The sequence below is a fragment of the Legionella wadsworthii DSM 21896 = ATCC 33877 genome (genome assembly GCF_000701265.1).
GTDB lineage: Bacteria > Pseudomonadota > Gammaproteobacteria > Legionellales > Legionellaceae > Legionella > Legionella wadsworthii.
In genome coordinates this window covers 251,429-366,771 of the sequence record NZ_KL370760.1, presented here as the reverse complement: position 1 = coordinate 366,771, position 115,343 = coordinate 251,429, and the positions used below count along the sequence as shown (strand labels likewise).

Here is a 115,343-nt window from a genome sequence, read left to right as displayed (position 1 = left end):
TCACGACTTTATATCCAGGTTATCAAATAACCCAAATTGATGCGCTGGATGTTTTTGCAGGGGGCGGTGGTATTCATTGTATAACCCAACAGGAACCCAAGACAACATCTTTAATTCTTTAAGATATTTCTTACACGTCATTACTCAATAAGCCCAATGACAAGGGCATTTAAAAAGCTATACTCTTACTTAAAAGGAGGACAAGGAATTGTCTGACAGGAAGTCAAATTAAGGGACAAGTACATGGGATGTACTTCGCTGCAAGGATGCAGCACACCAAACTTAAGTATCTTATTTCTCCATAAAATTCTCTCTTTATCACTTAAACTGGAAAGAGAGAATCCTATTTAGATTTTACGTTTTGTATTCCGCGCTATCGTTAGGACAGCACGCAGTTTTTTATTTATACTTTCAGGGAAGAGGTAAGTTCTTCGGCTTCTTTCTCGGAAAATACCTTAACGAAATCTCCTTTATAGGTGCCAAAAACTCCATTAAAACGACCTTCAAATTTATTCGGTTGAAATAAAGTACCCGCCATGAGATGGCTTTTCGCGATCAGCTCTTGTGCATTAGGCGATGGATTATTCGTATTTGTTTTTTCTTTTAATTTTTTACTTATCTCAGCAATTATTTCATCAGCTGCCGCATCTAAAACCAAGTTTTGATCGTCTAAACCCTCTCGATGCTGATTATTAATATAAATATCCGCACCCATAGAGCTACTTGCGGTAAATTTAAGGAAACCTGGTCCTACATATTTTCTTTCTTGTTGTAAGCATTCGTTACGCTCCCGGCCGCGCTGAGAAATATCCCGTTTGGTACGACGTTCTATAATATCGGAGTAACTATCAGTACCTATATTCACTGTGACAGCAGTCATATCCGATGACCAATGTTTTTTATAAAAATACTGGGCAAATATTCCTTCCATGATAATCACATCAGAAGGATGAATCTCTTCTTCACCGTTTCGTCGGTTGGTTTTGAAATTAAAAATTGGTTTTTTTATGGACATACCTTGATAAAGAGAACCAATATGCTCCTGTAACAGGTCAAGATGCAGCATGTCGGGAGTATCGAAATTGGTATTCGTGCGAAAAAAGTTGATACTCACGTGTTCAGGACGCTCATGATAATAATCATCCATATTCAATATTTGCGCACTCACACCAGATTGTACCAACTTATCCAATAGATGTTTGGATAATCCAGTTTTTCCAGATGCAGATGCTCCTCCAATAATTATAAAAATCATATTCGCCCCAAGGATATGTCAAAATTAAATTCACAAAGTTGGCGAATTATACATAAGGTTTTTGATTACTCAACTCATTTCTGAATGATTGAGAGGTTATTCTTATTTATTAAAAATATGAATGTTACTGTTTGCTCATTTAAAGTTGAACTATTCACAACACAGCTCATCAATCAGCTTGCTTTATTCAGCATTTTTGACAATAAAATCGGAAGATCTCTTGATTGATGTAGTCAACCAAGAGTTCAGAGGGACTATTCGTTCTTAAAGGCATAATGGACCAAATCAGGAATCAAATAGAAAAGATTCGGTGATCCTAGGCCTGTGACATAATCATATCCGGATCGGGCTGTACAATAGTAGCCACAAGCTCCATTGGTACCGAAGGTAATGTCATGATAGTTGTAAATATACTTTCCGGAACTTGGACTGGCTGCACCATACAATTTACGCAAAATACTAAGACCATGGTTTTTGCCGTAATAAGAATTCGCGATTGCAATAATTCCTGCCCATTGAGGCGCTCCTGCACTTGTACCACCTACTACGAACCAACCCGAGCCTTGGGGACCTGGTATGGAGTTATAAACTGAAAAGCCTGTATCCGGATTGGCATTATAAGCGACATCAGGGACGCCCCTTCTATTATTTGCGAGAGGGATGGGTAAGTTTTTTTGACGCGTGGGTTCGACTTCATAAATACTCAGCCCGCCACCGCTTCCTGACCAGGTTTCCTCACCCTGGTAATTACCATAAGAGTCCGTAAATAAAGTAGTCCCACCTACAGCGAGGACATAAGGTGATGCTGCAGGATAGCTCGTCCCGGTACCACTATCACCCGAAGACGCGACGAAGCTGACTTTGCTACTAATAAATACATGATCAAAGTAAGTTTCCTGAGGAAATTCGTTAGCGCCCCAACTCATGGATACCACTGTCGCCCCATTATTTATGGCGACTTGTATTGCCTGAAACAAGCTATTCAGGCTATCATCGGCAGCTTCCACTAAAAGAATTTTTGCAGAAGGCGCTACAGCATGTGCCCATTCAACGTCTAATGCAATTTCTCCTGCCCATCCTGCATCGGTTCTTGGTCTGACACCATTGGCATATATTTTTCTAAAACATCCATTAGTAGAATTACAAGGTAATATTCCGTAATGTGAGGTGAATACCGCTAAGTCATTTTGGATTCTTGGATGATCATAAGCATCCACTATTGCGATAACCTGACCTTTACCTAAATTTCTTACTTGAGTAAAACCATAGGCAACACGAACTTGACGTGGCGCTAATCCCGAAGGATAGGCGCTCAGTGTATTTGGCTTATAATGTATGGGGGGATGGGCCTTTCCTGGAACCTGAGGCAGTGCACTGGCCTGTGAACTCAAAATGAACAATGCAAGGGGAACAATCAACTTCTTCAACGTTATTCCCTTAAATTTTATTTTCATAGTATCTCCTTATAATAAATCTTGGTGCTAGATTTTTGTTTTTAGAAATACAACTATTAATCTAATTGAAAACTATATGATCAACAAACGAAATAGTTTACTTTACTACAGAACATGTATGGATGGACACATAGAGGTTTGTAGAGGACATTTATCCTGTCATATGTAGTATCTTTTGTCTATAATTGTTTGAATCAGTTAATGTCCTGAAAAAAAAGGATTCCTTAGAAGGAATCCTCAGAGTAGAAAGTTACAGGGATAAAAAAATGGGGGGTTTATACGTCGATGTTTTCAGCCTCTAGAGCATTCGATTCAATGAATTCTCTTCTGGGTTCAACATTATCTCCCATTAAAGTAGTAAAAATGGCATCTGCAGCGACGGCATCCTCAATACTCACTTGTAACATACGACGAACAGCAGGATCCATGGTCGTTTCCCAGAGTTGACTAGGATTCATCTCTCCAAGACCTTTATAGCGTTGTATGGCCTGGCCTCTTTTTGCTTCCTCCATCAGCCAATTCAATGCTTGCTCAAAGTTTTCTACAACTACTTCTTTATCACCACGTTTGATATATGCCCCTTCTTCCACGAGACTTGCCAGCTTCGCGCCAAGGTTAACCAGTTCTTTATAATCTTTTGAATAAAAGAACTCGACATTCATCGGGATATAATTTTCCATCCCATGCTGTGTCACAATGATTCGAGGTACATATTGATTTGTATCAGGTATGGTGTGGACCTCAACCTGGTATTGTTCCGTCTTGCTGCCCAGTTGTTGCATACTCAAATGCAATTGTTTGCACCAGTTTGCTATTTTTTCTTTTTGAGTGAAGTCTTCGTTGTGCAAGACCGGTAAATAGGCAATCCGTTTGAGGATATCTGTGGGATATCTTCGTTTATAACGTTTCATAATTTTTTCAGCCCGTCGATACTGCTGTACCAACTCTTCCAACGCCAAAGCAGTAATTGGAGGAGTCTCCCTACTTGGATAAAAGGCAGCACCATCCAGTGCACTTTGTGTTAAATACTCGAACAATGCTTCATCATCTTTTACATATTGCTCTTGTTTTCCACGCTTAACTTTATATAAAGGAGGTTGCGCGATATAAATATAACCACGCTCCAGTAATTCTGGTGTTTGTCTGTAGAAAAAGGTGAGTAATAAAGTTCGAATATGTGACCCATCAACGTCCGCATCGGTCATGATAATGATTCGATGATATCTTACTTTATCGGGATCATATTCGTCAGGTCCAATACCACATCCTAAAGCAGTAATTAGGGTCGCTACTTCTTGAGAGGCAAGCATCTTATCAAACCGCGCTTTTTCTACATTTAATATTTTTCCTTTAAGCGGTAGGATCGCTTGGAATTTTCTATCCCGACCTTGTTTTGCTGAACCACCTGCTGAGTCTCCCTCTACTAAATAGAGTTCGGATAACGCAGGGTCTTTTTCTTGACAGTCTGCAAGTTTTCCAGGTAACCCAGCAATATCTAATGCGCCCTTCCGGCGAGTCATTTCCCGAGCGCGCCGGGCTGCTTCTCTTGCACGCGCAGCATCGATTATTTTAGCAACAATCGCTTTGGCACTGGCAGGATTCTCCAATAGAAAATCATTAAATTTTTCCGAAACACTGGACTCAACTACTGACTTGACTTCAGATGAAACCAGCTTGTCTTTAGTTTGTGATGAAAATTTAGGATCAGGTACTTTAACGGACAAGACTGCGGTTAAACCTTCTCGTGCATCATCACCTGTAGGAGATACTTTAGCTTTTTTCGCATAACCTTCAGCTTCGATGTAATTATTTAAAGTTCTGGTCAATGCAGCTCTAAATCCAGCCATATGAGTTCCGCCATCACGCTGGGGAATATTATTGGTGAAGCAATAGAGTGTTTCTTGGTAGGAGTCATTCCATTGCATGGAAAGCTCTACCACGATATTCTCCTTTTCTGCGGTCATGGAAAAAACTGCAGGCATAATGACATTTTTATTTTTGTTAAGATGTTCTACGAAAGCCGTTATACCCCCTTCGTAATGAAAGGTATCTTGCCTTTGGCTTCGCTCATCAAATAAATGGATGCAAACACCAGAGTTCAAATAGGATAGTTCTCTTAATCTTTTCGCTAAAATATCGTAGTGAAATTCAATATTAGAGAATGTTTCTGCACTTGGTTTAAACCAAATTTGTGTTCCTGTAGTCGTGGCCTCACCTGTTTCTGCCATAGGTGCATCTGGCACGCCATTGCGGTAATGTTGTTCATGAATTTTACCATGGCGACGGACAGTGAGATGCAATTCCTCAGAGAGGGCATTGACTACCGACACACCCACGCCATGCAAGCCTCCTGATACCTTATACGAATTATCATCAAATTTACCGCCCGCATGAAGTATAGTCATAATGACTTCGGCAGCGGATCGACCTTCTTCTTTGTGAATATCTACCGGTATCCCTCTCCCATCGTCTTTAACTGTAATCGACTCATCGGAATGGATAGTAACAAAAATTTCTTTACAGTGACCAGCCAGAGCTTCGTCGATTGAGTTATCAACCACTTCAAAAACCATGTGGTGCAGGCCTGTTCCATCGTCTGTATCACCAATATACATCCCTGGTCTTTTTCTTACTGCATCTAAACCCTTTAGGACTTTGATATTATTTGAATCGTAACTGGCATCAACGCTCATTAGGTGGTCCTCTTAACCCTATCGTAGTGTTCTGAATACCTTATCATAGCATATTTTGCTTTAGGTTTATATGTCATGGCGGAACTTTACATTGTTTTATGAATGTCCTGCAAAGAGAGCTAAGTCAAGAATAAAATACTTGTTTCTTGTTTTTTGGGGATGATTTTTTCAGCATTTTTATGTTCCACGTGAAACATTTAATCGGACTTTATAAATCCTTCATCCATTTGAAAAAGATTGAAGCTTTCATTTGAAATACTTGAAATGAGATGATTGGGAAAACAAGTAGAAGTAATCACATATTGGCCATTACGTTCTGAAAGAACTTTCATGATTTTTGTTTGATGTTCTTCATCCAACTCAGCAATAAGATCATCAAACAAATACAAACAATCTTTGTCTAATAAATTGGCTTGCGCCAGTCGTAAGGCAATTAAAATAATCTTCTGTTGGCCTCGAGATAGAACGTGTTTCGCCTTATTTTGATTTATTTCAATCAAAATATCCGCTTGATGCGCTCCATATTGGGTATAGGATTTTTGCTGATCACTGGCCAAATTATCTTCTAAAACCTGTAATAAATCTTTACCCGTATTTTTTTTATCCCATCCTTTATAATAGGAGATGGAGCAATCGAGATGACTCAATTGTTTTAATACATTATGAAAAGCTTGTTCCCATTGAATAAAATACGCATCTCTTAACTGATGGAGTTGGTTTGCTAATTGAGAGAGTTGATTATTCCACGGAATAAAATGATGGGCTGGAGCATGCTGCTTCAAAAGTGCATTACGTTGTTTTAGGACTCTTCGATATTCTTTCCATAAAGATAGATAATTGTGTTTCACGTGAAACAGTCCCCAATCTAATAGACTCCGACGTTCGGAAGGCCCCGCATCAATAATTTGAAAAATATCAGAATAAAAAACCTGGCAAGGTAAAGCATAAGCCAATTGACTCGTGGTAGAACAGAACTGGTTATTTAGTTTTACTTGGGTAGGTTCGGACTCTGATTTTTGTATACTAATTGATCCCTGATCCTGGGAGCGTGAATATACGGTTAAAGTGTGGTAATCATATGAGATAACTGGTGAAATTTCACGAGATCGAAAGGAATGGCCACAGCTTAAAAGATAAAGTGCTTCAAGAATTGATGTTTTACCGCTTCCGTTTGGACCATATATAAAATTAAACCGTGGACATAAAAACAGGTTTGCCGTGGTAATATTTCTTAAATAATGAATTTTTAATTCAGTAAGAATCATATTTTCATAGGCATTATAATGTACTGATAATTATCCACATCCACTGACTCAATCAGAATACTGCTGTCAGTATTCGATAAGGACAAGCGAATTTGTCCTTCATTAAAGTGTGACAGTACATCAAGTAAGTAATTGGCATTTAATCCTATTTTTAATTCTTCACCCTGAGTTTCTGCAGTCAAGGATTCAACGGCTTCTTCCTGTTCATTATTATTCGCAATTAAAGTTAACATTCCGGGCTGTAAATGAAGCATTACAGCTCTTGACTTTTCATGAGCCAGAATAACAATTCTTGATAAAGCACGTTTAAAAACAGAACAATCTATAATGATTTGCTTGTCCTGGTTTTTAGGGATCGCTTTAGTATAGGGTGGAAAACGCGCTTCGATTAACTTTGATAAAAAGGTAAACTGACGAGATATCAATTTGAAATGTGATTTACCTGCAGCCAATAAGACGTCTTCATCATCAATACCATTAAGGAGCCGTAGCAACTCTTGGATTCCTTTTTTGGGAAGTAACAACTTTTTGTCACTGTCATTGGCACATGGATAGCGACAAATGGCCATACGATGTCCATCAGTAGCAACAGCAGAAATAAGATGAGGTTCAAAATCAAGATACAAACCATTCAGGAACACGCGAACGTCTTGCTGCGCCATTGCAAAATGGGTCGACTGCAATAATTTCAGTAGAATCAATCGGGGAATGGTTAACTCTACTTCATTGCACTCATCCTCACTGAGAGGATAACCTTCAGCCGGTAAAGTAGTTAATTTAAAAGAGCTGCGCCCTTGCTTTATCGTTAATAGCCCCTTATCCACTATGATATTAGGGCTAGGTTCATCATCCAGTGAACGAATGATATCGATAAACTTTTTTGCAGGAACAGTGATACTTCCAACATCTTCCCCTGATTCACAAGAAACCTGAGCTGAAATTTCAATTTCTAAATCCGTCGCAGTGATTTTCAAAGTACCATCAGATAGTTTCAGATAAAAATTCGACAAAATAGCTAAAGATTGTTTCTTATCGACAGCACCAGCTACTGCGAGTAGCGGTGAGAGTAAATTCTCTTTTTTTATAGCGAATTTAAACAAGATAGAACTCCATATTCACTTAAATAACGAAAAAAATACAATCTTTTACAAATTTGCATGTTATCACAACCAGCATCATTTTTGAGATCATTCTAGTGTTCTGATCCATGCCAAAAAGACTATAAACCATTTGTCTGCATGTTTTAAACTGTATCATTGACAGCTTTCACAATTCAGTAAGAAGCTGAATATGCGGATGAAGCGATCGAAGGTTTCGCAAGATTTTAAAATTCACCTTTGATATTTCATGCATTAGGAAGATAAAATACGCATGAGATTTTTATAGTCTTCCGCAAAATCACTATCATCTTGAATCAACTCTTTAACTTTTCTACATGCATGAATCACTGTGGTATGATCGCGGCCTCCAAAATGATCGCCTATTTCCGGCAAACTATGATTGGTTAATTCTTTACTTAAGGCCATCGCCATCTGGCGTGGCCGGGCAATAGAACGGCTTCGACGCTTTGATAATATATCAGCCACTTTGACCTTATAATACTCAGCGACTGTTTTTTGAATATTCTCAATGGTTACCAACTTATCTTGTAATGCCAAAAGATCACGTAATGCTTCGTGAACAAATTCAATCGTGATCGGTTTACCGGTAAAGTGGGCATTTGCAATTACTCTGCGCAGCGCTCCTTCGAGCTCTCTTACGTTTGAACGGATTCGTTTTGCTATAAAGAAAGCAACCTCGTAGGGCAATTCAATATTAGATTGTTCTGCCTTACTAATTAAAATGGCCACACGGGTTTCAAGCTCAGGGGGTTCTACTGCAACAGTTAATCCCCAACCAAATCTGGATTTTAATCGCTCTTCCATGCCTTCAATTTCCTTTGGATAGCGATCACTTGTTAAAATAATTTGTTGCTGTCCTTCCAATAAAGCATTAAAAGTATGGAAAAACTCCTCCTGGGAGCGATCTTTTCCTGCAAAAAACTGGATATCATCAATAAGCAAGGCATTTAAAGATCTATAAAAACGCTTAAACTCATTAATTGAATTCGTTTGAATTGCCTTAACCATATCCGCAACGAAACGTTCGGAGTGTAAATAAAGTATTTTCGCATCAGGATTATTCTTTAAGATGGAATTACCTATCGCATGCATTAAATGCGTTTTTCCCAAACCCACGCCACCATAAATAAACAAAGGGTTATAAGCATCCCCCGGCCGTTCAGCAACTTGCATGGAAGCAGCACGGGCAAGTTGGTTGGAATTTCCTTCGACAAAACTTTCAAAAACGAACTTTTTGTTTAAATGACTGCTTTTATAATCAACTGCTTTCTTAGGGCCCAGTTTGATTGCATTGGAACTGACTGGGGCAGAGGTAGTTACTTCAGGCAAAAATGATCCAGAAGAACTCGAATCCGAATCTGCAGTGGAAGTTTTACTTCCAATTTCTATAGAAATAGATTTGATTTCATCGCCGCAAAATTGCTTGATAAGCTCTTCAATACGCGAAAAAAAATGTTTTTTTACCCAATCCACAACAAAACGATTGGGTGCAAATAATATTAAACGTTGCTCATCTGAATGAGCCTGTAAAGGACGCAACCAGGTATTAAATTGTTGAGCAGAATATTCATCTTGTAATAGACCTAAACATTTTTGCCAAACAGATGCTGACACAACATAACTCCTCATCAAAGAAGGGTGGTAAAAAGAATGTAAAAACTAATTAGCCACAGCATTTAAATATGCCACTGAAAGTACCTGGACAGCAAGTTAATTAAGCATGAAATTACTGTGCATGAAGTGAAATAGTAGTATTCGATTCACTAAGGTGCTGCTGCGAAGTAATTATACTCAGCCTTTCGGATAAAGAAAAGTTATCCACAAAAAAAGTGTGGATATTTTTTTAAAACCTGCCTGAATAACCTAAAAAACCATTTATTATAGTTCTATAGTGAATAATAAGCATCATAAACTGTGTGGTTCAGCAAAGGATTCATTTTTTCATGATTAAAAAAAGATATCCCCGGCTTGATTAGGGTAAAAAGACAAGTCGGCATATTTTGGTTCTTTTGATCCGAGATTTGTTCATTTTCGCCGGGTGTTAATAAAGATTTAGAAGCATAGGTTGTATTGATGAGACGCTCCAAAGTAGCTTTACTTAGTTGTTGGTGCATCTCTTTCATCATTTTATTATTCTGCTTTTTTGTAAAATCTTCTTCTGAACTCAGAAATACCTCATAAGCTAAAAGCGTTGCTGTGATTAAGGCAAATGCCAAAATACCACATCCTAATAGGGGAAAAGCAGCAAAACTTGTAAATACACCAATGCCTGTAAGCAAACCCGAAATCCCGGCGCTACATCCGGCTAAAGATCCGAAAGCACCTACAAAAGCACAAAATGAAGGAGTTATTTTTGTATATAATGGGACAGGTTGGTCCTCTGATAGATGCGCAATTCGTTGCAGGATACATTCGCTTTTTGGAAGGCTCTGATTTGATTCATATTCTTCTTTCATTATGGATAAAATTTTGTATAAAGAAGAAGTTTTATCCATACGACCTATCTGAATCAGATCACGATCTAACTTGATTTTAAAGAATTCATTGAAACTTAGATCAGGATTTTCATAATAATATATCTGTTCAATACTTTTTATATAATCAAGAATATCTATAGATAATTTGGTTTTATTTTTAATAAATTGTTGTTGAAACTCTTGTTCTAAGGTCTTTTGTTCTTGATAAGACAGATAAAAGATAAGAAAGCCAACTGAAATAAATAAGGTTATTGAAACAATTCCCAGAGCTAAAGAAAGAAAACTGGCAACTGATCCCCCAACTACAGCAAAAAGAATACCGAAAAATGGCCATGCAACCCCTGCACCGGTTCCGATACCATTTAAAGCTGATTTTAAAATCATAATTATTCCTAACCTAAAAAATCAACCAAAGAGAATGGGTTTAATCCCAATAACAAAATAATAAGAATAAAATAAGCACACATTGGATCAAGTTAACTATGAATAAACGGGATCAAATGTAGCGTATAAGATGATAATAAAGTAGTGAATAAGTCAAAAATTATAAATACATACAATTTGATCACAGGAAAAAAAAGAGCTTACAAACATAGTTTGATACACTGTAAGTTTTTGTTTTTAATTAATAATTAAGACTTATCAACACAAAATCAAAACACAATAACAAACAAAAATATAAAAATATAAAATAATGTAGTTATTAACACGTTCGTGAATCAAATTCTGAAAAAAAGAGAAAAGAGACAAAAAATAATCAAAGACTCAAATTGACAGTAGAAAAAAAGTTCTCTATTATTGCCAACCTCATAATTTTTATTAACAGGTTCATCATGAAACGTACCTTTCAACCCAGTAACTTAAAACGCAAACGTGATCATGGTTTTCGTGAGCGTATGGCAACTCGTGCAGGTAGATTAGTCATTAAGCGTCGTCGCGCTAAAGGCCGTAAGCGTTTATCTGCTTAAGTGTATGCATTTAAAAAAACACAAAGATTATTAACAAAAAAAGATTATAATCATGTGTTTGAACAACCTATAAAGTTAGTAACATCCGAATTTGTCATTCTCTTTAGAGAGAATAATTTAGGTTATGCACGACTTGGGCTGGCGTTATCAAAAAAAATGATAGCAAAGGCTCATGATCGAAATCGTATTAAACGGCTGTTAAGAGAAAGCTTTAGGCAAGAAGAATTACCTGCAGTCGATATCGTTTTTTTAGCAAGACAAGGCTTAATCAAACAAACAAATGCAGTGATCAATGCAAGAATGGGCAAAACATGGAAAAAATTAATCTCATGTTACGAAAAATAGTTTGTTTACCCATCAAGCTGTATCAGTATTTACTTAGCCCCTTGTTAAAACCAAGTTGCCGATATTACCCAAGTTGTTCACAATATGCTGAAAGCGCTATCCAACAATGTGGCATAACCAAAGGTTTATGGATGGCTTTAAAAAGAGTACTGCGTTGCCACCCTTGGTCACGCGGTGGCTATGATCCAGTACTCCCCAACAACGAGAATCATTGATGGATATTCGACGTATTATTTTGTATATGGCGCTCGCGCTAGTTAGTTTATCACTTTGGAATTCCTGGCAAATAGATTATCCTGCCAAACCAGCACCAACAGAGCAGGTAAGCAGCCAAGAACCGAATGGGCAGCCTTTATTGCCTCAAGTAACACCAGGACCATCCAATACGTCCACATCTACCCCTATCAATCTAAGTTCGGAACAAACAAACAAAAACAATGCATCACTGATCCATGTAACAACCGATGTTTTGGATGTTGCTATTGATTTGCAACAAGGCGATGTTGTTTCCAGCAAGCTTCTGGCTTATCCAGAAAGCGTCGATGAGAAAAACAAACCATTTCTTCTGTTGCAAAATCAACCCCATGAGCGTTATGTAGCAAACAGTAATCTCTTTGTTGCTTCGGGACAAAATGTCCAAGCGCTCAACTTGGATTTTACAAGCCCAAAACAACAATACGAGTTAGAGTCGGATCAAAAACAGCTTACCGTTACCCTGACAGGAACAAATAATGAAGGCCTTGAGGTAAAAAAAGAATTTACTTTCAACAAAGGCAGTTATTTAATCGATGTAAACTATAAAATTGCAAATAAGGGTAATACGGATTGGACTGGTTACTTAAACACTCAATTACTGCGTAGTTCACCTAAAGAAGATAAATCCAGTGTATTTCACGTGGGTTCTTTTACAGGTGCTTCTTATTCAGAGCCAGGTAAACACCGCTACCAAAAAGTAAGCTTTAGCGATATGAATAAAGCAAACCTGGATGTGGACAGTAAAGGTGGATGGATTGCCATGCAGCAGCACTATTTTTTAAGTGCCTGGATACCTAATCCTAGTGACAACAATAAATTTTATACCCGAGCGGTAAATAATGATTATACCATCGGTGCCGTAAGCAAACCCATTACAGTGAAACCAGAAGAACAGGCCACGGTTGGATCTCGATTGTATGTCGGTCCAGAGATAACAAGCGTGTTAAAAAATATTGCACCTTCGCTTGATCTCACCGTTGATTATGGAATTTTATGGTTTTTATCGTCGGTATTATTTTCGGTGATGAAAGCGATTTATAATTTTATCGGTAATTGGGGTTGGTCTATTGTTTTAGTGACCATCTTAATTAAATTAGCCTTTTATCGGCTTTCTGCTGCCAGTTATAAATCGATGGCTGGAATGCGTAAATTACAACCAAAATTACAAGCCTTGCGTGAACGTTATGGCGATGATAAAGCAAAAATCAGTCAAGCAACTATGGAGCTTTACAAACAAGAAAAGGTAAATCCTTTAGGCGGTTGTTTGCCCATATTAATCCAAATTCCCGTGTTCATTGCTTTGTATTGGGTTTTATTAGAAAGTGTGGAATTAAGGCAAGCTCCCTTTATTCTCTGGATTAAAGACTTAGCGTCGCCCGATCCTTATCATGTGCTGCCACTGATAATGGGTGCTACAATGCTGGTACAACAAAAGTTAAATCCAGCACCGCCCGATCCGATGCAAGCAAAAGTGATGATGTTTTTACCTGTGCTGTTTACAGGGCTATTTTGGAATTTTCCTGCAGGTTTGGTGTTGTATTGGATTGTGAATAACACCTTATCTATATTGCAACAATGGTATATTACCCGTAAATATTCCGATGAAAAACCAGCAAAAAAACTGGTTACAGTAAAATAAATGTCCACTGAAACAATAGTCGCTACAGCGACCCCACCCGGACGAGGTGGGGTCGGCATTATCAGATTATCTGGCCCAAAAGCTTTCTCTATTGCCATATCCCTTAATGGCAATAAAATATTACAGCCACGTGTCGCTACTTTCTGTTCCTTTTACTCATCTTCTGTAGGTGGACCTTCTGATCAAAACATAAATTTAATTGACCAAGGGATTATGCTTTATTTCAAAGCCCCTTACTCATTTACCGGCGAAGATGTTGTTGAGATTCATGCGCACGGCTCCCCTATTGTTCTGGATATGCTCATTCAAGCCAGCATACAATTAGGTGCTCGAATGGCTCGTCCTGGTGAATTTTCTGAGCGTGCATTTTTAAATGATAAAATTGATTTAGCCCAGGCAGAAGCCATTGCAGATTTAATTCAATCCAGTTCTCAAACAGCTGCTCGCATGGCTGTAAAATCCCTCCAGGGGGAATTCTCGCAAAAAATTAATGATTTAAATGAGAAGATTATTCATTTGCGCTTGTATGTGGAGGCTGCCATAGACTTTCCCGAGGAAGAAATTGATTTTCTTGGCGATGGTAAAGTAGCCCATTTATTGCAAAATATTCTAAGTGATCTAGATTCAATAAGATCTCAAGCAACTCAAGGAGTCATTTTACGGGAAGGATTATCGGTTGTGATTGCCGGTAGGCCTAATGCAGGAAAATCGACTTTGATTAACCACCTGGCTGGGCGTGATGTAGCGATAGTGACTGAAATCGCGGGCACAACACGCGATATAATGAGAGAACATATTTTACTCGATGATATTCCATTACATATTATTGATACTGCAGGCTTACGCGATTCGGATGATGTGGTTGAGAAGGAAGGAATCAAAAGGGCTTGGGAAGAATTGAAAAAAGCAGATTGTGTTTTGCTCGTAGTCGATCTCAATGATTTAGAACAACATCATGATTTATCGGAGGAAGTAAAAAATGTATTGCCTTCAGAAATCCCTATAATCACCATATTTAACAAAATTGATACATTAAATTGTAAAGCAGAAGTACAAGGCCATACCGTGTATCTGTCTGCGAAATCTGGAGAAGGAATTGAAGGCTTGAAGCTATTAATTAAAAATGTTGCAGGCTATCAACCCAATGAAGGAAACTTTCTTGCAAGAAGGCGGCATTTGCAAGCTTTAGATGATGCTAAAAAATTACTGTTAATGGGACAAAAACAACTGACCGAACATCGAGCTGGGGAATTATTGGCAGAAGATTTACGAAAAGCGCATCAAAGTTTATGCGAGATAACGGGAGAATTTAGTTCTGACGACTTATTAGGCCGTATCTTTTCCAGTTTTTGTATTGGCAAATAATTGTCTCACTCTTTCCTTCCTTAGGAAAACAGCTGTGAATTGTAGTGCACACCCTTTAGTCAACATAGGGCGCGTACAAGGCAGTTACTTGGAAATGTCCCATTTCAACATAAACGAGTATCTACAATTTCATCGGTGTGAAATGTTTAAACCCATGCACGTGTATTTAGAAAATTGCAAATCGCGGAACACTATAACAAGAATTTAAGACCTCAATCAGTTTACTTTGAGCATTCTTATTACTAAAAGATGATAAATTGTATTTTTCTTTATCTAGATAAGGAAACGAGTCAGTGTCTTTACTGATTTGAAACATTCTGTAAAAAAAACATACAGAAAGTTCTTGTCAAAAAGCATTGTAAATGATAATGTACTTTCTAAGACACTTTGTAAAATTTTTGTAAAGTCGGGGGTGTTAATTGGCTTATTCTAAACAAAAAATCAAACCTAATCCCATCACTCAAATAAAGACTAATTTTTTTGAACACTTCCGTACTTCACCTCGAATGACTCCAGAAGATATTGAAAGGGAAGCGGGTAAAATAGGTCAGTCCTTTCTATTGGAGGCTCATAGGGAATTAGAAGCTGAATTCAATCATCTGTTTTCTTTGTTACAAAAACAAAAAGAGGAAGATGAACAAAAGTATATCGCCTTTTGGTCCTATTGCTACCTTATGGTAACCCTTTTGGAAACTTACCATCATGCTTATATCCATAAGAATGGACTTTCAGAGGCATCATTCATCAAAAAATTTGGCAAAGCGAGCAAAGATGATGAATTCAAACAAATCAAAGACAAAATAAAAAAGATTCTGAAGAAAGAAAAAGAGGAAGCCCAAAAGGAAGAAGAATTTATTACTTCCCTAAAAAACTATTTGAGCAGTAGCTTGCGTAATTTGTTGACTTCCCCTGCCCATTTATCACAAATTCGTGACTATGTGGCTTATTCCAACTTATGCCGGGTGTACTGGGTATTTTGCAGGCTCACGTTGGTTTCAGGGTTCTCTCTTGCAAAAGATTTAGGTTTTATTGACAAACTCGATGAAATTTTAGGAACTCACACCGATGTTGATAAAATCATTAATGGAATTAAAGCGCCGAATGGTGTTCTTAATTATTTTAGCGTGGGACTCTTTTTAATTCGTTTTATCATTGATGCCGGCTATTTGATTCAACATACTTTTTTTCCAAAAGAAGATGAGAAATATGATAAAGCAACGGGTTTAGAAATTTCAGCTTATTCGCGTTTTAAATCAGAGTTATATAAGCGCCACTGTAATTTCGCCAATGACCTCGTATGGGCTACAGTGAATTTTCTTACGAACTTCAATCACATTACCCACATTCCGGATCCCACAGCAGGTGCGATTACCGCAGTGTTTCTGGGTTTTGACGTGTGTATGGCCCTTTACAAGTGCCATTTGGCAAAACAAGAATATTTAATTCATAGAAAACGTTATGAAAAGGAAATGGACGATTTAAATGATCCCACCAAGTTTCCAGGTATGACTGCAGAAGAGCGTTTACTTCAAATAAAAATACTCCAAGGCCAACTTAAAGAATTGGAAATTGATTGGCAAACCAAAGAAGGTACATTTTATTTTGTCGCAGCTGCAGCTTCTTTGCTCATGCTTGGGTTTACCGCTTCATTATTATTTACTGGCCCTGGGATTGCTGTCGCATGTTTTTTCGTATGTACTATTGCAGTGGCCATGTATCTTTCTTCCGGGGCCTATTCGAAAATGCAAGAGAAAAGTTTGCGTTTGGAATATGCTAAAGATGAAGAGTATGCTGTAGCGTTGGCGGAATATGAATCCGCACGAAATGATTTTATCTTCACGATGATAAAAAATACCATCATGCCTACTTTATTAATTGCCACTTGGGCGACTTGTTGGCCAGCGGGTATTGTATTAACAGCATTGTATGTCGCTTATGAAATTTATCACGCTTCTGAACAACACGAAAGTAAAAAAGAGGTGACTCGTTTGGCTTTAAAAAGCCCTGTCCAGGAATATAATGATGAAGAAGCGCGTGAAACGGATTTCCTCCTTTCTCAGGATGAATACAGTTGTTGCTTTTAGATTGATGAACCCTGGGTCAAGAAGATGTACCCCAGGGTTTCCTATGCAAATTATTTGCAATGCGTCTATCGTCTAATACATCCCTATCCCATAGATTTCTTAATCGCTAATGCCTTATCATACAATTCATTCTTGTGTCCATTGCCTAATTTGCATGCTACAGCGACTGCCTGTTTTAATGGCAACTCCTCCATTAATATTTTTAGTAATCTCTCCTGATCATCAGTTTTTGGAGCGTTTGCCCGTGGGGGAATGAGTAAAACAAACTCCCCTTTAACATGGGCAGCTTCTGATAAAAGCCAGCCCCTAACTTCCGCTAACGTTCCTGAGACAAACCTTTCAAAAGTTTTGGTTAATTCTTTTGCCAACACTGCCTCACATGCACTACCAAAAATTGTAGCCATATCTTCAAGACAGTCCAAGATACGATGAGTTGATTCATAGAAAATTAGGGTGTGTGGTTCTGTAGCTAAGGTGCTTAATTTAGCTTTTCTTGCTTGCTGTTTCGCAGGAAGAAAGCCTAGAAACAAAAATGAATCACAAGGAATCCCGGCTGCACTTAAAGCAGTAATTAATGCACAAGCACCCGGAATGGGAACTACGGGGATTTGATGCTGGCGCGCTGATCTGACGATTAAAAATCCTGGATCACTTATTAACGGCGTACCTGCATCGCTAATTAAGGCAATTGATTTACCTGATAAAAGCATCTCAATAAGAGATTTGGTTTTATCGTTTTCATTATGGGCGTGAAGCGAGTCAAGGTTGTTTTTAATGCCTAAAGAGGTTAATAGTTGCAATGAGTGACGTGTATCTTCAGCTAAAATACAATCTACGGATTTAAGCACATCTAAAGCCCTAAGCGTAATGTCCTCACGATTTCCAATCGGAGTGGCAACGATATAGAGAGTTCCTATGCCTGTTGCTAGTGAGTTAGTCATGGTTTATCCTCTAGCGTAATTGCTTTTTCTATTTATAAAAATAGGTTAATAAAATCAAATGGACCTCATTCGAACTACTTTGGCAACAATTCGAGTTATTTTTTTATTGGCTTGTTCTTCATTACTTTGCCAATGCTCAACAGCTGTTACAACTCCTGAAGCAGCAGCTCCCGCACCCGTATTAAAGGGGGAACACAAAAAGATTGCAAACCCATATTCAAAACCTACTGCGAGTTATATCAGACAGGCTCAAAAGCAAGAGGGTGTTGAAAAACAACAATCCTTATTTAAAGCCGCCGGTCATTTAATTTCTGAGGGTCAGTTGCGACAAGGTGCGGCTATTTTATCACAGACTTCGGATTTATCACCGCAACTTCAAGACGAAAAAAAACTATTATTGGCGCAAATTGACTTAATGCATGATCGTCCAAAAAGTGCATTAACAAAATTGATGAATATTGCTGATAATCAGTCATTTCCACTTTATCAACAGATTAAATTTCATGAACTTCTTGCTCAAGCTTATCGAGATGAAGGGAACAAATTGTCTTCAATCAATGAGCGGATTAAGCTCGATTCATTGTTACTAGATGAAGAAAGTAAAATCAATAATCATCGCAGCCTGTGGTTTACACTTAGCCGTATCCCTCAGACTGAATTAGAGTCTTTGTCTGTAAAAGAATCCAATGTTCAATTACAAGGTTGGATTCAGCTTGCTTTAATTTCCCACAAGTTTCAAAATCATCCCAATTCATTGGTTTCCGATTTGAAACAATGGCAAACACAATACCCAAACCATCCTGCACAACAAATTTTACCGAATCCACTGGACTCAGTGGTAAATAAGCTCCATCCTCAACCAAAAAAGATAGCGCTTCTGCTGCCTTTGAGTGGTCCTTTGCAGGGTCCAGGGACAGCAGTACAGGATGGTTTTATGGCTGCTTATCAAAACAATCATAGTGAGGCCCCCATACAACTAAAAACCTATGATACCAACCAAGCGGATGCCGTTTCTTTGTACCAAAATGCTCTTGATGAGGGCGCCGATTATATTGTTGGACCTTTAACAAAAGCCCAGGTAGCCGCAGTGGCTGCGCTGCCCCATCCAGTCCCGACCTTATTATTAAATGATGCAGATACCCCCCTTCAGGAAAATTCCTATACGCTTGGGCTTTCGCCAATTAATGAAGCAGTTCAAGTGGCAATTAGAGCAAAAAATAAAGGATACAGTAAGGCTTTAATTATTGCTCCGGGGAATGAATGGGGAAAAGAAGTATCTAAAGCATTCACGCAACAGTGGGAACAAGGTGGTGGACGAGTTGTTGATAGTTTTTTATATGGGATGAATGAAGATTTGAACAAAAAAATGAAAGATTTTTTGCAAATCAGCAACAGCCAACAACGCGAAAAGAAGATAAGGGAATTACTAGGACAAAAGATCCAGCCCCTTATTGGTCGCAGGCAAGATTTCGATATGATTTTTCTGCTCGCTTACCCTTCCAAGGCGCGACAAATTATGCCCTTGCTTAATTACTATTACGCTGGTGATGTCCCAGTTTATGCGACTGCCAGTGTTTATGGAGGAAGTGCTAATCCCTTAAAAGATAAGGATCTTGATGGTATTATTTTTTGCGACATACCCTGGGTTTTCGCACATCAAGCTGGCACACGAAACTGGCCGGAACAATTTAACAGCTACAATCGATTGTATGCTCTAGGTGTGGATAGCTTTACTTTAGCCACCCAATTAAATCAATTGATATTATTCCCCGCGGATCAATCCAAGAATGGAGACGGCATTTTATATTTAAAGCCGACTCAGCAAATTGCTCGTGTTCTCGAGTGGGGTCAATTTAATCAAGGTTTGGTGCACTCTTTAGGTGAGACAGTGTAATTGAAGACTCAAGAAAAAGGTCGTATTGCGGAAGATAAGGCTTTAACGTATTTAAAAAATCAAGGTTTCGAGTTGATCACTCAAAATTATAGCTGTCGTATGGGTGAAATTGATTTAATTATGCGCGACAAAGAGCATTTGGTTTTTATTGAAGTGCGTTCGCGGATTTCAGGAAATTTTGGCGGTGCCATTGCGAGTATTAACTCTAAAAAAAGAATAAAAATACTCAATACCGCTTCCTATTTTATGTTAGAACATAAAAAGCATCATCAATGTGCTATGCGGTTCGATGTGGTATGCATTGATGGAAAAACAGCATCCATTAATTGGATAAAGGATGCTTTTGGAGCGGACTATTAAAGGTTACGAAAAATAAAAGATAGAGGTTTTTAATATGATGGTACAAATGGAAGAACGTGTAAGACATTTATTTGGGTTGAATATAGAAACCAAAATAGCGCTTGCTGATTCTTTATCCAATTTAATTGCCAAAGCTGGACAACGATTAGTGAATTGTTTGCTTGCAGATGGGAAAATATTATTGTGTGGCAATGGGGGCTCCAGTGCGAACTGCATGCACTTTGCAAGCGCAATGCTGAATCAATTTGAAGTTGAAAGACCTTCACTTCCAGTGATTAATTTAAGCACGGATTCAACCAGCTTAAGTTCCTCTGCGAACGACAATCATTACAGCCAAGTTTTTGCACGCCAAATACAGGCATTAGGTCAAGAAAATGATATTTTGCTGTTACTAACGACCTCCGGCAACTCAGACAGTATGCTGCACGCACTCCATGCTGCCAATGATCGTGGCATGGATACTGTTGCTTTAAGCGGACGTGATGGCGGAGTACTGGCCAACCATCTAGGTCCTGAAGACATTGAATTACGTGTTGCTACAGAAAGCTCTGCCAGGATACGTGAAATGCACTTGTTCATCTTGCATTGCTTTTGTGATTTAATTGACCAGTCTTTATTTGGTCAGGTTTTGGGGTAAAAAATGAATTTCAGAATAAGAACAATAATTTTTCTTTTAATAAGCTCCTTATTGACAGGATGTGTTGCTGCTGTGGTTACGGGTGCTGTTGCAGGAATGGTTTATGATCGGCGTGGCGTCATAACCCTGGAAGCGGATGCGAGGTTATTCCACGTGATTCATAAGGCCATTGTAACCAACCGTCAATTTAGCGATTCCCGGGTACTGGTAACCAGTTTTAACCGAGTTGTTTTGCTAGTAGGGCAAACGCCAACAGCATCTTTGCGTCTTTTAGCGGAAAAAATCGCCCGTAATACACCAAATGTTCATCGAGTATACAATGAAATTACAGTGGGTTATCCCATACCCCTGACAGAACGTTCTAAAGACAGCTGGATAACCAGCCAAGTACGCAGCCGGTTACTGGCTAAAAAAGGTCTTGAATCCGGATCTATCCGTGTTGTCACTGAAAATAAAGTGGTATATCTCATGGGTATCGTTAACGATCAACAAGCAGCCCTGGCAGTGGATGCAGCAAGAAGAGTTAATGGTGTGAATAAAGTGGTTAAAATTTTTCAGTACATTCATTAAATACCATGTTGAAACAAGGACGTTTTACTCTATTGCTTGTTTTGGTCCTCATTGGTTTGTCCAGCTGTGGTGTGGGCAGCATATGGACGGGCGCGACAATGGCTTATGACAGGCATAATGTTTTTAAAAAGCTCGATGATTATTCGTTATACCTTAAAGTAAATAATGCAATTACTGTGGACAATACCTTCAAAAACAACCAATGTGCCCTGGATATGACTGTGTTTAAGGGCGATGTATTAGTCGCAGGGCATGTGCCCACGCCTGAACTGCATACTGAATTAAGCCGCCGTTTAGCAAGGGTTAAAGGACACAAACGTCTATTTAATCAAGTGCAGATAAGCTCTGTCGTATCCAATACATTAAAAGACAGTTGGATAACCGCTAAAATTCGTGGTCAAATTTTTGCTGATGATTCTATTGATCCCAATGCATTTAAAATTGTTACAACAGATCAAATCGTCTATTTGATGGGTGAAGTTCGTAAAGAACAAGCTGATAAAGTGGTGCAAATGGCAAGGCATACAAGTGATGTGGTTCGTGTGGTCAAAATATTTAAATATTTTACTTATCAAGAAAATACAACAGGATAATCCTAAAAAAAGCGATGAACAGGAGAAAATGTACAATACATCCAACCGCTTTTTTTAGGATGCATGATTTATTTAATGAAAACTCCCCTTATCAGGTCGTTTACGCATTTTCCTTAATTTTAACTGGCGTAATAATCCTGTAGAGGCATTTAAGCCTTCATCTTCTTCACTTAAACCATTTTGATTACAAGGATGCGATCTACAGTGTTGCCGATATTCTAGATGATGTTTATTATGTTTATGATGTAACCCATCGCTGTAACGAGCGAGCATTTTTTGCTGCAGACTGACTGCAGTATGTTGGATCTTATCGGGCATGTTTCTTTCCTTTTTTGCGAGGTTAATAAACACACTTATTACCGGCTTTGCGATAATAAGTTCCACACTTTAATTATAGACGTTAATACTGAACTTATTCGCGTTAAACCTGCTAACCATAAGGATTATTGGCTTTATTGGCGTGCAATTCCTATTTTACAATGAATAAGTCTTCTGTTAGTTTTTGAAAATACCGATGTAATTGTATCAACCTCTATTTTTTTCGTGTCCTTCATGAAAAATAAAGTCAATCAATGCTGCGGGAGAAAGTTAATGAATTATTTACACACCATGGTTCGAGTGACCAATTTAGAAATATCATTAGATTTTTATTGTAAAAAATTGGGTTTAATTGAAGTGAATCGCATAGAAAATGAGAAAGGACGGTTTACTTTAATATTCCTGGCAGCGCCTAATGATCTGGATCGGGCAAAACAGCTCAAAGCACCAATGCTCGAACTGACTTATAATTGGGATCATGAAGACTATAGTGAAGGTCGTAATTTCGGTCATTTAGCGTATCGGGTCGATAATATTTATGAAATATGTAATCGCTTGAAAGAGTCAGGGGTGGTCATCAATAGGCCTCCACGTGATGGCTATATGGCATTTATTCGATCACCTGATAATATTTCTATTGAGCTGCTACAAAAGGGTGAGCCTTTACCCCAACAAGAACCCTGGGTATCCCAGCCAAATATTGGGCACTGGTAATATACAAATAGAATTGTATAAAATATAGCATTGATTATTCAAGCAGGTTGCATTATAATTCGCGCGGTGAAACATAGGTGAATATGTGAACAAACAGCTAGGTATGCGCGGAATTGTTCGGCTGTGGCTGGTACAATTGGCCGTTACATTTGTATTTGCGGCAATTTGTGCAATAATATATAGTGCTAATGCAGCAGGTTCAGCATTGCTTGGTGGCATGGTTTGTATTGTCCCTAATGCATATTTTGCAAGTAAACTGTTCCAGTATCAAGGTGCCCGTTCAGCCAAAAAGATAGTAAACAGTTTTTATAAAGGCGAAGCGTTAAAGATAATTATATCCATATTCCTTTTCACTGCTGTATTTTTATTATTTAAGATTACACCGCTAGCGTTTTTTGTATCATACATCATGATTCTTATGACGCATTGGTTTGCCCCATTGATTATTGTAAATAAACAGAATAGGCCTGAAAGTGACTGAAATGGTATCTAGTACAAATTACATCAAGCATCATCTAACATACCTTACTTACAATGTAAGTGATATGAAATTGGGTTCAGGCGGCTTCTGGACATTAAATCTAGACACCTTGTTTTTTTCAATTGTCTTGGGAATTATTGTTTGTAGCCTAATGTATTTTGGTGCACGAAGAGTGACTACGGGCATTCCTGGAAAATTACAAAATTTTGCTGAAATCATGCTGCAGTTTGCCGATAATCAGGTAAAAGATTGTTTTCATGGTAAAAATAACTTAATTGGCCCCCTGGCGCTCACGATATTTCTCTGGGTATTCCTTATGAATTTCATGGATATAGTTCCTGTAGATATATTACCTGCGATGGCGCAAGCCGGTGGTATACACTATCTTAAAGTGGTGCCTACTAATGACTTGAATCTAACATTTGGTTTGTCACTCAGTGTTTTCATGCTTATCATTTTCTACAGTTTAAAAATAAAAGGACCTAAAAAGTTCATCAAAGAATTAACATTACAACCTTTTAATCATCCTGGCTTTATACCTTTTAACCTACTGCTTGAAGTAGTTGGCCTTGTGGCGAAACCTATTTCTCTGGCACTGCGGTTATTTGGAAACTTATATGCAGGCGAATTAATATTTATATTAATTGCCCTGTTAACCTTAAATGCTGCAACATCATCAACTTTGGGTACAGCGACTTTAGGCACAGCACAATTTATTTTGGCTCTGGCATGGTCAATATTCCATATATTGGTGATAACATTGCAAGCATTTATTTTCATGGTGCTAACGATTGTTTATCTGAGTTTGGCACACGAAGATCATTAACCGATTTAATTTTCATCCATTGTAAAGGGGATAAATATGCAAGCCGCTAGTTTAATAGCACAAATTCAAAGTATGACCGTTGTTGCGGTTGCCTTGTTAATTGGTTTAGGTGCATTGGGCACAGCGATAGGATTTGGTTTGCTTGGTGGCAAATTCCTTGAAGGCTCAGCGCGTCAACCAGAAATGGTTCCAATGTTACAAGTAAAAATGTTCATCGTTGCAGGTTTGTTAGACGCCGTAACCATGATTGGAGTGGGTATCGCATTGTTCTTTACATTTGCAAACCCTTTCCTTAGCAACCTGGGTTCTTGATAACACATGAAGAGGGCGCTAGGCGCCCTAATTGTTACAGGAGATGAAACGGTGGAAATCAATTTAACTCTAATTGTACAAATGCTCGTTTTCGCAGCTTTTGTATTGTTTACCATGAAGTTGGTGTGGCCTCCATTGGCGAAAGCTATGGAAGAGCGACAAGATAAGATTGCTGATGGCCTGGCTGCCGCGGAACGTGGCCGTAAGGAATTAGAATTGGCTCAGCATCGAGTGAAAGATGAATTGAAGCAGGCTAAAGTTCAATCAGCAGATATTATTGAAAAAGCCAATAAGCGTGCAGCTCAGATAATCGAAGAAGCTAAGGAAGCAGCAAAGCATGAGGCACAGATGCAAGTGAAGCTGGCACAGGAGCAATTATTGCAGCAAATCAACCATGCAAAAGCCGATTTGCGTAAGCAAGTTGCCAACTTAGCAATTAATGGCGCTGAGAAAATTTTAATGCGCGAAGTAGATGCTAAGGCAAATACCGCATTGTTAGATAACTTGATAGAAGAGATTTAAAATGTCTGATAGTACCACCATAGCCAGACCCTATGCTAAAGCAATTTTTGAATATGCTTTAGAGGAAAAAAAATTAGCTGAGTGGTCGGCACATTTGAAAAATCTTGCCCAAGCTGTGTTGATACCTGAAGCTGAGAAATTTATAACAAATCCAGTAACAACCGTTGCGCAGCACATTGAGTTGTTGGAGTCAGCAATTGGTGCAAAATCAAAAGATAACAATCAATTAAACAACTTGATTGCTCTATTGGCCACGAATAAAAGATTGACATTACTACCTGAAATTTATGCACTTTACGAAGCACATCGTGCGGAACAAGAAAAAACATTGAGTGTGGATGTCAGTAGTTATTCTGATTTATCAAGTGCGCAACAACAACGGTTGATCGAATCATTAAGTCAGCGCCTGCAGCGCAAGGTCTCGTTAAAAATCACTATTGATCCTTCCTTACTTGGTGGAGCAGTAATTCGAGCGGGCGATTTAGTTATAGATGGTTCAGTTCGTGGGAAGTTGAATAAGCTTCGTAACGAATTGGCCGCATAATTTAGAGGATAGTTTCCATGTCAGAACAAGTAGCGTTAAATCCTTCTGAAATCAGTGAATTAATCAGAAAGAAAATTGAACACTTTAGTGTAGCATCTGAAGCACGAAATGAAGGTACAATTGTCAGTTTGAAAGACGGTGTTGTGAGCTTGCATGGCCTTGAAGATGCTATGGCTGGTGAGATGATTGAATTCCCTGGCGGCGTCTATGGTCTGGCTCTTAACCTTGAAAGAGATTCTGTAGGTGCGGTTGTTCTCGGTGATTATTCTACTTTAGCTGAAGGTCAAAAAGGTAAATGTACTGGCCGTATCCTTGAAGTTCCAGTTGGAAAAGGTTTGCTTGGACGGGTCGTGGATGCATTAGGAAATCCAATTGATGGTAAAGGACCTATCGATGCAGCAGGCATGGCGCCGATTGAAAAAGTGGCACCGGGTGTTATTGCACGTAAATCAGTAGATCAACCCGTACAAACCGGATTAAAAGCGATTGACGCTATGATACCTGTTGGACGCGGCCAACGTGAGCTTATTATTGGTGACCGCCAAACTGGAAAATCAGCAATCGCCATTGATGCCATAATTAACCAAAAAGGGACTGGCGTTAAGTGCGTATACGTAGCAGTAGGACAAAAAGCCTCTTCTGTGGCAGCAATTGTACGTAAGCTGGAAGAGCATGGCGCAATGGAACACACCATTGTTGTCGTTGCCGGTGCTTCTGATTCTGCTGCCTTGCAGTTCATTGCTCCTTATGCAGGCTGCACTATGGGTGAATACTTCATGGAGCGCGGTGAAGATGCGTTGATTGTTTATGACGATTTAACCAAGCAAGCATGGGCATATCGACAAATTTCGTTGTTGCTCAGAAGACCACCGGGTCGTGAAGCTTATCCTGGAGACATTTTCTATTTACATTCTCGCTTATTAGAAAGAGCAGCTCGTATTAATGCTGATGAAGTAGAAAAACTGACCCGCGGTGAAGTAAAAGGGAAAACAGGATCCTTGACTGCATTGCCGATTATTGAGACGCAAGCAGGCGACGTGTCTGCATTCGTTCCCACGAACGTCATTTCGATTACTGACGGTCAGATATTCCTCGATGTTGATTTATTCAACTCAGGTGTACGCCCTGCAATCAATTCCGGTCTTTCTGTATCCCGGGTTGGTGGTGCTGCTCAAACTAAAATTATGAAAAAATTAGGTGGTGGTACCCGTTTGGCGCTGGCTCAGTTCCGTGAATTGGAAGCATTCTCTCAATTTGCTTCCGATCTTGATGATGCAACGCGTAAACAATTAGAACGTGGCCAACGTATTACTGAGCTGATGAAGCAAAAACAATATTCTCCATTATCTGTCGCAGAAATGGGTATCGCGTTGTTTGTGGTAGAAAAAGGTTATTTAGATGATGTGCCTGTAAACGAAGTGGCTGCATTTGAAGCTTCATTACATGATTATATGCGTAGTACTCATCCTGATCTATTGCAACAGATCAACGAATCGGGTGATTACAACAATGAAATTGAAGCGAAATTGAAAAAAGCTGTAGAAGACTTTAAACGTACAGCAAGTTGGTAAGTCAATTTAAGGCGAAGTGATATTATGGCTGGAGCAAAAGAAATCCGTTCGAAAATTTCGAGTATTAATAAAACTCGAAAAATTACCCGAGCGATGGAAATGGTGGCTGCAAGTAAAATGCGTAAAACCCAGGAAAGAATGCGCGCATCCAAACCTTATGCCAGTAAGATCTACAGTGTAGTAAAACATATTGCTCGTGCGCACTCAGAGTACAGACATCCGTTTATGAGTCACCGCGACATTAACCGTATCGGACTTATTGTAGTGACTACAGATCGTGGATTATGCGGCGGTTTAAACGTGAATTTATTACGTGAAACCGTACGTACTATCCGTGGTTGGAAAGAGCAAGGCAAAGAGGTTGATCTTGCAGTTATTGGCCGTAAAGGACAAGCATTTTTCAAACGAGTTGGCAGTAATGTTCTCGGCTCCAAGGAGCATCTTGGTGACACACCAGGCATTAAAGACATTATTGGTATCGTTAAAGTAATGCTTGATGCATTCTACAATGGCACGATTGATGCCTTGCATGTAGTTTACAACGAATTTGTGAACACCATGACCCAAAAACCTGTGGTGAAACAATTACTACCATTGCCAAAATCAGAAAAAGACAGCGAAACAATGGGGCATCATTGGGATTATATTTATGAACCTGATGCTAAGGAATTGCTGGATAATCTTTTAGAACGTTATATCGAATTACAGAGTTACCAAGCAGTAGTTGAAAATATTGCGTGTGAACAAGCGGCTAAAATGATTGCAATGAAAAATGCAACGGATAATGCCGGTGATTTGATTAAAGAATTTCAATTGGCTTATAACAAAGCCCGACAAGCTGCAATTACGCAAGAACTAGCAGAGATTGTCGGTGGCGCAGCCGCTTTATAAGAGGGTATAAAATGAGCTTAGGAACTGTAGTAGAAATTATTGGCGCGGTTGTGGATGTGGAATTCCCCCGTGATAATGTCCCTAAAATCAATGATGCATTGAAACTTGCAGATGGTGATTTAGTTTTTGAAGTCCAGCAACAGTTAGGTGATGGCGTCGTGCGAACCATTGCGATGGGTACAACCGAAGGGCTCAAGCGTGGTTTAAAAGCTGAAAATACAGGCAATCCCATTCAAGTACCTGTAGGAAAGAAAACTCTTGGCCGTATTATGGATGTTCTAGGGCGTCCAGTAGATGATGCCGGTCCTATTGGCGCAGAAGAGCATTGGGCAATTCACCGCAAGCCCCCTACATATGAAGATCAAGCTGGCAGCCAGGAATTACTGGAAACAGGTATTAAAGTGATTGACTTACTCTGTCCTTTTGCCAAAGGGGGTAAGGTCGGCTTGTTCGGTGGTGCCGGTGTAGGTAAAACCGTAAATATGATGGAATTAATTCGTAACATTGCGATTGAGCACAGCGGGTACTCAGTATTTGCCGGTGTGGGTGAGCGTACTCGTGAAGGAAATGACTTCTATCATGAAATGAAAGAATCCAATGTATTGGATAAAGTATCACTTGTTTATGGTCAGATGAATGAGCCACCAGGCAACCGTTTACGCGTGGCATTAACTGGATTGACCATGGCTGAGAAATTCCGTGATGAAGGCCGTGACGTATTATTATTCATCGACAACATCTATCGTTACACTTTAGCAGGGGTTGAAGTATCTGCTCTGTTAGGCCGTATGCCTTCTGCAGTAGGTTATCAGCCAACACTCGCTGAAGAAATGGGTATGTTGCAAGAACGTATTACCTCTACTAAAACTGGATCCATTACTTCGATTCAAGCAGTATACGTACCTGCAGACGATTTAACTGACCCATCTCCAGCAACTACATTTGCTCACTTGGATGCGACAGTAGTATTGTCCCGTCAAATTGCAGAGTTGGGTATTTACCCTGCAGTAGATCCTTTAGATTCTACTTCACGACAATTGGATCCACTCATTGTGGGACAAGAGCATTACGATACTGCTCGTCGAGTACAACAAACATTACAACGCTATAAAGAATTAAAAGATATTATTGCGATTTTGGGGATGGACGAGTTGTCTGAAGAAGACAAACGTGTGGTTACCCGTGCGCGTAAAATCCAAAGATTCTTGTCACAACCATTCTTTGTTGCTGAAGTCTTTACTGGTTCCCCAGGGAAATATGTCTCTCTAAAAGATACAATCAAAGGCTTCCAAGGTATTCTGGCTGGTGAGTACGATGACTTACCTGAGCAAGCATTCTATATGGTTGGTAGCATTGAGGAAGCAGTTGCTAAAGCAAAGACCTTGTGAGGTAAACCAATATGACTAGAACAACGCACTTAGACATTGTCAGTGCTGAAACTGAAATATTTTCTGGTTCAGTAGAAATGGTTGTTGCAAGTGGGGAGTTAGGCGAGATTGGTGTAACAGCCGGTCATGCCCCTTTGCTCACCGTTTTAAAACCTGGTGAAGTTCGGATTACTTTACCTGGTGGTCAACAGGAAATTTATTACGTACAAGGTGGAATGCTAGAAGTTCAACCAAACAACGTATCTATTCTTGCTGATGTGGCTGAACGTGCGGAACATCTTGACGAAGCAGCTGCACTCGCTGCAAAGGCGCAAGCTGAAGCCGCAATGGCCGGTAAAGGTGGTGAAATGGATTACTCTGTTGCCGCCGCAGAATTAGCGCGCGCTGTAGCGCAAATTCGTGCCATCCAAAAGGTGAGAAAGAACATTAAATAAGCTCTTTCCACTCCAAAATTTATCACCTCTTTACTTAAATACTGAGGTGAATAGGAAATGAATCGCGCCACATTCGGGTTCTCGCACAGCGGGAACCTATCTAAATATCTCCCACAAAAAATTCCCTTTATCTTTTTAAAAATCATAAGTGGGGGTTTTCTGGTAAGTCCACCTCTTCTCCTGAATATAGCCTTTAATTTGATTTTTTATACTAGGCATTTTTTACCCCTACAACTTATTCATTTTAAATTATAGTCAAGAAAGTAAAGGATAATTAAAAGGAATCACCAATAAATAAATTTGTTCCTGTAATTATGGGTTATCAACTTTCTTTAAATAATCTCGTTTGTTTTTAATTTCAGCATATAAAACAACCATATTGCGTCCATTTGCTTTTGCATAATACAACGCTTTGTCTGCTGACTCGATAAGTTCCATCGGTGTATGACCATGTGTAGGGAATTCGGATATTCCCATAGATATGGTAATTGGACCCACATGTTGCGCTCCATATTTGAGTTGTATGCGCGAAACGGCATGGCGGATTCTTTCTGCACGAGATTTAATAGACTCGTCATTAACACCATAAAAAACAACGATAAATTCTTCGCCGCCATATCGCGCTGCGATATCCCCGACACGAATATCTTCTTGGAGTATTTTCCCCAATTCTTTTAACACAGCGTCGCCTGCATCATGTCCATAAGTATCATTAATTTTTTTGAAATGATCTAAATCCATCATCACTACAGCAAGTGGAACATTGGTTCGTTCGGATTGATGAATTTGTTTTAAAAGAAAATCCTCAAGATAACGTCGGTTATATAAACCGGTTAAAGGATCGCGAATGGATTGATGACGTAAGTTTTCCCTTAAACGTACGTTTGCAAAAGCAAGCGCCGTTAATTCAGCAAAAGCAGTAATCAACAATCGCTGATTTTCGGAAAAGCCCTCCGGTATTTCATTGATTAATTCCAGATACAATAAACCATAGATATCATTTTGTGCCATTAACGGTACACAGATATAAGTACTATTATCAATTTGCTCCTGAATGACGTGATTACAGATGAGTTGATTATGTGCCGGCCTTACATAATGTGTCCTGCCCAAACGTATTGCCCAGCATTCATGAGGGGAAAAAGTAGTTTTTTGTTCATTCGGGGAACCCCAGCTTGTAGCAATTTCTAAATAATTTTTTGAAGGATGCATGACATATAAATACCCTCTGGCAAAATGCAGCATTCTTTCGCAATATTTAGCCATGACATTACCTAGCTCATCAAGAGAACCACAGGCCAGTAAAATATCGCTCATTTCAACCAGAAGGGTGATTTGATCATTTTTATCTTTGAGTGCTTGCATGCCAAGACTTAATTGATTGTAGGATTCTTTAAGCTCCGCCTGCTCCTCAATTTGTTTTGTAATATTCCGAATAATATGTACAGCGCCTTTAATTTCATTGATCTCATTGGTAATGAGGCTGGAAGTAATTTCATATACATTTTGTTTTTCATCAACTTCTATTTCTATATTTTTAACAAATTCTCTACCTTTTAATGATTCCTTCCAAATATCTAATAATTTATTTCTTGAATCTTGGTCCGAAAAAATATTATCGACACTCATGCCAATCATCAATGAGATGCCAAACAAGCGTTTAAATTCCTCCAGGTATGCCTCATTGAATATAATATAGCGGTAATTGGTATCTACCGCAGCGATCATGTCTGTTGCACTTTCGAGAATACTTCTCAATTGAATTTCAATAATTTTTCTTTGCTGTTCTGATTGTAAACTTCTAGAAAGCTCCTTATTTGCCAATATAAAGGTTAGGAATAGACCGCAAATACTTATGAGGCTTCCTAATATGATTATAATATTTGCTAATTTCGCATCACTAAGCGCTTTGTCATTTCTTCCTTGGAGTAAAGCCAGTTCTACGGATTTAATTTCTTGCCCTAAATCTCGAATTTGATTGGAAAGATCTACTTCCTGGCGAAAGGAATCGATTCCTTCTGGTGTTTGTAGTTTATTATTCTGTCTTAAAGGAATATTGAAGGTGATTTGGTTCAGTCTTTGATTGATTAAATCGATGAAACGATTTACTCGTTCTGTTTGGGATAAATTGTCCTTAGTCAATTTAAGTAAGCTGTCAAAACGCTCTTTAAAATTTAATTTCGCTTTGTCAATTTTATTGAGGAATTGGTTATCCCCGGATATAAAATAACCTCTCTGATATGAATTAATATTGACTATTGAAAAGAGTATTTGATCGGTGTTTTGTATCACTTGATAGGTATGGGTGACCCAATAATTGGTTTTGACGAGTTTATTGACTTGAAAATAAGAAAATATACTTATAATGAATACAAGTAAAAGCGCAGGAATAAAGATTGAATAAAGCAAAATTTTGCTAAATCCAGAGTCTGAATGAGCGACTAAGGCTGCTTGTTTTTGCTTTTTTATAAAATCCATAGTATCCCACTTAAAGGTATTCCTTTATTCAAGTATATAACATTCCCTAAAAAAATAGGATTTGGCTGTAAATGTTAAATTATAACAAAAACTTAAAATATTATTCGCTATTAATACACAAAGTTATCCACAGGCAAGAAAATATTTTAAAAAATATATATTTTAATTATTTATTTATTTTCAAATAGTTAAATGAATTTTTAATGATTCATTTAAAAAAGATTTAAAGTTATTCACAATGAGTTGATACATCATGTATCTATCACCCCGGGGTCTCTGCTAAAATATCTTTGCAATAGAGCTTTACGATGGTTAAATACTATTTAATAAATTTTCATGAACAGAAATCCAATGAATGAAGTAACAGAACGAAAGGCGTTAACAGAGTTTACTGAAAAGGCTTATCTGGATTATTCCATGTACGTTATCCTGGATAGAGCCTTACCTCATATAGCCGACGGATTAAAACCCGTGCAGCGGCGTATTATTTATGCGATGTCAGAACTTGGTTTAAAGGCAACTGCCAAGTATAAAAAATCAGCTCGCACTGTAGGGGACGTACTTGGTAAATTCCATCCCCATGGTGACAGCGCCTGTTATGAGGCGATGGTTTTAATGGCCCAACCCTTTTCTTACCGCTATCCTTTCGTAGATGGTCAAGGAAACTGGGGCTCTCCAGATGATCCTAAATCCTTTGCTGCCATGCGCTATACGGAGGCTCGATTGTCTGCTTATGCAGAAGTGTTATTATCCGAGTTGCTGCAAGGTACAGTAGACTGGGTAGATAACTTTGATGGAACGTTACAAGAACCTTCATTATTACCGGCTCGCTTACCTAATATATTATTAAATGGTGCAACAGGGATCGCTGTAGGCATGGCTTCAGATATCTTGCCCCATAATTTAACCGAGGTGGCGAATGCTTGCATTCATTTATTGGATAACCCACACGCTGATATTACAGAGATAACACAACATATAAAGGGTCCTGATTTTCCTACCGAAGCAGAAATAATTACTCCGCCAACAGCAATGGCCAACATGTATGAAACAGGCAATGGGTCTATTAAGATGCGGGCTGTTTATCGAATTGAAAAGCAAAATATCGTCATTACCGCATTACCTTATCAAGTCTCTGGTGCCAAAGTCATAGAACAAATCGCATTGCAAATGCAACAGAAAAAACTTCCTATGGTTGAAGATTTGCGCGATGAATCCGATCATGAACACCCCACGCGCCTGGTTATTATTCCCCGCTCCAACCGAGTTGATGTAGAAGGGTTAATGTCTCATCTATTTGCTACCACGGATTTAGAACGTAGTTATCGGGTGAACTTCAATATGATCGGGTTAGATGGCAGACCCAAGGTAAAAAATTTGTTAGCTATTTTAAGGGAATGGTTAACTTATCGGATTAGTATTGTAAAAAGAAGATTGGAGTTTCGTTTAGCAAAAGTTCTGGAACGGATTCATGTATTAGAGGGGCTGCTCATTGCCTATTTAAACATCGATGAAGTCATTGCCATTATTCGTGAACATGAAAATCCCAAACAAGGTTTAATCGCTCGTTTCAACCTCAGTGATCGTCAAGCAGAAGCAATATTAGAAATGAAGCTGCGTCATCTGGCAAAATTGGAAGAAATTAAAATACGGGGCGAAATGGATGAATTATGCGCTGAACGAGATCATTTGCAAAATATTTTAAGTTCGGAGGTGCGCCTAAAAGCTTTAGTTAAAGAAGAAATAATGAAAGATAGAGATGAATTTGGTGATTCTCGCCGTTCTCCTATTATTGTCCGCCAAGAGTCTCAAGCATTAAAAGAAGAAGATATTTTACCCAATGAACCCATTACTGTAGTCCTTTCTAAAAAGGGTTGGGTGAGGGCAGCAAAAGGTTATGATGTCGTTGGCAGTGATCTGAGTTATAAGGCGGGTGATGAATTCAAAGCACAGGCAATGGCCCGTTCAAACCAGCAAATCCTCTTTTTCGATAGCGAAGGTAAAGTATATTCCTTGCCAGGCCATGTATTGCCCTCAGCTCGCGGACAAGGTGAGCCTTTGACGGGTAAGCTCAATCCTGCTGAAGGTGCATTGTTTGAGGCTGTTGTTGGCGGAGAAGCGGAACAACTGGTGTTATTGGGCTCAGATGCTGGATATGGCTTTATCGCAAAAATCGGTGATCTATATGTAAAAAATCGCAATGGAAAGGCTTGTATTAAATTACCGGATTCCAGCCATATTTTACCACCACGTGTGCTCCCCAAACATGAAGAGTTGTTTGTTGCTTGTGTTACCAGCGTAGGTCGATTACTCATTTTTTCTGCCAAAGAGGTCCCTGAATTATCACGGGGTAAAGGAAATAAATTAATTAGTATTCCCTCGGCTAAGGCTGCTTCACGTGAAGAATATGTCGTTGATCTGCAAGTACTTACCGCAGATGACTCCCTGACAGTTCATGCAGGAAAGCGACATTTTACCTTGAAGGGCGGGGACCTGGATCATTATAAAGGAGAACGTGGACGCCGAGGTAACCGATTGCCGCGCGGGCTTCAAAATGTGACTCAATTGCAAGTCAATTCCTCAGAATAGCTTGAATTTTCCAATTTCTAGAAATAACTCTCTCACAACTTCTGGATTGATTTTGGGCTTTAAAATTAAGTTCAAGCGAATTTCTGGATCCCGCGGTCAAGCCGCGGGAAGTAGGAAAAATTAATCCTTCTACCAACCACCTCTGCACGTCCTGCGGCCAATCTGCTCTCTACGTCCTGTGACTAAGCACCTCTGCACGCCCTACAGCCAACCTGCTCTGCACGTCCTGTGACTTACCATCTCTGCACGTCCTGCGGCCAACCTGCTCTGCACATCCTGCGACTAAGCACCTCTGTATGTCCTGCGGCCAACCTGCTCTGCACATCCTGCGACTCCACCACCCTACGTCCCGCGGCTTGACCGCGGGATCCAAAAAAATCAGCTACAAGCTGGTTGATAAACCTCTTCCCCACAGATTTAAACTCCTGATCTATTAAATCCTTCTCACTAGTGATAAAGTGCTTGAAGTAAGAAGCGGAATGTCATTTCCACGAATTGGAACTATGTTTAGATAGGGAATTCTTAGCACTCATGTTAAAATTTTTTACCCTCTTCCTGGCTTGTCTGTTTCTTAGCGCCTGTATGGTCGGTCCTAATTATAAAGAGCCGCTAAAACCAGTTGTTACGCATTGGCCAAAAAAAGATGCCACAGTCAAAGAAACACCATTTAAAACGACTAAATGGTGGGAAGTTTTTCATGATCCAGTGCTGACTTCCTTAGTTTATGAAGGTTATTATAATAATTTATCGCTCCAAATTGCCGGGGTCAGAGTGCTGCAAACTCGAGCGCTCTTGGCTCAATCGGTAGGTATGTTGTATCCGCAACAACAGGCAGTAACTGGCAATTTTACCCATTATGAAATAGGTGGGAGTGAGCTGCAGTCGGTTCTACCCCAATCCTTTGACGTTTTATCCCTGGGTTTCGCTGCCAATTGGGAAATAGATTTTTGGGGTAAATATAGACGGGCAATTCAAGCCAATGATGCAACATTTTTGTCTTCATTAGCTGCTTATGATAATGCTTTAGTAACGCTTACTGCAGACGTTGCCAGCACCTACATACAAATTCGCACCTACGAGACACAAATCAAAGTAACTAAATCCAACATTGCGGTGCAAAGAGAAGGTTTAAAAATAGCAAGAGCTCGTTATACAGCAGGTCAAACGAATCTCATGGATGTAGAGCAAGCCCAGACGGAACTGTCACAAACAGAAGCGTCTCTTCCTCCTTTGGTCAATAGTTTAGAGCAGCAAAAAAATGCAATCGCTCTTTTATTAGGGACCATGCCGAATGGCGTGGATGGTGAACTTAGAAAAAATAAAGGGATTCCTAAGGCGCCTTCCACGATAGCAGTTGGAATTCCTGTGGAAACCATGGCGCGCAGGCCAGATATTCATCAGGCTCGTTTAGAAGCCATTGCGCAATCCGCCAAGATTGGCGCAGCAAAAGCAAACCTGTTCCCTTCTTTGGCTTTAAATGGCACTTTTGTTTTTTCTGCAAACAATATTGGCCAAAACTCGCTATCAGATATTTTTAATTGGTCCAATCACTCAATGACCGCAGGCCCAACATTAACTTGGCCGATTCTTAATTATGGTCAAATCACCAACGCGGTACGTGCACAGGATGCAGTATTCCAGCAGACATTATTGAATTACATCAATACAGTTCTCAAAGCGCAGCAGGAAGTACAAAATGGTATCTCTGCCTATATAGAAGCCAAAAAAACAGAACGTGCATTAACTATAGCCAATAATGCGGCGATTAAAACCTTGAAATTGGCTATTGTTCGTTACATTAATGGAGAGGTTGATTTTACCCCCGTGTTGAATGCTGAACAACAGCAACTAAGCGTTCAAACTGCTTTGGTAAACGCGCAAGCCAATATTCCGCTCGCTTTAATATCTCTATATCGAGCCCTAGGCGGTGGCTGGGAAATTAGAGGAAATAATGATGTTGTCCCCCCACTTATAAAAGCAGAAATGGGGGCGCGCACCAATTGGGGCACTTTGCTCAAACAAAAAAATCACGAGCCACCCCGAACCAGGAAAGAAAGAATAAAGGAGCTTTTCTTACCTAAGTGGTAGAGGAAAATCATCAATTAAAAATGGTGTTGGGTATGAACTTTAATCGAAATTCAAAATCATTAAAAATTTTAGGGATAGCATTAGCTATTGTACTTCTCATCTATTTGATTTCACTTTTCTTTGGCAAAAGTAATACGCCTGCCATTCCTACACCTCAGGTTGTTGTACAAAAACCTATATTGGCAGAAGTGGCTGAATATGTAACACAGACAGGCAATACCGTAGCCTTTAATTCAGTGAATTTGGTTGCACGTGTTGAAGGGTATCTGGATTCAATCGAATTTGTTGACGGTACTTTTGTTAAAAAAGGAAAAGAACTTTTTGTAATTCAACCTGAACCTTATTATGAAAAATTAAGAGCTGCTAAAGCCACAGTCGCTGCGGAAAAAGCATCTCTTGTCTATAACAAATCAGAATATGCACGCCAGCAGCGAATGTATAAGCAACATGCGACTTCTTTAAATGAAGTAGAAAAATGGTATGCCAAAACCCTGGAGATCACCGCAGGAGTGGATAAAGCAGAAGCTGAAGAAGTAAATGCCGCAATTAACTACAGTTACACCCATATTTCAGCGCCTTTTGATGGCCGAATCGGGCGCCATTTGGTTGATCTTGGAAATCTGGTAGGTCATGGCGAAGCAACCAATTTGGCAACTATCGAGCAAATTGATCCCATCTATGTTTACTTTAATCTCAATGAGCTTGATTTACTTAAATTACGTGCAGCTGCTCGGGCTCATGGATTTAAGCCTCAAGATATTAAACAAGTTCCTGTTGAAGTGAGCTTACAAAACGAGCCTACGAAAAAATATAAAGCCACGCTCGATTTCGTAAATACGGGTCTGAATGCCTCTACAGGGACTATGGAGCTTCGCGCTGTGTTACAAAATAAGGATCTTATCTTTGTACCCGGGCTTTTTGTAGAAGTACGCGTTGCAATCTCCAGACCGCAAAAACAATTAACAGTACCTGATACAGCAATCTTATACGACCAAATTGGTTCCTATGTGTTGATTGTAGATAGCAATAATGTAGTGGTTACTAAAAGAGTGACTTTGGGTAGCATTGAGAATGGAATACGGGCTGTATCTACAGGGCTCATGGCTGAAGACCGAGTCATTGTCGATGGTCTCCAAAATGCTACTCCCGGTAATAAGGTTGAGCCCCATGAACAGGACACGCAAACGAAAAAAAATATGGGAAATGTCAAAACTTAAATGTTCAATCCTTGTTGCATCTATGGATTAATATGAGAAGACTACAGAAATGATTTCTAAATTTTTTATTGAACGGCCTATATTGGCAAATGTCATTGCATTACTGATCGTCCTGTTAGGATTGGTAGCGATAATTGTTCTTCCCGTGTCTCAATATCCAGCAATTGTGCCGCCGACAATTCAAGTCACGACCACCTATCCAGGCGCCGATGCCAAAACCATGATTAAAACAGTGGCATTGCCTATTGAGCAGCAAGTAAATGGCGTGGAAAACATGTTGTACATGCAATCCACCAGTACAAACAATGGAACCTACACTTTAATTGTAACTTTCGCGATTGGTACTGATCTCAATTTTGCACAGGTATTGGTACAAAACCGCGTTCAATCTGCTATGGCTCAATTGCCCCAATCCGTGCAAAAGCAAGGCGTGCTGGTGCAACAAAAATCCACTGCTATCCTGCAATTTATCACCCTTACCTCTAAAAACAATGAGTACGATGGATTGTTCCTTGATAATTATGCCGCAATTAACATGCAGGATGAGTTATCTCGTCTGCCTGGCGTCGGCAATGTGCTGATTTTTGGAACCGGTACTTATGCCATGCGTGTTTGGCTGGATCCTAAAAAGATGTTGGCTTATTCGCTCAATCCAAGTGATGTGCTGCAAGCCATTAGCCATCAAAACCAGGAAGTTTCATCAGGACAAATCGGGGCACCCCCTACAGTAAACAAACAGTCGTATCAATTTACTGTCAATGTACCGGGACAACTTGCGGATGTGGATCAATTTGCCAATATTATTGTGAAAACGGTGGCTCAAAATCCCAATCAAAGCGCTAAATCAACGACAACGACACAAAGTGCCCAAATTGTTCGTATTCGCGATATTGGACGCGTTGAACTAGGTTCAAACAGTTATAACCAGCTCGCTAAATTAAATAATAAACCTGCTGCTGCAATCGGAATATATCAACTTCCGGGCGCCAATGCCTTGCAAGTTGCCACTGAGGTTCGTAAAGCAGTAGCCAATATGGCTAAGAAATTTCCGCCAGGTATGGAGTACTCCATTCCTTTTGATACCACTGTTTTTGTTAAAGCTTCAGTAGATGAAGTCTATAAGACATTATTTGAAGCGGGTATTCTCGTTTTAATTGTGATTCTTCTATTTTTACAAAACTATCGAGCGACATTGGTACCCACAACGACGGTACCAGTAACCATTGTGGGTGCGTTTTTTGCGATGTTGGCATTAAAATATTCCATCAATTTACTCACCTTGTTTGCACTGGTTTTAGCCATCGGAATTGTCGTGGATGATGCGATAGTCATTGTTGAGGGGGTAACTCAACATATTGAGCGAGGAACTTCTCCGAAACAATCAGCCATTAATGCAATGACGGAATTATTGGGACCTATCATTGGTATTACGCTGGTATTGATGGCCGTATTTGTCCCTGCCGGTTTTATGCCAGGATTAACAGGGGCTATGTATGCGCAGTTTGCCTTAGTCATTGCAGCAACTGCCTTCATCAGTGCTATCAATGCCATGACCTTAAAGCCCACCCAATGCGCTTTATGGCTAAAACCCATCGATCCAGATAGAAAAAAGAATATTGTTTTCCGTACATTTGATAGGTATTACTATCCCATTGAAAATAGATACCTTGGATTTATCGATCGGCTGGTTCACCACAGTAGGACCGTATGTTTTATAGGTATTTCTCTCGTAATTTTGGCAATTTTAGGACTAAGCAATATCCCTACCGGTTTTATTCCTATTGAAGACCAAGGGTATGCGATGATGAATGTGCAATTACCTGACGGCAGCAGCCTGGAGCGCACTGAAGCAGTATTGCACAAATTAAGTGAGAAGGTTTCCCAACTGGATGGAATTGAAAATGTCATTTCAATTGATGGGATTTCTCTTTTGGACAACAGTGCAAGTCTGGCCAACGGCGGCGTTCTTTACATCATGTTTAAAGATTGGAGCATTCGGGGTAAAAAAGAAGATTTATTGTCTATGTATAAAAGCTTAAATGCCATTGCCGAAAAAGAGTTGGGGGCTAAAATATTGGTGATGATCCCGCCCCCCATCCAAGGTTTAGGGATGTCAGGCGGTTTTCAGATGCAACTTGAACTGCAAGATGGATCCTTTGATTATCAAAAATTACAAACGGCTACCGATCAGTTGCTTCGCTATGCAAGCCAACAACCCGAATTGCAGCGTTTGATGACTTCTTTCCGTGCTGCAGTGCCACAGCTGGCTGCGCCTATAAACCGAGTTAAAGCAGAAGCCTTAGGGGTTTCAGTAGGAGATGCATCGGATACGTTACAAACCTATCTGGGCTCTTCGTATGTCAATCTTTTTTCTAAATTTGGACAAGTATTCCAGGTTTATGTCCAAGCCGATGCCGCATCACGAATGTCAGTTAACGATGTGCGAAATTATTATGTACGAAACAAGTCGGGACAAATGGTTCCATTAGGCACGCTGACTGACATGTCGCCCACAGTAGGGCCCTCGATTATCTCCCTTTATAATTTATATCCTTCCAGTAATATTTATGGTTCCGCAGCGCAAGGCTACAGCTCAGGACAGGCCATGCAGGTGATGGAAAGGCTTGCCAAGCAAGTATTGCCATCAGGTATATCTTATGAATGGACAAGTACTGCCTATCAGGAGAAGGTTGCCGGGAACATGAGTTATTACATTTTTATACTGTCGCTCATTTTGGTTTATCTTATTTTGGCGGGACAGTATGAGAATTGGATTGCACCAGCAGCAATTTTATTAAGTGTACCTTTGGCCTTACTGGGAACTGTACTGGTTTTATCGGCTTTAGGCCTTTCTAATAATATGTATACCCAAATTGGTGTTTTGCTGCTGATTGCTCTGGCTGCAAAAAATGCGATTTTGATAGTTGAGGTGGCAAGGGAGCAATGTGAACTTCATCACGTGCCAATTATGGAGGCAGCAGTTATTGGCGCAAAAACTCGCTTTCGTCCCATCTTAATGACCTCTTTTGCATTCATCCTGGGAGTGATGCCCTTGGTATTTGCTACAGGTGCGGGCGCTAATGCGCGGCGCTCCATTGGAATTGCTGTATGCAGCGGCATGCTGGCATCCACCTGCCTGGCCGTGGTATTCGTCCCTGCATTTTTTGTGGTATTGCAAACATGGCATGAAAATAGAAAAGCAAAAAAGCTTGCCAAGCAGGGAAATATTGGTAGGGAGATTAAGTTATAATCAATGATGTTTTCTATATAAGATGCATGAATTTTTCTTAATTAAAAACAACCCTCTTTCTTTGTTGACCTGCAAAATTACGTTTTGTTGATTTTCCTTACAGGTATTTTACAAAAAGACGTAAGGTTATATTAATTCTTCTTATGCTAATATTAAATATAGAGAGAAGTTTGGGATTTACCATGCTTACACCCCAGCAAATAGAAGCCCGTAGAAAGTATATGGAGTTGTTGATTAGAAAAGCTAAAGAAAAAGCTTTGTCTGCTCCTGACGCTTTATTATTTGATCCTCAAGGGCGTGTGCTAATTGATGTGGAATTAACTCAAGAGGATAAAGAACTTTTTAGAATAGGTTTTCCTAGAGAGAAAACCTTTACTGCTTCTAAATTCACTACAGTCAGTCTCGACGTAACAAGTGTTCCAGTTACAGAACCTCAATTTATAGATTATCAAAAACAATCTAAGCTCAGTGATGAAGATTTTAAAAAATTACTTGGTATTTTAACAGAGCCAGGTTTCTCCGACCTTTCCCTTGAAGAGCAAAATGTAAAATTGGCGGGCATTAAAGAAATTTACATGAACCTTCATCCTGTAAGTGAAAATAAAAACAAAGAACAAATCGAGGAAGAGTTTGATTCTCTTTTATATGATTTAACAGAGGAAGAAGACTTTGAAGAATATCCCAAAATTTTTGATGAATATCTTTTTCAAAAAAAGCAAGGGATATTACAACAAAAGTACAGGGAACAATATCAAATAAATGGATTATCCCCAGATGACCAAGCGCAATTATCTAAGTTTCAAAGCAGTATCATTCCCCTTCAACAAGAATTGCATTTCCATTTAGCGCTTGCTTCCAGAACTTACGCTAAAGTATTTGAATCCAAGTTTGTGGACAAACAAACGGAGGAACGCCTCACTAAATTTGCAGAAATTGAGAAACAATATGATACGGAGTCCCAAGAAAGGCAGCTTCGGAAAGATATTAAAAAACAAGAAAAAGCAAAGGTAGTTGATTTCCTAAAATTGAAAGAAATTCAAAAACTAACCGATGAAATCACCGAAAAAAAGAAAACAAAAGATCAATTAAAAGGTGAATATCTAATCGATGCAAAATCGAAACTAGTCCAAGAGCAATCGAAACGTCAAGAACAAATGGCTCTGGCACATCAAAATGCTATGAGACGGCTCCAGCCCTTAATTCAGCAGCAGTTTATCGATGCCGTAGCAGAGGCTAAAAAAGGTGGAACATTAGATACCGTCATTCTTAATGAGGAATTAGATAAAGCACGTAAACGTATTTCCATACAAGCACATAATATTCTAATGGAGGAGGTAGTTAGGGCAACAGGAGAACGCTTAACCAGAAAAGACCTGAAAAAAGCAGACGTGAAGCATTTAGCAGAGGCAACAACAGCTACTAATAATGATCTACTGCATGTTGACGGAGCCTTACAACAAGCCACCTGGATATCAGGTTCTGATAACACGGCCCATGAAAGAGGGATCAGTACGCTCGCTGACAGGCAAATTGCTACCATATCCCTTGATTCTGACTACGTCCCTTCTCGCTTACAAATTAGAACACCTTCTTTGGATGTGAAAGAAGACATCAGTAAAAAAGATGCCATTAATGACATTAGTGTGAAATTAACAGCACTTGCGACTAAGTATGATCTTAAAAATGTGATTCGTGGCAAAGAAGGATTAGCCAAGGCGTTTACCTATAACCTGCATACCGCGATTAACGATACTTTAGGTGATACTAACGGTAACAAACAGTCAGAAGGTGCACGCATTATCTTGAGTGGCGCACATTTATACAATAAAACGCAGATGCTAAAGATAAAACATGGGGCGAAGCGGGGTGAGGTTATTATACCTGAAGCAAAATATGCTCCTAATCCATTATGTCTTGTACAAAATATATCAGTTAACGGAAATGGTGATGAACTGGGATACGGAGGCAATTCTCTAAGAACTGAGGCCACTTTAATGACTGAAATGGCCATGCTGTATAATCTTTCAGGAGAACCTGCTACTGGGAGAGCCAAAGAGGTATTTCAGCTTTATAGAAAATTCTTAATGGATCCAAAAACTCCTTCTTATCCTAATGATGATCTGTTCTTTTCTAACTCAGAGGAAGGAAAACAGGCCATTAAAATAATAGGCCAAATTAAAGAAGCATGGATGAACGATGCAAAATATCCTAAAGAAAGCCCAGTTGAACAAGCACAAACCGCTTTAAAAAGAATGATGGCTAATGACTTACACCATCAACACAAATATGCCAAACTCATCCAGTCTTTATCCATTTTTATCGAAGAGGCATCCATTGCTGGATGTAAAAGTGGAAACGAACGCGCTCAAGCTATCAATGGCCGAGTTGCCATTTTTGATCATGAAGCAGCTCATCCGCCTAGTGAAATTTTTGATCTCGTAAAACAATTGGCCTCATCTCCATTAGACGTTTCAGAACACGCTGAACAGTTAATTGAAAAACTGGATAGTAAATACGACCAGTATTTACAATCTGGTGCTTCACTTGTTAGTGATGTAGATCAAGGCGCATCTGCCAAAGTTAATGTTAGGAAAGAAGTAGATCCCAATATGACTTGGTATAAAAAACCGTTCGCAGCAATTGGCAACTTTTTTTCTAATTTAAATCGAAATAATGCAGAATCTCCACTTCCCCATTTAAAACAGGGAAAGGCTGGTAACATGCAAGCGCATAAAGGACTTACCAAAGAAATGGCTGATTCTTGGGAACCAAAAAGTTTTGGGAAATTCCTTGGAAAAATGGATATTTTTCTCAGCGTGGTCACCCTCTCTGGTTGGCTTATAAAACGTCATGAAGATTACAAAGATTACAAAGCGAAGGCCACTCAAGAAATTCAAGAAAGATACACGAATGGAAAAACAGGTTTCGATGCATCTGCCGAGAAGCAAGAGGTTGTTCCGCCTTCTGTAATTGCCGATGAGGTACAAGAAGTAGTTGTGGAGGAGCAGCAAAAAGCCATCGTTGATGAGCATGTAGTTTCCGGAAGAGAAAAAGAAGAAATTCCTAATTGGAGAACAAAAAGGGAAAGCGGCACTTTCGTCATTCCACCTCCTGTACAGGGGAATACTAATGAACTAACGCTCATAGCGAAAAAAGAGTTACAGGATGGTCGACCATTAGATGAACTATCTACTACCGATGCACTAACAGAAACTTCTTCGTACAGCCCCAAAAATACTGTTAATACTTAAATTGATTCAGGTCTACATAATTTTTTAATTTTTTCTTTTACATCCTCAGGTAATTGAGTGAGAGACAAAGTACTTAATGCCGCACTTTGATAAAATTGTTTGATATCAGGTTTTTCTATAGCGTCCAAATGCAACCTAATGGTTTGCACATCCCCGCGCGCCAATGGTCCAGTAAGCGACTCTGAAATAAGCGCTGTTTTACTTAAATTATTCAGATTTCCTTGCATTAATTGAATCATCATTTGGCGGCTTTGTTCTGGATTCATACCCGCATTGAGAAGCAATTCTTCACTACACGCAGCCAAGGTAATTAAATAATTGGAGGCCATGCAAGCCGCAGCATGATATAACGCTTTTGCTTCAGGTTTAATGTTGATGACATTGGAATTAAGATGATTAAATGAATTTTTTAACCAATCACATACTTTTGGGTCACCTTCCAACACACAATCAACTTGCCTAAAAGCAGTCGCTTGCAGATAGTTTGTCTTAAATGCCTTTAATGGATGGAAGCTCGCAAGCAAGCAACCTTGATGACGCAATACAGAAAGTATTGAAGAGCTAAGTACCCCACTGCTATGAATGACAAAATGACCAGGTTCCAGATTTTTATTTTGGGCTAATGCTTTAACTATATTTTGAATGGCATCATCATTCGTACATATCCAGGTGATATCGGCATCGGGTAGGTGTTCGATCTTGCTGATAGCCTGACCAAAGCCAATTTCCTGGCAGGCTTTTTCTGCACTTTCCAAACTGCGGTTACAAAGGGAAAGAGATGAGATGAGATCTGCTTGATATAAAGCCAACGCGATATTTTTACCGAGTCTGCCTGCACCGATAATATTACACTTCATACCCATTAACTTGACTCAATAATTGCCAATTGTGACTTGCTCCTATCATATCGGATAAAATCGATATAAAAAACTCAATTTTTGCAAAAATGCATCACCATCTCCAGAATAATTGGTTATAATCATCTCAATTATGCATTTGAGAATGAACTATGCCTGATTTTCTGAAAGGAAATGCACAACAATTCTTCCATGCTTTTGGACAGGACTGGGCGATTGCAGAACAAAAAGATGACACAAAAACGATACTTAGAGATCTTCCAAGTTTTCACTTTTTGGGAACGGTCAAACAAGCAATAAGCTTTTTTAATATCTGGTATAAAAAAGTTCAAGGTAAATATTATCTGCAAGGCAATATGAGCGCAGGTAATCTATCTTATTTATTTGGACGCGATCCACTTAAGAAAGAAGAGGAAGATGTTGAGATTTACCACCAGAATTTGGTTCGTCTTGACTTTGGCTACGTGAATGATGCAGGAGAGAGTTGTGGCATCATGGTCATGTACCGAAAGGATAATCCAAAACAGTGGATCATTGGTTTAATTAAAAATACCCAGGCAGAACCTAAAGATAGGGAAGTGATCTGCATAACCAGTTTTGATTTAAAGCCTTATATTAAAAATTTCGATCCACAGCTAAGTCTTTCAACGGTATCTTCTACCCACTCATTATTGGCTCATATTCATTCAGCTATACCGACCTTTTTATTACAGAATGCAGTGGACAGTCATAATGAAATCAATTTGCGATTTCAACGTATTGTTCTGTTGATGCGTCAGTTTCAAATTGAGGGGGAAACAGCAACTCTTCGCAATCCTATTCCTTTTAATGAACTGAATTTATCTACTTTATTTGCTGATAATCCAATTTTGGATTTAATTCTCCAGTATAAACTATTTGATGAGCTCCCTTTATCCATTAACTTGCTCAAGGATATTTTATCTGAATCCAGTCAGTTACAAAAAGAAATTAAAGGAGTTAAGTTCACAGCGAATGAGGAGATTAATAAAAGGTTATTAAAAATTCTTCTTGTTTTCTATGATAAGGGAATCCTAGAACAAAACCGCCAGTTTCTCGCCAATATCGATTGTGTTAATAGATTTAAAGGATTCATGTGGCATGAAACCCAAATTCAATTACTCCCTTTTTTAATTCAAAAGAATTATCCGGATCCTTTAATCCAAATCATTTTATCGGAGGAAGCCTATTTCCGGGCAATTCATAGTTTGGTGGAGTTAGAACCAGAACTCACTCAAGATGTACCTCAATTTTTTGCAGATCCGACAAAACTTGAGGAATTAAAATTCATCCATTCATTACCTGACGAAAACACGAAACGATTGTGTTTGATATTTTGGGTGAAAGGGGCCTTATCCATTGACGGGTACCAACAAATTGTTGAGGCGGCGAAAGAGTACCCATTAATGGCTTCCAGTTTGGTTGCTCTGGATAAGACAAAGACAGTAAGCATAGAAAAATTGCAAAAAATTGCTTTGGATCCGTCTCGGCATTTACGCAAATCCATTGCATATCATTTTTCAAAAGAGCTTCAGAAGTTTCATGGAGTCAATTCCAAGTTACATTTATTAAATTTACAGGAATTGAAATCCGCAAGCACTGCTTTGCTTGTATTAAAAAAAGCAAAACATGGTAAAGCTGCAGACTATCTTTCAGTGTTAGAGAATGATAGTAACGGCCGCGCATTACGCTTGCTTTTGCCCCAGTTAGAAAAGTTTGAAGGTGACACGCTAAAGGTGTTGATAGATGTTCTTTTTGAAGGTATAAGAAAAGTAATACCTACTCAAGGGTATGAAGTGCTTAATATAGATGACAAGGAACAATTGTCGTTAGCTAAAAGTTTACAGGAACGGTTTATTTGTGTGATGCAAATGCAGGATCTAAAACTCAGTCAGGAAATAATTGAGTTGTCCGCACAAGAAGATACCGAAAAAGCACAACGTTTTCGCCAGGTCATTTTGCGGGTAGAGGCTCAATGTAAAAAAATTCACGAACGATTTTATAGTTCCGATTCCTACCGAGATACGCTTGCAAAATGGAAGATTGAGGAAGAAAGTTATAGAAAAAATATATATAAGATTACTTATGAAGCACTTAAAGGGAATAACATGGATGCACATAATCAATTAAAAAAAGCAGAAGATGCCATTTTAAAAATAGTGGATCCTGAAATTGAGTCTGACTTTTATAGAGTTATATATAATATTTTGCTTGTAGTTGCTAATATAGTCATTAGTGCCATTACCCTTTTTGGAGCGAATGCAGTTAAATATCATTACACAGGGAATTTTTGGTTTTTCAATCAATCAAGCTCAGGAGAAGAGATACGAGCCTTAGATAAAGAAGCCCTTAAACTTATGGATATCAATAAGGGTGAGGAATATGATACTTGGTCCATCCTATCCAGTAATCCAATGTGTTAACCCAACGTAGCCCATAAAAAGCTACACGCCTTAGCTCGGAACTATCTCCCTCCGGGCTGGGCATTCTTTACGCACCAGGCTTAGTTTCATAGTTATCTGTTTGAAAATTATTCTTGAACTTATTTTATATTTCTGCCTAATATGAACTATTCTAAGAGGACGACTGGGATTTAATGGATTAAATATGGGAATTCCTAAAAAAGCACTAAGGCATAGTCAACTAACTTACTCAACAAAAGCCGCTATTTCGGATAGCTCTCATCAAACCTTTCCTGTTACCTTTGAAGAAGATGGTAAAATCCTAAAAGGGTTTTTGAAAAAACTCGAACCTAAAAATCATTATCCTGAACTGCTAGCTAAGATTAGCGTTGCTACTTCATCTTTCAAAAGAGCCTTTCAAGGGAAAAGATCGGCAGAAGAGCGTTTGGTATTTCAAGAATATGATCTCGAAACCATGCCCGAGAGTAGTGATGCATTAAAGACCGAAACCCTTTATATTAAATTAGAAGAAAGTTCTTTAGAAGAAGGATCATTAAAGTACACGGTAAAGACTCCCGAAGGGATCATAAAAAAAGATTCTATTAACCTCAGCGAGATTCCTGATTTTAAACCGGAATCTCCTTTAACTATGGAACAGCTCCAGAACGTAAAGAGAAAGATTCTGGATATCACTTCAAAAAGAGGGCACACGGAAGACAAATTAATCGGAACCCTGTCCATTTGTCTGGAAAACTTTAAACCTTTTCATTTTGCAAGCCAGGGCATTCCTATAAATAGCACTTTAAAAGAGCAGGTTGCTCCGAGCGTGAATACCTTGGTCCAAGAAAATATCATGGAGCTTTTATTGGGCCGATGGTGGCTCGATGATGATGATTCACATCCCCATAATCTCAGCTTAGCCGGGGATATTGATTTTGACATGTTTTTTTATTGGTTCACGATTCACATGAAAGAGCCAAGGAAGGTTATTGGCATACCTAAAAAGAATGTTTCATTAACGGTGCGGGATTATGAAGCGTTTCCTAATGTTCAAGAATCCATGCCTTATCATTGGCCGCCTTACCAACACCCAGGGCAGGAGACAATCCCTGTAATCATGCCTGGTGTCCAAGAACAAGCGCTGAAACAACTATTACCTAAAGCCTATGCCGATCCAGTAGAATTCGCACGACTTGCTCAAAACTCACAGGCTCAAGAACAAAAATTTGCTGCTGCCCTGAAAGCGCTGTTAACTTTTCAGCCGGAGGTGCAACGTCGCCGATTAACCGAGCTTTTCGGTGATATCCCTTTAAATTACTCTTCCTTAAAGGACACTGATCCGATTTTAAAGGCAAAATATGAAGAGCTTTATCCCAACTTATGTAACGAAGAAACTGATAAAAAAACATTTGTTGATTTTATGATGGATTTATATCAGGAACATTATGATAGTTTATATCGGATAGTCGTCTTTTACATGGGATGCTCGGATAATGGTTACGGGATTCCTTTACCCCCTTCCTACTTGGCTCTATACGAAAAACCCTCTTTTTATCAGAATGTCAAAAAGTGGGTAAAAGATGAAAATGAGACAACTTATAGTACGGAAGAATTAACCCGGTATGATACGGATGAAATACAAAAACGATATCATCAAATTTGGCGTGATGCATTTGCACCCATGATAAAGGATTTAATTTATAACTCCTACAGATTAACCAACTCATTACTCAAAGAAGCGACCAATCCACCTCATATGCAAATTTCTGAATTGGTCAGCAAAAAAGTGACCGATGAGACTCTAACCAGTGCATGGGAGCTATTTGGAAATCTCCCCGTTATTTCCCCTGATATTATTGAGTCAAAAATTCGGGTGGATAAGGACAGTAAATTACGTGACGCAGTATTGTCTTTAGCGGCTTTTGTGAATGAGTTTCATGCGATAACCAAGACTTATTATGAAAAAGAACGCAAGGATCTTAAAGAAGAAGACAACTTGGAATTTTCAAATAAACTGACCCTGTTGTATCAAACATATAATTTAAAAGTACGCCAAGCTTTAGCCAACACGACCACTTATGCCGCTGAATTTAATGGCATTGCTTCAACGCTTAAGTTGCTTGCAGACCAGGTAAACTTCCAGGTTCATTTGACAACCACAGATCAGCTAATGGAAAAAGCACTACTTTCAGTAAAAAGAGAAGTATTGCCTTTTACCCATGAGGAGGTAAAGAAACAATATTATGATTCATTATTTGTATGGGCAAAAAGTCTAAAACCCGAAGAGTTAGAACGTTATATCAATGAAATCATAGATAAAAAGTATGCACCTCTTTTGACATCACTGTCCTTTCGTCAACGAAGTGATCCCGTGAAAAACTATTTAAAAACCAGCGCGCATGAAAGCGGCGATAATCGCCTGGCTTATATATTAAGCTCAGGGACCCAAGATGGTGCGTTAAATACTTTGCTGGTACAAGGACTGACGCATTTAATGTTGCAAAAGCATCCTATTCCAAGTATTGATTTGGCCATAAGAGATAAAAGTTTTGAAAAAGGCATCATCGATTTTACTCGAGATGTTGTTTTTTTTGCTAAAAAAGACAAACGGTTTACCCATGCTTATAGTGAGGGGGGTATGACAACATTATATAAAACCATGTATGATTGGGTAGACACACTCACGGAGAAGTCATTCGGCAGCTTAATCTCATCTTCCTTAGCAGCCTACGAAAAGAAAACCTGGGGAAGCCTGTGGGGGGCCTCTAGAAGGGCAGAAGTTGAAGGTTATTTAAAGGGTAACAGTAATGCAAAAGCTTTGGCGATGATTTTTATGAATGGCAGCGAAACCTCTACCCTCAACGAATTTTTATTTGTTAAAATAATTGAAACCATTAAAAAAGAAATCTCCCGATATTCTATAATGCTAGAAGAGCCCAAATACCAATTGATTGATAATTTCAATATAAAAGACCATAAACAATTTTATCTTGATAACTTGAAATATCACCACGAAACCATTTCCGCATCACATCGGCAGTTACAACTTACCTATGAGAATACTTATTAACAAATAAAGTAAAAAATGTGCTCTATACTTCAAGTGTTCACCTACCCAAGTTTGTGACCACTTAAAGTATGGGTTATGATCCTTTTTTTAACGCTGTGAGAGCTTCACATGTCTTTAGATTTAATAAAAACTTTGCCTCAATATTTGTTGCCAAAGCATGGGCTAACCTTTCTTGCAGGATGCTTGGCCGAAGTAAAACATATTAAAGTCAAAAATTATATTATTAAGCGATTTATCAACAAGTATGAAGTCAATATGAGTGAGGCAATGATAGAAGATCCTACTGCCTATCCGAGCTTTAATGATTTTTTTATTCGCCATCTTAAACCGGGAAGCAGGCCTATAGCTCAAGCAGATATCATCTCCCCAGTTGATGGCAGTGTGAGTGAAATAGGATCCATAGAGCAAGGGCAATTAATCCAGGCAAAAGGCCATAATTATTCTCTAAGCGATCTTCTAGCCTGCAATAATGAAGTAGCCGCTCAATTCATCCATGGCCACTTTGCAACTTTGTATTTATCGCCCAAGGACTATCATCGGGTGCATATGCCCATGGATGCCTCCATTTCTTCAATGACTTATATTCCAGGCGCTTTATTTTCAGTCCAACCTTCTACAGTCCGCGTGGTACCCCGTCTGTTTGCGCGCAATGAACGTCTCGTTATCTTTTTTTCTACTAAGGTAGGCCCCATGGCTATGGTTATGGTGGGCGCCACCATAGTTGGCGCCATTGGTACCAGTTGGCACGGGGATATTAAGCGCAGTAAAAACCGAATTGATTTTGAATACAATCAAGAAAAACAGCAAGAAGTCATGGCCCAAGGAGATGAAATGGGCTATTTCAAATTGGGATCTACTGTGGTTTTGTTGTTTGCAAATGATGCCCCCGTTCACTGGAATTCCGATTTAAAAACTGGGAGTAAAATACGGGTTGGGGAAGCAATAGGGAGTTTGGGGCAATGATAAAAAAAGTCGCCTTGACGAAGCGCAACTTCATCAAGGTTAAACTTAGGATATCACCCATTCCTGGTTATGCTGCGCTTCATTATTGCTTTATTGCTTTTAATTGAGTGAGAATAGGGTTCCTAATTTTTTATTTAAAGCATTCTGGTAAACAACGGAAGCAACGCTTAAATCCTGAATGGAAAGACCTACTGACTTAAATACGGTCGTTTCCTTTTTGTACTCTGGTTGTTTGTTGATTAACCAATGGCCAATTTCAATGATGTCTTCTTGTTCGATTTTATTTTCCTGGACCGCGCTGATTATCTCTCCAGATTCAGCCATCACTGCATCCAATTGATCTACAATAACTACAGCATTTTTAAGAACCTCACTGCTAATTTCCTTCATTTTAGGCGTGTGCGATCCAATTGCATTAACATGCACATGGGGTTTTAGGTCGCTCAGGTGTATTAAAGGTTCCACACTGCCGGTCGCCGTGCAAATGATGTCTGCATTTTTAACCGCTAAAGCAACGCGCTCATGAACCTTGATTGTATATTGGTGCGCATATTTTTCCGCGAATTGTTCTGCATTTTTGATGTTTCTTGACCATACTGAGACCTCTTTAATTTCTCTTACATTGGCAACGGCTTCAAGTTGAGTTTCTGCTTGCACACCGGAACCGATGATGGCCACATGAGTGGAGTTGTCCATAGAAAAATATTGGGTTGCTAATCCTGAAACTGCTCCGGTTCTCAATGCAGTGAGATATCCTGCGTCCATGAGGGCTTTGGGTTCACCCGTGCTGGCATCAAGTAACATGATAAAACCAGTAATGGTCGGCTTATTCAATGCACTGTTTTTAGGGAAAATGGAAGCCACTTTTAATCCTAACGCTTTATCCTGGGCCAGATAGGCAGGCATGGTTAAAGTAAGTGCCTCTTCTTCATCAATGCTTATACCCGTTCTTAAAGGGAGCATTGCCTGCTTATTCGCTAATTGAATGAATGCTTTTTCCATTGCTGTAATGGCTTGGCTCATGGTAATACATTGTTTGACTTCATCTAGGGATAATAATCGAAGACTCATGATAATTCTTAACCTCCAAATTCTTTATTTAATGCGGAGTACAAGGTCGGATATTGAAAATCAAATTGGTATTCAATCAACCGCTGAGGTACTACTGTTTGTCCAGATAATAAGAGCTCCTCACCCATTTTACCGAGTAAAAGTTTAATTACCCAGGAGGGCAACCAGAGAAAAGCAGGTTTCTTTAAAACCTGGGCCAGTATTTTGGTAAATGTTTTCTGTGATACATATTGAGGTGCTACGAGATTTACCGGACCTGTAATTTCTGGATGGGAGATAAGAAATTGAATTGCATTGACCAGATCATCGCTATCAATCCAGGCCAAAGGTTGTTGTCCAGAACCCATTACAGCACCCATTCCATATTGAGCAGGCAATTCTAATTTTTTTAACATGCCTTCTCCACGTTTCAGCACGACGCCAAAACGCATTAAAGTAACCGGCATACCCATCTCAAAACCTTTTTTAGCAGTTTGTTCCCATTGAGTCACTAATTGATTAGCAAAGCTTGTATTAGGAGAATCTATAGGCGCGGTCGTTTCGTTAAAGACAATCTCATCCTCTTCTAATTGCTTCTGTAGGCCATAAATTCCTACAGCACTGGCATTATATAGGTGGGGCTTTTTTACAGCCTTTAAACCCCATCGGACTAATTGATTGGTGGTATCAATTCGGCTTCGAAGAAGTTTTTCTTTTATTTTCGAGCTCCATCGATGATCCGTAATATTCTTACCTGCCAAATTAATGATTGCCTCAAACTCATTTGTGTCTAATGAATTAAGTGTATCCCAAGTGCATGCATGGACTGTATTTGCAAAAATTTTGTAGATTCTTTCTTCATGGCGTCCAATCACATAAATTTCATGACCAGCTTTTAATAATTCCGGCACCAATATCTGCCCCAAAAATCCTGTTCCACCAGCAACAATAATTTTCATTAAAATCTCCTAAGAACTGCTCCTATCATAGCTCAATCCCATGCAATTAAATGCAGGATGTTTTATTATTTAAAATAATCTATGTCCTATACAGAGTAGTGACAGTAATTCAGATTGGGGGTCTCGACCTTTTGGAAAATTTTATATCCATTTGATTTAGAAAAATAGAATATTTATGTCTATCTTTTAAATAGATCATTTAATGGAATAGATATCATGTCTTATAAAAATATAGTCGGAATAAGTGCCGTATTATTTTCTACAGCAGCCTTCGCAACCACAACTATATCAAAAGATCAGTGGATAACCGCTTTTAAAGCATTGGCGCCATCAAAAATGTGCCGAAATCTTGTCAACGATCCCGATACGAATAATCTCCTGCAAAAAGCAAATATAAGTTATGACAAATGTGTGACATTAATTCCTGCAAGTTTTGAAAAGTGCCAAAAAAAATATGATTCGAAACTTCCGGAAAAAATAGACAAAAAAAATGCCTCCATCTGGGGCACTAAAATTGGAAATTGTATTGGAGTTGATTTTTTTACGAATAATCTTGCAGGTGTTTCTAAGACCGGTACATCTCTATTGGCTACTAAAACCGACAAAACAGCTACAAAAAAAGGTGATGAAATGACAAAAGAAGATTGGTTGGATGCGTTGACTATAGTGGCGCCAAAATTAATTTGTGAAAAGCTTGTAAGTGACAAGTCCCTTCATAAAAAGCTCACGCAAAATGGAATGACTTCTGAAAAATGCTTAAGCTCCATTCCAGATATTATTGCAACATGTGAAAAAAAATTGAATAGCCAAATTCCGTCTTCTTTGGACAAGAAAAATCAAAATAAGTGGAATCAAATCATTGGTAAATGCATTGGGAAAAGCTTTGCAGACCAATATTTAAAATAGTGTGGGGACGTCAAATTATTTGAGAAAAGTTGATGCATGGTACCGAGAAGAGGACTCGAACCTCCACGGAGTTTCCTCCACTAGCACCTGAAGCTAGCGTGTCTACCAATTCCACCACCTCGGCATTTGTGGCGCTAAGTTACTCATATTTTGCGGATCTGTCAACGTCTTTTTTCCTGTTCGCTGAGAAGATAGGCCATTGAATTACCTTTGTTCCATCGAATATGGAGTTCCTGCTTTTAAAATACGCTCTCTTATCCCAAGCCAACTACCCGTAGCGGGGGGAAGTTCAATGACTATAAGTTCGGCATTAGAAGCATCTGCTTTCCTTAATTGAAAATATAAATCAAAAGCCACTTTCTCGGGATTGTTTTCCAAAGGATAATAATGATCTTCAAGGATATTCCTGGGTTTTTGGCTTGCGATCACATAGATTGGTTTTGGATTATTTCGACAAAAATCTTTTAGAGCTTGTAAATCATTAAAATAATATAAAGGTTTTCGTGGTTGATAATGACTCTCTAATTTACCTGGCACTCTAAGGGTGCTTTCAAGATGAAGAGAGGGAGTCGCAATTACTTTTTCAATCATTTGTTCATCAATTAAACCATGGCGCAAAATTTGATAGGTATCCGCCTGAGTTGCATCAATGATGGTCGATTCAATACCCACGGAGCATCGCCCTCCATCTAATATCATTAATTCTTGGTTAGAGAAAGATTCACTCACGTGTTGCGCGGTGGTAGGACTGACTTTTCCAAAAGGATTGGCGGAGGGGGCAACAAGCGGAATTCCTGACTTTATTAATAATTCCTGAGCTACAGGATGCGCAGGACACCGTATGGCTACAGTATCCTGTCCTCCAGTAATGATTGGATTGATTTGACCGGGTTTACCATGAAATACAAGAGTTAGAGGACCTGGCCAAAAATTTTTAATGAGTTGCCGGGCATAACCTGGTATCTCTTGCACCAAGGTATTGAGGTTATAATTTTTTGCCACATGGATAATTAATGGATGATTTAATGGCCTATTTTTCATAGAAAAAACAGTGCGAATTGCCTGTTCATTATTGATAGGCGCAGCCAATCCATATACTGTTTCTGTCGGTATGGCTACAGGTTTTCCATCCTGTAAATCTCGAATAGCAAGATCAATGTTTGAAGTAATTAATGGCATAGACAGCAATTCATTTAAAAGTCTATTATTTTTACACAATTTGCAAGAGAAAGCAGCTGTTTTTGCATTTTCATGGTTCAGCACATAGAATAATGCATCGAACCTTTATCCAGGGATGCCGCTGTGTTGCTTGATTGGCTACAGAAAACAATCGATGGTTATTTTGCCCTCCTTCCGAGACCCAAACCTTCCATGAATAGTTTTCAATCATCGCGCGTGATCGCCCATCGAGGTGCGCATCATCACGCAAATGGAATTATTGAGAATACACTTGCAGCTTTTAGCAGGGCAAAGGAACTTGGATGTTGGGGAATTGAATTTGATGTACGCGCTACATCAGATAAAGTCCTTGTAGTAAACCATGACGCTACCTTAAGACGTCTATGGGGATACGATCGCTCCATTGCGGCTATGAACTTTAACGAGTTACGCGCTTTAGTACCTGGTATACCCACTTTAGACGAAGTGATTGCTGCCTATGGCGACAGCATGCACTTGTTTATTGAATTAAAAACCCCATTTTACGAAGAAGAAGTCCTAAAAAAAGCATTAAGCGGATTATCTGCAGGTGTAAACTATCATTTATTAACTCTAGATGCGTCGATTTTTTATTCATTATCCCAATTCCCTAAAAACGCGCTGTTGTTGGTGGCTGGGCATAATAATGTGAACGAGTTTTGCCGCATCAGCCTTAAGGAAAATTACGGAGGCATTCTAGGTCATTATTGTTTAATCAATTCAAGGATAATTCATCAATTCCAGGAAGCAAAAAAAATAGTGGGGGTGGGTATGGTGGATTCTCAAAATAGTTTATATAGAGAATTAAATCGCGGCATCAATTGGCTTTTTACCAATCGCGCAGAAAAATTAAATTTATATTTGCGTCCTTCATTGCATGCGATAAAATAATTTTTTAATGCTTTAACATAATCTTTGTCGGTTTGTTTTCTGCGTTAACAGCTGAAATAGATGTGTTGTGTACAATTCAATAAGGATGCAGTGATGAAATGGACTGATAGATTGTGGGCAGCAACCAATTGGACCTTGGACACTACGATTCATGCTCTAGCGGATACTATGAGTACTTGTGGTACATTGGTGAGCGTGGCTGGTGGTGCTGCATACGCCATATCTAATGTCCTTCATACACAAGATGTTAGCGCGGCATACTATGGTGGTGTTCGAACTACAGGGAATTTCTCCCTTGGAGTCAATATTACCAACTTAGGGTATAGTTTTAATGATTTGCTGCCCTGGTATTACAGTAATCAGATCAATAACAAGACCCCATCTTATAATCTTACCGAATATGTGAGCTCCATAATGCTGATTAATGCCAGTGCTATTTGTATTGGCACGGGTGCCGTTTTAAAAACTTTAGGCGACAACATCCATTATTGGCAACAAAACCGAGAAGAGCGGCGTGAGTATAGCCAGACGCACCAAATGGAAATTGCAAACCCTTCTTTAAAGGAATATGTTTATGTGAGTGCGGAGGCGGTAGCCAGCGGCCTTACTTTAGCCATGTTCAGCACTGCGGTAGTTGCAGCAGTTCTTAATTTTTCAAATTTATCTCTACCTGATTTCACCTACCCTCCTAAAGGGGATCAAAAGGTATATGGAGAACATTATCGGGGTGCAGTGATAACACAACCTTTTAATATTTCCTTAGATTTAGGAGTAAGTAATTTCACCATTCCTGTTTATTTTGACAATTTAAATATCTTACTCAATAAAACAGCGAATGGGACAGCTAATGCAACCTATGGAGGAGGTTTTTTCTTTAAATCCAATGGAGCTACACCCAAGCCCTCTTTCGAGGTAACCGAGACGTTTACTTCCATGACGGGTTTTAGTGCCTACATCGCGAAAAACTTTTTCAATAAGAAAAAAAATCGGCTTCATATTGAAAGAATTAAAGAAGCAGAAGAACTTTCCTATACATTAGTTGATCTGGATCTAAAAAATTAAAAACGGTTCATGCGATTTTTTATCGCTCCATAATCGCTGCCACACCCATTCCTCCAGCAGTACAAATGCTTATGAGAATACGCCCATGGCCTTTATTAGCCAATATTTTGGCGGCAGTACCCACTATTCGTCCCCCAGTAGCCGCAAAAGGATGCCCAAGAGCGAGGCTGCCTCCTTTAATATTCATCTTTTGTATGTCGATGCTGCCTAAAGGTTTTTTAAGATTTAAAACCTTGTGACAATATTCAGGAGATTCCCAGGCCTTTAATGTACAGAGTACTTGGCCCGCAAATGCTTCATGGATTTCATAATAATCAAAATCTTGTAATTTTAAGTGATTTCTAGCCAACAAACGAGACACGGCTATGGTTGGAGCCATTAACAAGCCCGCTCCATGTACGAAATCCACTGCCGCAACTTCACAATCAATAAAATAAGCAAGAGGTTCGAGTTGATGGTCTTTAGCCCATTGTGGAGAGCTCAATAAAACAACCGCAGCACCATCCGTCAAAGGCGTTGAGTTACCAGCTGTCAAGCTGCCTTTTTCTGATTTATCGAAAGCAGGCTTTAAAGTAGATAATTTTTCTAAAGAGGTATCTTTGCGGGTTAATGTATCACGCTTTAAAGAATGAAGAGGCACAATTAAGTCATCATAAAATCCTTCATCATAAGCTTGCGCTGCAAGATTGTGGGATCGAAGTGCCAATTCATCTTGCGCCATTCGAGGAATGTCCCACTCCTTAACCATTAGTTCACAATGTTCTCCCATTGATAAATGAGTTCTTGGTTCTCTGACCGCTGGAACCTCAGGTTTTAACATACCCAAACGAAAGTCCTTTAAAAGGGAGAGTTTTTCTTTAAAGCTTTTGGCGTTTTGGAATTTAATTAAAAAATGAGTTAATCTTCTTTGTCCAATTAAAGGAATGTCTGAATTAGTATCTGTCCCGCCGGCGATTCCTGCAGCGATTTGTCCATGATTAATTTTTAAGGCGATAAGATTGACTGCTTCTAATCCCGTGCCGCAGGCGCGTTGAATGGTTAAGCCGGGTGTTGCAGGTGATAACTTACTCCCCAGGACTGTTTCACGAGCTAGATTCCAATCAAAAGGATGATTCATTACTGCACCAGCAATAAAATCACCCAGTAATTCACCTTCTATTTTGGTCTTCTGGATCAGGCCAGCCAATGCTGTTCCCAGCAATTCCTGATTCGATATCCCTAAATAACTGGTCTGTGATTTGACAAACGGGGTACGGGAACTATCAAGAACAGCCACTTGATCCTTGAGGCTCATATAAATTCCTTTTTCAGTTTCGTGAGAGTATAAGATTAGACTATACTGTCATTCCAGGAATTAAAACAAGGGAGGGGCCATGTATACCTTATACTCTTCGGGTACGCCTAATGGAATTAAACCTACAATCATGCTTCATGAGTTATCGCAAAAGTACACCATTGAATTAATTAATATCTCCAACGGGGAACAATTTAAACCTGAGTTTTTAAAAATTTCCCCCAACAATAAAATCCCAGTCCTATATGATTCGCAGAATGATTTTTATTTATTTGAAAGTGTCGCGATTTTGCAATATTTGGCAGAAAAGCACGGCAAATTTTTACCGCAACCTTTGAAAGAAAAATATACTATTATTCAATGGTGCTTTTTTCAAGCAGCACATGTGGGTCCTATGTTTGGACAATTAGGGCATTTTAACCGTGCCGAAGAAAAAATTCCTTATGCATTAAAGCGGTATGCTGATGAAAGCGACCGAATATTGAGCGTTATGGAAAAACAATTAAAACATTCAGACTATATCGGCGGTACTGATTATACTATAGCCGATATGGCCATTTGGCCCTGGATATACTGCTTCGAAATTTTTTACAAACAAACAATTGATAAGCAGCGTTTTACCCATTTACTTGAGTGGTATCAACGAATCGGCGAACGCCCTGCAGTCCAGGCGGGTTTAGAAGCATATCATTTGTCTTTAGAGGGTAAAATAGACTAGGAATTCTATAAATATTAGATGCCATCAGCCCAGTAAGTTGTTTCGATTCATCCCTCCAAATTTGGAGGGAACAGGAATAGTGATTTCTCTTTAAGTGAGTTCAGGGGTTGAGTTATGAACTGGCTCATCGTTGGCAGGTATTTCTTTATTAGAATGAGAAGCTAGAACACCAATTTTTGTTAAAATATCTGCAATTGGAGTGCCTCTATATGTTGTTTCCATATGAGGTAAAGTGCTCATCCTGTCAATTTGTTTTTCTTGTCTATCAAGGAGTTGTTGGTATCTCTGATTCGATTGTTCTAACTCTTTTTGGGTGATAGCAAGCTTATTTTCAGCGGCGCAAATACGATCAGCAATTTGAAGGAAACTGGCTTCTTTGTTGGTCACAAACTCATTTAATTTTGCTTGAAATGCTTTTTTTTGTTCTTCATCACCAATTCGGATTTCTGATAATTCAGACAGAGTACTATTCAGAGTGGATATCATTGCGTTAGCAAGTTCAAGATCCTTTGCCATTTCTGAGCGTAATCTTTGTACTTCCTGGAGTTTTTCAGCCAGTTCCCTCTGTGTGGCATTAAATCCTTCTGTAATGCGATCGAGTTTATCCTGGTTTTGTTTCAGAAAATCACCATGCTGATGAACGCCCTCTTTTAAATCTTCTGAAACTCTTACCAAATCATCCTTGGTTTCTGTTAAGGTTATATTCACCCTTGAAGTAGCCATGACTTGTCTGTCAATTAAATCAATTTTGTTGCTAAGTGCCTCAATATTTTCTGTGAGTCTTTGGTTTTCTCTGGCAAATTTTTGAATTTCCAATGCCAATTGTTGGCGAATTACATCTAGGGCTTTGATGGTTAGTTCAAGAAGATCTGCCAAGCCTAAAATACCTTTTTGTAAACTTTCCACCGCACTGGTGCTGCATTTATGATGATCATCAAGAATAAGGCCTCCGGCTGCATAAGTCACTGCGGTGACGCCGCAAATTGCTAACAGAAAACCAATATTGGCTAATATACCAATAAGTAACGTGGGAACGGTTAAAGCGACCCCACCTAATATTTTTTGCCAAAGAGGTAACTGCCCCCAAAATTCTGCAGCACGAGAAAATATACTGGGATTTTTTTCCATGCTCTTGATGGTGTCTTGCAGACTTTTTTTAATTTGTTCAAAAATTTCTTTAGTAATAATAATTTTTTGAATTTTATCTTGCTCTGCATTTGTCTCCACAAGATTTAGTTTCGATTTGATTTCTTCGTCTAAGTGCGCTTCTTCTTTTTTTACTTCTTGTTCTTCAATTGATATAGAGATCTGAGTTGTTTCTAGATGTCTTTCAAGCGTTTCGTCTTTGGGGGTATCTTGATTGATAAGCAGTTCCAGCTCTTCTGTGTTGGTAGCCATGTGAAATTCCTTTTTTTGTTAAATTATCTTCCTGTGCCTACTATTTTTAACCAGAAAAAACTAAAAAAACAAGGAAAATTTGTTTCATCTCAAATCTCTTTGAGTGAATTCAGTATAGTCAGAGTTTAATAATAAAGGCGAATAAGTCGGGCTTTCGCCCGGCTTATTTAATTTTATACGGATAAAACCCGTCTTTCTTCATCAGGATGAGAAGCGCAACAGGAAAGACCCTCATTGACTTTAGCGTGAATGCTCGCACCAGAACGAGTGACTAAATAAGCAAGGGCAAGGGGGGCAATGACCGCAGTTAAAATAGTCATTGCGACAGCAGCTGATGTTGCAAGGAATGCAATAATACCTGCTTCTGCAGCGACTCTAAGTGCTTTGCTCGATTTGTCTAGTGAATCTTCACTGCGAAAACCATCTAATCTAAAACCCGCAGCAAAAACCAAGCTGCCAAGAGATGTGAGCGCAGCTCCTGCGGCAATCAGAGTGGCCCCCGCGGTGCAAAAAGCAAATGCGATTGGTAATGCTATTGGTGATGCCGCAGTGATTCCAAAATCTTTTTTACTGTTAAATGGGGAAAAAAATCCGGGTGTCTGATTTTTAAAGGAGTAACCTCTCTCCAATACTTTTTTCGCCAGAAAAGATGCCGCTGCCTCTCGAGTATACTCATCCTCACCTAAAAACGTTTCGAATACAGCAGATAATGTGTTGTGATTTTCTGCCCCTAGAATTTTTTCTAATAGAGGAGTTGAAGGTTTTTTTTGTTCTGATGAGTCGATTGAGTTTTCTTCGTCGCTATACTCACCCGAACCACTGAGTTTTCTTCTATAAACTTGATGCTTATGTTCTTTTTCCATTTCCATAGCGCTGCCCCTCAGGGTTGATTAAAATCGAGCCATGCTATTTAAAAAAAGGCTATAAGTCAAGTTGTGTTTCTTCCATTTTTTGATTATTTTAACCACACTTTTTTAAAGAATGGTTTTTCATAATGTTTCATATTGGCCAGCGCTGGATAAGTAGCACCGAAACTCAACTTGGTTTAGGTATTATCATTGAGGTGAGTGGAAGGAAAGTGACTTTAAGCTTCCCTGCGGCGGGAGAGGAGCGCATTTATTCTACAGATAGTGCGCCACTTAGCCGTATTGTTTATAAAGAAGGGGAGGAAATCTCGACTACGAGCCAACAAAAAATACGGGTTACACAGGTAGAAGAACAGCAAGGGTTGTATTTTTACACCGGTTTCGATGAAGATGGATACGAAGTCCGTATTAATGAAATTTCTTTAGATTGCTTTATCAAAATGAATACTCCGGAGCAAAGACTATTTAGTGGCTTGCTCGATAAGTTAAACACATTCAAACTGAGAATCGATACACTCAATCATGCCAGCCGTCTACAGCAATCAAATGTCAGAGGGTTATTAGGCTCAAGAACCAGTCTGCTCAAACATCAAGTTTTCATTGCCAGTGAAGTAGCACAACGCTATGCCCCTAGAGTTTTGTTAGCAGATGAAGTCGGACTGGGAAAAACCATTGAAGCAGGCATGATAATTCATTATCAACTGCATACAGGTCGTGCTCAACGTGTATTAATTGTGGTACCACAAACATTGATTCATCAATGGCTGGTGGAAATGATTCGCCGGTTTAATTTGTATTTTGCCATTATAGATGCAGATCGGTATGAGCTTTCTTATGAACTTGATGAAGAAGAGGGAATTCAGATCGATACGACTCAAGAGAATCTTTTTGAAAACGAACAATTGGTCTTATGTAGCCTTGATTTCCTGATGGAAAATGAAAAAGCACGTGAACAAGTGACCAATTGCGGATGGGATCTGTTGGTAGTTGATGAGGCGCATCATTTGCATTGGTCTGAAGAAGAGAAAAGTCCAGAATATGAATGTATTGAAGATTTAGCAGCACAAAGTAAAGGCGTTTTGTTGTTAACGGCAACGCCTGAACAAGCTGGAATTGCAAGTCATTTCGCTCGATTGCGTCTGCTTGATCCATCCCGATTTTATGATTTGGATGTATTCAAACAAGAGGAAGAGGAATACCAGCAAATCAACCAACTCGTACAAGAACTACTAAACCATGAAGACAATGTTTTAGTGGATGCTCTTAGCACTCCGTTGAAAAAACGATTGCACGCTTATTTAGGTTCAATTACTGGCTTAAGTATTCAGCAAGTCATTAGAGATTTATTAGACCGCCACGGGACCGGTCGGGTTCTCTTCCGTAATACGCGCGCAGCCATTCAGGGTTTTCCTGAGCGTCGTGTGCATCCATGCCCGGTGGTATGCCCCTCTTTATACTCTTCTATGGAAGAACAAAAAGGCCAAAGGAAACTTTACCCTGAGCAACTCATCAATAAAGAGCTTTGGCTTGAGCAAGATCCTCGGGTGGGTTGGTTAGCAAATCAGGTTAACGATTTGTTTCCCCAAAAAGTTCTGATTATTTGTGCCAAAGCAAATACCGCAATTGCATTAGATCAGCATTTAAAATTAAAATTAGGGATTCGAAGCACTTCCTTTCATGAAGGATTATCCATAATTGACAGGGATCGTGCGGCTGCCTATTTTGCAGAGCAAGAAAATGGAGCCCAGGTTCTCATTTGTTCTGAAATAGGCAGTGAAGGCAGAAATTTTCAATTTGCCCATCATTTAGTATTGTTTGATTTACCTCTGAATCCTGATCTGTTGGAACAACGCATCGGCCGTCTTGATCGTATTGGACAACGGCATACAATAGAAATTTATGTTCCTTATCTGCTCAATACCGTACAGGAAAAATTATTCCGTTGGTACCATGAGGGAATCAATTTATTTACAAAAAGTTGTTCTATTGGATTTACTTTATATGAAGAATTTGAAAATGAATTGTTACCCATTCTTGACACGGTAGAGACCAATAATGAAAAGTTTAATGAATTAATCCTGCAAACAAAAACTCGTGCCGACCAAATCAATCAAGCACTCCAGGATGGCAGGGATCAATTATTAGAGCTCAATTCCTGTAATGTGCCGCAAGCGGAAGAGTTGATTGCCTCAATTGAGGCCGAAGAAAATTGTTTGGAATTGCAAAACTATATGGGGCAGGTATTTCAAGAATATGGGATTGATCATGAGTATCATTCTGAATCAACGGAAATATTGCGGCCAACGGATCATATGAAAACAAGTCATTTCCCCGGCTTAAAAGAAGAGGGGGTTACCGTAACTTATTTGCGTTCTAAAGCACTTGTCCGTGAGGATGTTGAATTTTTGAGTTGGGAACACCCAATGGTTAGCGAAAGTATGGAAATGGTTTTGGATTCAGAATTAGGAAATGCCACTTTGGCTACAATTTCAATAAAGAGCATTAAACCCGGCACTTTATTTCTTGAATCTTTTTTTACAGCACATTGTGCTGCACCTAAAAATTTACAATTAGATCGTTTCCTTCCTGTGACACCGATCCGTGTGTTCATGGATGTATCTGGAAAAGATCTCTCTAAAATATTAGATTACACACAGCTTAATCAAATGTGTGAACCCGTTAAACGTCATTTGGGTTATCCCATCATTCAACAAATAAGTTCGGAACTGGAAGAAATTTTAAGAAAAAGCAAAGCAATAGCCGAAGTGCAACTGCATGCGATGATTCAGCATGCTATAGAGCAGATGAGACAAAGCGTGACACATGAAGTCAACAGGCTTGAAGCGTTAAAGAAAAAAAATCCTTCCATACGGGAAGATGAGGTTGCTTTTTATAAAAAACAACTCATTGATAGCGGGGAATACATTCAGAGTACGACTTTAAAATTACAAGCCTTAAGGGTAGTGATTAATAAAATCTAACCAAGCGGATTGAGTGCCATACCTGTCATTCCCCCGTAGTTATTCATCGATTGTTTCATACTTTGATGATGTGATGGATTCCCGCCTGCGCGGGAATGACAAAAGCCCAAACGTGAACTAGGAAATGTCATTCCCGCGCAGGCGGGAATCCATCCTGCCAAATATTCCATGCTTTGTTGGTCGCGATGGATTTCACTGCTCGTGATGACAAGAATTTTATATCATTAATCTAATCGGGTTTTTCTCTATGGGTACGACGACTTTGACATCATTCTTAGTACATGTAGAATGAAAGATATTGCTTGATTCCCTTCACGCAGACTTAATTCATTTATGGACGATTATTCAGTTCTGTATTTTGTACTTCTTTTTATAATCTCAGCTATTTTCCATCATTATTTTAAAAAAAATACCATGTGCCCGACCTCAGTCGGTAGCATCATTATGGCTATTGGCATTGTGACCTATGATGTATTACCTCGTCTATTCTTCATCACTTTATTTTTGAGGCATTTAATTGTTATCGAGTTGCTAATTGTTTGGCTTTATTTCTTTTTCTTTTTTACAAAAAGTACGATAGAGGGATCTTTTAATCTGTTTATCACTAATGGGATAAATCAATTGGGTGTGGGAACATGGATTGCAGGCTCTTCAGTATTGGCTTTGCTGTTTATTCAAGAAATGCCATTATGGTATGGCGTCATTTGGATTTGTGAATTATGTGCTTTGGCTATTTGGCCCATATATATGATTTTGTCTTTGAATAATCTAAAGAAGATTTTTTTAAAAAAAATTCGAATCCATTCCGGCAATCTTTTACTTATCACAGTGAGCACCCAAGCCATAACCCTATTAACTCATATTCTTTTTGCGCCATCTTTTCCAATCTCAGGAAGCAGAGTACTCATTCTCTTGGGGTATGCATGTTACCTGGTATCAATCATGATTATTGGGAAATATATATTTTCTTGTACCAAGAAGCGATTATTTCTGGGTTGGAGTAATGGGAACAGTATTATTCATGGCGCTTTATCTATTTCAGGGCTTGCCAGTACTATCACTCAGGCAATGAGTGAAGAGGTCATTTTGAGCACCTGGTATCTTGCCTCCATTTTGTTATGCCTGGTGGAGGGAATGGGATTAATAAAATTATATTATCGAATTAAAATATCAGGTTTTATTGAAGGCGTTTTTGTTTATAATCTATCTCAATGGACGCGGATTTTTACTTTAGGAATGTATTATTCATTCACTCTTGCTTTATACAAAAGAGATATCAGCTCCAATTTTATAGTAGCTCATGTCATTGCATTAGGTAAGTATATTGTTTTTCTGATTTTTATATTTGAAATATTTATTTTTTTTAGAGATAAGTTGAGTTTTACCAAATAATTACTCACTTAATTTTTGAGTCGTGGAGTACAAAAGGGATAACTATACTCATGAATCAACAGATTAAAAAAATCACAACAGATCTTTTGCACTTCGCAGGAATTACTCCTAACGGTAAAGAACCTTGGGACATTCAGATAAATAATGAAGAATTTTATAAACGCGTGTTCAATGAGGGCTCTTTAGCTTTAGGGGAATCCTACATGGATGGATGGTGGGATTGTGACAGTTTGGATCAATTTTTTACTCGAATCCTCAAAGCTCAACTCGATGAAAAAATTAAATCGGATAAGTGGCTATGGCCAAAATTAATTTGGCTAAAACTACTTAACCCCCAATCAAAAAAGCGTGCTTTGGAAGTAGGTAGAAAACATTATGATTTAGGAAATGACTTATTTAAATCCATGCTGGATAGCCGTATGAATTACACCTGCGGCTATTGGAAAAATGCCAATGATCTGGATACAGCCCAATTAAATAAGCTGGAGTTAAGCTGCCAAAAATTAAAGTTTGAGCCAGGGATGCGGGTTTTGGATATAGGTTGCGGTTTTGGCGCCTTTGCAAAATATGCAGCCGAAAACTATGGGGTGAATGTGGTTGGGATCACCATATCAAAAGAACAATACGAATATGCCAGACAAAACTGCTCCGGGTTACCCATTGAAATTCGGTTTCAAGATTATCGTGATATTAAGGAACAATTTGATCGAGTGGTTTCTTTAGGGATGTTTGAACATGTAGGCTATCAAAACTACCGCACCTACATGCACAAAGTACGTGATTGTCTTAAAAACGAGGGTTTGTTTTTATTGCATACTATCGGTGGGAATCAAACCCAAAAAGTAGTGGATCCCTGGATTAACAAATATATTTTCCCAAATGGAATGATTCCTTCGATGAAGCAGATAAGTCAAGCTTCCGAAGGACTGTTCGTGATGGAGAATTGGGCAAATTTCGGTGCTTATTATGACAATACTTTAATGGCATGGTATGTCCATTTTGAAAAGAATTGGGAGCATTTGAAAGCGCATTACGATCAACGTTTTTATCGGATGTGGCGTTACTATTTATTGGCTTGTGCCGGTACTTTTCGCGCCCGTACAAATCAACTATGGCAGATTGTATTTTCTAGGGATGGTATTCCCGGTGGATATCAAGAACCTTTATTTACCGGCATTAGAAAAAAGGAAGTAGAAAACAAAAATACCATTTCGAATTTTGAATTATCTTGAAAATAATCATGAGGGATTCTTATCAGAGTATCCCTCATACATCTGGTTTAGTGCTTCTTGGCAAAAACCATACGCAAATGGCCATTAATTGTTTCAATTGCATTACGACAAGCTGGCGTTTCAGCCAATTCATTTAACATGAGAAAGTCATGGATGGTTCCATGATGGCGAATCCCTGTGACTTGGACTCCCGCTGCATTCAGCTTATGTTCGTATGCCTCACCTTCATCACGTAATACATCACATTCACCATTGATGACCAATGCAGGAGGTAATCCTTTGAGATCTTCAAGAGTGGCTTGCAAAGGACTGGCAGTTATTTCCTTTCTTTTTTCTTTATCGGGCAGATAATTATCCCAGAACCATTCCATTGCCTTTTTGGTGAGCCAGGGCCCTTCTGCAAATTCTTTATAAGAATCATTATCAAAATTGGCATCAGTGACTGGGTAAATAAGTACTTGATAATCAATTTTTGGGCCACCGCGTTTTTTGGCTAAAAGAGTCATTACAGCGGCCATATTTCCGCCCACACTGTCCCCTGCAACAGCCAATCGGGAAGTATCTAAATTGAACTCACTACCATGTTCTGCAACATATTTTAATGCCGTGTAATCTTCTTCGATTTGGGTAGGGTATTGTGCTTCTGGAGCTAACGAATAATTGACGAAAACAATTGCCGCATGAGCCCCTACAGCAAGCTCACGAACGAGACGACCATGAGTTTGCCAGTCACCAAAAACCCAACCAGCACCATGATAAAACATAACTACAGGGAGTTTTTCTTTTGAGCCTTTGGGACGAACAATACGAATGTCTAATTTGCCATTAGCATGTTGAATAGTACGATCTTCAATATCCACTTCTGGCTTTTCTTTTTCTGCTGGCAATTCTTGCAACTTGTCAAAAATGGCCCTTCCTTCTTTTACCGGAAGATCATAGAGGGGTTTACCTCCAGCTTTCGCAATTTTTTCAACGAAAGCCCAGGTTTTAGGTTCTATACGTTTACTTAGATCCATTTTTAAATGTCCTCATGGTTGAAGTTTAAACACTTAATTTCACATGATATGAAATCAAACCGTCTCTTTTATTAACAGGACACAATAAGTATAGTCAATTTGTATATAATTTGTTTTTTGAAAAAGATAAAACATGATTTAAATAAAGAAGTTATCTGGTTTCATTCGATTAGAAAACCTCAATTTTTCCGTTGTTTGCCAAGAGATAAACTTGAAGAATGAGGGCTAAGCTGCCTAAAATTAATATATAATGAGTTGTTGGAGTGCAAAAATGAAATCCCTGATTGGCTGTATCCTCTCTGTGCTTGCTTTTTCTTCATGGGCAGCAGTAGAGCGCGGCATTAACTATGATCCTGCCCACAGCAAAGCATTTACGGATGCTCAGATAAATAATAATTTACAAGGGATGAAAGACGAGATTCTCAAGGATTTTCGCATAGCGCAGCAAAATGGCTTTACCATAATAAAAACATTTTATGCCGGTATTTCTACAGTGGATGGCCAAAGCACGGCAACCATGGCTGAATTGGCCTGCCCGATGGGATTAAAACTTATGTTAGGTGTGTATGAATTTGATCCTGGAAAAGATAATTGCGCTAACTGGTGTGATATAGCAAGAAACAAACAAGTCGAAGATGCTATTGCTAGTGTCAATAGATTCAACACCGAGAATAAAAAATGCATCATAGGTATTGCTGTAGGAAACGAGGATGTGACCAACTGGAATTTTACGCAACCCAATACTTTAATACAAAAACATATCGCGGAAGACATTGATAAAATCAAGAACGCTGTAGGAAAAAAAGTATTGGTAGGTACAGCCCAGCAAGATGGCGCCTTATTAAAGCTCTTAACCAATGATCCTAACGGAATTATTAATAAACTGGATTTCGTAGGTGCCAATATCTACCCTTATTGGAGCAGTAACCCCTATACCCCATTTTCGGGGGCGACGACGGAATTTATGAATCGCTATGAAGCCATTAAAAATAAATTTCCTGACAAGCAAGTTATTGTCACCGAAGAAGGTTGGCCTAGCCAGGGTTCAGCAGAACAAAACCCCGATGCCACGTTAGCCAATGAAGGCAGTTATTATAATTGGTGGAAAGGCCGCTCTGATGATTTTGATTCCTATTATTTCACCTTATTTGACAAACAACCCACTAATGGGGATGCAGATAAGTTTTTTGGATTATGTAAAGCTGACAGAAGCGATAAAATTCTTAATACATGTAATGAATAAACCTCGCTTCCAGAAGAGGTGAATCACACCAAAAGATTGCACCGCTGCTTGCCCGCGTGTCTATTGAGTCTCATTAGTTTTTTCGATATCCCGCGACCAAGTCGCGGGATATTCAAAAGTTAGCATGAAAGTGGTCGCTAATCACCCTGATGTGTTCCGAGGTTTGTCCTTGGCCAAGAATGTTACTCCACGTTCGACAAAGAAGATTTACAACAATCTTTGTTCATCAGAAATGACTGGGAAAGAACCATTTTCGGCATTTCGATAGTCGGGGAAAGAGCAGTGCATGTGGGCAATTTTCCAAATCCCGTCCTCTTGTTCGATGGTCAGGGTGCCGCGTAAATGGTCAAATATATGTTCTTTTCCCTCGATGGTCACATATGCAGTACAGACAGCTGCCGCCCATAAAGCATTCTCAGGCGTCGGAACGAACTGTTTTATTTCTATTTTTCCATGGTCGGATTGACTCCAGTCCCTGGTGAGTTGCTGTTGCATTTCTTCTAACCCGACTCGATATTCATCAAGTCCTGAACCCCAAACATTCGTATTTCGAGTAAAAAGATTCAGTAAATAAGTCAAATTACGATGGGCATATCCTTCACAAAATTGTTTAAAAAGCTGCTCTGCCGGTTTTCTTTCTGGAATTATCACAAAATGCCTCCAAATTAATATAGGGTGGGCGCATTATAGGGCGGGCAAAATTCAGTGTCTGTCCGTTTAAATCACGTACAGCGAAATAAATCGAATTAGAAACTCGAGCACAGAGACAACATCCGTTCCATTTCCAACTTAGAAGTAAATCCTGTACGGTGTTTTATACGCAGCAAGTAGGTATCCACCGTTCGAGGAGACAGTTCGAGTATTTGCGCAATTTGTTTGTGTGTTGCACCTTGCAGCAATAATCTAAGACAGCTTATTTCTTGAACTGTAAGATAAGTGGGACTCTTTTTCCCAGGCAGGTTAATTCTGCCTTGGGTAAGACAAATATCCTTATAGTTCACATCTCGATATGCCTGGGGTAGGGCAATGGGGTTTTTATTTAGAATTTGGATTAAATCTTTATGTTGAAGATCAAAATCAAAAATAAATTGTTCAATGGCTTTGAATTTATTAAGATAAAAAGAAGCAGGATTGGGATGTTCGTAGGGTAATGCGACAGCAATCATATCGTAATAATTTTTATTGCGGCGTACGAACGTAAGCCCGTTATGCAAATTGAATTGTTCACGCGCAATGTGTACCGGCAGACTCGGTAGTTCGTCGTCCCAAAGAAACCAGTAAGCGTGATTATTTTCATGTTCCGTTTCAAAAGATGAAAACACAACTGGCTCATTATCTATTTGCTGGAAAAACTCAAAGAGTCCGGTATTGTTCGTCAGGCAATTGATAGAACCATCTGCAAAGCAACGCAAATATTGAAAATAATTAAAGCCGAAATTTTCAAATAGATTTTTACTTATTTCCTGGATTTTATTTTTTAATAAAAAAATGGGATGGTTTAAATCAATATTTAATGTCATGAAATGTTTAGTCCGACAAACCGATTGCTTACTATTTTGGCAATAATTTCGTTATTGATCAAACTGAATTGCATTGTTTCATTATGAAGGATTTGATATAAATCAAGAGGGAATGAAAACACTGAAATACTCATAAAATAGGGGCTACGATGCAAAAAAGGCAAATAGGCATTCTAAAGGGACTGATTTCCCCCAGTTTGAAACGCCAGTTATCTGTGGCCTATATCGCCCCAGATGGAAGATTAACTTCCGATGACCCTAATTCTTATTCTGGCAAAGAACGTGTGGCTTATCAAAATGCTTTAATCAAGCAACATCCAGATACAGGTTATGCAGACTCAATAATCAAAGAAAGGCAAGAGAAAAAAAAATCCGCTTTCTTTCAACCTAAAAAGGAAGATGAAAAGGATAAAATAAATGCTACACCCACTCTTTCATGATGATCAATCAAGGGTGTTAACACCTACTTTTGAGATAGTTTAAATAAATGTCACAAATATAAGGCAATCCAAAAATGCAAAAGGATATCCATGTATCCCATCCTCCAAAGAAAATCATTCATGAAGTGCTTTCTAAGAATGGTTTCATTCCAAATAACCCTCGTTTTCCCCTGCTCATCTACAAACAAGCGATTACCCGATCGAATGAACCAAAATCCATTCAAGAGCATTTACAACGCAATCATTGGGGAAAATCATGGGTAGATTCAATTTATGACTGTCATCATTACCACAGTAATACTCATGAAGTTTTAGTCATGATTGAGGGAGAGGGTACGGTCCAATTTGGGGGAGAGCAAGGCACAACTTATGAAGTAAGCGAAGGTGATGTCGTCATCATTCCTGCCGGTGTTGCGCATAAAAGTTTGAGTTTATCGAAGGACTTCAAATGTATTGGCGCTTATGCTGCTAATGTGGAGTACGATATGAATTATGGCAAAGCAGAAGAACATCCGCGAGTTGATGAGCAGATACAACAGGTTGGTTTACCAAAATGTGATCCGGTATTTGGGAACCAGGGTTTGTTATTTGATTATTGGAAATAAGCTTCTTCACCTGGATAAACTCTTCGTCACAGTGGGTTTTTTTTCTATTAAGGCCTATATTGATAGTTATAAATAGAAAATTTTCATGGGGGGGTTATGTCTGTTGCCTCAATTAGAAAAGTTTATAATATCTATGCGTCTTTCTATGATTTCGTATTTGGGTCTATATTTAACCCGGGTCGCTCTTTATGCACTGAAATAATCAATAATAGGGCAAAGCAAAATTCTGAAGTACTTGAAATTGGGATAGGGACCGGGTTGTCTTTGCCACTTTATCGGTCTGACTTAAAGATTACTGGAATTGATATTTCTGAAAAGATGTTGGAAAAAGCGCAAGGACAGGTCGTTAAAAATAAGCTTCAAAATCGGGTCCATTTAAAAGTGATGGATGCTGCCCAATTAGAATTCCCTGATAATTCTTTTGATTTTATTGTGGCCATGTATGTGGCCTCTGTTGTCCCGGATGTCACTGCTTTCCTCCAGGAATTAACGCGAGTTGCGAAACCTTCAGCAGAAATTATTTTTGTGAATCATTTTGCTTCAGAACGTGGAATAATTCGTTTTTTGGAAAAAATATTAGCGCCTGTGAACGAGTTGGTCGGCTTTAAATCAGATTTTTCTGTCCATTCTATTCTTGATTATAAAAAATTAATACTGTTAGATTCTCAAAAGACAAACCTTTTTGGCTATTGGAAATTACTCCATTGTAAAATCCAGAAGCGCAAAAAAGCTTCGTTAAGTATTTGAGTAAAATTCATCCAATTTTTACTATAAACGTCCGTGACTATTTTTATTATTTGGACATTTTGATGGACAGAGATCAATCTTCATAATCATTCAAATCAAATGCGACTTGCAGGTTTTCCAGCTGTTCTTCCACGACAGTCAGTTTTTCAAAACTGGCAATGTGAAACAAAGCCTGGCCTGAATGGATAAGGGGCAACATATTTTCTCCAATAATAATACCAGAAATGGGGGATTTTAATTTGTATTCCTCGGTACTGGTTGGATTGGCGATGATTCCGATTAATTGACCTTTAGCGACGCGATCTCCAGATTTTTTAATGTGTCTTAAAATACCGCTCATTGGGGCTCTGATCCAATAACTGTTTCTGGAAACAGTAGGCGTACATTTTTTTACTTTATATCGTCCAGCAGGAACCATGCCTAAAGCGCCCATCACACTTAAAATGCCATTAATCCCTGTTCTAATCGACAGCTCATCGAATCGCAAAGATTCTCCACCTTCATAAACTAAAATGGGTATACCCTGTTCATTGGCATATTCGCGCATGGACCCATCCCTAAATGTGGAATGTAAAATGAGCGGAACATTGAAAGCATGTGCTAAATCCTCAATACCGGGCATATCCAGGTTTGCCCTAATCTGAGGTAAATTAAATCGGTGGTTTGAGCCGGTGTGCAAATCAATTGCGTGGGTTGATTGGGATAAAATTTGTGTACTGATAATCTGGGCAAGAATGGATGCAAGAGATCCTTTCGAACTGCCCGGAAAGGAACGATTTAAATCCCTCCGATCCATTAAATAACGTTCTTGGTACAGAAACCCATATACATTAACAATTGGTATGGCAATGACATTGCCTCTAATGTTCTTTAAACCCTTTTTTTTCAGAAATCGACGTATGATCTCTACACCATTGATCTCATCGCCATGAATGGCTGCGGTAAGGCATAAGGTAGGTCCTTCTTCCAAGCCATTTATTACATGAATGGGTAAACTAATTGGTGTCCAGTCATAAAGCTTGGGCATAGGTAATAAAATATTTTTTCGTTCTCCTGGTTTTATTTTTACATCACCTATTACCAAGGGTGCTTTGCTACTCATACTTAATTTCCGTTAAATATGTTATATAACAAGTGTAGCTTGAAATGTAAAAGAAAGAATAAAATGATGGAGTTATCAATTTAGAGCAATAATCACCCATACGAGTTATTGCTTTGTCGACACAAAAGTGCACCAATTTAAATAGGTCTCACATGGAAGAATTTATAGTCAATATCACAAACATATATGGTGCCAGGGGTGAGCGCTGGATTAACCAATTACCAGATTATCTTGCAGCTTTAACTGAATATTGGAATTTAAGCGATGTCATCCCTGTTCCCAATATGACGTTTAATTATGTTGCCAAAGCCCTGCTTCATCAACAAAAGCCAGTAGTTTTGAAAATGGGATATGACAAAAAAAGCTTGGAAAATGAAAAACGCGCGCTGTTGGATCTTAATCGTCAAGGTTCCATCGATCTCATTGACTACAACCGCCAATACAATGCTTTGTTATTACAACAAGCAATCCCTGGAATGACACTCAAATCGATTTATCCCATACAGATGGATTATGCGATGGACTGTTACGTCAAAACGATGTTTCGCCTTCATCATCCCCATTTGCCTCAAAGAATAAAGCATCCACATATTAGCGAATGGCTTAGTGAGTTGGATAAGCCCGAAGCCTCGAGAATTCCTATTGCTCTGTTGTCTCGAGCGATACACTTAAAAAATAAACTGCTTTCTTCTCTAAAAACACCCATTCTTTTGCATGGGGATTTACATCATGACAACATTTTAAAACATGGCAATGACTGGCTCGCTATTGATCCTAAAGGAGTCATTGGGGATAGGGAGTTTGAAATAGCAGCTTTTGATTTTATGTATGTTTCTGAGCTTGCAAACATAAAAGATATAAAATCAATCATGGAAAAGCGTATCGAGGTACTTGCGCAAAAATCAAATCTTGATGCACAAAGAATTAAAGATTGGATTTTTGTACGATTAATTTTAATGGCCGCATGGCTGCTTGAAGATAATGATGATCCTACCTGGGCCATCAAACTGGCAGATCTATTATTTTAAATGTCTGCTTTACTTTTAACCCTATTTGGCTGGAGTAGCCGTGACCCAGCATCGCTTCATCATGGCTATTTACTACCTTGCCCATTGAAAATTAGGTTCAAAATACCCAAACTATCTGAATATCGCTACATTCTATGAGCATACGATTGGTTTTGCTCATTAATTTGATTGATTAATGCCTCTGCTTGTTCTTCACTAAAAAGACCTTCTTTTTTTGCTTGATTGATAAATTCCAGAGCTTTATCGGCATCATCGAATATTAGAATAGTCACATTTTTGCCTTCATATTGCCCCAGTAGCTCTTGCTCCTTTTCACTTAAATCACTCCAAATATCACTATCCTGCAAGTCTTTTAAAGATTTAAAAGCTTTGGCTTCGGTGGACATGACTTGACGATACAATTGAAGAAGCTTTTGCTTCTTTTCTTCCTCTTCTAATTCAATGGCAACTACTGGCATAATTTTCTCCGTTCAGCTCATTAAATAATTCAAATTATAACAGAATTCCCCATGCATGAGCGAATTTAAGACAATGGCATATGCTGACTATTAAATTGTCATTTCGCCTCTCAAACAATTCAAATTCTTTTGTACTTGGTCATGAAATATGAGATGCCTCCTGAGAGACAAAGTATGCTCACTTAATAAAAGGGTAATGATCATGGGCTATAATTAATGTATCAATGATCAAGGTGTGCACGAAGGTTCCGCTTCGAGGTTGTTATGCAAGAGCGCATGGTAAAAACCAATCTGTATGTTCAGATGTTTGATGATTTAAAACAACAAGGAAATGGAGATGCTACGGCATTTTTACTGGTTTTAGAATCGATGAAAGTAGAAAAAGAAAAACTACTTGGTAATAGAGAGAAAGGTATTGGTTGGAAAGGTGACTGGAGTAAAGGAGAATTATTTTTTGATGTCGGTAAGCTTAAGTCCAACATTGAAGTGATAAGCCAAATTCGCGCATTGATAATCGAACAAGTATTACCTCCAAAAAAAATAAGCACCCCAGCTCCTGCGGTGGATATCTCCAGGCAATTGGTTACTATAATAGAGCAGAATATGTCTTTTTTGCCCCCTGGCGAAACTCGAGACTTCTTGACCACCATAAAGAACCGCTTAGTCTCTATCCATTATAATGATCGAGTCCCTTATGCAAATCGTGAAGCGCTTATTCAATTATCTAAAAAAGATACGAGTAATCTTGATAAATTATCTAGAATTCGAAATCGAAATTATATTGATAAAGAAAGGCTACTTCAAAGGAAAGAATTAAGTACTGATTTATTTTCAAAAAGGTCGATCAAAGTTGATGATGATATTGCTTCCCATGCCCAATGGGCTTTTGAAAATATTTACTCCGTTTTTTATCCTCGTTCCAAGGGTGAAGAAGGCTTGGCTCGTATTCACCATGGAATTCAACATGTTTCGCGTGCTGCGGCATATATTCCTGTTTTGGCTAATCTTTATCAAAGGCATGATGAAAAAACATTTGCGTTGTTAGGTGCCACCGATGAGGAGCGAAAGGAAAATATGAAATTATTACAGCTTGCTGTTTTGTTTCATGATTCTGCACGAGAAGGAGAAGATAAAGACTTATGGGATGCTGATAGCGCGGTTCTGTTTTATTATTATTTAACTGAAACCTTGGGAGTGCCGCATCTAAAAGCCAAGTTATTTGCTGAAGCCATCGTCAATAAAGATCTTCTTAAAGAAGGTTATCAGGAACTGGAGATAGACAGTGAAGGAAATTTATATTGGCGGCTCGACACTTCACCAGAAAAAAAGCAGAAAAATATTTTCCAAAAGCTTGTTCACGATGCAGATTGTTTAGACATTCTGCGAGCAAGAGATCGCTATGATGGGAGACATTTAGATTTTTATAAAGATATAGTAGTCCAAGAAGGTGACACTTTTAATGAGCAGGCTTTTCAAGAAATGGGTTTGCTTATCGCAGAAGCGAGAGGATTAATCGAGCTAGAGGGAGACACCCGTAGGCAAGTTGACTTTAAGATTAAAAGGAAATATGAAAATGGAAAAGCCTATGCGCTCATCGAAAATGATATGCAAAACATTTTACCCAGTGAATATGGGCATCGGGTGATTCCTACTTTATACGCCCAAGGTGGCTTACTGCCTTCGGACAAGCTCAAAGAAATTTCATTTCTCCCTCATTATGATAAAGCAAAAGGCGTAACTTATGAAAATTTGTATGCTGCCTTGCTGGAAGGAAAAGTATTTATAAGAGGTGTTTATCTACCCTCTGGATTAGCAAAAAAACAAAAAATTTCTTTATCCGAAACCGAATTAGATAAGATTTTTCAAACCATATGCAAGAGATTGGGCGTATATGTAGAAGATGTTTTGTTAAATAACGAAGAGGTTAAAGAGGAAACTCAGGGCGAGCAATTTTATAATACTCAAGAAAAACTTGAAAAAGCATATAAAATCTTTGGTCGTGAAAAAACTTTTGCGTTATTGTTTAAGGAGTTAGGACCCGAATTGTATGAAATTGTTAGTCCAGAACTTTATGAATCCCTTGTGGCTTTAGAATTACGCAAAGCAGGTCGTGAAGTGGGTATTGCTACTCGGACTAAAAAAATGGATAGAGAAGCAAAATCAGGGAATCCAATTCGCTCGACCTCTTTGGTAGGTTATGGTGCCAGTGTCTATTCCAATGTAGGCTTTATCTTTCTAGATCCTCCTATTGGAACGATCAGTGGTATTGATATGAAGGATAATGATTCCGGACGTGGTAAGCGCAGCAAACGAGTTCAAGAAAATTTATCCAAAGCGATGAATCTTTCAAAGGCATCATTGGATGAGAGAAATAAAGCACTAAACAATCTCAAAGCGACACTCATCTTAGGAGGCCCAGATCCGAGGGTATATGATACGAAAGGCTTTACATCAGCCCATGTAGAAATTATTGCCGATATTACCCAGTTTGATGCTATTTATTTTAGTCCAGATCGTTGTGTCATGAATCAGTGGATGTATAACCAAGCGAAACCTTTTCATAAAAATTCCCCCATATTACAAGCCATATTTTTAGCAAACGAGTATGAAATCCAATATGAAATACGATATCAACAAAGAAAGGCTGAATACGAGAAAAAATATGGCTTGGATGCGAGGAAGGAATTTGATAGAAAATACGGTGGAGCAAAAATACCTGTTTTCGAATACTCAGGAAATAAAAATTTTATTAAACAATATGATTTCAATAAATTATCACCAGAGCTAGTCATTTCTTTATGGGATGAAATGGTGGCTGATTACATTAACCAGCAATTGTCATCGAGATCACCGCATGAAATTTTTACTATTGATTTTAATAATTTAACGCCTGAACAAGAACTTCGGTTAGCCAATCAATTAAAACTATTAAGTATGTTTGCTTCCTTCAAAGTGGGTGGAGCCAGTGCAGACATTGTTGCTCCAGCCGATTTTAACTATCCACCTGAACTCAAAGAGCGTATATCCCAAACCATAATAAAAAGATATGTCGCACTTAGGAAACAGCATAACGAGGAAATAGTCGAGCAAATTAAACATAAAAACGTTTCTGTACTTGATGAGAAAGTTTTTTTTGATGTCCTTCGTGATGAAGCACTATTAAAGACGGTAAAAGATGAAGCAACCAATCAAGTGAAAGAACAACTGAATCGCATGGATCCAGAAAAATTCGATTTTACTATTAGCATGGAAGCAATTCTCGGAAAACAAACAGAAGAAAAGAAAAATTTATCGAATAGCAATTTAGATGAAATATTGAGGAATCCTAAGAATAGGGAGCGATATTTTAAAAATGATTTGATTAAATTATTTGCATTATGTGATAAATTGGGTTTAAAGGATGAAAAAAAATTAATTCAAGCTCAAGCAATCCTCCAATCACAAAAACAATTCGCTCAAATTAAAGACAGTATTCTAGATCCAAATAACGATATTGAAATAATTGTTCGTTTCTTTGCTGAGATTTCTCATGTCATAAATTATTGCGTTGTATTTGGCATCAATGAAGAGCCCAGCTTGAGAGCCCTGCAACAGGATATCACTAAAGCGCTTACTTTAACTCTATTTAATAGATTAAAACCTCAAAAAATTGGTGCCGCATGGGGAATTTTAGATTTTGTCCATGCAAATAATCTATTAACACCGCCATTAATTACTAGCCTGCAGAAGTACATCTCTGTATTCGAGCAATCTCTAATGGCTGGAATATCAGTGAAAGAAAGAGAGGAGGTCAGTGCTGGTTGGATGGGTGGAGGATTTAATCTGGAATTTTATTTAAAGATTGCGGAGCTATTAAAGATTCCGGAGAAAAAACAAATTGAAATCATAAAAACCTGTTTAGGTAATACTAAAACAGAGGTAGGTATCCATTCCACTTTTGCTTTTAATAGTTTATGGCGCCAAATTTGTAAAACAAATATGATAGACGAATGTTTTCCAGTTTTATTTGATAAAATTGATTTAAATCCAGAATCATCCAATTCAACAGAAAATTTATTTTCTGTTCTATCCTACCTTCCTGAGCGTATGGCAACAAAAGAGCGAATTCAAATGGTAAGGGAAAAATTTGATTACCTAATTACGACTCATAAAAAAACATTTATGAGTGAAAATGACTTGAATAAAAAATTCAGATCGTATGAAAATTATTTTAGAAATTATTTACTACATGCTGAAGAATTTACTGGTGATGAAAATGGAAAGTTTAAACAAGAGATATTAATTCCTAAAATCAAGGAAGATTTTCAAGAATATATTGATTTGATGGTACAGCTAAAACCCAAAGAATTTCTTTCTAAGTTGTGGTTTCCCTTAATCTATTCCTTTAAAGATCGTATAGATGCTAATGGGGGTTTTTCAAAAGATCAAGTCCAACAAATTAAAAATTATATTGAAAAGAATTTTTCAAATGGTGAGATTACAGCAGCTGACGAAGAGCTCCGAAGGGTATTTAGAAGTTCTAATAATCTCGGAACCCCACAAAAACAAAGCTTTTTAAAAGAATTGCTGCCGGACAAATTATATGAAGAACTTCTTAAAACAGAAATAGAAGCACCTGTCCTTCACAAAACCCTCTAATATGGAATTAATATAGGTCCAAGTGGTGGAGCAGAGATCCAATATAATTCGTTGTGCATGATTTCTATAAAATCAAATCAGTGTAGGCTGGGTTGTTAATAATTGTTTTATTTTTAAGTAAATGGTAAAATAAATGAGCGATTATGGGGTGAAATGGGCATAAATGAGTGCGGTTGAATTAATTAATTATACTGATTTGGTCCATCATATTTGTCATGATTTATTTCAGATAACGGGGATTAATCATTTCAGTTATGTCGAAATCAATCATCAAGGCAAGTTGATTTGGTTGGGAAGCGACAGCAACTATCTGGAGAAATGTATTAACCAGGAATTGGTTAATAAGGCACCCATCAGTATTTTAAAAACTTATCCCAAAACTGGGTTCTATCTCATTGATGTTTATCAAGACAAATACAAACAATATAGTTTGCCAGTATTCCAACTCCTAAATCATTGCGATTATGGACACTCGTTTCGCATATTAGAAATAGCTGATAACTGCACGATTAAATTGTATTCCTTTGATGCACCGCTTGGAAAAGAAGATATAAACCATGTGTATTTAAATAACCTCAATACATTTAAAAAGTTTAATTCACATTTTGAAAATCAAATTTCATTCATTCGTAACAAAATAAACCATAATGTAATACAAGATGATTGTTCTGAATTTAGTAACTTATGGGATTTAACCCTGAAAGAAAATAAATTTATCGAACAAACTCTTCCTGCAATTTTGCATTCCCTAGAGTCTAAAACTGAAATTACCCCCCGTGAAAAAGAAGTATTATTCTGGTATATCAAGGGAAAAACATCTGATGAAACGGCAATCCTGCTGAATGTCTCCCGACGAACTGTAGAACGACATTTTGAAAATTTACGTGATAAGTTTGGTTGTTTTTCTAAAAGTCAAATCATTCTAAAATTGATGGATTGAATTATCCATTTCATTTCCAATAAGAATGTAACTGGAATTACCCTGCATATGGGTAATATTACGCATGTGCTGTTCCTCTAATTTGTATTATATTTGAACTAACCATTAAATTATTAAATAATTAGGCTAAATATGAACGGGCGAATCACTTATTTCCAGGAACAAATAAATCTCATTAAAGCAGTATATTTTCAATTAGAACAATACTATGACTACTTAGGCGGATTTAATCCGAAAGACTCTTATGAGAATCAAGGAGTGAACCAGTTATTAAAACTAAAACACCTGTTAGAAGTACATCAGGAGCGTCTAAACAATTTACAAGAGATGTTCAATGAATTAAAACAAAAAAAAGATGACAAATCGGCTTTTAATACCCTCGGCGCTAAAATAGGGATGGAAGTCGAAAAACTTCTCGGGGATATCATTGATCTGAGCTGTCCTGAGTCATCCCAAACGGCTCTCAAGAAGCAATACAGTACGCTTTTGGCAAAAATCTTTTTCTTACTTAAGTCTGAAGAAAAATCTTTGATGATTCAATTGACTTCAACTCTAAAGGGCTCTTCTGCCCTCAAACAATTCAACGAGGGATTACAACTTTATAAGTCCGAATTGACTGTAGCCATTCGCCAAAAGCAAACAACTATGGAGAGGGTATTACCTCCGGAAATGCAAAATGAATTAGTCATGATTAAGGCGGGGAGTTTTGGTAAATTACCTAAGGAAATTTCAGAATGTATTGCATCTTTTCTTGAACCAAAGGATTTATGCAGGCTTTCAGCAACCGGCCGGTTTTTTAGAAAAATAACAGAGGCTCCCAGAGCAAATAATAAAAATTCTCTTCTAAAAATTACAGTTAATTTTATTGGTGATTCAAATATTGGCATTAAGAGTCTAATCTGTCGACTTGCCGAAAACAAATTCAATGATTCTAATTTTGCCCACATTCAAAAGAGTCAAGTTCAGAGAGATGAAAAATATGGATCTATATTATTGCATTATCAAAGCCCTTTGATTCAAGGACGGGACTATCCCATGACGCATAATGCAACGCCATATTATGTAAAACAATATAATGGAACAAAAATTCATCTTTTGTGTTTCGATATTGGCTCTCGCGAAAGTTTTAATAATTTAAAGAGCTGGTACCAGGAAGTTTTTCACTACAACCAATATAATTCCAAATTCAGTTTCTTATTTGTGGGTTTAAAAGGCGATGCTCAGCCGCAGCGGCAAGTGAGTAAACGAGAAGCAGAAGAACTCGCTGAATGTTACGGTACAACTTATATCGAAACATCCGCTAAAAATAAAATGGGGATTGAACCATTAAAATTGCAAATTGTAGAGACTTACATGAAAAGGAATAAACCTTTGTCGATAAAACAAAAAGAAGAAATTCTCTTTACTGCAAAACCTTAAATGCAACTGAGTATAAGAGCTCTCCTGTCTGGTGAGCTCTTATCAAGTGGTGATTATAATGTCATCAAACCGGGGTTTTGCCCCTTATGCCCCATCTTCAATTTATAAGTTGGGGATGCATTTTGCAATAAATGTGTTCTGCTCTTAAATAACAATAGATTGGACTCTATTAGTTAGCGGGCACTCTGGCTACATTAAGTGCGTTCATAGATTCTAAAATAAATCTCAGAAGCATCTGGCCAATATTTATAATAAATGGCATTTAAAAAACTATCGTTTTTATTCATGGCAAATTCTTTTATAGCTTGGTAATTTCGTTGAAAAACAGGCTGAACTAAAATTGCTGATTCAGGATCAATTCTGCAGTGCTCTGAACCTTCATTATCTTTCCAAAAAGATAAAATAATATAGCGTGGTTTTTCGGCAAGTAAGTGATCCACATTTAGATGATGATTACCGTTGTAAATAATTTTGTAAGAGCTAACCAATCCAAGGTAATCCCTAGTAGTTAGTTTTGAGTAATAGGGAATTATTCCTGCCTGATAATAGAACTAAATCTTCTGGTTTACTACGTTTTTTAAGATAGTTTCCTATTAGAAAATGAGGCGAGGAGCGATAAGTCAAATTATTAATGTTAATTGTTTTATGAGGTAAATTTTGGAATTGAATAATAGCATTCCAAGTGATCAATAATCCTATCATTAAAATTTTAGTTAATACTTGTTTCTTTAAAAATATGGTCTGTAGTCCTGAAGTTGTTAGTACACATAAAATTGGTAATATGGGTATTATGAATCGAAACCCATACATAAAATCACCACCTGAAACCATAATAAAGATTAATTGTCCTATGACAAACATCAATAATGTAAAACGTAATTTTTGTGCAAGATTAGGGTTAAATATCCCAATCAACGCTAGTGGTAATATAAGATAGCCACTATCTTGATTGAATTTTAGAAGATACTTAATTCCTTCGATGATTGAGTGCAGTCCAGGATGAAGTTTATTTAGTGCAGTATTTGCAAGAAGCTCATGATAATAAGACCAACGAAAAATAATCTGTGCTAAAAAGATTAATCCAACTACCATTACAATTTTTAATACGTAAGACAAATTATTCCGAAAATAGAAATAATAAATAACCAATGCTGAAAACAGAACTCCTTCTGGCCTTGTTAATAAAATAACTCCTAAAAGGAAACCTAATTTCAGAGGACTCTGATTGCTATTGAGGAAATAGAGTAGAAGGCTAAGTAGCATAGTATAAAAAACGGTTTCTAAACCATCAACCGCCCATAGTGCAAAAAATGAGGAACTTGCTAACATTAGAACAGGGGCGAATTTTAAGTATCCATTTCCAAAAATCTGTTGGGAAGTTAGATAAGTGAGCACTAAGGTAACAATCCCTGAAATGAATCCTAGCACTTTCATTGCTAGTTCCATTGAAATCCCAAGTTTGCCACACAAAGCAAGTATTAAAACCCAACTAAGGTTTGAGTATCCTTCGACATGTTCAGATGTGTTAAATATTAAACCATATCCATCGAGAAAATTTTGCGCGAAGCGTAATGTAATATAAGCATCATCAATGCTTTCAGGAAAGAAAATAAAGCTCAATGCAATATAAGAAGTAATAGAAAAAAAAGAAGATAGAATTTAATGTTAACATCTGATCCTTCAAGTCTTAGTAACATTATTATTCTCCAGTTACCCCAATAAAGAGGCATTTTAATCAAGTTAGACTAACTCTTTGATTTGACCGTCAAAGAGGATATCAAAATACCTGAGAAAGATTGTATCCTAAAGTTGCCTCGCTATTCTATTAAAAGAGTGAGTGGAGAACCCGGTATATATTGAGTGAGTTATCGCTGTTAGTTCGCTGTATTTATTGCGGTAATAAGAAGTGGCGTAAGAAGGATGGTTTTATAAGACGAATCCGTCATGAGTCGATTGGATTGGGTCGCAGTTAATGTGTATTAAGGCTAATAAGTATTATTGTTCTGCTTATGGTCGCTATGTTAATCAACGATTTTCGCGGAGAGGTAAATATCAAAGAGCTAGCGCAGGGCGCATCTGTAGGGTCAGGCCTTAAATGTTGAATTACCAACCACCGTTGAAATATCTGAATGGTCAAAAGCCAGAGTATTCGCAAAATGAATCTGTTAAAGTTCGAGCAAGGAAGCCAGTTGGGAATTCCAGTATGACAAAGGACACCTCTATGCCCTCATTTAAATATAATCCTATTCCAAATATAAAAGATTTAGTGTGATCGTTTGATTTTGTGTAACAAGAACAGTGCTTTTGTTAACATACCGAAACAATTATTTGTCCCTTATGCCCCACCTTCAACATATAAGATGGGGGATGCATTTAGCCCTTTATTTATGCGGGTGCCCCAGTTGTCCCGATTGCCCTGTGTATTTTTTATATGCCTGCGAATCAATTATTATTTTGTTTAGGAATGATAGTTTGATTTCCTCGTTTGCAAGCAAACGGCCTACTTGCTGATCAATTTAGAGAATATGCTATATTTGAACTATATTCGATAAATTTGTATAAATTACCTTTATTATTCATCAGTTAAGGGATTAATATTTTATGAGTAAGCATCATTATATCCCACAATTTTATTTGAAAAGACGGCTAAATCCTAACGGGTATATTCATTGTTACAATTATATTTCAGATGAGTTGGTTAGTTTTCAAAAAAAAATCTGTAACAGATATTGGCCAAGTGAAAAATTTATATAAAGACTTAGAAGTTAATCATTATGCCACATTGGATGGAAAAGCTGCCAATGTAATAAAAATTATAGATGAGTGTTAAGGAGAATGCTATGAGTAATGATTTTTATATCGCCAGAAAAGAATCTTTTGATCTATCAAACTTACAAAAAAGTGAAAAATTATCAATTGTTTCTTTTAACATCAAAGTATTAGATAAATTTAGCAGTAACCCAGATTATTCTATTAATCTTAATAACGATGTAGGTGTTTTGAGTTCACAAACAGAAGGATGGAGCTTACAAATTGATGTTAATTATGATTGTGGTTATTTGTCTACTTGGTTATATAAATTAAGCAATCTTCCTGATATTCAAAAAAAACATTTTGAAACTCACAATATTTATGCCCGCGAATTGAGTCCTACGGCATATAGTAGATGGGTGGAGGGCAAACCCTAACATGGGTAGATCGAATACTATCGACGTTGTTTGGGTGTATGACAAATTTTAATGAATCCTCAGGAAATATTAATTTAAGTGGCTATTAGCTTGATTATGGCCTTTATTTATTAACGATGATGCGAGACAAAATGTTGAATCAATAAAACTAGCACTAGAAGACAGAGATAAAATACACGCTAGCAAGCGTAGATACTGTCTTTAAAAGCAAGCCAAATTTCATTAAAAGACAGTATGTTGCATCAAAACAATTTAATTTGAATAATCGCTGGATTTAACTATATGAATAAGGAAATAGAAAATGGCATCATTTTTTTAATAGAAAACTTTTTTAGAAAGAACTCATTGTATTTAGTTGGGTCAGGAATATCTATTAAATATGCTAAAACCATCTCTGCTACAAAGTCCGCTATAAAAACAAGTATTTTTAATAGTGGCTCGTTTCCAGTAGAAATAAATAAAAATCCTAGCGATTTGCAAAAAAGTCTAATAGAACAACCATCTTTTGCTGAAATCCAAGAAGCGATACCATGGCTTTATTTTAATTGCACTCCAAATGCCAGATTTGAAAACGAGTACTTAAAACACATACTCCCGACAATTCCTGAAAAATGTCCAGAATATGAAATTTTTAATTTTTGCCAATCTGGTGATATTTTTGATTTTAATCATGATGGATTAAGTTGTCGGTTTATAAAAAATAAAAATATTTTAATCCAACATCCTCATGGAAAGTTTCCTTGCCATGCTGCAGATTTTCTAAATTCTTTAGATGATTTAAGCCTAGATTATGACTTAAAATTATTTGAGCATTGGGAAATACATCCCCCCTTAAAAGAAAAGGAAAGTATATTATCTAGCCACCCATATAATTATTTAAGAAATAATTTCAACCAATATAACAATATTTTTATTATGGGCTATTCATTTTGTGATGATGGAAATGATATGAATGACATGTTCTATTTTCGCTTAATTTCGGAATTAGCCTCACGGTATCAGAAAAGATTGTATATTATTAATCCTAGTTACGAACAGTTAGCAGAGAGACTAACCTCAGAAATTAAAGAAATATATTGTTGCCCTATCAAATGGAATATATTTGCAAATGTTTTTCTAAATGAAATTGGATGTTACCCTTTTATTAATTTTATAAAATCTATAGGGATTGCAAATCGTTCGCTAAGGGATGAAGAAGAAACACCCTTAAGTTTAGAATTAGCCAAATTAAAATTGTTGAATCCATCTCTCTGGAAGTTATATTACAAGCAAGCCTGGAAGCAACATAAAGAAAAAAGGGATTCCTTTTCTATTATTAATCTTATTAAAAATTACTATTCTTTAGATGAGCAAGAATTATTTTAGCCATGCTTCAAACTTCGACACATATTCGACACGTAAAATTTAAGGTTTGATTGAATTTCGCCAAAACCCAGACTGGGATTGGCTCCCCGGACAAGACTCGAACTTGTGACCTAATGATTAACAGTCATCCGCTCTACCGACTGAGCTACCGGGGAATAGGGTCGGAATCTTAAAACGATTCGGGTTGATGGTCAAGTAGATTTAACAATAAATTTTAAATAATTTAATCCACTCTAGTTTAATTTCAATTCTCTTTAACGTCCCGCGACTTGTTTGCGGGTTTCTACTAAAACAAGTTGCCAGTCAAAATTTCTTTATCTCATACTTGAACCTCTCCCGGAACGGGAGAGATAGAAAATTTTAACTGCAAAAGCGTTGTAAACGCTCTAAAGCATCTTGCAATATTTCCATGCTGGTAGCAAAGGATAAACGGATGCAGCCTTCGTTCCCGAATGCCGATCCGGGAACTAAGGCCACACCGACTTCGGTTAGCAGTCTTTCAGAGAATTCAAGGTCATTGGCATACCCGCGTTTTTCAATAATTGCCTGTACGCTTGGAAAAATATAAAAAGTACCATCTGCCGGGATCACTTCTATTCCAGGTATTTCAAGTAATCGAGATGCAACAAAATCATGTCTTTGATGAAACGCTTCTAACATGTGCAATATGCTTTCATTGCCGCCGTTGAGTGCTGCTACTGCTGCCCTTTGGGCAATGGAACAAGGATTTGATGTCGATTGAGATTGTATTGTCTTCATCGCATTGATTAAGGGAGCCGGGCCTGCTGCATAGCCTATACGCCAGCCGGTCATCGCATAAGCTTTAGAAACACCGTTTAAAACTATGGTGCGTTCATATAACTCAGGACAGGCATTCAGAATATTTACAAAAGGTTGGCTCCACAAAATATGTTCATACATATCATCGGTAGCAATAATAATTTGCGGATGCTTTTTCAAAACCTCAGCCAATGCTTTTAATTCTTCCAGGGAATAAGCGACACCAGAGGGGTTGGATGGACTATTTAAAAAAATCATCCGCGTTTTCGCTGTAATGGCCTCTTCCAGTTGTTGGGCATTGATTTTATAACGTTGTGCTGGAGTGGTAGAAATAATCACAGGTGTTGCTTCGGCTAATAAAACCATATCAGGATAAGAAACCCAGTAAGGAGCTGGAATGATGACTTCGTCACCTGGATTGAGTAGCGCCTGACACAAATTGTAACAACTTTGTTTGCCACCTACTGAAACCAAAATTTGATGAGACTGGTAGTCCAGGCCATTGTCTTTTTTAAATTTATTTTTAACTGCTTCTTTAAGCTCAGGGATCCCATCTACAGCGGTGTATTTGGTATATCCCTGGTGAATGGCAGCAATAGCGGCTTCTTTGATATAATCAGGCGTATCAAAATCAGGCTCACCCGTACCAAGATTGATAACATCATGCCCTTGAGCACGCATTTGGGTAGCCTTTGCTGCTACGGCCAAAGTAGGTGAAGGCTTAACTTTTTGCACGCGTTTTGCTAATGCGATATCCATTTGTTGCTCCTATGAGATATACTAATACGATATGAAAGATTTATTTAAACTATATGCCGACTATAAACCTGCTGGCGACCAGCCTGCCGCCATCGCCTCATTAATCGATGGCTTGAAATCAGGTTTATCCAAACAAACCCTGTTAGGGGTCACTGGCTCAGGCAAGACCTTTACTATAGCACATGTTATTCAAGCAATGCGTCGGCCTGCCTTGATTATGGCGCCCAACAAAACACTTGCCGCTCAGCTGTATGGCGAATTCAAATCCTATTTTCCCGATAATGCCGTGGAATATTTTGTTTCCTATTATGATTATTATCAGCCTGAAGCTTATGTGCCTGCCTCAGATACTTTTATTGAAAAAGATTCCTCTATCAATGAGCACATAGAGCAGATGCGTTTGTCCGCTACCAAAGCCTTAATTGAACGTAAAGATGCGATTATTGTCGCAACAGTCTCTGCCATTTATGGTTTGGGTGATCCGGATTCCTATTTACGTATGGTATTACATCTTTCCCGTGGAGAACAATCGGATCAGCGTAAAATTTTAAGACGACTTGCGGAAATGCAGTACACTCGGAGCAGCTTGGCTTTGGAAAGAGGCCAGTTTCGCGTTCATGGGGATATCATTGATATCTTTCCTGCAGATTCAGAGCGGGATGCTGTACGCATTGAATTATTTGATGATGAAGTGGAACATATCGCCCAATTTGATCCCCTTACCGGAGAAATTTTGCGTCGTATGCCCCGGACGACCATCTTTCCTAAAACACATTATGTAACCCCGCGCGATCGTATTTTACAAACTGTAGACTGGGTAAAAGACGAGCTGCAAGAACGCTTGGCTGATTTGAAACAACAAAATAAATTGGTCGAAGCACAACGTTTAGAGCAACGTACTTTTTTTGATTTAGAAATGATGCTGGAACTGGGGTATTGCTCGGGGATTGAAAACTATTCCCGTTATTTATCGGGGCGCCAGCCAGGTGAACCCCCTCCAACTTTATTTGACTATTTACCGGATGAGGCATTGCTGATTGTTGATGAATCCCATGTGACCATACCGCAAATTGGTGGAATGTACCGAGGGGACAGGTCCCGGAAAGAAACCTTGGTTCAATATGGCTTTAGGCTTCCTTCAGCCTTGGATAATCGACCATTACGCTTTGAAGAATTTGAAGCGCGATCGCCGCAAACCATCTATATCTCAGCGACTCCCGGTCCTTATGAACAAGAACATTCTGATAATATTGCAGAACAGGTCGTGCGTCCTACCGGTTTGGTGGATCCGGAAGTGGAGATTCGCCCGGTACGCACGCAAGTGGATGATCTCATGTCCGAGATTCGGCAAGTGATTGCCCAAGAGGGACGTATTTTAGTTACTACACTAACCAAACGCATGGCCGAAGATTTAACCGATTATTTAAATGAACATGGTATTAAGGTTCGTTATTTGCATTCGGATATCGATACGGTCGAACGGGTGGAAATTATTCGTGACCTGCGTTTGGGGGTGTTTGATGTATTGGTAGGGATTAATTTATTACGTGAAGGTTTGGATATGCCAGAAGTTGCCTTGGTCGCGATCCTTGACGCAGATAAAGAGGGTTTTTTACGTTCTGATCGTTCTTTAATTCAGACCATAGGCCGGGCAGCCCGGAACATGAAAGGCCGCGCTATTCTCTATGCCGACAAAATCACGGGATCCATGCAAAGGGCTTTAGATGAAACCAATAGAAGACGAGAGAAGCAAAAATCATATAATGAGGTCCATGGGATTACACCTCAAGGTATTAAGAAATCCATCACCGACATCCTGGAAGGCGCTTATCATGGGAAACGCGGTGCAGCTGTTTCAGAACCGAGCCCCGCATACGAACATTGGTCAACTCAGGAATTGGTGAAGCAGATTAATACTTTGGAAAAGCAAATGTATTTACATGCAAAAAATATGGAATTTGAGATGGCAGCCAAGGTTCGGGATGAATTTCTGTTACTTAAGGAACAATTGACCAAAAGATAGCCCGACAGACTTGGATTATGAACCCTTTAAGTTCAAGTGGGCAGCGAATGAATTGGTTCAGGCTTCCCACTACTGGGTGGGCTTGCACAACGCCAATTACAGGATGCTTCCCATGCTGTTAGCATTGGTTCTAAAATCACTGCTATCGGGTTAATTGATTATACCATGTTTCTCTTGATCCAAGTCAAGAAACCTTGATCTTTTTAAAATGTAGGATGTTCTCCTTCAGAATCTTCTTCTTTTTCCTCTCTTGATTCCTGCACCAAACCTTCTTTTAATAAAGTTTTAAATTTTTGCGAATGCTCTTTGCATGTTCCAAAGAACTGGGAGGCATTATGAAGAAGATTACCAAACAATGAAGTTGCCTTACTTTGCATCTCCTCCATAACAGAACATATTTTACTTTCTTTTGAAGCGGAATGAGCAAAGAAATTTTTTAAGCGTTCAATTTGATGAAGAACTCCGTGTTTTAAATCATGAATAAACTCCTCTATCTTATGATGATGTGCACTTCTTTTTGGTGCGTCAATGGTCCCTAAATAAAGTAATTTTTTTATTCTTGCTTTTGAAAGTACATCACTAGACTCCAGTGTTTCATCACCACGAGGTTCCTGAACCAGGGATTTATTATAATAGGAAGTCAATGCTGCTTCTGTCTTGCCTTTCACTGATGAATAATTCGTTTCTATTTCTTTAGAAATAATTGGAGAAGGTGTTTTAGGATTAGAAGGAGCCAAAGTTGCTGCTCTTTGACAATCCGCTTTTACTTTTTCTATACCTCCTAATGAGCGACATCCTTTAACAAGATTGCCTTCAGCATCTAAAATGGTTGCATTTGAGTCCAAAGAGAAAAGAGTCTCAGTCACTGAGTAATTGAGGGGACTATATGTATTACCACTTTCAACGTGCGCTTTGAGCGCAGCAAAATTCTTATCGGTGCTCGATAATTCTTTGTATATCCCGAGCGCTTCTCGCCCACGAGGTGATAAACCTTCTTTAGTTTTTGATAAACGATGCACAGAAGATTGTTCTAATGCGCTAAAAATTGGGAAAGCTGCATCAAGACGACCATCTTGAATTAATTGATCAGCCATTAAAAGATAGCGCTCCATAACCACTGTCCGTTCTTTTATAGAATCCCTTGACATCAAGTCTTCAAGTACAAAAAACATAATTTGGTCATAGCTTTGAAATAGAGCGGTTTTACGGTCTGCATCTAGAAGCGATTGGCGAAGCGCTTTTTCCATATAAAAATCAAGGGGCATGGTTGCTCTTTGTTGAATCGCTGCGATTTTTTTATCGGCTTCTTGGTTAACTTGCTCAGCCCTCTCCTGAGGTAGTCCTTGTTTCTTTATTTCCTCTAATTGCAGATCTCTATCCTTATTAACCGCTTTAATGGCCAATTCTTTTGCTTCTTTATAGTTATCTTTTTCTGCCAAGTGAAGTATTTTTTCGTAGTAAAGACGCACGTCTTTATCATCAATGTATGCAGTTAAAGGCAGTGTTTCCCAGTCCTGCTCCTGAAGCGCAACAATTTTCTTCGCCGCTTCACTTCGGATTTGCTCCCGTTGTGCTTCCTGCTCTTCGACAGTTCCTGTAACATGTCCTAGCTTCTCTTCCTCTTCCCGCTCGATTTTTGAGAGGGCTTCTTCTGCAGCTTTTCTAAAACCATCTTTTCGCGCTACCTCACGAACCTCTTTAAGATATTGATCATGATTTGTGTTCACTGCCTTCAAGAAATCCTGGGCATATGCAATTGATCCTTCTGAGGCAATCGCGGTGACTGTATCCATCATTTGATGCGTCAGGTATCGATTGATATGTTTCATGGCCCTCATTTGTTTACTATTTAGCGATTTATCGCCTAGTAATAATTCATCAAATGCTTTCTGAAATTTGGCATAACCATGAACTTCAATTAATTGTTGGCAATATTGCTTAAACTCAGGGATTTTAAAAGGACGAAATCCATTAACAAGCGTTAACAGTGCAGCAGGCAGTTCCTCTTGCAAAAATTTACCACTGGCAAGCGGATCCTCTTTGATGGCATTATCTATATCCGCTTCATGTTCCGCAATATAACTCAAATCTTCTAAATCTTCCTCCAGACTATCTAAAGATTCGAATACCTTGCGTTTATCCTCTACTGATAAGGATTCATCCGCTGCTTCTATTTCTATGTTTTTAACTATATTTTGTAGCTCTTGAATACCTTGTGGACTTACCCGGGGAAAAATTCGCTTTTGGTACACCATGGGAATCACCTATTACAAAACAACTTAATAAAAAGTATAGATCAAGATATTCATTTAGGCAGTCTGCCTAAAAAAAATTAGTTAATATGAATTTACCGAATTTACAGAGGGGTGGCGTCCTCGTAAAACCTGCAAGGAAATGGTTTTTGATAAAGACTGTGACAGTTTGATCCGGATTAGTATTTCGTTTAACATTTCATTTTTATAAAATTATTCCCAATTCTTTTTATTCGGATTCAAATACAGGTTTTTGGAATCCATCCCAGAGCTATTTTTAGCTTATTGAATAGAGGCCAAGAGGGGATGTTTCACGATTTGTTCTAAAAAGAGAGATGATTATGGTAGCCACTGCATCAACGATGCTTCCATTAGGAAGCAAAGCGCCTGATTTTACTTTAATGGATACCCGTAACAATGAATGGGTATCCCTTAACCAGATTAAATCGCCTATTGCAACCGTCATCATGTTTTTATGCAACCATTGTCCTTATGTGAAACATATTCAGGAAAAGATAGTTCAGTTGGCGGAAATGTATCAGAAGAAAGGAATCCAGTTTATTGCAATCAGCTCTAATGATGCAGAAAAATACCCAGCAGACAGCCCAGAAAAAATGAAAGCGGAGGCAGAACAGTTCCATTATCCATTTCCTTATTTATATGACGAATCCCAAGAAGTTGCCTTAGCTTACCAGGCAGCGTGCACTCCCGATTTTTATATTTTTGATAAAGATTTGCTTTGTGTTTACCGCGGCTGTTTGGATGATTCCACTCCAGGCAACAACAAACCGGTTACGGGCGCTCACGTGCAACAAGCACTGGATAATATTCTTGCGGGTGAGCCTGTGAGCGCTGATCAAAAACCAAGCATTGGGTGCAATATTAAGTGGAAGGAACATATGTATGGATAAAAATTAAAACTTCTCAGGATCTGCTATTTCCCAATAGATTTTATAAGTTTGAGGGATATCCGCTCCCAAGAGTTGCCCTGGTTTTAGATATTCATAAATTTCATTAAATGATTTTACTTCTTGGACGCTGACACGTCTCATAATGTGATAAGGTCTCAAATCGCTGGGATTATCTAAACCGAGCGATCCGACCATTTCCAAAAAACTTTTCATTGTATTTTTATGAAAATTGGATACATGAATTTTTTTGCTTTCGACGACCAGGCCATACTGGAGCCTTTTATTTTGTGTTGCTACCCCTGTGGGACAGGTATTTGCGTTACATTGTTTGGTTTGCAAACAACCGGTTGCCATCATCATCGCTCTTGCCGAATTACACATATCGGCACCTAGAGCAATATTGGTCAATAAATCAAATCCATTGGCTACTTTGCCACTACAAATCACTCTAATCTTATCGCGTACATTAATCCCTACCAATGCATTATGTACAAAGACTAACCCTGCTTCCAAAGGAGTACCGATAAAATTAACATATTCCACTGGAGCCGCGCCAGTGCCTCCTTCCGCACCATCCACCGTGATGAAATCAGGTAAAATGTTGGTTTTTAGCATGGCTTTACAAATGGCTAAAAATTCATCTCTACGCCCCAGGCATAATTTAAACCCTATGGGCTTGCCTCCAGATAGCTCCCGCAATTTTTTGATAAAATACATTAACTCTATGGGATTTTTAAATGCAGTATGGGCCATGGGTGAAAGGACATCATGCCCCATCGTCACTTTTCTTACCTGAGCTATTTCTTCGGTTAATTTTGCAGCTGGCAATATCCCGCCGTGAGAAGGTTTTGCTCCCTGGGACAGTTTAATTTCTATCATCTTGACTTCTTTTCGGGTGGCTTCTCTTGCAAATTCGTCCCCGTCAAAGTTTCCTTGTGCATCGCGACAACCAAAATAAGCAGTTCCGAATTGAAATACCAGATCTCCGCCTTGTAAATGATAAATGCTCAAACCGCCCTCTCCAGTGGACTGATAAAAACCGCCAATAAGTGCTCCTTTGTTCATCGCCATAATGGCTTTTGCTGACAAAGCGCCAAAACTCATACCCGATATGTTAAAACGAGATGCGCTGTATGGTTGCAGACAATCAGGTCCTCCCACTAAAATTCTTGGTTCAACTTCGGAATGATGCTTGGGCGAAAGTGAGTGAAGGGCCCAGGTATACCCCACGCTTAAAATATCCCGTTCGGTGCCGAAAGGTACCGTATCTCGTGTATTTTTCGCCCGTTCATAAATGAGCGAACGTATTTCGCGATTAAAGGGAAGCTCGCTTTCATCAGTGGCAATGAAATATTGCTGGATCTCCGGACGAAGAAATTCTAAAAAGTAGCGCACATGGCCCAATACCGGAAAGTTACGCAAGATGGTATGTTCTGTCTGAATCAGATCATATATCCATATGACGACTATAGGTATCAGAAAAGCAATAAACCACTTGATATCGTGAAACATTGCAAAAAAGGCAAGGATGATTAATAAAACTATCCCGAAGCCTATATACCATTGGCGTCTCATTGTTAATCCCTTATCGGTTCTGCTACCAGATATAAAACCTGTGCAGCTTTTCATTCTGGAAAAGGAAGTTTATAGAGTGTTTGCATGCTTTATCAGGCATACAAACAGTCCAATTTATTATTAGTCTAATTCATGGAGACGCTCAACCATTTCTCCACCAACCATTTTATTTATTTTATTTTCCAACGAATTAATAAATTGAGTGACTTGATGTTGCTGATGTGCCTGCTTGCTCTTACATAATATCAGTTCATGGCTGATATCGAGCGCAGCGAGCAATAACACTTGGAAATTATCCAGTTGTTTCGATTTTTTTTTATTAATCATTATTTGATTGTTTAATTTTTGCACTGCAAGCAATAGATTGGGTTCTTCGCCTTCAGGGCATTTTATTTCATATGTTTTGTTTAATAGTTTAACAGTACACGATTTCATCTGAGTCATGATATTAAAACCTTTGCTATTCCATAGAGAGCCTTTAAGAATAGTAACAATTTTGCTCGCAAGCAGCAAATAGTAGGGTGAACGCTTGCATTAAATCAGGTATCATGGGGTATTTTATATACTTGAGTAAAATATGTCTGAAGAAAACGAATATTTGCGTTTGCCTGATTATGAGGAATTTTCGGCCACAATTTCTGTTTTGATGTTGCATATCTCCGCCAGTTTATTGCATGGAATGATGTGTGGCTACTTATGTGCCGGTGCGGATAACCAAGGAGAATCTTATTTACGTGCTTTGCTTAATAATAAAAAAGATAATGCGAGCCGGAATGCGGTATTGGCGATGTTTTCTGTTTTTTCCATAAGCCAACAACAAATTAACAGTATGGATTTTGAGTTTGAAATGATGCTTCCCCATGAGGATGAATCCTTGCTGTTGCGGGCCCAGGCTTTTAGTGAATGGTGTGAAGGGTTTACACAAGCCTTAACCTTATCCGGGATAAGCGCCAATCAATTTCAAGAGGAAGAAGCTCAAGATGCATTCCAGCATCTCATTGAGTTTGCTGAACTTGATTGCGATACCTTAGATGTAGACGAAGAAGACGAACGGGCATTAATGGAAGTGAGCGAATATGCCCGTATGGCCGTACTTCGCCTGCATAGTGACTTGGTGTTGAATGAAAAAGAGACGGGTGGACATACCGGAATAACTCATTAAAAAGGATGTTGCTATGATTTCCCAACGAGAATATCAAGAAAGAAGAAACACACTGGCGCAAAAGTTGCCTGAGGGCAGTATTGCGATAATTCCAGCGGCCAATGAAGTATTCCGTAATGGAGATGCGCATTATCGTTTTCGCCAGGACAGCAATTTTTATTATTTAACAGGATATAATGAACCTGATGCTTTCTTAATGGTACTCGCTGGAAGTAAAGCGCAAAGTGTTCTATTTAACCGTCCCCGAAATCCTGCTGAGGAGCAATGGACTGGAGTACGCCTGGGACAAGATGGGGCAATATCAGAACTCCACATGGATGCCGCCTTTCCCATAGAGAGTATGGCTGATGAATTACCCAAACTGTTGGATGGAAAATCTGCCATTTTTTATGCACTCGCGCGAAACTCTCAACTGGAAAAAGTTATCAGGCAATCATTAGTAGTACTTAAAAATCAGGTGCGTCGCGGAGTAAAAGTTCCTGACAATTTATGTGATTTGGAGCCCATATTGGGCGAAATGCGTCTATTTAAAAGCCCTGCTGAACTGGATATAATGCGCCAGGCGGCGAACATTTCTGTTAAAGCACACCAACAGGCAATGCGACAATGCAAACATTTAGAACATGAATACCAACTGGAAGCAGAGCTCGTGTATGAATTCAGCCGGCATGGCTGTCGAAGTGTCGCCTATGATCCTATTGTGGGCTGCGGTGAAAACGCCTGCATCCTCCATTACACAAATAACAATCAACCCCTTAAAGAGGGCAGCTTGGTTCTTATCGATGCTGGGGGCGAATTTGAAAATTATGCTGCAGACATTACCCGGACCTTTCCAGTAAATGGACAATTTAGCCCAGAACAAAAAAGCATCTATGAATTAGTGCTCAAAGCCCAGAAGGCAGGAATTGCAATTATAAAACCAGGAATACCCTGGAATAGGATACAACAAACTATGGTGCGGATATTAACTGAAGGACTCTGCGCTTTGGGTATTCTGAAGGGCGATGCTGAAGAAATGATTGCGAACGAGGCATACAAACCTTTTTACATGCATAACTCGGGACATTGGCTCGGATTGGATGTGCATGATTGTGGACTTTATAAAATTAATGGAGAATGGCGTCCTTTGGAGCCTGGAATGGTTTTAACTGTAGAGCCTGGATTGTATATCAGTGCCCACAGTCCAGAGGTGGATCCACGCTGGTGGGGTATTGGTGTGCGGATTGAGGATGATGTAGTCGTAACCAAATCAGGTTATGAGGTATTGACTGCAGCGTTACCTGTTGATATCGATGAAATTGAGGCGTTAATGCGTGATTAGCAAAGAAACTGATATATTAATCATTGGGGGCGGTTTAACCGGCGCCTGCTTAATCCTTGCTTTACAAGGATTAGGTTATAATACTTTATTGGTCGAAGCCAAACCGTTCGGCGACAAAATAAATGCTGATTTTGATGCCCGATCATTAGCACTGTCTCCTGCAACCCGGCGTATTTTAACGATGCTTGGGATATGGGATCTACTTAAGGATCATGCAACTGCCATCCATACAATCCATGTTTCCGAACAACATCAATTTGGAATATCGCGGTTGGAAGGAGACAAAGACGCTGCATTAGGTTATGTGGCTGAAATGCAACATATCAATCGAGCGTTGCACCATTTATTGCCTGAAGAGCAAATCATTGCCCCAGCCAAGCTTCAGCATTTAGATTACGATAACCATTCAGCAACAATTGTCACCGATTCTGGAGAAATGAACATTCATGCCAAGTTAATTGTTGCGGCTGATGGTTCACAATCTTCAGCTCGGGATTTTTGTTCATTACCGGCAAAGACTAAATCCTATGGCCAACACGCCATTGTTGCCAATGTGGGTTTAAATCGTTCCCATGAATTTCGTGCTTATGAGCGCTTTACCCGCTTTGGGCCTTTAGCCCTTTTACCCATGCAAGGAAATAGAATGTCTTTAATTTGGGCTGTTCCTCCAAAGGAGGCAGAACGTTTATTGACACTCTCGGAAACTGATTTCTTGCAGGAATTACAACAGGTTTTCGGCTATCGTTCGGGTCGTTTTGCAAAAGCGGGAAAACGTTTTTCTTTCCCTTTACATCAAGTTTTGATGCCTAACCAAATAAAATGGCCTGTAGTTTTTGTGGGAAATGCCGCACATACCTTGCATCCAGTTGCAGGACAAGGTTTTAATTTAGGCCTCAGGGATATTGCTACCCTTGCGCAATGCATTGCTGAGCAGGGCCTTAATCCAAAGATGCTGCAACATTATGTGCAACTTAGAAATCATGATCAAAAGGCAATTACTCATTTAACAGACGGTTTAATCAGATTGTTCACAAACCGATTACCGGGATTAGGCTTAGCTCGTGGGCTGGGATTAATTGCCCTAGATAATATTCCTGTTCTGAAACAACTTCTAGCTCGGTATGCACGAGGATTCGGCGGTGTGATTCCTGATTTGGTGTGTGAAATCGCTTTGCCTCGACGATAAATTGTTATGAAGGAAAAAAAATGAATGTGCAATTTAATGTATTGATAATAGGGGGGGGCATCGTTGGTTTAACTGCTGCCTTGTCCATGGCAGAGCGAGGCTACTCCGTAGCAGTTATCGATGCAGAATCATTCAATGTACAGGGCAAACGATCCGATACACGGGTTTATGCAATCAATTATGCGTCACAAGTTTTGTTGCAGCAATTAAATGTTTGGCAGCATCTGGAAAAAAAACGTATCTCTCCTTATAACAGCATGTATGTATGGGATGCAGAAAGCGGTGCGCATATCGATTTCGACTCACGCTACGTCGGTTCTCCGAATCTTGGTACTATTCTTGAAGAGGTTGTGTTGAAGAAAGCTTTATTGAAGCAAGTTGCCACGCAATCTTTAATTTCATTATTTCCAGAGAGTTGCGTCGACCAAATATATATCGAAGAAAATGGCGTTAAAGTTTGCTGCGATCAACAAACCTGGGAAGGACAACTGTTAATGATTGCTGATGGGGCAAATTCTCCTGCTCGACAAATTCTCAAAGTACCTTTAAACAGCTGGTCTTATAACCAGAATGCCATAGTAGCGACCGTATCCGTTGAAAAGCCGCATCAGCAAACAGCCTATCAAGTTTTTCACGCCGATGGTCCTTTAGCTTTTTTACCTCTTGCAAATGAACATCATTGCTCAATCGTATGGTCTACCGATCCCGCCAACGCGAAAAAGTTAATGAGCCTTGCAGATCAAGATTTTAATATTTCATTAACAAAGGCTTTTGCAAGTAAGCTTGGCCAAGTGGAATTGGTCAGTAAACGTCAGCAGTTCCCATTACAGATGAGGCATGTCCAACAATATGTCGGGCAGCGTTGGTTACTTTTAGGCGATGCAGCCCATACAATCCATCCATTAGCAGGATTAGGATTAAATGTGGGACTGGCTGATGTATGTTCCTGGATCCAATGTCTGGATGCTTCGAAAGGTACATTTATTTCTAAAAAAGCATTGGGTGCATATCAACGAGAGCGCAAATATTCCGTGTGGCAAATCATTGTACTTATGGAGGGATTTAAGCGTTTATTTGGTAACTCCTTTATACCCATCGTGACTTTAAGAGGGCTCGGTTTAAACTTTTGTAATGGATTGACGCCTATAAAGCGGTTATTCATTCAACATGCGCAAGGTATCCATCAGTAATTCATTCTGAATTCAATCGAAATTTTCTCTAAATCCATGACTTTTTATCAGTTCATAGCCTGTTTACACGCTTTATTTGTGAATTCTTTTATTCAAGCAGGCTGCTTAATATTTAGTTAATATTTCTTATATATAATCAAAAAAAATTTAAACCTTTATGTTGTTGAGGGGCATCATGTGGTCAAAATTCCATTCGTATAATTTTTTTAAAAAAGGAGCAAATATAGGTAAAACTTTATTTGAAATGGGGGATCCATTGGTAGGGAAAAAAATTATAAAATTACAGCAAAAATCTTTACTTATCCGCGCTGATGGCCGGGGGCTTGGCCAATTGCATCAACAAGGCGGACTGATTCCACGTATCTCCGAAAAGCAACTGGAGGGCGTTCGTCAATCTCAGGTGGAACGTTACCAAAAATTCAACGATACTCCATTTGCATGGGGTGCATGTTCTTCTTTACAGGATTTATTGGTATTTCTGAAACATAATAAATCCCATGCTGAAAATTGTTGGATTCATAAATTTTATGGTAAGGCAACGCCGCTGATTGTATTAAAGTATGAAGTAGGTATGGATAGTGAAGGATTGGATAAAGAAAATGAAACCATGATTGTAGAACATATTCCATTTAAGCAATTTATTGCTTCTACTTGTCCTAAATTTAGAGATAAATTTATGAATGGAGGTTTAGTTCCCAATGCAATGCACGATTTCAATCCCTATTTACCTAAATCCATGCGCATGAGTGATTTATTATCTGAAAAAAGTATTCTTACCTGGTTAATGATAAATAACTCAGAGCAAGCTTTTAAAGAAATTTGCCTGTCATTATATCAAGATATGACATCGGAAGCATTGGCGTTTCGCTTCCCCAAAGATCCCGATTTGCTGAGCGTGATTCAAAATGTATTAGGGGAAAAAGAACATTCACTTCGGTTGTAAGCTAACAGTTTTTTTATAAATTACTTCCGCATGAAACTTGCTGTTGATTCGGACCGGAAAATGATGGTCAGAATCAAGCAGCAGGGGATTTTCAACTGGGACCTGATCAAAACGCAAGGATGAATTTAAGCCTATCATTGCTTCCACGCTGCTAAATCCCCATTCATTTCCTATATAAGCAAAAGCATCAGAAGGGTTGACCGCACAGACAAAATAATTTTTAACTTCTTCATCATTAAATTCCAGTACATCCCTATATTGTTGCTGAACTTTTATTGGCAGGGCAGGCATATCCCCCATTATCGAGGAAAACTGTTCTTGAAATACTTCATCGAATATGGGGAATTCAATTTTAGCTATCCAAGGGTATGAATTTTCTTCTAACAGTTGTTTGAATGCACGGAGGAAATAGGGAAAAAGAAGATTTTGGATGTTATATTGACCATTTACTTTCGCAAAAAAACCCATCCCTACTGCTGTAGCCTTTAAAAATGCAGGCTTACCAGCTTCCTTGGCCGCTTCATTTACAGAAAACAACAACATGGAAATATCTTCTAGTTGATGTCGGAAATATGCAGAGGAAAGAAAGATCACGGCATTTTTCCGGGAAAAGGATGAATAAAATTTATCAGAAGCTGAACGGGCAAGAAATGGAAGTCCAGTATAAATACGTTTTACCAAAGGGCTTATGTCAAATTCACCAAGATGCGCTTGAGCATCTTTGAAATTGGTTGGAGTATCCTGATATAAATGGGTGAATTTCGAGGGGTTAATTTGGAAATTTATGGGGTCTAACATGAATGATGAATAATGCAAGTATGAATTTTCAAAACTGGCACCCGCAAGCGAAAAGATCCCAACTGGGTGAGGTTTTTTCTTTTCTCGTCTCGGATTGGTATGGGGGTAGCCTCCTGAAGCAAAAACTGAGCTATTGGAGAACACTATCTTTTTACCTGCAGACAAACGCTCAACTGGAGATAATAATTCGGGATGATGTAATGGAATGCGTGCAAAAAAATCCCTGGAAATTGGAAATGGTAGTCCATTTTGAAAAATACCCGTGCGATCCCCTGCGACATTAATCGCAGGTATTTTTGTTAATACTCGATGTAAGGAATAGGGCGCATGGGAAGCATCTTGGGTTAAATAATGATGGTTATAGTAGACTCTTACCGATTTTTTTGACTTGTCCAGGACTAATTTAGGAAGACGATCTTCTAATTTGTTGACCTTTAGTTGCGTTTTAAACCATTCTTTTGGCGTTTTTGGTATAGGAGCCGAGGAGGGACGAAAAAAGGTTTTTAAAAACATATAAATCCTCATATGTTTATTTAAAGCAAAATGGCATTATAGCGCTAGAGTAAATTAAAAACAAATTGGTTAGTAATTTGAATTATAAAGTTAGTTTGTCTTTTGAAATTATTATGACATAATGTGCAAATAATTAGTTCAAAAAAATTACTTTCCATGTACAGTCGTTTTTTTAGGTATCCTCTAATTGGTTCAAGACATTTTTTCCCAAATCAACCTCACAAGCGAAATATCCGGCTTGGGCGTATGGCGCCTGAGACCACAGTCGATGTTGTGGAACAGGAATTTAAAAATGAAATGAATGAAAAAGGACTGGTAAAGTTACGCGAGACTTTAGAGGAAGAATATAAAATCCTTCAGGATCTTCAATCAAAGCAAACTGAATGCTTAAACAAAATTACCGAGCTCTGTGTTAAACCCGTCCAAAAGCAAATCATTGAAGGAAAAAATATGCCTGGATCATTCTGGAACAATAAGCAGAAAGTAATGAACCAAATTGGATCAAAGGACGACCTGCAAAGTCGGGAGGAGACGATTGATTGGTTAAAAACACGACAAACGTTATATTCTGCAATACAAAAGTATGATCCAAGCCCTCATATGAAACCGTAAGCTAGAACAGTGAAATTTTTTTATTGAGAAAGCTGCAATGATACTGAGAATGATTTTTCTTAATAAAATTCCCTACAACTAATTTTTTGAAGTACATATGCCTAAATCCATCAAATTTTTAAGTAAAGAAGAACAAATACAAGCTATGGAAGAAATGCTTAGGGAACAACTGCTTTTTTTTCCTGAAGATGCTGTATCCCAAATCAAATTAAAGGATTATTTAAAAAAACAAGGAAACAGACCTGATTTTCATTATTTACCTACTGAATATGACAAACATGTCATAATCGCCTCTATACCAAATTTAGGTCCCAACCAATTAGGCGTATTTGCAGGTAAAACGTTTAAGAAAGGGGAAATAGTTGGTGAAGTAAAAGGCGCCGATTTATTCGGCATCCATTCAAACGCCAAGATAGAAAGGATTGTAGAAGCCTACCAAGGAGATGCTACTTTTATATGGAAACTTAATTTAGAAGATGATGACGACAATGCCGTCGTCATTGATATGTTAGAGAAAGGTTCCAGTACTCGTTGGGTTAACCATGCTAATAAGCCTAATCTAAAGTTAAAGGTTATTTATAATCAAATCATTGATGATTTAGGAAGAATTCAAAATGAGTATCATGCCTATTATGTTGCCGCTAAAAATATTGCATTTGCCGAGGAACTAACCATTTCTTATGGTGATGAGTATTTCACAGAAGAGCGCCCAGAAATTTGGCACAAGTCACAAACACTCATTGAAATTTTATTGGATTTAGCAAAAATCAAAGGCTTGGATATTAAAGCATTTGAACTGGATTCCCCGGCTGCGATAAAAGAGGTTTTCGAACAATTAGTTTTGCAAGAGGAAGCCCTCCAACAAGATAGGAAACAAATTTACTTAGACAAAAATTTAGATCCCAAAATATATGATTTACATAAGTATGAAGACATCGCCCGTTTACAAAAAAATGAAAAAATGCACTTAAAATCAAATTCACCTTTTCATTTGGTTATAGCGCCTACGTTACGACAAGGAGAATATCGATATTCTTTATTTAGTTGCCAAGAAATCCCTGCGAAAAAAACCATTTGCCAACTTGTGGGTAAAACAATGGAAGATGTGCCCGCAAAAGAAAGAGAAATGGAATCATGGGCCATGCAGCAAAATTTGGATATCAATTATTTAGTGCCATCAGGGGAGGGAGGATATCTTTACACTAAAGAAATCTCATCAGAAGCTTATTGTATCGAGGGAGCAAAATTTCGAAGTGAAATGAACGTTCGATTTGATTTTGCCACGAACTCCTATATCTCAACCCGCTACATTCAACCTGGTGAAGAGATTCTTGCTTATTACAAAAATTATGATTACGGTGCTTCTCCAGTTCTATTGTGTGAAGTTATCGCTGATTTTAATGAATCCCAATATTATTACCATGCTAATTGGGATGGGAATAATATTACGATGGACTATGTGATCCCCAAAACTCCGGGTTATAATCTGGATTTCGAAGAGGAGCTTGATTCTATCCAAACTGGTGCCACTGCTGATTCCAGTGAAGGTCCATTTTCTCCATTCGATGGTGATAATTCTGAGAGAATTTTAACCCCAGGTTCTGATTTGGGTTTCTTTGAGGAAATGCTTGTTGAGCGCTCGGATGAATCAGCAGAGCGTCACGAGAGCGGCGATGGTAAGAGAAAATCCAACTGGAGTCCAAACTTTTCATTTGGAGAGCCTCAGATGAATAAAAGAAGAAAAAATTTAGAAGATTTTGGCGATCAGACTGAGGTCAATTCCCCTATTGATCCTCAATATTGAGTCATATGCAGCTCATGTCAAACAGTTAACTTTTCATTTTTGTTCCTTCTGCAGTGTTCTTCGTAACCCCGACGTTCCGCGGCTTGTCCGCGGAATCTATAAATCTACAATACTAGATCCCGCGGACAAACCTCGGAACGTAGTACTACTTTTACTAAAATCAAGGAATTATTGTCGAAAGCCAATTATTCCTGAATAGAAAAAATCCTCGAACTTAAATAAAATTTAAATGCTTAAAACAAAGTCAATCTGCTTGACAACCGGGCGGCAAAGGCTTGAATTATGCTATACTAAAACAGAGTGTATTTTTAGAGCTTATGATGTTTTCACGAGACGTAGAAAATGATACAAAGCAAAAATCAAATCGAATAGGTACAATAATTGGCGCTTCAGAAGTTGAGTTTCGAGTTAAAAATTTCAGACCAGGTAATCCAGCACATAATGCACAGCAGCCTCTGGAATCAATTCAATTTGTATTTGAAACAGAAGAAGAGCTTAATAATTTTCGGGATAAGGTTAGGGAAATTGCCCCTCATTCCATTGCATTTATTGGATATGCAAACACTAAAAGTAATGAAAAAGGCGTAGCAATACCCATTATCCAATTAGATCCAGCCTCTATCAACGACGTCCACTCCGCTTTAACCAAAACAGAAATATTATCAAAAGACCAATTTATTGAAACAACACGTAGTTTAATTGCGGCAGGAATTTTTAGCGGGCGATCTTCAAGACTTGAAGAGTCTCTACAAATGATATGCGATGCACTGGCAATAGGTAAAAAAATCGAAGGTAGAGAGATAAGTGCACAAGTGAGCGGCGGATGGATGTCAGCAGGTCAACAAAATACTCCATCAGGCATTATTTCTGCTGAAGAAGCTTGGGCTTTCTTATTTAAGGAAATGGGCAATCTGGGCAATGATATTTATAAACAAGAACTAAGAAGAAGACTTGAGTCTCATTTTAGCCAACAGGAATATCCTTCTGAAGTGAAGCGTTTATGGTCCGATGTATTTTCTAATCAAGAAGGGTATAAAAGAAATTCCCCATATGCCCATCTTGAAAACTTTCTTTCTGAACGCCTGACGCTGCAAAGTACGACCAAACAACCACAATCAGAAATTCCCAAACATACTAAAGAGAAATCAGAAACAATAGTTCATCAAGCAAGCGCTTCCCTTGGCTCCTCATCTCCTCTAAGTGAATTACTTAAATCAGTTGAAAAGGATGTTGGTAAATTTTCAAAGTATAAAACCACATCCGGACATGGCCAGAACATTCCGTTTACCAAAAAACCAGCGCAGCAATTTTTACATGGATTAGGGGTTAAAAATGAAATTGCTCAATTGTCAACAAAAGCGGATGGACAGCCTATTCCGGAGAATGGTAATCCCGATGTTCGTGTCAGTAGCTTCGATCCAAAATTAAAATCGGATTTAGTGATCTCTGGCGCTCGTATTGACAGATTACGTAAAAGTGCCAAAACTTATGTCAATACCGATATATTTCCTAATGGATATTTTAAGGAAATTCTCAATCCAGAAACATTAGAAGCCCAAACCCAAGAGAAATCAACAAGAACAGGGATACATCTACAAAATATGGCTGTAGGGGTGTGCCATGTTCAAGAAATTGATTTATTAGCTATTCCAGCTACAAATGAACAGGGTGAGTCCATCTTAGTACCAAAAACTGGGAGATTAGAAGCCCATGATCCCGCTTTACTGCTGCTGTCATCCCCTGCACTAAATTTGGCCTATGGTACAGGCAACCATTTAACAAAAGAACAACAAAAGCAATATATACAAAGTATGTATCGTACCTTATTTCATGCCGCAGCCAGCGAGGGACGTCAATACATAGCGCTGCCTGCTGCGGGCTTAGGAGTGTTTGGTGGCGATCCTGAAACTTATTTTGAGGCATTAATGAAAGTGGCCCGGGAATTTCCGCAACTCAATATCATTTATAATCCAGGAGATCCAAAAAATGCCCCATTATTTGATAAGGTCTTAGAGTCACAAAAACCAAAAAATATAGTGCGCACCGATAGAGATGTTTTTATTTTGGCTCATCAGTTAACCCAACAAGGGAAACCTTGCGCTTTCCATAACCCTAGTGATGCGGATGTGGTTTTTGGCATTTATGATGTGGGGGAATATTGGAAAAATGGGAAGGGAAGCGGTTATGTTGGTGAAGAGCACATTGGCGCCATGTCTACAGCCCCATTAAATAGCCGAAACTTAAATCCGAGAGCTTATGATAATGTTGCGGAACACTCTTTTCTGCCGAAGCCTTTATATACAAACCAACATCATGCATTCATCCAACATTTCATTCAACACCACTCCTCTGGAGTTGAGAGACTCCCGTTGATAAGAAAAGATCAAGGCATGGTGCAAATTGAATTTAGCAATACAAATTTTCGTAAAAATTTTAGTGAAGATTATAAAAAGTATCTGGTTGATGCAAAAACGTGGGAAAATAAAGGAAAAGCTTATCTTTCCATACCGCTTAAGCAAATTGAGGCAATGGAGAATGAGTTATTGAAAACCAGGTATGAGCATTTCGCAACATCGAACCAAGAAAATAGAGAGGTAGCCACAATGGCCACCTGTGCTGATTTAAATCAAAGTTTTAAAGAAAGATATAAGCAGTGCCAGGGGGATCATTTAAAAAGCACCATTCTCAAAGACTTCTACGAAGATTTAGAAAATGCAGAAACAGAGCGAGAAGTCGATGATGTAGTCAACCGTTATAAAAAAGATGGCCGATATGATATTCTCGCAAAAGCTCAAAATAACACCATGCAGGTTCTTGGCATGACCACAACCTCTGCCAAAGCTTTTGAATCGTTAATCACGGAGCGAATGGAGAGTATCAACGCACAAAAATTCAGCAAAGCCTCTTAAAAGCAATACTCTTTAAGTTAGTACCCGTTACTTAATACGTGCAAAATGTTCGCGGCTGAAAGCAACTTTTTCAGCGACTGTTTGTGTGGGGTTTTCTTTTTGATGGGCTTCGATCATGCGATATCTTTTTAATCCGCCTTCTCTATTTGCAATTTGAATATTTAAACCTGGACGTGCATTGAGTTCGAGCATTAAAGGGCCTTGATCTTTATCTAGAACAATATCGACTCCGAGATAGCCTAAACCGGTGAGTTCATAACAACAGGAAGCAATCTCCAGGATGTTATTCCAGTAAGGGACTTCAATATCGACAATGGGATTTAGGGTATCAGGATGATAATCGATAATATCATTATGGTAGACACCGCCAAGGGTTTTTCCCGTCGCCAGATCAACGCCTACCCCGATTGCCCCTTGATGTAAATTTGCTTTGCCTCCTGACAATCGCGTGGGCAATCTGACCATCGCCATTGCAGGATAGCCCAACAAACTAATAATACGAATATCAGGTATTCCTTCATAACTTACTTCAGCAAATACCGGATCGACGACCACGCGTTTTTCAATAATGGCATAGTCTGAAGTACCGCCAAGGCTATATGCTCCAGACAACAGGCAGGACAAATGATAACTTAATTCCTGATTGGTGGTGAGTCTCCCATTGATTTGCCGGTATCGGCCATAAACTTTATCTTTAAAAACTAAAATACCGTCACCCCCCGAGCCACGCGCAGGTTTGACAACAAAGTTAGAATAAGGGGCTAAACGCTCCTCAATGGTTTTTATTTGTTGTTCTGTTTCAATGATATCGTATAAAGGGGGGACTGCGATTCCTGCTTTGAGGGCAAGCTTCTTTGTTTTTAACTTATCATCAACCAGAGGGAATAATTTTCTTGGATTATACCGTAAAACAAAATCCGTATTACGCTGATTAATACTTAATATGCCATGGTTTTTTAAACGGCGAAACAGGTTAATCATTCTACGTGTCTCGCTAGTGATTTAAAGCGTTTCAATTCAAATAAACGATACCCTCTATATTGTCCAAACCACAAAATTAATGCGAGCAAAACAAGAATTAATTCAGGAAATGCAAAAATCAAATATTGTAAAGGTTCATAGCTCATCGCCCAATATGAAATGACCGCGGCAACTAAACTGCCTACACCGGATTTAATGGCTTCTGAGGCGCCCCGTTCATCCCATGTAATACACATGCGCTCTATAGTCATGGTTAAAATGACCATGGGGAATAGAGCAACCGATAATCCTGCATCCAAACCAAGATTTTGACTTACGACGCTAATGAAAATCATTAACAAAATGACTACTGTGAGAATTGCTGCCAATCGAGGCACCAAAAGCAGTCTTAGCTGATCCAAATAAAATCGTGCCAATAGGCCAAAAGATACGATAATGACAAAAAGGGAAATCCCCCAAACCACATGCGTTTCCCTAAAGGCTAAAGCAATTAAAACCGGCATAAAGGTTCCGAAAGTTTTAATTCCAATAAAGTTCCGCAAAATTAAAATGATAAAAGCGCCTATTGGTACCGTCAAAAGTATCTTGTAAGTTACCTGTGCATTGACGGGCAGTTGCAATAGTGAAAAGCGTAATAGTTGCGAGTCGGATTGTAATCCTCTTGATTTGGCAATACTCAAAGCATTTATTGGGGTGGGCGATACGGTTAAACTAAATTGTGCTTTCTTGCCTCCTTCCACATTAAACACGGGTTCATTCCCATATTGCCAAATCAGAAAATCTTTAGGAAGACCTGCGCCACCAGTTTTTGGGTTGATATAAATCCAACTCTTACCATTAAATACCGCTAAAAAAGAACTTAATTCGGCTTTGCTTTTTTGCGATAAATAAATACCTTTTACCGGAATGGCAGCAATTTTAGATTGATTTAAAATTAAAATCGCAGCATTGATAAGATGCTCATCACTAAAATCATTACCTGTGAGCAACTTGGCATTTCCGTCTTTTTTATTTAATTCTTTAATGGTGCTTTGAGCAAAAGTTTTAATATCGGCTGAGGATTGACGTACTTGGCTGGTAATGGTTTCGACTGCTGATTTTTGACTTTCTTCTAAAGGCTGAGTTTTGACTGGCGAAGGAGCGCTTAATGGCGACTCATTGCCTTCGGTTTGGCGGAAGATTGCTCTGTAATATAGTGATTGCGCGCCATGAGCCCGGCGAATAGACCAGACCGTTTCCCGATTATCTCCATTTAAGTTGGTTGTCACACCATAATTTCTCGATACAAAATACTCATCTAAAATCGCGAAATGGGGTGGTAAATAGGGTATATTAAAACTGGCTTTTATGGGCGTATTAGGGTCTGCAACGAAACGTAAATTGGATTCAACCATCCAACTGTTAATCGTTTCTGTATCCGTTAAAGGAACATCGAGTACAAAATGCCGGTACAAAAAAATTCCTGTTCCAAGAACAAGTAAAGTCAAAATAAGACCATAAACATGACGTCTATTATTTTTCATTATTTTTTAAGGCTCTGATTTTTTAACGTAAATGTAAGTGCTGGGTTAATTGCACCATTAAAGGCGATAATTGCATCTCGACCCAAAAGTAAAGGATAGAGAAAACGCTTTCGGTTCGTTAAATTGACTTTAATTGTTTTAATTTTATCTCCGAGTTGAACATCAAGCAGGACGACAGGACGTTTAATAGGGGCATGTGCTATGATTTCAGATCCATGTTCCCCATCGCGGACTTTGATTTTTACCCGGCCTTTATATTCTGCTTCAAACAAATATTCACCAGTTTTTGTGGGAACAATAAAACGTAAATAGGGCACACCATTTTTGGTAATTTCAGTGATATTTGTCGCATTTAATGATGCGGATTTAGCGCCGGTATCTAATTTGGCTGATAAAGTTAAGTTTTTTCCAGGAAAGGAAACTTTCTCAACATAACCATAAATTTGTGCTTCATTTGATGCCATAACGGTTCCAGTCATTAGTGCTGCAAAAGTAAAGAGAGCAAGTATAGATCTCATTGAAACCTCTATCCTGAGTTGTTTTTTTTATTAGTGCGATATCGTAGCAGGTTTACCGCCTATGTCTCAACCCGTCAAGGGGGTTTAAGAAGTATTTTGTGCGATATTAAACAGGATATGATGATTAGTCGCATCTAAAATTGTATTTATTTAATTCATCATGAAGTGAATATTGACATCAATATCAATCCTCCTTATAATCCGCGCATCCTAACCGATGGTCATTTCTGTGTGGAAGAATGTCTGCTAACGGCGAAGAAAATTCATCTTTAAGTTCAGAAGAACTGGTTTTTCTCTTGGCAATCGCCGGCCGTATCGACGCGCAAAGTAGACTCCTCGCGCAAAAGCTTGATAAAAATCGTTATATTTATCACGCTTATGCCGTTGCTGATTCCCTAAGTTCCTCTTACAGCATGTTCAAATACTTTATGGAAGTATTTGTTCGTAATACCGATCCAGATTATCTCCACCAAATATTAACTTCTCCTGAGGGAATAGCTGCAATCTCTGCAGAAGCAATTTTTTTAGTATCTTTTTCATTTTTAGCCAGTGTTTTTGATGGAGAAGAAAACAACTCCGTTAAAAAATTCATTGCTACGGCTTGGCCTTATTTCCGAGACGTCATGAAAGGATTAAAAAATGCGTATAAAGGTTGGCGAAGCACTATGCAGGTCTTAAGCCTGATTGGAGGGATCGATCTTAAATATTTGATCATTCCTGTCGGATTAGGTTTAGGAATATTTGCTGCAGCGAATCGATTTTGGATACGCAGCATGGTTGAACACCGTAAAAAGCAAATGAATATCAATACGGAGCTTTTAGCTGAAATAAAACAATTAAGCAATTTAGACTCTTTATCCCGGGATAGAGATCATTATTTATCCCTTATTGAATATCAAAGCGATCAAGACAGGGTTTATGCCTATTTGGCTGTAGGCGCAGGCGGCTTATTGGACGGGCTATACCTCTATGTGGGCGTTGTGAGTCTCTCAATTCTTTCCCCCCCTCTTCTTATTGCGATGTCTGTTATCGGTGCGGTTTACACACTTTCCTGTGTGATTACACGAATTTATGAAGAATATGATTTTCAGCTTCGCCTCAAAGTGACGCAAACGAAATGCCTTTTGGAGCTGACATCAAAAGAATTAGAGTTAACTTATGCTAAGCTGCTTAAACTTCAAGACAATGTAGACAAAAAACTTGAAGATCTCGATGAAATACGACGGTTAAGAAGTGAGGTTTGCCGATTAATTGAGCAACTTGAGAAAGAACGTCAATTATTAAAGTCCCAAACAAATTATACATACCTAACTGCAGGTTTGTTAGGAATGAAGTATGGGTTATATGCTTATGGCGTTTTAACAAGCATTCTATTTACCATCGCTACAGTCTGTCTTATCACCGCAGTCAGCTTCCCTCCCGCTTTACTGGCTGTATTCATAGTGTCTGGACTGGTGCTCATGGCTGGCATGACTGCTTATACTATAAAAACCCATTATCAAAATTTGAAGAAGCAGGAAGCGGAGAGTAAAAAAGAGCATCTTTATGATCGCCTTCTGGAGATGAAGAACAATGTAGAAAAGGAAAAGAATGCCGAGATTTTAAATGCAGAAAACTTTAATAAATCCTTAAAAGATGGACTTAAAGTGAGTTCTTCTCCACCTACTTATTTTCAGGAATGGTTTGAAGTTTTTCGTTCGTTTGCCTCGGGTCTCTCTAAGGGAAATAACTTCTCCAATTTTGCATTAACGCCCCTTCAGGAGTCGGATTCTGATGGTCATTACCATGATATTCCTGCAATGGGAGTATTGGCGATTATGAATGGCGTATTATTTTCCCTAACGCTTGGTCTTCGCGCATTAGCACGAGGTCTGGGCAGGCCTCCCAAAGGGCAGTGCGTTCCTAAAGGGAATGACCCTGTTGGTGCGTCGATGGAAAAAACAAAAACCGAGCATCAAAGGGAATCACGTGAGCCTAAACCGAAAGCTTCTGATTCCCTGACGCGAAGACATTCTTATTCCTCCTGGACATTCTTTTCTTCCCCCAAGCCCAAAAAATCGCATACCACACTGACCCATTCAATGAGCGATTCCGCCCTCAATCAATATCCTAAAACAACTAGCGCGAGTACAATTCAGGGTTTAACGTAGGGTCATTATACATTTTAAATTGATGGTAAATTCTGAAAGTTCGTCTTTTGGCTTGAACCTCCTCCATCAGCTCATGAAAACATTGAGATAACTGTTTTAACTGCTGATTAATGACCGCGGATTTCTGCGCGCAATTTTTACGGTGTTCTGCAGGCACATCCTCTCGTTGGGTTTGTAATTCCATGTGGAAAGATTTCAAAGATAAAATGGAAAGCCTATCGATCATCATGCCGGGCGATTCAGAATGGACAGGGCATAGGGTATGATGGGCGGGTTGCAGCCGATTAAAAAGCCATTCATCCATTGCCTCCATACGGTTATTTCGTTGTTGATTGCAGCGGTCAATTTCACGTTTTGCCTGGTATACAAATTCAAAGCCTTGATCTTCCCGACGTGCTTTATCTTCCGCATGCCAAAGTTGATAGTTAAACGCATGGTTTTCTTCCACCAAGCGATAAAATTCATGATATTTATAGACAATGCCTGATGCTTTCCAATGGATAATTGAGTTTTTGTGGAGTTGGATTATCTCTTCGATGTTGATGTTATCTGGCATTTTAAAAACCTGTTATTTCAAAAATGCAAGAAGTTTAACCGATACCGGGTAAGGCTACAAATTAAGTACCGAAGTATTTATTATAAATACTCTCATAAGTTCCATCATTTTCAATTTGTAATAGGACTTTATTTATTTTGTTAATGAGCTCGGCATTTTTAATAAGGGCTACAATCCCATACCCATTGCCAAGCACTATAGGTTTGCCAACTGTTTGAAAATTTATAACTTTATTAATGGTGAGATATTTAAAAATATTGACATTCAAGATAATTGCATCGACATCGTTATTCAGTAAAGCGGTAATGATTAACGAAATTTTAGGATAAGTTTTAATATTATTTTTATTTGTATAAAGTGAAAGGACGTCTTCCAGGTGACTTGCTTCTACAGTACCAATTTTTTTATCTTTAAGATCAGCAAGGGTTTTAATTTTTTGAGACATTGTTAAAAATTGTCCATCGCTCGTCATAAACGGTAAGCTGTATGCATAATCTGAGGACGTGTTTTGGGGAATAGGGCTAGGCAAAAAAGTCACATCCAGTTTACCTGCATTTAATTCATCCATTTGGTTTTGTATCGTAATGGGTTTGTATTCGCAAGTATCATTGAGCCGCTTACAAATTTCATTCATCAGGTCAACACAAAAACCAAAGTAATGATTACTCCCATCCACAGCAGAGAAAGGGGGTGCCGAATTGGAAACCCCGACGATGATGTTGTCGCTAAAAGCCAGGGTATTGGATGTGATTAGAATAATAAAGAGGATTTTTTGAACCAGCTTCATGCGATGTACCTATCCCTTTTGTATAATTAAAATTTAGATAAGGCAGAATTATTTGTCAAATAGTTGGTCTATTTACTCAAGCAAAGATTAGCCCTCCCCCCTCTGCACTCCGACTTTTGCTCTGCATTCTGACTCCTGCTCTGAACTCCGACTCTTGCTCTGCATTCTGACTCCTGCTCTGCACTCCGACTCTCCTGCTCTGCATTCTGGCCTCCCTCCTCTGCTTTCCTACGTCCCGCGACTTGTTCGCGGGATCCATTATTTTTCGTGAATACCCAAGACACCGCGGACAAGCCGCGGTGCGTAGAGGAAGTGGAAGCGCGGTGCGTAGAGGA

General features: G+C 38.7%; 93 protein-coding genes, 2 tRNA genes, 1 other RNA gene and 1 pseudogene (1 of these 97 cut by a window edge). 59 read left to right on the top strand and 38 right to left on the bottom strand.

From position 1 onward, the window contains the following. On the top strand, nt 1-122 hold the 3' portion of the coding sequence (locus BU07_RS0113260) for an agmatine deiminase family protein (protein WP_031566783.1). The gene continues 910 nt to the left of window position 1, outside the view; 122 of the gene's 1,032 nt are visible here — the last part of the coding sequence; its start codon lies off the left edge, out of view; its stop codon occupies nt 120-122. Between the two features lie 281 nt (nt 123-403). On the opposite strand, the gene BU07_RS0113255 is transcribed toward BU07_RS0113260, so the two are convergent. The 7 genes from BU07_RS0113255 to BU07_RS0113225 form a co-directional block, all read right to left on the bottom strand. Continuing rightward, entirely contained in the window at nt 404-1,255 is an 852-nt protein-coding gene (locus BU07_RS0113255) for a uridine kinase family protein (RefSeq protein WP_031566781.1), read from the bottom strand. A gap of 254 nt (nt 1,256-1,509) precedes the next feature. After that, nucleotides 1,510-2,709, bottom strand: a complete 1,200-nt coding sequence (locus tag BU07_RS0113250; RefSeq protein WP_051635588.1) for a S53 family peptidase — start codon at nt 2,707-2,709, stop codon at nt 1,510-1,512. Nucleotides 2,710-2,984: 275 nt separating this feature from the next. Further along, entirely contained in the window at nt 2,985-5,402 is a 2,418-nt protein-coding gene (gene gyrB, locus BU07_RS0113245; RefSeq protein WP_031566777.1) for a DNA topoisomerase (ATP-hydrolyzing) subunit B, read from the bottom strand. A gap of 197 nt (nt 5,403-5,599) precedes the next feature. Then, nucleotides 5,600-6,667, bottom strand: a complete 1,068-nt coding sequence (gene recF, locus BU07_RS0113240) for a DNA replication/repair protein RecF (RefSeq protein WP_031566774.1) — start codon at nt 6,665-6,667, stop codon at nt 5,600-5,602. Next, nucleotides 6,664-7,767, bottom strand: coding sequence for a DNA polymerase III subunit beta (gene dnaN, locus BU07_RS0113235; protein WP_031566772.1), 1,104 nt, complete (start codon nt 7,765-7,767; stop codon nt 6,664-6,666). The genes recF and dnaN overlap by 4 nt, the downstream gene beginning before the upstream one ends. A 252-nt stretch (nt 7,768-8,019) precedes the next feature. Then, entirely contained in the window at nt 8,020-9,402 is a 1,383-nt protein-coding gene (dnaA, locus tag BU07_RS0113230) for a chromosomal replication initiator protein DnaA (protein ID WP_031566770.1), read from the bottom strand. A gap of 272 nt (nt 9,403-9,674) precedes the next feature. Then, nucleotides 9,675-10,649, bottom strand: coding sequence for a hypothetical protein (locus BU07_RS0113225; RefSeq protein WP_051635587.1), 975 nt, complete (start codon nt 10,647-10,649; stop codon nt 9,675-9,677). A 449-nt stretch (nt 10,650-11,098) separates the two neighbouring features. Between BU07_RS0113225 and rpmH the strand changes: the two genes are divergently transcribed. The 6 genes from rpmH to BU07_RS0113195 all read left to right on the top strand — a co-directional run bounded on the left by rpmH (nt 11,099) and on the right by BU07_RS0113195 (nt 16,921). Further along, a complete protein-coding gene (gene rpmH / locus BU07_RS0113220) occupies nt 11,099-11,233 on the top strand; it encodes a 50S ribosomal protein L34 (RefSeq protein ID WP_006869475.1) in 135 nt (44 codons plus the stop codon). Continuing rightward, nucleotides 11,234-11,578 carry a ribonuclease P protein component gene (gene rnpA / locus BU07_RS0113215; protein WP_031566765.1) on the top strand — a complete coding sequence of 115 codons (345 nt, stop codon included), beginning with the start codon at nt 11,234-11,236 and terminating at the stop codon, nt 11,576-11,578. After that, a complete protein-coding gene (yidD, locus tag BU07_RS0113210) occupies nt 11,545-11,793 on the top strand; it encodes a membrane protein insertion efficiency factor YidD (RefSeq protein WP_031566763.1) in 249 nt (82 codons plus the stop codon). The genes rnpA and yidD overlap by 34 nt, the downstream gene beginning before the upstream one ends. Further along, nucleotides 11,793-13,472, top strand: coding sequence for a membrane protein insertase YidC (gene yidC / locus BU07_RS0113205; RefSeq protein WP_031566761.1), 1,680 nt, complete (start codon nt 11,793-11,795; stop codon nt 13,470-13,472). Before yidD ends, yidC begins: the two co-directional genes overlap by 1 nt. Continuing rightward, nucleotides 13,473-14,837 (top strand): tRNA uridine-5-carboxymethylaminomethyl(34) synthesis GTPase MnmE, encoded by a 1,365-nt coding sequence (gene mnmE, locus BU07_RS0113200; RefSeq protein WP_031566759.1) that lies wholly within the window; start codon nt 13,473-13,475, stop codon nt 14,835-14,837. 419 nt (nt 14,838-15,256) lie between these two features. Further along, on the top strand, nt 15,257-16,921 hold the full coding sequence (locus BU07_RS0113195; RefSeq protein WP_115262314.1) for a hypothetical protein: 1,665 nt from the start codon (nt 15,257-15,259) through the stop codon (nt 16,919-16,921). Between the two features lie 83 nt (nt 16,922-17,004). On the opposite strand, the gene rsmI is transcribed toward BU07_RS0113195, so the two are convergent. Further along, on the bottom strand, nt 17,005-17,862 hold the full coding sequence (gene rsmI / locus BU07_RS0113190) for a 16S rRNA (cytidine(1402)-2'-O)-methyltransferase (RefSeq protein WP_031566755.1): 858 nt from the start codon (nt 17,860-17,862) through the stop codon (nt 17,005-17,007). A 58-nt stretch (nt 17,863-17,920) separates the two neighbouring features. Between rsmI and BU07_RS0113185 the strand changes: the two genes are divergently transcribed. Genes BU07_RS0113185 through BU07_RS0113165 form a run of 5 tightly spaced genes read left to right on the top strand, consistent with a single transcriptional unit; the run spans nt 17,921 to nt 21,916 of the window. Beyond that, nucleotides 17,921-19,756 carry a penicillin-binding protein activator gene (locus BU07_RS0113185; protein WP_031566753.1) on the top strand — a complete coding sequence of 612 codons (1,836 nt, stop codon included), beginning with the start codon at nt 17,921-17,923 and terminating at the stop codon, nt 19,754-19,756. Next, a complete protein-coding gene (locus BU07_RS0113180; protein WP_031566751.1) occupies nt 19,757-20,116 on the top strand; it encodes a YraN family protein in 360 nt (119 codons plus the stop codon). A 37-nt stretch (nt 20,117-20,153) separates the two neighbouring features. Further along, nucleotides 20,154-20,753 (top strand): D-sedoheptulose-7-phosphate isomerase, encoded by a 600-nt coding sequence (locus tag BU07_RS0113175; protein WP_031566750.1) that lies wholly within the window; start codon nt 20,154-20,156, stop codon nt 20,751-20,753. A 3-nt stretch (nt 20,754-20,756) separates the two neighbouring features. Continuing rightward, complete coding sequence (locus BU07_RS0113170; RefSeq protein ID WP_031566748.1) at nt 20,757-21,323, top strand: BON domain-containing protein; 567 nt, start codon at nt 20,757-20,759, stop codon at nt 21,321-21,323. A 5-nt stretch (nt 21,324-21,328) separates the two neighbouring features. Continuing rightward, on the top strand, nt 21,329-21,916 hold the full coding sequence (locus BU07_RS0113165) for a BON domain-containing protein (RefSeq protein WP_031566747.1): 588 nt from the start codon (nt 21,329-21,331) through the stop codon (nt 21,914-21,916). Between the two features lie 72 nt (nt 21,917-21,988). Here the strand turns inward: BU07_RS0113165 and BU07_RS0113160 are convergent, their stop codons facing one another. Continuing rightward, complete coding sequence (locus BU07_RS0113160) at nt 21,989-22,234, bottom strand: hypothetical protein (RefSeq protein WP_031566746.1); 246 nt, start codon at nt 22,232-22,234, stop codon at nt 21,989-21,991. Between the two features lie 273 nt (nt 22,235-22,507). On the opposite strand from BU07_RS0113160, the gene BU07_RS0113155 reads away from it, so the two are divergent. The 10 genes from BU07_RS0113155 (at nt 22,508) to BU07_RS0113110 (ending at nt 29,917) form a co-directional block, all read left to right on the top strand. Further along, a complete protein-coding gene (locus BU07_RS0113155) occupies nt 22,508-22,948 on the top strand; it encodes a VOC family protein (RefSeq protein WP_031566744.1) in 441 nt (146 codons plus the stop codon). Between the two features lie 85 nt (nt 22,949-23,033). Next, on the top strand, nt 23,034-23,429 hold the full coding sequence (locus BU07_RS0113150) for a F0F1 ATP synthase subunit I (RefSeq protein ID WP_031566742.1): 396 nt from the start codon (nt 23,034-23,036) through the stop codon (nt 23,427-23,429). A gap of 1 nt (nt 23,430) precedes the next feature. Continuing rightward, a complete protein-coding gene (gene atpB / locus BU07_RS0113145) occupies nt 23,431-24,255 on the top strand; it encodes a F0F1 ATP synthase subunit A (RefSeq protein ID WP_031566740.1) in 825 nt (274 codons plus the stop codon). 36 nt (nt 24,256-24,291) lie between these two features. Further along, nucleotides 24,292-24,567 carry a F0F1 ATP synthase subunit C gene (gene atpE / locus BU07_RS0113140; protein WP_010655291.1) on the top strand — a complete coding sequence of 92 codons (276 nt, stop codon included), beginning with the start codon at nt 24,292-24,294 and terminating at the stop codon, nt 24,565-24,567. Between the two features lie 51 nt (nt 24,568-24,618). Beyond that, the gene (locus BU07_RS0113135) at nt 24,619-25,089 is read left to right on the top strand and encodes a F0F1 ATP synthase subunit B (protein ID WP_031566738.1); all 471 of its coding nucleotides are present in this window, start codon (nt 24,619-24,621) and stop codon (nt 25,087-25,089) included. Between the two features lies 1 nt (nt 25,090). Beyond that, nucleotides 25,091-25,633, top strand: coding sequence for a F0F1 ATP synthase subunit delta (locus BU07_RS0113130; protein WP_031566736.1), 543 nt, complete (start codon nt 25,091-25,093; stop codon nt 25,631-25,633). A 17-nt stretch (nt 25,634-25,650) separates the two neighbouring features. Beyond that, a complete protein-coding gene (atpA, locus tag BU07_RS0113125) occupies nt 25,651-27,204 on the top strand; it encodes a F0F1 ATP synthase subunit alpha (protein ID WP_031566735.1) in 1,554 nt (517 codons plus the stop codon). 24 nt (nt 27,205-27,228) lie between these two features. Then, nucleotides 27,229-28,095 (top strand): F0F1 ATP synthase subunit gamma, encoded by an 867-nt coding sequence (atpG, locus tag BU07_RS0113120; protein WP_031566733.1) that lies wholly within the window; start codon nt 27,229-27,231, stop codon nt 28,093-28,095. An 11-nt stretch (nt 28,096-28,106) separates the two neighbouring features. Further along, a complete protein-coding gene (gene atpD / locus BU07_RS0113115) occupies nt 28,107-29,483 on the top strand; it encodes a F0F1 ATP synthase subunit beta (protein WP_031566731.1) in 1,377 nt (458 codons plus the stop codon). An 11-nt stretch (nt 29,484-29,494) separates the two neighbouring features. Then, on the top strand, nt 29,495-29,917 hold the full coding sequence (locus BU07_RS0113110; protein ID WP_031566729.1) for a F0F1 ATP synthase subunit epsilon: 423 nt from the start codon (nt 29,495-29,497) through the stop codon (nt 29,915-29,917). A 312-nt stretch (nt 29,918-30,229) separates the two neighbouring features. Here the strand turns inward: BU07_RS0113110 and BU07_RS0113105 are convergent, their stop codons facing one another. Beyond that, a complete protein-coding gene (locus BU07_RS0113105; RefSeq protein WP_031566727.1) occupies nt 30,230-32,395 on the bottom strand; it encodes a diguanylate cyclase in 2,166 nt (721 codons plus the stop codon). Nucleotides 32,396-32,731: 336 nt separating this feature from the next. Between BU07_RS0113105 and parC the strand changes: the two genes are divergently transcribed. From parC to BU07_RS0113075, 5 genes are all read left to right on the top strand, one after another. After that, a complete protein-coding gene (gene parC / locus BU07_RS0113100) occupies nt 32,732-34,984 on the top strand; it encodes a DNA topoisomerase IV subunit A (protein WP_031566725.1) in 2,253 nt (750 codons plus the stop codon). Nucleotides 34,985-35,515: 531 nt separating this feature from the next. Next, the gene (locus BU07_RS0113090; protein WP_031566722.1) at nt 35,516-37,072 is read left to right on the top strand and encodes an efflux transporter outer membrane subunit; all 1,557 of its coding nucleotides are present in this window, start codon (nt 35,516-35,518) and stop codon (nt 37,070-37,072) included. Nucleotides 37,073-37,104: 32 nt separating this feature from the next. Further along, nucleotides 37,105-38,289: an efflux RND transporter periplasmic adaptor subunit gene (locus BU07_RS0113085; RefSeq protein WP_031566719.1), complete on the top strand. Its 1,185-nt coding sequence runs from the start codon at nt 37,105-37,107 to the stop codon at nt 38,287-38,289. A 49-nt stretch (nt 38,290-38,338) separates the two neighbouring features. Continuing rightward, nucleotides 38,339-41,539 (top strand): efflux RND transporter permease subunit, encoded by a 3,201-nt coding sequence (locus BU07_RS0113080; protein WP_031566717.1) that lies wholly within the window; start codon nt 38,339-38,341, stop codon nt 41,537-41,539. Between the two features lie 182 nt (nt 41,540-41,721). Beyond that, a complete protein-coding gene (locus tag BU07_RS0113075; protein WP_051635586.1) occupies nt 41,722-44,790 on the top strand; it encodes a hypothetical protein in 3,069 nt (1,022 codons plus the stop codon). Here BU07_RS0113075 and BU07_RS0113070 read toward each other — a convergent pair. Beyond that, nucleotides 44,787-45,647 (bottom strand): Rossmann-like and DUF2520 domain-containing protein, encoded by an 861-nt coding sequence (locus BU07_RS0113070; RefSeq protein ID WP_031566714.1) that lies wholly within the window; start codon nt 45,645-45,647, stop codon nt 44,787-44,789. The two genes, BU07_RS0113075 and BU07_RS0113070, sit on opposite strands and share 4 nt — an antisense overlap. A gap of 152 nt (nt 45,648-45,799) precedes the next feature. Here BU07_RS0113070 and BU07_RS0113065 point away from each other — a divergent pair, with 152 nt between their 5' ends. The 3 genes from BU07_RS0113065 (at nt 45,800) to asd (ending at nt 52,100) form a co-directional block, all read left to right on the top strand. Beyond that, the gene (locus tag BU07_RS0113065; protein WP_031566712.1) at nt 45,800-48,088 is read left to right on the top strand and encodes a hypothetical protein; all 2,289 of its coding nucleotides are present in this window, start codon (nt 45,800-45,802) and stop codon (nt 48,086-48,088) included. A 184-nt stretch (nt 48,089-48,272) separates the two neighbouring features. Further along, a complete protein-coding gene (locus BU07_RS0113060; RefSeq protein ID WP_031566710.1) occupies nt 48,273-51,137 on the top strand; it encodes a hypothetical protein in 2,865 nt (954 codons plus the stop codon). 108 nt (nt 51,138-51,245) lie between these two features. Beyond that, the gene (gene asd / locus BU07_RS0113055; RefSeq protein ID WP_031566708.1) at nt 51,246-52,100 is read left to right on the top strand and encodes an archaetidylserine decarboxylase; all 855 of its coding nucleotides are present in this window, start codon (nt 51,246-51,248) and stop codon (nt 52,098-52,100) included. 99 nt (nt 52,101-52,199) lie between these two features. Here asd and BU07_RS0113045 read toward each other — a convergent pair whose 3' ends face one another. Next, the gene (locus BU07_RS0113045) at nt 52,200-53,171 is read right to left on the bottom strand and encodes an ornithine cyclodeaminase family protein (protein WP_031566707.1); all 972 of its coding nucleotides are present in this window, start codon (nt 53,169-53,171) and stop codon (nt 52,200-52,202) included. Between the two features lie 8 nt (nt 53,172-53,179). Continuing rightward, nucleotides 53,180-54,109 (bottom strand): TIGR01777 family oxidoreductase, encoded by a 930-nt coding sequence (locus tag BU07_RS0113040; RefSeq protein WP_031566705.1) that lies wholly within the window; start codon nt 54,107-54,109, stop codon nt 53,180-53,182. Between the two features lie 216 nt (nt 54,110-54,325). On the opposite strand from BU07_RS0113040, the gene BU07_RS17055 reads away from it, so the two are divergent. Next, complete coding sequence (locus BU07_RS17055; RefSeq protein ID WP_051635584.1) at nt 54,326-55,015, top strand: hypothetical protein; 690 nt, start codon at nt 54,326-54,328, stop codon at nt 55,013-55,015. Between the two features lie 37 nt (nt 55,016-55,052). On the opposite strand, the gene BU07_RS0113030 is transcribed toward BU07_RS17055, so the two are convergent. Together BU07_RS0113030 and BU07_RS0113025 are read right to left on the bottom strand one after the other, a co-directional pair. Further along, nucleotides 55,053-55,139 (bottom strand) — tRNA-Leu (locus tag BU07_RS0113030). An 80-nt stretch (nt 55,140-55,219) separates the two neighbouring features. Then, nucleotides 55,220-56,194, bottom strand: coding sequence for an L-threonylcarbamoyladenylate synthase (locus BU07_RS0113025; RefSeq protein WP_031566700.1), 975 nt, complete (start codon nt 56,192-56,194; stop codon nt 55,220-55,222). 123 nt (nt 56,195-56,317) lie between these two features. Between BU07_RS0113025 and BU07_RS0113020 the strand changes: the two genes are divergently transcribed. Further along, nucleotides 56,318-57,103 (top strand): glycerophosphodiester phosphodiesterase, encoded by a 786-nt coding sequence (locus tag BU07_RS0113020; protein WP_031566699.1) that lies wholly within the window; start codon nt 56,318-56,320, stop codon nt 57,101-57,103. A 93-nt stretch (nt 57,104-57,196) separates the two neighbouring features. Continuing rightward, nucleotides 57,197-58,165, top strand: a complete 969-nt coding sequence (locus tag BU07_RS0113015) for a hypothetical protein (protein WP_031566696.1) — start codon at nt 57,197-57,199, stop codon at nt 58,163-58,165. 19 nt (nt 58,166-58,184) lie between these two features. On the opposite strand, the gene BU07_RS0113010 is transcribed toward BU07_RS0113015, so the two are convergent. Continuing rightward, entirely contained in the window at nt 58,185-59,459 is a 1,275-nt protein-coding gene (locus BU07_RS0113010; protein ID WP_031566693.1) for an acetyl-CoA C-acetyltransferase, read from the bottom strand. 79 nt (nt 59,460-59,538) lie between these two features. Here BU07_RS0113010 and BU07_RS0113005 point away from each other — a divergent pair, with 79 nt between their 5' ends. Beyond that, nucleotides 59,539-60,177, top strand: a complete 639-nt coding sequence (locus tag BU07_RS0113005) for a glutathione S-transferase N-terminal domain-containing protein (RefSeq protein WP_031566691.1) — start codon at nt 59,539-59,541, stop codon at nt 60,175-60,177. 90 nt (nt 60,178-60,267) lie between these two features. Here the strand turns inward: BU07_RS0113005 and BU07_RS0113000 are convergent, their stop codons facing one another. Together BU07_RS0113000 and BU07_RS17050 are read right to left on the bottom strand one after the other, a co-directional pair. Further along, nucleotides 60,268-61,575, bottom strand: a complete 1,308-nt coding sequence (locus BU07_RS0113000; protein WP_031566689.1) for a LegC2/C7 family Dot/Icm T4SS effector — start codon at nt 61,573-61,575, stop codon at nt 60,268-60,270. Between the two features lie 173 nt (nt 61,576-61,748). Next, nucleotides 61,749-62,444, bottom strand: a complete 696-nt coding sequence (locus BU07_RS17050; protein ID WP_051635583.1) for a hypothetical protein — start codon at nt 62,442-62,444, stop codon at nt 61,749-61,751. A gap of 125 nt (nt 62,445-62,569) precedes the next feature. Between BU07_RS17050 and rapA the strand changes: the two genes are divergently transcribed. The 3 genes from rapA to cfa all read left to right on the top strand — a co-directional run bounded on the left by rapA (nt 62,570) and on the right by cfa (nt 68,046). After that, nucleotides 62,570-65,422, top strand: a complete 2,853-nt coding sequence (gene rapA / locus BU07_RS0112990) for an RNA polymerase-associated protein RapA (RefSeq protein ID WP_035899131.1) — start codon at nt 62,570-62,572, stop codon at nt 65,420-65,422. A 444-nt stretch (nt 65,423-65,866) separates the two neighbouring features. After that, a complete protein-coding gene (locus tag BU07_RS0112980; RefSeq protein ID WP_133134499.1) occupies nt 65,867-66,814 on the top strand; it encodes a TDT family transporter in 948 nt (315 codons plus the stop codon). Nucleotides 66,815-66,864: 50 nt separating this feature from the next. Beyond that, a complete protein-coding gene (gene cfa / locus BU07_RS0112975) occupies nt 66,865-68,046 on the top strand; it encodes a cyclopropane fatty acyl phospholipid synthase (RefSeq protein WP_031566682.1) in 1,182 nt (393 codons plus the stop codon). 47 nt (nt 68,047-68,093) lie between these two features. Here cfa and BU07_RS0112970 read toward each other — a convergent pair whose 3' ends face one another. Continuing rightward, nucleotides 68,094-69,062, bottom strand: coding sequence for an alpha/beta hydrolase (locus BU07_RS0112970; RefSeq protein ID WP_031566680.1), 969 nt, complete (start codon nt 69,060-69,062; stop codon nt 68,094-68,096). 271 nt (nt 69,063-69,333) lie between these two features. Here BU07_RS0112970 and BU07_RS0112965 point away from each other — a divergent pair, with 271 nt between their 5' ends. After that, the gene (locus tag BU07_RS0112965; protein WP_031566678.1) at nt 69,334-70,305 is read left to right on the top strand and encodes a glycoside hydrolase family 17 protein; all 972 of its coding nucleotides are present in this window, start codon (nt 69,334-69,336) and stop codon (nt 70,303-70,305) included. 207 nt (nt 70,306-70,512) lie between these two features. Here BU07_RS0112965 and BU07_RS17310 read toward each other — a convergent pair whose 3' ends face one another. Then, nucleotides 70,513-70,956: a nuclear transport factor 2 family protein gene (locus tag BU07_RS17310; protein WP_084157891.1), complete on the bottom strand. Its 444-nt coding sequence runs from the start codon at nt 70,954-70,956 to the stop codon at nt 70,513-70,515. A 95-nt stretch (nt 70,957-71,051) separates the two neighbouring features. Further along, nucleotides 71,052-71,825 (bottom strand): helix-turn-helix domain-containing protein, encoded by a 774-nt coding sequence (locus BU07_RS0112955; protein ID WP_031566674.1) that lies wholly within the window; start codon nt 71,823-71,825, stop codon nt 71,052-71,054. A 149-nt stretch (nt 71,826-71,974) separates the two neighbouring features. Between BU07_RS0112955 and BU07_RS0112950 the strand changes: the two genes are divergently transcribed. From BU07_RS0112950 to BU07_RS0112940, 3 genes are all read left to right on the top strand, one after another. Then, a complete protein-coding gene (locus tag BU07_RS0112950; RefSeq protein WP_031566673.1) occupies nt 71,975-72,265 on the top strand; it encodes a hypothetical protein in 291 nt (96 codons plus the stop codon). Between the two features lie 74 nt (nt 72,266-72,339). Then, the gene (locus BU07_RS0112945; protein WP_035899130.1) at nt 72,340-72,870 is read left to right on the top strand and encodes a cupin domain-containing protein; all 531 of its coding nucleotides are present in this window, start codon (nt 72,340-72,342) and stop codon (nt 72,868-72,870) included. A gap of 96 nt (nt 72,871-72,966) precedes the next feature. Further along, the gene (locus BU07_RS0112940) at nt 72,967-73,617 is read left to right on the top strand and encodes a class I SAM-dependent methyltransferase (RefSeq protein WP_031566669.1); all 651 of its coding nucleotides are present in this window, start codon (nt 72,967-72,969) and stop codon (nt 73,615-73,617) included. A 73-nt stretch (nt 73,618-73,690) separates the two neighbouring features. Here BU07_RS0112940 and BU07_RS0112935 read toward each other — a convergent pair whose 3' ends face one another. Further along, nucleotides 73,691-74,719 (bottom strand): succinylglutamate desuccinylase/aspartoacylase family protein, encoded by a 1,029-nt coding sequence (locus BU07_RS0112935; RefSeq protein ID WP_031566666.1) that lies wholly within the window; start codon nt 74,717-74,719, stop codon nt 73,691-73,693. A gap of 152 nt (nt 74,720-74,871) precedes the next feature. On the opposite strand from BU07_RS0112935, the gene BU07_RS0112930 reads away from it, so the two are divergent. Next, nucleotides 74,872-75,747 (top strand): aminoglycoside phosphotransferase family protein, encoded by an 876-nt coding sequence (locus BU07_RS0112930; protein WP_051635582.1) that lies wholly within the window; start codon nt 74,872-74,874, stop codon nt 75,745-75,747. Between the two features lie 125 nt (nt 75,748-75,872). Here BU07_RS0112930 and BU07_RS0112925 read toward each other — a convergent pair whose 3' ends face one another. Continuing rightward, nucleotides 75,873-76,205 (bottom strand): hypothetical protein, encoded by a 333-nt coding sequence (locus BU07_RS0112925; protein WP_031566663.1) that lies wholly within the window; start codon nt 76,203-76,205, stop codon nt 75,873-75,875. Nucleotides 76,206-76,469: 264 nt separating this feature from the next. Here BU07_RS0112925 and BU07_RS0112920 point away from each other — a divergent pair, with 264 nt between their 5' ends. The 3 genes from BU07_RS0112920 to BU07_RS0112905 all read left to right on the top strand — a co-directional run bounded on the left by BU07_RS0112920 (nt 76,470) and on the right by BU07_RS0112905 (nt 83,202). Then, a complete protein-coding gene (locus BU07_RS0112920; RefSeq protein WP_031566662.1) occupies nt 76,470-80,843 on the top strand; it encodes a SidE phosphodiesterase domain-containing protein in 4,374 nt (1,457 codons plus the stop codon). Between the two features lie 163 nt (nt 80,844-81,006). Beyond that, nucleotides 81,007-81,783 carry a helix-turn-helix transcriptional regulator gene (locus tag BU07_RS0112915; RefSeq protein WP_031566660.1) on the top strand — a complete coding sequence of 259 codons (777 nt, stop codon included), beginning with the start codon at nt 81,007-81,009 and terminating at the stop codon, nt 81,781-81,783. 132 nt (nt 81,784-81,915) lie between these two features. Then, nucleotides 81,916-83,202 carry an F-box-like domain-containing protein gene (locus tag BU07_RS0112905; protein ID WP_031566658.1) on the top strand — a complete coding sequence of 429 codons (1,287 nt, stop codon included), beginning with the start codon at nt 81,916-81,918 and terminating at the stop codon, nt 83,200-83,202. A gap of 194 nt (nt 83,203-83,396) precedes the next feature. On the opposite strand, the gene BU07_RS0112900 is transcribed toward BU07_RS0112905, so the two are convergent. Further along, on the bottom strand, nt 83,397-83,690 hold the full coding sequence (locus BU07_RS0112900) for a hypothetical protein (protein ID WP_031566656.1): 294 nt from the start codon (nt 83,688-83,690) through the stop codon (nt 83,397-83,399). Nucleotides 83,691-83,703: 13 nt separating this feature from the next. Then, nucleotides 83,704-84,636: a hypothetical protein gene (locus BU07_RS0112895; protein WP_031566655.1), complete on the bottom strand. Its 933-nt coding sequence runs from the start codon at nt 84,634-84,636 to the stop codon at nt 83,704-83,706. Nucleotides 84,637-84,984: 348 nt separating this feature from the next. On the opposite strand from BU07_RS0112895, the pseudogene BU07_RS17305 reads away from it, so the two are divergent. The 3 genes and pseudogenes from BU07_RS17305 to BU07_RS0112880 form a co-directional block, all read left to right on the top strand. After that, nucleotides 84,985-85,267, top strand: a pseudogene (locus BU07_RS17305) (ISL3 family transposase); the annotation flags it as partial. Between the two features lie 775 nt (nt 85,268-86,042). After that, the gene (locus tag BU07_RS0112885) at nt 86,043-86,390 is read left to right on the top strand and encodes a hypothetical protein (RefSeq protein WP_031566653.1); all 348 of its coding nucleotides are present in this window, start codon (nt 86,043-86,045) and stop codon (nt 86,388-86,390) included. 282 nt (nt 86,391-86,672) lie between these two features. Continuing rightward, entirely contained in the window at nt 86,673-87,755 is a 1,083-nt protein-coding gene (locus tag BU07_RS0112880; RefSeq protein WP_031566651.1) for a hypothetical protein, read from the top strand. A 79-nt stretch (nt 87,756-87,834) separates the two neighbouring features. Here the strand turns inward: BU07_RS0112880 and BU07_RS0112875 are convergent. Continuing rightward, nucleotides 87,835-87,910: transfer RNA gene (locus tag BU07_RS0112875), tRNA-Asn, on the bottom strand. 205 nt (nt 87,911-88,115) lie between these two features. Then, nucleotides 88,116-89,294 carry a pyridoxal phosphate-dependent aminotransferase gene (locus BU07_RS0112870; RefSeq protein ID WP_031566649.1) on the bottom strand — a complete coding sequence of 393 codons (1,179 nt, stop codon included), beginning with the start codon at nt 89,292-89,294 and terminating at the stop codon, nt 88,116-88,118. A gap of 31 nt (nt 89,295-89,325) precedes the next feature. Between BU07_RS0112870 and uvrB the strand changes: the two genes are divergently transcribed. After that, nucleotides 89,326-91,317 (top strand): excinuclease ABC subunit UvrB, encoded by a 1,992-nt coding sequence (gene uvrB, locus BU07_RS0112865; protein ID WP_031566647.1) that lies wholly within the window; start codon nt 89,326-89,328, stop codon nt 91,315-91,317. Here uvrB and ssrS read toward each other — a convergent pair. Together ssrS and BU07_RS0112860 are read right to left on the bottom strand one after the other, a co-directional pair. Next, nucleotides 91,312-91,472, bottom strand: a non-coding RNA gene (gene ssrS, locus BU07_RS17300) — 6S RNA. The two genes, uvrB and ssrS, sit on opposite strands and share 6 nt — an antisense overlap. Nucleotides 91,473-91,520: 48 nt before the next feature. Beyond that, nucleotides 91,521-93,572: a RasGEF domain-containing protein gene (locus BU07_RS0112860; RefSeq protein ID WP_031566646.1), complete on the bottom strand. Its 2,052-nt coding sequence runs from the start codon at nt 93,570-93,572 to the stop codon at nt 91,521-91,523. 338 nt (nt 93,573-93,910) lie between these two features. Between BU07_RS0112860 and BU07_RS0112855 the strand changes: the two genes are divergently transcribed. Beyond that, nucleotides 93,911-94,480: a thioredoxin family protein gene (locus BU07_RS0112855; RefSeq protein WP_031566644.1), complete on the top strand. Its 570-nt coding sequence runs from the start codon at nt 93,911-93,913 to the stop codon at nt 94,478-94,480. Nucleotides 94,481-94,483: 3 nt separating this feature from the next. Here the strand turns inward: BU07_RS0112855 and BU07_RS0112850 are convergent, their stop codons facing one another. Further along, nucleotides 94,484-96,055, bottom strand: coding sequence for an FMN-binding glutamate synthase family protein (locus tag BU07_RS0112850; RefSeq protein ID WP_031566643.1), 1,572 nt, complete (start codon nt 96,053-96,055; stop codon nt 94,484-94,486). Between the two features lie 120 nt (nt 96,056-96,175). Beyond that, nucleotides 96,176-96,499 carry a cell division protein ZapA gene (locus tag BU07_RS0112845; protein WP_031566642.1) on the bottom strand — a complete coding sequence of 108 codons (324 nt, stop codon included), beginning with the start codon at nt 96,497-96,499 and terminating at the stop codon, nt 96,176-96,178. Between the two features lie 133 nt (nt 96,500-96,632). Between BU07_RS0112845 and BU07_RS0112840 the strand changes: the two genes are divergently transcribed. The 5 genes from BU07_RS0112840 to BU07_RS0112820 all read left to right on the top strand — a co-directional run bounded on the left by BU07_RS0112840 (nt 96,633) and on the right by BU07_RS0112820 (nt 101,857). Further along, nucleotides 96,633-97,217, top strand: coding sequence for a UPF0149 family protein (locus tag BU07_RS0112840; RefSeq protein ID WP_031566641.1), 585 nt, complete (start codon nt 96,633-96,635; stop codon nt 97,215-97,217). A 13-nt stretch (nt 97,218-97,230) separates the two neighbouring features. Beyond that, nucleotides 97,231-98,538 (top strand): Xaa-Pro aminopeptidase, encoded by a 1,308-nt coding sequence (pepP, locus tag BU07_RS0112835; protein ID WP_031566640.1) that lies wholly within the window; start codon nt 97,231-97,233, stop codon nt 98,536-98,538. Next, nucleotides 98,531-99,724, top strand: coding sequence for a 2-octaprenyl-6-methoxyphenyl hydroxylase (gene ubiH / locus BU07_RS0112830; RefSeq protein WP_031566639.1), 1,194 nt, complete (start codon nt 98,531-98,533; stop codon nt 99,722-99,724). The genes pepP and ubiH overlap by 8 nt, the downstream gene beginning before the upstream one ends. Nucleotides 99,725-99,744: 20 nt before the next feature. Next, a complete protein-coding gene (locus BU07_RS0112825) occupies nt 99,745-100,914 on the top strand; it encodes a UbiH/UbiF/VisC/COQ6 family ubiquinone biosynthesis hydroxylase (protein ID WP_031566637.1) in 1,170 nt (389 codons plus the stop codon). A gap of 175 nt (nt 100,915-101,089) precedes the next feature. Next, nucleotides 101,090-101,857, top strand: coding sequence for a hypothetical protein (locus BU07_RS0112820; RefSeq protein WP_031566636.1), 768 nt, complete (start codon nt 101,090-101,092; stop codon nt 101,855-101,857). On the opposite strand, the gene BU07_RS0112815 is transcribed toward BU07_RS0112820, so the two are convergent. Next, nucleotides 101,843-103,168, bottom strand: coding sequence for a hypothetical protein (locus BU07_RS0112815; protein ID WP_035899129.1), 1,326 nt, complete (start codon nt 103,166-103,168; stop codon nt 101,843-101,845). The genes BU07_RS0112820 and BU07_RS0112815 overlap by 15 nt on opposite strands. A 246-nt stretch (nt 103,169-103,414) precedes the next feature. Here BU07_RS0112815 and BU07_RS0112810 point away from each other — a divergent pair, with 246 nt between their 5' ends. The 3 genes from BU07_RS0112810 (at nt 103,415) to BU07_RS0112800 (ending at nt 108,493) form a co-directional block, all read left to right on the top strand. Beyond that, a complete protein-coding gene (locus BU07_RS0112810) occupies nt 103,415-103,780 on the top strand; it encodes a hypothetical protein (RefSeq protein ID WP_051635581.1) in 366 nt (121 codons plus the stop codon). Nucleotides 103,781-103,877: 97 nt separating this feature from the next. Next, nucleotides 103,878-105,584 (top strand): SET domain-containing protein-lysine N-methyltransferase, encoded by a 1,707-nt coding sequence (locus tag BU07_RS0112805; RefSeq protein WP_031566633.1) that lies wholly within the window; start codon nt 103,878-103,880, stop codon nt 105,582-105,584. Nucleotides 105,585-105,901: 317 nt separating this feature from the next. Then, nucleotides 105,902-108,493, top strand: a complete 2,592-nt coding sequence (locus tag BU07_RS0112800; RefSeq protein ID WP_084157888.1) for a hypothetical protein — start codon at nt 105,902-105,904, stop codon at nt 108,491-108,493. Nucleotides 108,494-108,520: 27 nt separating this feature from the next. Here BU07_RS0112800 and BU07_RS0112795 read toward each other — a convergent pair whose 3' ends face one another. Genes BU07_RS0112795 through BU07_RS0112785 form a run of 3 tightly spaced genes read right to left on the bottom strand, consistent with a single transcriptional unit; the run spans nt 108,521 to nt 111,515 of the window. Beyond that, a complete protein-coding gene (locus tag BU07_RS0112795; protein WP_031566631.1) occupies nt 108,521-109,474 on the bottom strand; it encodes an alpha-L-glutamate ligase-like protein in 954 nt (317 codons plus the stop codon). After that, nucleotides 109,471-110,997 (bottom strand): inactive transglutaminase family protein, encoded by a 1,527-nt coding sequence (locus BU07_RS0112790; protein ID WP_031566630.1) that lies wholly within the window; start codon nt 110,995-110,997, stop codon nt 109,471-109,473. Before BU07_RS0112790 ends, BU07_RS0112795 begins: the two co-directional genes overlap by 4 nt. Then, nucleotides 110,997-111,515: an ATP-dependent zinc protease family protein gene (locus BU07_RS0112785; protein WP_031566629.1), complete on the bottom strand. Its 519-nt coding sequence runs from the start codon at nt 111,513-111,515 to the stop codon at nt 110,997-110,999. The genes BU07_RS0112790 and BU07_RS0112785 overlap by 1 nt, the downstream gene beginning before the upstream one ends. A 239-nt stretch (nt 111,516-111,754) precedes the next feature. Here BU07_RS0112785 and BU07_RS0112780 point away from each other — a divergent pair, with 239 nt between their 5' ends. Beyond that, a complete protein-coding gene (locus BU07_RS0112780) occupies nt 111,755-113,665 on the top strand; it encodes a membrane protein (RefSeq protein WP_031566628.1) in 1,911 nt (636 codons plus the stop codon). Here BU07_RS0112780 and BU07_RS0112775 read toward each other — a convergent pair. From BU07_RS0112775 to BU07_RS17640, 3 genes are all read right to left on the bottom strand, one after another. Next, a complete protein-coding gene (locus tag BU07_RS0112775) occupies nt 113,634-114,221 on the bottom strand; it encodes a DUF4254 domain-containing protein (RefSeq protein ID WP_031566627.1) in 588 nt (195 codons plus the stop codon). The genes BU07_RS0112780 and BU07_RS0112775 overlap by 32 nt on opposite strands. A gap of 61 nt (nt 114,222-114,282) precedes the next feature. Beyond that, nucleotides 114,283-115,008 (bottom strand): transporter substrate-binding domain-containing protein, encoded by a 726-nt coding sequence (locus BU07_RS0112770; RefSeq protein ID WP_031566626.1) that lies wholly within the window; start codon nt 115,006-115,008, stop codon nt 114,283-114,285. Between the two features lie 68 nt (nt 115,009-115,076). Next, on the bottom strand, nt 115,077-115,343 hold a 267-nt coding region (locus BU07_RS17640; protein WP_211249049.1), incomplete at its 5' end, for a hypothetical protein.

Excerpts from the sequence above, each read along its gene's own strand:
- BU07_RS0113255 (WP_031566781.1), bottom strand. The coding sequence starts at position 1,255 with ATGATTTTTATAATTATTGGAGGAGCATCTGCATCTGGAAAAACTGGA.
- BU07_RS0113250 (WP_051635588.1), bottom strand. The coding sequence starts at position 2,709 with ATGAAAATAAAATTTAAGGGAATAACGTTGAAGAAGTTGATTGTTCCC.
- gyrB (WP_031566777.1), bottom strand. The coding sequence starts at position 5,402 with ATGAGCGTTGATGCCAGTTACGATTCAAATAATATCAAAGTCCTAAAG.
- recF (WP_031566774.1), bottom strand. The coding sequence starts at position 6,667 with ATGATTCTTACTGAATTAAAAATTCATTATTTAAGAAATATTACCACG.
- BU07_RS0113225 (WP_051635587.1), bottom strand. The coding sequence starts at position 10,649 with ATGATTTTAAAATCAGCTTTAAATGGTATCGGAACCGGTGCAGGGGTT.
- rpmH (WP_006869475.1), top strand. The coding sequence starts at position 11,099 with ATGAAACGTACCTTTCAACCCAGTAACTTAAAACGCAAACGTGATCAT.
- yidD (WP_031566763.1), top strand. The coding sequence starts at position 11,545 with ATGGAAAAAATTAATCTCATGTTACGAAAAATAGTTTGTTTACCCATC.
- yidC (WP_031566761.1), top strand. The coding sequence starts at position 11,793 with ATGGATATTCGACGTATTATTTTGTATATGGCGCTCGCGCTAGTTAGT.
- mnmE (WP_031566759.1), top strand. The coding sequence starts at position 13,473 with ATGTCCACTGAAACAATAGTCGCTACAGCGACCCCACCCGGACGAGGT.
- rsmI (WP_031566755.1), bottom strand. The coding sequence starts at position 17,862 with ATGACTAACTCACTAGCAACAGGCATAGGAACTCTCTATATCGTTGCC.
- BU07_RS0113185 (WP_031566753.1), top strand. The coding sequence starts at position 17,921 with ATGGACCTCATTCGAACTACTTTGGCAACAATTCGAGTTATTTTTTTA.
- BU07_RS0113175 (WP_031566750.1), top strand. The coding sequence starts at position 20,154 with ATGGTACAAATGGAAGAACGTGTAAGACATTTATTTGGGTTGAATATA.
- BU07_RS0113170 (WP_031566748.1), top strand. The coding sequence starts at position 20,757 with ATGAATTTCAGAATAAGAACAATAATTTTTCTTTTAATAAGCTCCTTA.
- BU07_RS0113165 (WP_031566747.1), top strand. The coding sequence starts at position 21,329 with ATGTTGAAACAAGGACGTTTTACTCTATTGCTTGTTTTGGTCCTCATT.
- BU07_RS0113160 (WP_031566746.1), bottom strand. The coding sequence starts at position 22,234 with ATGCCCGATAAGATCCAACATACTGCAGTCAGTCTGCAGCAAAAAATG.
- BU07_RS0113155 (WP_031566744.1), top strand. The coding sequence starts at position 22,508 with ATGAATTATTTACACACCATGGTTCGAGTGACCAATTTAGAAATATCA.
- atpB (WP_031566740.1), top strand. The coding sequence starts at position 23,431 with ATGGTATCTAGTACAAATTACATCAAGCATCATCTAACATACCTTACT.
- atpE (WP_010655291.1), top strand. The coding sequence starts at position 24,292 with ATGCAAGCCGCTAGTTTAATAGCACAAATTCAAAGTATGACCGTTGTT.
- BU07_RS0113130 (WP_031566736.1), top strand. The coding sequence starts at position 25,091 with ATGTCTGATAGTACCACCATAGCCAGACCCTATGCTAAAGCAATTTTT.
- atpA (WP_031566735.1), top strand. The coding sequence starts at position 25,651 with ATGTCAGAACAAGTAGCGTTAAATCCTTCTGAAATCAGTGAATTAATC.
- atpG (WP_031566733.1), top strand. The coding sequence starts at position 27,229 with ATGGCTGGAGCAAAAGAAATCCGTTCGAAAATTTCGAGTATTAATAAA.
- atpD (WP_031566731.1), top strand. The coding sequence starts at position 28,107 with ATGAGCTTAGGAACTGTAGTAGAAATTATTGGCGCGGTTGTGGATGTG.
- BU07_RS0113110 (WP_031566729.1), top strand. The coding sequence starts at position 29,495 with ATGACTAGAACAACGCACTTAGACATTGTCAGTGCTGAAACTGAAATA.
- BU07_RS0113105 (WP_031566727.1), bottom strand. The coding sequence starts at position 32,395 with ATGGATTTTATAAAAAAGCAAAAACAAGCAGCCTTAGTCGCTCATTCA.
- parC (WP_031566725.1), top strand. The coding sequence starts at position 32,732 with ATGAACAGAAATCCAATGAATGAAGTAACAGAACGAAAGGCGTTAACA.
- BU07_RS0113090 (WP_031566722.1), top strand. The coding sequence starts at position 35,516 with ATGTTAAAATTTTTTACCCTCTTCCTGGCTTGTCTGTTTCTTAGCGCC.
- BU07_RS0113085 (WP_031566719.1), top strand. The coding sequence starts at position 37,105 with ATGAACTTTAATCGAAATTCAAAATCATTAAAAATTTTAGGGATAGCA.
- BU07_RS0113080 (WP_031566717.1), top strand. The coding sequence starts at position 38,339 with ATGATTTCTAAATTTTTTATTGAACGGCCTATATTGGCAAATGTCATT.
- BU07_RS0113075 (WP_051635586.1), top strand. The coding sequence starts at position 41,722 with ATGCTTACACCCCAGCAAATAGAAGCCCGTAGAAAGTATATGGAGTTG.
- BU07_RS0113070 (WP_031566714.1), bottom strand. The coding sequence starts at position 45,647 with ATGAAGTGTAATATTATCGGTGCAGGCAGACTCGGTAAAAATATCGCG.
- BU07_RS0113065 (WP_031566712.1), top strand. The coding sequence starts at position 45,800 with ATGCCTGATTTTCTGAAAGGAAATGCACAACAATTCTTCCATGCTTTT.
- BU07_RS0113060 (WP_031566710.1), top strand. The coding sequence starts at position 48,273 with ATGGGAATTCCTAAAAAAGCACTAAGGCATAGTCAACTAACTTACTCA.
- asd (WP_031566708.1), top strand. The coding sequence starts at position 51,246 with ATGTCTTTAGATTTAATAAAAACTTTGCCTCAATATTTGTTGCCAAAG.
- BU07_RS0113045 (WP_031566707.1), bottom strand. The coding sequence starts at position 53,171 with ATGAGTCTTCGATTATTATCCCTAGATGAAGTCAAACAATGTATTACC.
- BU07_RS0113040 (WP_031566705.1), bottom strand. The coding sequence starts at position 54,109 with ATGAAAATTATTGTTGCTGGTGGAACAGGATTTTTGGGGCAGATATTG.
- BU07_RS17055 (WP_051635584.1), top strand. The coding sequence starts at position 54,326 with ATGTCTTATAAAAATATAGTCGGAATAAGTGCCGTATTATTTTCTACA.
- BU07_RS0113025 (WP_031566700.1), bottom strand. The coding sequence starts at position 56,194 with ATGCCATTAATTACTTCAAACATTGATCTTGCTATTCGAGATTTACAG.
- BU07_RS0113015 (WP_031566696.1), top strand. The coding sequence starts at position 57,197 with ATGAAATGGACTGATAGATTGTGGGCAGCAACCAATTGGACCTTGGAC.
- BU07_RS0113010 (WP_031566693.1), bottom strand. The coding sequence starts at position 59,459 with ATGAGCCTCAAGGATCAAGTGGCTGTTCTTGATAGTTCCCGTACCCCG.
- BU07_RS0113005 (WP_031566691.1), top strand. The coding sequence starts at position 59,539 with ATGTATACCTTATACTCTTCGGGTACGCCTAATGGAATTAAACCTACA.
- BU07_RS0113000 (WP_031566689.1), bottom strand. The coding sequence starts at position 61,575 with ATGGCTACCAACACAGAAGAGCTGGAACTGCTTATCAATCAAGATACC.
- BU07_RS17050 (WP_051635583.1), bottom strand. The coding sequence starts at position 62,444 with ATGGAAATGGAAAAAGAACATAAGCATCAAGTTTATAGAAGAAAACTC.
- rapA (WP_035899131.1), top strand. The coding sequence starts at position 62,570 with ATGTTTCATATTGGCCAGCGCTGGATAAGTAGCACCGAAACTCAACTT.
- BU07_RS0112980 (WP_133134499.1), top strand. The coding sequence starts at position 65,867 with ATGGCTATTGGCATTGTGACCTATGATGTATTACCTCGTCTATTCTTC.
- cfa (WP_031566682.1), top strand. The coding sequence starts at position 66,865 with ATGAATCAACAGATTAAAAAAATCACAACAGATCTTTTGCACTTCGCA.
- BU07_RS0112970 (WP_031566680.1), bottom strand. The coding sequence starts at position 69,062 with ATGGATCTAAGTAAACGTATAGAACCTAAAACCTGGGCTTTCGTTGAA.
- BU07_RS0112965 (WP_031566678.1), top strand. The coding sequence starts at position 69,334 with ATGAAATCCCTGATTGGCTGTATCCTCTCTGTGCTTGCTTTTTCTTCA.
- BU07_RS0112955 (WP_031566674.1), bottom strand. The coding sequence starts at position 71,825 with ATGACATTAAATATTGATTTAAACCATCCCATTTTTTTATTAAAAAAT.
- BU07_RS0112950 (WP_031566673.1), top strand. The coding sequence starts at position 71,975 with ATGCAAAAAAGGCAAATAGGCATTCTAAAGGGACTGATTTCCCCCAGT.
- BU07_RS0112945 (WP_035899130.1), top strand. The coding sequence starts at position 72,340 with ATGCAAAAGGATATCCATGTATCCCATCCTCCAAAGAAAATCATTCAT.
- BU07_RS0112940 (WP_031566669.1), top strand. The coding sequence starts at position 72,967 with ATGTCTGTTGCCTCAATTAGAAAAGTTTATAATATCTATGCGTCTTTC.
- BU07_RS0112935 (WP_031566666.1), bottom strand. The coding sequence starts at position 74,719 with ATGAGTAGCAAAGCACCCTTGGTAATAGGTGATGTAAAAATAAAACCA.
- BU07_RS0112930 (WP_051635582.1), top strand. The coding sequence starts at position 74,872 with ATGGAAGAATTTATAGTCAATATCACAAACATATATGGTGCCAGGGGT.
- BU07_RS0112925 (WP_031566663.1), bottom strand. The coding sequence starts at position 76,205 with ATGCCAGTAGTTGCCATTGAATTAGAAGAGGAAGAAAAGAAGCAAAAG.
- BU07_RS0112920 (WP_031566662.1), top strand. The coding sequence starts at position 76,470 with ATGCAAGAGCGCATGGTAAAAACCAATCTGTATGTTCAGATGTTTGAT.
- BU07_RS0112915 (WP_031566660.1), top strand. The coding sequence starts at position 81,007 with ATGAGTGCGGTTGAATTAATTAATTATACTGATTTGGTCCATCATATT.
- BU07_RS0112905 (WP_031566658.1), top strand. The coding sequence starts at position 81,916 with ATGAACGGGCGAATCACTTATTTCCAGGAACAAATAAATCTCATTAAA.
- BU07_RS0112895 (WP_031566655.1), bottom strand. The coding sequence starts at position 84,636 with ATGAAAGTGCTAGGATTCATTTCAGGGATTGTTACCTTAGTGCTCACT.
- BU07_RS0112885 (WP_031566653.1), top strand. The coding sequence starts at position 86,043 with ATGAGTAATGATTTTTATATCGCCAGAAAAGAATCTTTTGATCTATCA.
- BU07_RS0112880 (WP_031566651.1), top strand. The coding sequence starts at position 86,673 with ATGAATAAGGAAATAGAAAATGGCATCATTTTTTTAATAGAAAACTTT.
- BU07_RS0112870 (WP_031566649.1), bottom strand. The coding sequence starts at position 89,294 with ATGGATATCGCATTAGCAAAACGCGTGCAAAAAGTTAAGCCTTCACCT.
- uvrB (WP_031566647.1), top strand. The coding sequence starts at position 89,326 with ATGAAAGATTTATTTAAACTATATGCCGACTATAAACCTGCTGGCGAC.
- BU07_RS0112860 (WP_031566646.1), bottom strand. The coding sequence starts at position 93,572 with ATGGTGTACCAAAAGCGAATTTTTCCCCGGGTAAGTCCACAAGGTATT.
- BU07_RS0112855 (WP_031566644.1), top strand. The coding sequence starts at position 93,911 with ATGGTAGCCACTGCATCAACGATGCTTCCATTAGGAAGCAAAGCGCCT.
- BU07_RS0112850 (WP_031566643.1), bottom strand. The coding sequence starts at position 96,055 with ATGAGACGCCAATGGTATATAGGCTTCGGGATAGTTTTATTAATCATC.
- BU07_RS0112845 (WP_031566642.1), bottom strand. The coding sequence starts at position 96,499 with ATGACTCAGATGAAATCGTGTACTGTTAAACTATTAAACAAAACATAT.
- BU07_RS0112840 (WP_031566641.1), top strand. The coding sequence starts at position 96,633 with ATGTCTGAAGAAAACGAATATTTGCGTTTGCCTGATTATGAGGAATTT.
- pepP (WP_031566640.1), top strand. The coding sequence starts at position 97,231 with ATGATTTCCCAACGAGAATATCAAGAAAGAAGAAACACACTGGCGCAA.
- BU07_RS0112825 (WP_031566637.1), top strand. The coding sequence starts at position 99,745 with ATGAATGTGCAATTTAATGTATTGATAATAGGGGGGGGCATCGTTGGT.
- BU07_RS0112820 (WP_031566636.1), top strand. The coding sequence starts at position 101,090 with ATGTGGTCAAAATTCCATTCGTATAATTTTTTTAAAAAAGGAGCAAAT.
- BU07_RS0112815 (WP_035899129.1), bottom strand. The coding sequence starts at position 103,168 with ATGTTTTTAAAAACCTTTTTTCGTCCCTCCTCGGCTCCTATACCAAAA.
- BU07_RS0112810 (WP_051635581.1), top strand. The coding sequence starts at position 103,415 with ATGGCGCCTGAGACCACAGTCGATGTTGTGGAACAGGAATTTAAAAAT.
- BU07_RS0112805 (WP_031566633.1), top strand. The coding sequence starts at position 103,878 with ATGCCTAAATCCATCAAATTTTTAAGTAAAGAAGAACAAATACAAGCT.
- BU07_RS0112800 (WP_084157888.1), top strand. The coding sequence starts at position 105,902 with ATGATGTTTTCACGAGACGTAGAAAATGATACAAAGCAAAAATCAAAT.
- BU07_RS0112795 (WP_031566631.1), bottom strand. The coding sequence starts at position 109,474 with ATGATTAACCTGTTTCGCCGTTTAAAAAACCATGGCATATTAAGTATT.
- BU07_RS0112790 (WP_031566630.1), bottom strand. The coding sequence starts at position 110,997 with ATGAAAAATAATAGACGTCATGTTTATGGTCTTATTTTGACTTTACTT.
- BU07_RS0112785 (WP_031566629.1), bottom strand. The coding sequence starts at position 111,515 with ATGAGATCTATACTTGCTCTCTTTACTTTTGCAGCACTAATGACTGGA.
- BU07_RS0112780 (WP_031566628.1), top strand. The coding sequence starts at position 111,755 with ATGTCTGCTAACGGCGAAGAAAATTCATCTTTAAGTTCAGAAGAACTG.
- BU07_RS0112775 (WP_031566627.1), bottom strand. The coding sequence starts at position 114,221 with ATGCCAGATAACATCAACATCGAAGAGATAATCCAACTCCACAAAAAC.
- BU07_RS0112770 (WP_031566626.1), bottom strand. The coding sequence starts at position 115,008 with ATGAAGCTGGTTCAAAAAATCCTCTTTATTATTCTAATCACATCCAAT.